A 112,516-nucleotide genomic window follows, 5' to 3' on the forward strand; every position below is an offset into this window, starting at 1 on the left:
GACCACGAAGGTCCCTCGGACGTTGGTCCGATGCATCCGATCGAAATCGTCGAAGTTCAGTTCTGCGACGGTGGAGAGAATCATGATTCCGGCTGCATGGACGACGACGTCGATGCCCCCGAACTCCTCCTCGACCGTATCGAACAGGGTCGCGACTTCACCTTCGTCGGCGACGTCCGCATGCACCGCGATGGCGCGACCGCCCGCTGCGACGATGGTGTCAACTGTTTCCTGGGCGCGTTGCAGGTTTCCTGAATAGTGCACGGCGACAGCCATTCCGTCGGCGGCGAGCTTCTCGGCAGTCTCTCGCCCGATGCCGCCGGAAGCTCCGGTGACGATGGCGACGCGGATGGTGGTGTCAGTCATGATGTAACTCCTGAACTGGTTTCGGGTGCATCGGACAGCTTGCGGAGCCACTCCCGTAGTAGGCCGACTTCGTTGGTGGAGAGGGAAGTTGAATCTGCGGAGGCGAGTTGAGCGTCGAGAGTGGATGCAACTCTGTTGAGGGAGGCGTCCGGGTGGGCGCCGGATTCGTCGATGATGGACGCGAAGATTCCGTCGCGAACTCGCTGTGACAGTGTCGGATCGGGGTACTGTTCCGGCCTTACGACGAGCATCAGAGCGACACCCGCATTGGCGGACATCACCATCTGTGTAGCCACGTCGACCGATACGGTCAGGGCGCCTGCCGCAGCGCATCGTTCGAGAACGGATCGAAGTAGCGCCTGGGCTTGCAAGGCGGTGTCGGCACTCTGGGCGGAAGGTGAGTGCATCAGTCGGTAATGAGCGGGATGTGCGAGCGCGAAGGCTGTATGCGCATCCCAGCCGGCCCGTAGATCGGCGACGGGGTCATCGGAAGGTGTCGCAGCGCGTTTGCCTTCGAGGTATTCGAAGAAACCTGCCTCGACGACGGCTGCGAGCAGTCCGTCCTTGTCGCCGAACTGACGGTAGAGCGCGGGGGCGCCGACGCCGGCCATCTCGCACACGGCACGGGTGGAGATGTCACCGTTGGGGGAGGTGTTGAGCAGCTCGGTCGCTGCGGCCAGAATCTTTGCTCTCGAACTCATGAAAACAACGCTAACACAAATGTGTAATCGTTGCTATCGCGGGTTTGGTCGTGCGAACGAACTACAGACACAGGCACCAGAACTTGATCAGATGAGTGAGCCGGTCCGGCCACGGTTCTGTGTGGAGTGACGGCTAGAGCCGTTCTGTTGTCACACTCTGAACGAAGGAATCCTGGTGATCGACTCGGAAACTACTGTTGCGCCGAATAATTCGCATTCTGGTTATCTGGGGTGGATTCTGCGGGTCATCAGTGTCGTGGCGTGTGTTGCGGTTGCAACGGTCGTTGCCTCGCTGACGCTCGGGCCGCCATTCGCACGGGCCTGGGCACAGTGGGTTGCTCGTCATCTAGGTGGGGACTTCGAGACGGGAGTCGTTGTCGGATTTGTGACTGGGCTTTTAGGCATTGCTGTGACTTTGTTCGCAGCGCTGATGAGTTCGTTGGCGTGGCGGCGCCGAGGTGGCCCGGCATTTTCGCTTGGTATCGGTGCTATTGCCTTGCTTGCCGTTCTTCCTGGCGCAGTGAATTTGAGTATCGCGGTCGGTGCAGCAGGATCCGGGGTAAGGGCGGCGGGGAGGATCCTCGACGTCGACGGGCCGGCGTTTCGTGGAGCCTGGGTAGCCGGATCAGTGGCGGGACTGTCGCTGTATATGGTCGGGGCGCTGCTGTTAGGGAGGAGCCTTCGTTCGGCATTCGGGCCTGTCAGGCAGGTGGTGTCGCCGCCGCCAGGGGTGGTCGGCGGTACGAATGCCTTGGCCATCGTCGCACTGGTACTTGGAATCTTCGGTGGGGTTCTTGCTATTCCCGTGGGCCATGTGTCGCTGAACCAGATTCGCCGTTCCGGCGAAAGTGGGCGCGGATTGGCAGTGGCCGGCCTCGTTCTCGGCTATCTGTCGCTGGTCGTCATCGTAGGTGTCGTACTAGTGGCTGTGCCCGCGGCCTTTCGATAATTTGGGTCGCGCGTCAGAGTTGGGTGGGCTGGAGTGGCTCGATGTCGTAGGCGCGGGGTCCGAACAGGCTCGCCGTCCGGGTGCGAATGGACGGAAGTGCTTCGTAGAGGCTCCCGCCGAGGCGGTGGAGGGAGTTGAACGATCGCGATTCCCAAACCGGAAACTCTCCGTCGGTGTCGCGTGATGCTGTGTCCCACAGGAGGGCGTCACCGTTTTCGCTCCATCCGAAAACCTGCAGCGAGTCGGGGAGTGACCAATCGCCGTCGGGTTCGATCATCCAATCGAACTCGTCATCCTGTCCTTCTGTGTAGACCGAATGAAGATGAGCGGTGAGGTTGCGGGCGCGCCCTTGCCAGCCGTCGGCAAATCCGGGAAGGACGGGCGGATAGATGAGCCAGAGTCCGAAGGTCCGCGCCCACCCTGCGTGCCGGATGAATGCGCGATATGAATCGGGGAAGCCCTGCCGGTCGGGAAATCGAAAAGAATCCAAAAAGGTTAAATCTATGTGTTGAAGCGTCGGTTGGCCTTTTACCGTCAGCGCGTTGGGTCCCGTGGCAAACACGTCATCAACACTAGCAATGCGAGTCCGTGGGGGATCTCGGACGGGAGGTCTTGGCTGGTTGTTCCCCGAGTTCGTCGGATCAAATACCTTCAATGACCCGCAAGATTCACCACCAATCGAATCACCAACTCGCCGTCCACCTCTCGGGTCCGTTTCTCGCAGATCACGTTCATCAATGCGGTGCCCTCATCGATGCCGAGTTGGTGTGTGAGTAGCGTGTCGATCGTGTCGTCGGCGCTCGTCAATGCAGCTGCAGCGGAGGCGAGTTGGTGGTTCGTGACTCCTCTGTTGCCCGTCAAGGCAACGCGCAGAGAGCCCCTGGTGAACGTCGTGATCGCGGGTGGTGTCGGTCCACCCGTGTTGGCCTGTCGCACCCCGGCGATGTCCACCCCGGGTAACAAATCGGACGTGGCCTTGGCCGGCACTCCACCAATCGGATGCACGGAGACAACTCGATCGCCGAGGCGTTCCAGAGCGGTGTCGATCGACGCTACTGTGCCGGCGCGGTGAGTCGCGACCAGCACGGCGACCGAGCCTGTGGTTTCGCGTACCCAGTTCTCGGTAGTGAGCGAGTTGACCACGGATGGAAAGTGATTTGTCGTCCACTCCATGCCGAGTTCGGTGCGGTGGACCATTACTACTCGGACGGTTGGGAAGAGAACGGAGGGTGCGAGGGCCGCAGCCAGATTTCCGATGAGACCGTCGCCGAAAATGAGCAGCGTCCCCGGTGACTCACGGGAGAGGCAGGAGAGCGCGTACCTGACGACGGCGTACGGTTCGACGAGAGTAGCGCGTGCGCTGGAAAGTTCCAGTGGCAACGGCGTGACCAACCCTCCACTCACCGCGGGCACGCCGATGATGACGCGTTGTTGAAACAACCCCTCGACGTTGTGGCCGAGAAGAAACGATGAATCATGCGGATGCGTCGGGTTGACCACGACTCGATCACCTACCTCGAAGCCGGTGACGCCGTCGCCCACTTCGACGACGCGGGTAGCGCCTTCGTGGCCGACGATGGGCGAGGGGTCGTCCCTGTCTCCGCGCACAATCTGAATGTCAGTCCCGCACAGGCTGACTTTCTCGGGGGCGACGAGAAGTTCGCCGGGTCCGGGAGTTGGAGTCGGCCGCTTTTCGACGCTCGACCGACTGCCCCTTCTCACGATTGCGCGATGGGTGAGTTGCGTTGTCATGAATCCTCTTTCACAGCTTGCTTACGCGGAGGCGACCGGCGGCAATATCGTCGGCACCGGACAGGGTGTCGATGTCGTGAGGACGGCACAGGTATATCGTCTTACGGATTCTCTCGGGAGTCAGTGACGTGTCCGCGTACGATCGCACCGAGGCGAGTTGGGAACAAAGTTCCCTCTCGTACATCTCGGACAGACCTTCGGCGAGCCCGCCACCGATCCCGATGCGATCCAGTCGTGGATCGAGGGCGATCATCGTTCTGACCAGCTCGGCGATCGGCTCGACGACCACGCTCAACAGAAGTGATGCACCAGGGGCGCCTGACGCGAGTGCTGGACCGAACGAATCTCTGTCATAGGGCAATTCGAGAGCCGAGGCGACAGCAGCCAACGCCGAGCCGGACGAGATCGCCGCGACATGTCCGATGCCTCCACATGCGCAGGGCAACTGTCGCACTGTATCCGGCCCCGACGTCACTGCACGAAGGTGGCCGACCTCACCTTGCAACCCCAATGCGTCCACTGGAATCACTCCCTCTCTTGCATCAGCTATCCGCAGTGCGATCCCGCTGCTGATGGTGAGGTAGGCGATGCGCCGATCGGTGGGACGTGTAAACCCACGAGCGAATGACGCCAACCCTGCCGTCACGTCGTTCACGAGTGTCCATCGAACGTCCGGGCGGTGGGATTCGAGGAGGCGCAGCAACGGAATCTCACCGGCAGGAGTGCCGCCCCACAATGGGCCGGATCCATGGGCGACGCCCTTCTGTTCGTCGAGCGCGGCCCCGCACGCCATGTTCACTGCGGCACCCGGCGGTAGATATCGATCCAGTGTCTCGATCAGCTCGCGCAGGAGTTGATCGGGAGTGGCAGACGGTTGTCGGAGCACGCTGGGCGATGGCAGCCGTTCGGTTCGCTCACCGCTGCGGATGCGTAGCCACGTACCTCCCAGATCGACCGATACGGTATCCGTCATAGTTCCGGTACCACGTCGATTACGAGCTCCGATCTCTCTCGGGAGAGTCGTAGTGAAGTAAAATTATTCACTCTCAAAAGGTTTCGTCCGGGCTCGGCTCCGATTGCAACGCATGATGCGCCGGAATCGGCCGCAGCAGCCATGCCGGCCGAGGAGTCTTCGAATACGGTGCAGGAGTCGGCGGAAACCTTCAAGCGCGCCGCCGCTGCAAGAAAGCCCTCGGGATCTGGCTTGCCGGCGCGCACGTCCTCAGCGCATACCGACGCGTGTGGAAGCGGGAGGCCCGCTTCAGTGAGCCTTCGCACCATCATCGATCGAGGGGCCGACGTGACAATCGCCCATTGCTCCCGGGGCACAGACGCCAGAAAGTCCTTGGCGCCGGCGATGGCGCGAACTGGATGCGAGTTCTGCTCTTCGCTTTGCCTGATCCAGTTCAGTTCGGATTCGACGTTTGCTCGATTACCGAGAACCCGAACGATGATGTCGGAAGCGATGCGGCCTGGAAGTGCCTGCGCTACCACCGCCCGATCAACGCCGTGCCGGTCCGCGAATTCGAACCAGACAGCCTCGATCGACGCCTGCGAATCGACGAGGGTTCCGTCCATGTCGAACAGCAGTGCCGAGGTCGAAATGGATTGTCGAATCAAGCTGGGCCGCAGAGTCATAAGACGGCCACCCGACTCATTTCCAAACTTTCGCCGGCAATGCGAATCAGATCGAGATCGTGGTCGGTTGAGCGGCGCAGTCGCTGGTCACCAGGATCGGTATCGAGCACAATCGTCTGTGCACCGATCTCAGACAGAAAATCGATGTCGGCACGTATCTGGTTGATGGTTCCGTACCCGAGTGGACGGTCTGGTGATTCGACAGATCTTTCGGTGGGGAGAAAGTAGATGCGGGGGACGAACTCACGCCCGGGGGCGAGTGAAGCGACTCCAGCGATGCATAGGCCCCGGGTAGGGTGCAATGGGTGCCATGCAGTGCCTAATCTGTTGGTTCGGTCGATCGCAGCGGGTCCGTTGCCGCCGATCCACAACGGAGGGTGTGGTTGCTGCAGCGGTAGAGGTCCGTTGTGCACGCGATGTGTTCCGGCCGAGCCCGGTGCGTCGTATGTCTCCGACGTCCACGCTGCGATCAGGGTTTCGAGAGTGGTATCCGTCAGTCGGCCTCGACGTGTGAACGGAACGCCGAGGACGTCGAAAGCCTGTGCAGTCCAGCCGACCCCGATGCCCACGATCAACCGTCCGCCGCTGAGTCGATCAATCGTCGCGGTCGCGTGGGCGAGGTGGGCCGGGTGTCGGTGACTGCCGATCAGCACGCCGCTGCCCAGGCGAATCGACTCGGTACCCGCTGCGAGCCAGGACAGCGTGGCCAGGCACTCGTAAAACGGAGCGGGAGAGCGGCGATTCGCGTCGTCGGTCAACACCACGTGATCCGAGAGTAGGACATTGTCGAATCCGGCAGCTTCCGCTGTCCGGGCCCACGCGAGAATCCCCTCGGGGTCGATCTGCGGCCCGAAGTTGGGGAGATTGATTCCGTACTTCACAGCGAACTCGGAATCAGTCGCGCGGCGCCCCCGTGGCGGAACGTCAGGAAGTTTCCCCCGTTGGCGGTCAAAGGGCGAGGGGCCTCCTGCCGGCCGATGTGGTGCTCGAACAACTCGATGTTCAAGTCGCCGACGGATACCATCGCCATCCGGGACGTTCCTTCGACGTCGAGATCGAACTGTGCCGTCATGAACCCGCGATCCGCTGCGATGTCGGTGCGGAGCACCTCGGTTCCCGAATGGGCGGTCACCAGACGCGCTATCGCGGCGTCGAGGTCCGGGACGCTGTAGCCCGTGTGATCCAAACCGCGGCAGGTCGGGAGAAGGGCTGACGCGATGTCCTCTCGTCTGTGGTGGAGTCGGGCCTGGGTCTCGTGGAAGTATCCCGGCTCCTCGGGCCACTGCTGAAGTTCGAAGAGATCGCCCCACGGCGACCGGAAGTACACCCACTTGTTGCCCGCAATCGGACCCTCGGGTACCTCGATCACGTCGCCGAGGACTGTCACGTCGCTTCGCGAATCAAGGTAGCTCACAGCGAGTTCGATATCGCCGACAGTGAAGCAGAGATGGTTGGTACCGATGTCGACCAACCGCGGTGGGGGTTGATGGGGCCAATCCGCTGATACGAAATCCACGACCCCCGACAATCCGATCGGTACGGAGACACGTCCGGGGTATCTTACGACGCGGTTCGCACCCAGGAGTGAAGCGAAGAAGTTGGCGGCGGCGTCCGCATCGGGAACGGTGACACCGACTGTGGACAAGGCATCTTCGACATTCGCGGTCACGGTCATGGGATCAGCAGTACCTTTCCTCGGGTTCCGCCCGCGGCCAGCAGAGCGTGGGCTTGGGGTGCTTCGTCGAACCGGAATGTTCGGGCGACAGGGACGGTGACCGAACCGGTCGATACCAGTTCGGCGAATGATTCGAGGCCCGAGCCGTCCTCGTCGACATAGCTTTTCGCCGGTGTGATTCCACGTTGCGGTGCGGGTTGCTCGTTGTCGTCGATGGAGATGAAGGCGCCGTCGTCTCGCACACTGTCGACGGATTCGGCAATACCCGCCGTGTCGACGATGGCGTCGTACTCCTTCTGCGGCAGGTCGACGGGACTCGCTATGACCCGGCTGAGGCTGAGGGCCAAGAGTTCGTCAGTGTCGCTCTCGCGAGCGAGGGCTTCGACGCGGTGTCCCCGCGAGATCAGCAGCGCCGACGCTATTCGGCCCACCGCGCCGGCAGCACCGGTCACCAACACCGTGGATTCTGGTGCAAGGTCGAGTTTCTCGAGGCATTGCACAGCGGTGAGCGCTGCGAGTGGGATCGCAGCAGCGTGCTCGAGGGTGACGTTCGACGGAGCGGGTGCGAACAAGGACTGGTCGGCGGTGACGCGTTCGGCATAGGTTCCGTAGCGGTGTGCCGGTTGCGCGATCATTCCGATGACGCGGTCTCCTGGCGTGAAGCGTGTTACCGCGGATCCGACTGCGATAACAGTTCCGGAGACGTCCCATCCCAATACGGCTGGGAAGTGCAACTCGATGGGCAAGAACCCCGAACGGGTCTTCAGATCGACAGGGTTGACGGCAGCGGCTGCAACGGAAACAGTGACGTCTCCGGGGCCGGATGTCGGCTCGTCAACCTCGGTGAGAGTGAGAACGCTTGGGTCGCCGGTGGCTTCGATTGCGATGGCTTTCATGCGATTCCTTTCATGAGACCTTGCGTTGGAGAATGATCGACGGCGTAGCGGGCATTCGCTTCGGCTGCAGTCAGAACCAGTCCGCCGTCGACGGTAACGGTGGTCCCCGTGAGATAGCTCGAACCGGACCCGGCGAGGAACGCCGCGGCTGCTGCGACCTCGTGCACACCGGCCGGACGCCCCAACGGGATAGCGGGGCGATCGATGTCCGCATACGAGGATTCGTCATCGATGCCGTTCATCGCGGTGGCGGTTTCTCCCGGTGCGACGGAATTGACGCGCACTCCGTGGGGCGCGAATTCGAGGGCGAGGACACGACTCGACGCCGCCAATGCGGCCTTGCTGGCGCAGTAGATTGCACCGCCGGTGATGGGGACCGTGTCATGGATCGATGTGATGTTGACGATCGATCCTGCGATACCTCGCGCGATCATCCGGCGCCCCACCGACGAGGCCAACGCAAGTGGGGTGATCGAATTGACGGCCATGACCTCGCGCATTCGATCGATGGCGAGTGCATCTGCGGGTGATCGATCGTTGATTCCGGCATTGTTTACCAGGCAGTGGATCTCACCCAGTTCATCTGTGCATCTCAGAACGGCGTCGACTGTCGATTCGGCATTGCGCAGGTCCAGTTGCAGGGGAACGACGTCGATGCGGAACTGCGCATTTAGTTCGCTCACCAACCGTGCGATGCGATCGAGACCATTGCCGTATCCGAGGACGAGGTTGTGACCCTCTTTCGCAAGCGCGAGCGCGATTGCCCGGCCGATACCACTACTCGCTCCGGTTATCACTGAGTATTCGAGCTCACTCAACAGAGATCACCACCTTCGGCCGTGTCCTGTGGCCTTCGAGACGATCGAATGCGGACTGTGCTTCGGTCAGAGGAACCACACTGTCGATCAATGCGGTCAATGCCGGGCGAATCAGCGGGAACAGTTCCGCGGCTCGGCGGTAGTGATCTACCCCGTGACGTACTCCGATGATCGAAATGCCGGCCAGCGCAACCGCTCCGGGATCGATCGATTCCGTGTGCGCCGCGACGCCTACGAGGATGCACTTGCCTCCCGGACGGAGAACGCCTACGGCGGTACCCAGCGCACCGGCGCCGCCAGACGCCTCCACGACCACGTCGTACTGCCCGGTCAGGTGTGTGGCATCGGTGAAACTGTGTGTGACGGTGCCGGAGTCGAGGTGTTCGATCGACCGGGGTTCGAGAACGTCGACGGTGATCGGGTATCGACTCAGCATGGCGATGGACAAGCTGCCGATCGTGCCCGCGCCGACGACGAGAACCCGATCACCCGGCGACACCGAAGCAGCGTCGAGCGCCTCGAGCACCGTCACGAGCGGCTCGATGAGAACGTGCTCCGGTTCGACTGTGACGCGACCGAGTGAAACGACCGTGCGCCGCGGCATGCGGAGGAATTCGGCTGCGGCACCAGGATGTTCGTATAGCCCGACCTCACGCAGATCGGAGCATTGGTTGCGTCGTCCGGCCCCGCAGGCCGAACACGCCTGGCAGAAAATCATCGTGCTCCCGGTGACTACGTCACCCGCCGACAGATCGTGAATATTCGGGCCGGTCTGCTCTACGGTGCCCACCCATTCGTGCCCGAAGTGATGCGGAAACGACGTAAGGCCATCAGTGAGGTATGACGACGTGCCGTGCAACAACTCCAGATCCGTACCGCACAGACCGACATAGGCAACCTTGACGACGACATCGTCAGGCCCGCAGTTGGGACGGTCGATCGTCACGATCGACACGGAACGGGGAGCGTCGATCATCGCAGCTCTCATGGCTTTCACGTCACGCTCCGAGCAGTGCGCCGACTGACGAACAGCAGCAGTACTGCGCCCGCCGCGAGGACTGCCCCGATAGCAGGCAGGACTGCAACGCTGTTGCCGCCGGACAGAGCGATCGAGCCGATCCACGCGCCGGCAGCATTCGCAAGTTGGAATCCTGCAATGTTGACCGTGGCAGCAAGGTGCGGGGCTTCGCTTGCAGCACCGATGAGTTTCGAGGCGAGCGGCGGAATAATGGAAAAACCGGTAGCACCGAGTACGAACATCCAGGCGAAGGCAAACCAAGACGTTCCGCCGAAGACGAAGAGAGCGAGAAGTGCCAACGCGAGCGCGGTCAACGCGATGTACAGCGTTTTGTCCAGGTCCTTGTCTGCGTAGTAACCACCGAGTTGATTGCCGACAACAGACCCGACGCCGAATACGAACAACACCACCGTCACCGTCGACACCGAGATGCCGGCATGCTCGGTGAGATACGGCGAGATGTAGGTGAACACCACGAAAAGCGCTGCCTGACTGAGAGCGGTCAGCCCGATCGCCCACAGAACTGGGCCCCGGGTGAACACCCGTAGCTCTGAGCTGACGTTGCCGGTCTGGTGCGAGGGAGCGGCGTTGCGCGTCGAGGCGATCAGCGCAGCGGTGACCAGCAGTTGGAAAACGGCGATGATCGCAAAAGACCAGCGCCAACCCAGTTGTGTACCGATGAGAGTTCCCAAGGGGACGCCGAGGACCGTCGCCAGGTTCAGTCCGAGGGTGACGCGGGCGATCACACGCCCTTGGAATTCAGGCGCCACCAACGACGTCGCCAGCACCAGGCACAGAGCGAAGAACGTCGCGTGTGGCAGAGCAGTGATGATCCGAAATATCACCATGGTTGCGAAGTTCGGTGCCAGCGCAGTTCCGATGTTGCCGATGACGAAGAGAGCCATCAGAGCCGCGATGAGAGGTGTCCGCGGCACCCTGGTGGTAGCGATCGTCAGTAGAGGGCCACCGATGACCACTGTGACGGCATAGATGGTGACGAGCAGTCCGGCTGTGGAGGTGCTGACCCCGAGGTCGGTGGAGATGTCCGGAAGTACGCCGGCCACAAGGTATTCGACAGTGCCGACGCCGAACACTGCCAGGAGCATCCAGATTATTGCGGCATTCGCGTTGGTAGAGCGAGCCGTTGTCGTCAATTCGTGCGGAGTTTCGACCACCATGGCCTATCCCTTCTCGTATCCGGTGTATTCGACGACTGCGCATCCCCATGTGAACCCGACGCCGATGCCGGTGAGCATGATCCGGTCTCCAGGGTGCAGGGCCTTGCTGCGGCGGAGCAGGTCGAGGCCCAGTAGTGGGTCGGCAGCACCGGTGTGGCCGATGGTTCTGCCGAGTTCGACCAAGGTCTGCTCGGCGCGGATCTTCAGCGGCTCGAAACATTGTTTGCGGAGTAGGACGTTGCCGAAATTCGGTACGATCCAGGTGGCGATGTCACCGTGATGAGTGGCGGCATCACCCAAAGCTGTTTCAGCGCATCGAGACAGAGCGGCCGCGTTGCGTGACCAGAACTCGTCGATGGAGTGAGTCTCGGTGAAGCCCCCCACCCGTGCTCGGAGATCGATCGGGTCGGCGGTGCCGTAGACAGGCATGCTTGTGCGCTCGTGCCCGCGGTGCATCTGCTCGAGGTGTGCATCAGTGACTACGGAAGTCGAAAGAATACGAAAGGGACCCGGATCCGGGCCGATGACAGCAGCGGCCGCGCCGTCTCCGTAGGCGAGACCGCTGTCGGAATTCCACCGGTCGAACAGGGGGAGACGCCAAGCGTCGGATGCAGTTACCAGGCCTTTGCCGTGTCCGTCGAACCAGCGGCCGATCAGTTCGATTCCGACGATTGCTCCGGCGCAGGCTGTTCGGATCTCGATCGGCAGGCAGTCGTCGATGCCAAGTTCGTTCTGAATGTAGGCGCCGCAGTTCCACGCCTCCAGGCCGTTGTGCAGAACCACTGCATGCACGAGTAGGTCGATTTCGTTGCTGCTGATTCCGCTGTCGGCCAACGCAGCTCTGCCTGCGAAGACTGCCATCTCCGGCGCGGATTCGCCGATATCAGGGTCCGACACTGCAACCGAAGTCTGTCCGGTCTTCTGCTGTTCGACGGGATCGAACCGTCCTTCGGTCACCATGTCGGAGGCTTGTTCCCGCCTGTCCGGTAGGTATGAGCCGAAGCCTTCGATGTAGAGGCCGCCCCACCTCATGACGCGACCTTCGTCACCGACGTCTCACGGACGCGTAGCTCGTCGCTCTTCCTGTTCAAAAGGGCGGAGGCAGAGTTGATTCCGTCGATCGTGACATCATTGACGAAGTGGTGTCCACCGATCCCGACCGGCAAAGGCAGCCGTTGCCGCCCGTCCCGATGACGCACTGTGTCGGCCAATGCGGCGCCGAGGACGCCCGGTGTGGACAAGACGTCGTTCCAGGTGGGAAGGCCGAGGCGCCTCATTACAGTCAGGACGCGATCAAGTTCAGCTTCACTGATACTTCCCCGCAAATAACCCAGTGCAGACGTCAATGCCATGTCGACAGCTACGGCTTCACCGTGCAGAAGTTCCGGTAGTGCTTCCATCTCGAGCGTGGGCGAGAATGTGTGGCCGTAGTCGACGCAGCGTTCGAGGCAGGATTCCCACAGATTGGGCTGCAGTTCCTCGAGCATCAGGTGGATCGACTCGGCGATGACTTGTGTTGCTGCTGTGTCGAGTTCGTCGGAAGAGCCCTGAAACCTGTCATCGATCAATCGTTCCCCGAAGATTTCCAGCAGTTCGAAGAGGTCGAGGGATTTGATCAAGGCCATCTTGAGTATCTCGGCAAGGCCGTTGGACAAGTGTCGGTTGTCGAGGGTACGCAGGAATGCTCGGTCGACAAAAGTTGCCAGGGCCGGTGCATACGTCCCCAGTCGATTCTTGCCCATGCCGTAGTTGACTCCGGTCTTGACGCCGACCCCGGCGTCGACGAGGCCGATCAGTGTGGTGGGGACCCGGATGTACGGCGTTCCGCGGCGGTAGACGCTCGCGGCGAAACCGACAATGTCGAGTAGAACACCCACGCCGATCGCGATTACCGGCTCCCTGCGTCGGTCGATGCCGAATCCGTTCATCGCGTCGACCACCCGCACCGCAGAACCCCACTCTTTGACCGTCTCGTCGGCTCGCATCGGTACGAAGGATGCTCGTATTCCGTGGTGTTCGAAGTAGCCTCGAATTCTATCCCCGTGAATTCGGTCGACGTTCGCGTCGATGATGATCAAGCGTCGGTCTCCGCGGTGTAGCGACGCTGCGCTGCACCCGTCGAGTAGTCGAGTGCTGTCCTTGGCGAACAGATTTCGTGCGGCAATCACGTGATACTCGACCTGTTTGACCGCTTCGACCTTCCATGTCGAATCGGTGGCCGCGCTGTGGCTGAGACCCAGTTTGAATGAAGCGGCACTACGCATGTCGATCCCCCTAGACGGTGTGAAAGAGCGTTCGCGAGCTGTGTCAGCAGTACGGCGGTACTTCAGTGAACGAAATGAACTTTCGAGGAGAACAGTAGGACATTCGCATAGTGATCGCTACAAGAGTAGAATAGATCACATTTGGATCGGTAGATGCTGCGGAATTGGGAGGTTGCATGGCCGGGGTGCCGGGACAAGGGCGGAAGTTCGACGTAGACGCGGCCTTGGACAAGGCGATGTATGCCTTCTGGGAGCACGGCTACGAGGGGACATCCGTTGCCATGTTGACTGCTGCGATGCAGATAAATCCACCGAGTCTCTACAGTGCTTTCGGCGGCAAGGAAGGAGTGTTCTTTGCCGCCGTCGATCACTACAACGCGACTCGCGGCGACTTCATGGACCGGGCGTTCGCCGAAGAGCGCGAGGCATCCGAATTGATTCGCCGCCTCTTGAACGACGCGGCGTCCCATTACACCGACGAGTCTTGTCCGGGTGGTTGTCTGATCATCAGCGCGGCGGTCAGCGTGACCGACGCCAACAGTCACATAGCAAACCGATTGCGCGACATGCGAAATGCCAACGTGGTGTTGCTGTCGCAGAGGATCGCAGCCGATATCGCCAACGGACTCATGCCCGCTGACTGCGATCCCGAGGACCTTGCCGAGTTCATCGGTGTAGTCATCCAAGGCATGTCTCAGCGCGCCCGAGACGGTGCAACACAGAGGCAATTGGAACTCGTAGCGAACAGGTCTTTCGACTCGCTGAACTTCTCGAAAGACCTCATCGGCTGAACAGATTTCAGTTGACGGTCGGGGGTCGAGCTGGATTGGGCGATGGAGAGCATCGAGGTCGGTCCTAGTGACCTTCTATCCCAATGTAATTCGTCACTGACCGTGATGGCTGTCGGTTCGTTGGAGGAAGGGGCGGGGCCAGGCGCCGAGTGCGAGAACGGCGAGGATCGTCTGGACTAGTCCGGTGGTGAAGAAGATGCCCTGCAGCGGCGACCAGGCGAGAACGATGGCGATCTCGACGAAGATCCAGATCATCATGGTCAGGCCGGCGGCCGCGTGCAGGCCCCACGTCAGACGGAACCTGTTGTGCTGAGCGAAGAGCGCGGCGGCCTGGATGCCTCCGACGACAACGCCGAGGAGGATTCCGGGCAAGAAATATGAAGGGAAGACGGTTCCCTCGATCCACTCCGGAGGCAGGCCCATCCCGCCGCCGATCGTCAGGCCCGCCATTCCTACGAGCGCAGAGAGCAGGTTGAGCCACGCGATGGCGGACAGACCGATCCGGAGACCCCGTGGAGGGAGCGATGTGGACGTCATGCCTGACAACGATAGAGAGGGTCAGTCGAGCCCGTCCATGTTCCTGCGCGTCGCCGCGCTGGCAGCGTCGGCATCACCCGCGACGATTGCTTCCACCAGATCTCGGTGGGCAGCGGCTTCGTCGTCGATGGATTGGGGGTTTCGTGCCGTGACGTCGGTGATCACGTCCAGGGCCGAGTTGCGGAGCGTTTCGATGAATGAATCGAACACCATCGACAACACGCTGTTGTGCGCAGCATTCACCACGGCGCGATGTAGTTCCATGTCAGCGTCGACAAATTCTGTTGGTGTCGAAGCATTTTCACGGGCTGCGAGTGCTGCCCGTAACAGGTCGACGTCGGCAGAGGTCCGACGCATGGCAGCCAGGCGGCCCGCTTCCACTTCCAGAAGTCGGCGTACTTCGTAGACTTCGCGGCGGTCCGAGCGTTTGAGTTCTCGCTCGAGTTCTGTGACCGGAGTCGAGGACATGACGTAGGTGCCGGATCCTTGATGAGAGTAGAGCTGTCCCGACGCGATCAGTGCACGCACGGCTTCCCTGCCGGTCGAACGCCCGACTCCGAGGAGCGTGCTCAGATCCTGCTCGTTCGGGATTTTCGTCCCGACCGGCCACTCGCCGTCGCCGATGAGGCGCGCAAGTTCGTCTGCGGCTTTCTGTACCAGTGACTGCTGCTTGACCTGGCGCACTGCCATGTGTCTGCTCCTGACTGACTCGGTGAACCGCCGTGGAGCGGCCCACCGAGTGACACTTCATGTCCTCCGATGAATCTTCAGACTACGGTGCAGTCTGTCGGGTTATCGAAGGGCGATGACGTCCAGTTCGCGCTCCGTCTCGTCTTCCGGGTCGAGGCGTCGATCGCGCAAGGTGAATGCGATGACGGCTCCGACCAACAGCACTGCAGTTGTCGCCCCGATCGCCATGCGCGGTCCGAAGTGATCTGCCAGGTAACCGAACAGCGGAGAGGCGATGCCTCCCACTGACATTGCGAGTCCGAGGGTCACCCCACTTGCCGTGCCCGGGCGGTTCGGTAGGTAGTCCTGCGCCAGCGTCACCTGTGGCGCGAAGGGCAAGAACATCGCGAATCCGAGACACACGATTCCTAGTTCGGCAGTTGCCACGTTCGGAGCCGCGGCGAGCAATGCCAGTGAAGGTACCGCAAGCAGGTAACCGAGTCGGATGGATGCACGTCGACCACGACGGTCCGCGAGGGCTCCGCCCAGTAGCGTGCCGGCCGCTCCCGCCAAGGTGAAGGAGGACAACACGATTGCTGCACTCGAGGACGATCCGTTCAGTCCGTTGAGTACGTACGGTGAGACCAACGACAGCGTGGTCACATATGGAATTGACCAACACACCGTTACCAGCACGAGTCGGGTGAACGAGCGCCAATCATCTGGCACGGGACCGTTCGCGGCTAGCTGCGAACTCAACGACTGGGCTGATTCGGCGTCCGTGCCCGTGCCGGCCGATCGTGATTGGGCGACGATCCACCAAATAGCCGCTACCACTGCAGGAACTGCGAGCAGGTAGCCGCCGGACAATCCGAGCGAACCGACCACGAGCGTGACGAACGGTGGCGCCAGTGAGGCTCCCAACGTGCCGCCCACGGAGAACACGCTCATGGCCTTCTGCGAGTGACCTCCAGCTGCGCGTGCCAAATTTGTGGCGGGCGGATGGTATGCGGCAATGCCGATGCCGGCCAAAGCAATTGCCAGCCAAGTGACGATGTAGGTGGTGCTCATCGCGGCCACGACAATTCCCGTTGCGGCCGTCACAAAACCTGTGGGTACCAGCCAATTCCGGCTCTTTCGATCGACCAGCATGCCGAATGCGGGTTGCACGACACTGGATAGTCCGGTCGCGGCGAGCGTGATTCCGGCAACCGCGGAGTAGGAATATCCGCGTTCCAGCATCATGAACGGCAACAGTGCAGGTACAGCCCCCTGGTACAGATCGTTCACGACGTGTGTGCCGGTGAGAAACGCAACTTGCCCCTTCTTCATCTCCTTGGGCATCCCTTCGTTCAGGTCTTCAAGTCCTCAGGTCCTCTGAGGACTTGAAACCTACATGAACCCACGGACGCACGGTTGTGTTGGAGACCTGGATCTCATTCGCGACGACTGCCTAACTCGCAGCAGTCGCGGCATTGCGGGCGGCGAGTTGTGCGAAAGCGTGGGTCAGTTCTGCCGGGCCGACGACATCGATGTCGGTGTCGAATCGGTTGAAGGAGGCTGCCAGCGCCGCCCAGGACCATGATCCGGCTTCGAGGCTGCACTGGTCGGGGCCAAGATCTTCGACGGCGCCGTCCTCGACAAAGGGAAGAACATAACTGGCTGGTCGATGGAGAACGACCTTGCCGTGGCACGGCCATTTGACCTTGCCGTGGCACGGCCATTTGTTGATATGTTCCGATCCCTTGAAGCACGCGGCCACGTATTCGCTCACGTCACCGCCGGGGATCTCCTTCGGTGTGAACTGCGGGCCGTTCGGGATGCGTGGGGTGATGCGATCGGCGCGGAAGATTCGCCAGTCGTCTCGCTCGAGATCCCACGCGACGAGGTACCAGCGACGCTTGGAGGTCACCAGATGATGTGGCTCCACGCGGCGTGGGGGTGTTATTTCGATGTTGTCAGTTGAGCGGCCGTTCGAGTAGTCGAAGCGGAGCACCTCGCGAGCGCGCACCGCTGCGGAAATCGCTACGAGCACCTCAGGGGACACCGAGTCTGCGTCGCTGGAATCGGTCGAAATCGTGGTGAACGTGAGTGCGTCGAGGCGATGACGCAGGCGCGACGGCATCACTTGTCGCACGGTGGTCAGCGCACGCACTGCGTCCTCTTCGATGCCGACGCCGGTCAGCGTCGCCGCCTGCAGAGCGACTGCCAAGGCGATGACCTGATCGTCGTCGAACAGCAGGGGTGGTAGCTCGCTGCCGGCGTCGAGTCGGTATCCGCCGTCCGGGCCCATGGTCGCCGCAATGCTGTAACCCATCTCCCGGAGCCGGTCGATGTCGCGGCGGACCGTGCGGTGGCTGATGTCGAGCCGCTCGGCGAGTAGAGCGCCCGGCCAGTCGCGCCTCGTCTGCAAGAGGGACAGCAGATTCAAGAGCCGAGTGGTGGTCGCCATGTCGTGAGACTACGACGAGTCTAGGACGAAAACAGTCCTATACGGCTGTGAGAGTCGACGTTGTCAGGGAAAACCCGGGCGACGTTCGTACTAGGAGCAGACATGAGCATCAAGACAACGACCCACCTCAACTTCCGCGGAGACGCCCGCGCGGCTCTGGAGTTCTACCAGTCCGTCTTCGGTGGCGAGGTCACGATCGCAACCTACGGCGACTTCGGAATGCCCAAGGATGTGCCTGGCGCTGAGAACATTGTGTTCGGCCAAGTCGAAACCGCGGACGGCTTCAGCGTGATGGCGTACGACATCCCAGGACAGTCGGGCGGCTCGACCGCCAATGCCGGCACGACGCACCGCGAGAACGGCACCACGATCACCGACCAACCGTTCTTCGTCTCGGTTCGCGGTGAATCGCTCGAAGAGGTGCAGGGTTACTGGGCCAAACTCTCTGTCGGTGGATCCATCATCGAGGGTCTTGCCGCGGCGGCGTGGAGCCCCGGATTCGGCATGCTCACCGATGCGTTCGGGGTGACGTGGATCCTCGACGTCGCTGCCGGCGAAAACCCGGCCTGATCATTCAGACGACAAAGCCGCTGGCACCGAAAGGTGTCCAGCGGCTCCAGCGCGTCGGTGCCCGTCTTGCGCCTCTCGGCAAGTGGCCACTCGAAGTGGCAATTCTGGGGTGGTACCCGGGGCAAAGAACCGAACACCGACACCATCTACAACGAGCCTCTGCGGAGAGTTATTCCAAGCTGACTTGTGCCGCGGTCAGTCGTGGCCGTGCCCACCGCTCAGCTTCGGCAGAGCCGGGCGACAACGGCTTCGATTGTCTGAGGTGCGCGTCGTAGCACCTCGAGGATTGCCTGGGTATCGAGATTCCCTGGTCAGTAGGCGAAGCACGAGAACGGCTCAGGCCCTCATCTCGGTGTGAGATGGGGGCCTGAGATGAGGATCTGAATCAGCCGGTGACACCGGTCAATTCGTTGGGGGCGTGATCGAGGGTGGTCTCGGTCAGGATGCTGCCGTCTTCGAGGTCGACGGCGATCAGCTTCTTCGACGTGGGATCGGTGACGTACGCGGTGTGGTCTTCCACGAAGAGTGCCGGCCTGGGCTCTTGCCACTTGGTGGGCTCGGTCCATGCGTCGATGACGGCAATCTTCTTGGTGACGACGCCGGTGTTCGGGTCGATGACGTGGATGGCGCCGTCGGTGCCGAGCACCAGTGCCTCTCCGTGCGGTCCGCGGCCGAGTGAGCGGAAGGTGTAGCTGGTGCCGAGGTCGACGAGCTTGAGTTCGGACGTCGTCGTGTTGGTCAGCGAGACCCGTTGCGGACGTTCGAGTTCGGCGTCCTTGTCAGTCTTGTAGTCACCCAGGACGATGTCCGACTCCTCCGAACCTGCTTGATTTCCGATGCGGCCGTATGCATCCGGACTCTGGACCTTGGTGATCGCTCCGTTCTTGTACACGAGCAACCCGTCCTGGCAGCCCAGTACGATGGCTTCGCCGGCAGCGACTGCTTCGCCGTGGACACCGGGGCACTGTTCGTTGCGCAGGATTTCCTTGCGGTCGGCATCGAGGATTGCAATGCCGTTGCGGGACTCCGAATTTCCGATGGTCGTCAACAGGCTGCCGTCGGCAAGTGCGACCGCAACGCCGTGATGGGGTTCTGGCGTGGTGTACGTCTCGACGCGAGGTTGGCGCTTTGCCAGTTGCGCCGGATCGAAGATCTCGACGAGTCCCGAGCCGTCGTTGAAGAGGACAGTCTTTCCGGCATGGCGTACAACGTGTCCGGGTTCGTTGGCTGCGAACTCGACCTCGGACATCGCGGGATCGGCTGTGTAGTAGTGGGAATGGTCGCCGTGGGCCGAGGACCACGTGCCGGTATCGAGCACCTTGAATGCCTCACCCGACGAGATCATGACGTGGCGACCGTCGCCGGCCGGGTTGAGTCGCGTGAAGCCGTCGATCTTGGTCTCGCCGACCACGTCGAGCGACGTTGCATCCAGCACCAGGACGCCACCGTCGTAGGAGACTGCGAGACGTGGTGTTGCCGAAGCTTGTTCGGTGGGTGCGGACGCGGTTGTCGTGGTGGTCTCCGACGGGGCCGAGTCCTTGTTGTCGGACGAGCAGCCCGTAACGAGGGCGAGTGAGAGGCCAACTGATGTGGCAAGGGTGAGGCGCCGCGACATGCGGGTGTTGAGGTGCATGGGTATAGATCTACTGCTTAATGTAAATGATTGTCAAAGTCGAGTATGCGAATGTTCGCATGTCGGGCGTGGGCACCGCGCTCGAGCATTCGCGAGCCGACGACCTCGAACACGAGTTCCCAGAAAGGGCGTTCCGATATTGAGCGGTTGAGAACATGCCTGCGATTCTTTTGCCGCGTACGGAATCAGCCGCGTCGAACGCCTCGACATTGGATCATGGCCGTCTGCGTCAGTCATGACCCAGGATTCCAGGGCTGGCAGCAGGCCTGGGCATAGTGTGTATTCCCGCCCAGGTCGGCCGGTGTTCGAGTATGTGGGTCCTGATGTCGGCCTGATGCCGAGGACTCCGAATTCGGTGTTGATCAGGAATCCGGAATCGCTCAGTATCGATCCGAGGGTCTCCGTCAGCGAGTGCATGGTCGAAGGGCATTCCATGCGCCACAGCGTTGTTGGCTGCCGCGCACGCGTAGTAGCCGAAGGGGCTGCGTCCGAAGGATGACGCGTACGCGACGTAGCGACGGCTTCAAGGACCATGTCTTTGGCCCACTGATCCAACTCGAGCAAATTGGCGCCGACGGCGCTTCCGCTTTTAGTTCCAGTGCAGGTTAGGTGGCGTGGTCTTCATGCACCGGTGGGCCCGTGCCTCGCGACGGGGAAGCCGGTTTGGTGGCTTGAATTTGAGGTTCGTCTACTGCTCTCGGGCCGTCGCTCGTTCCGAGTTCAGGTGAGGTGGCGGCTGGGAGGCGTCAGCGTGGCTTCGACGCCCCATCAGGTAAAAGGCGATAGTGGCCGGCGTGATGGTTGCGAGCGCAACGTAGGACATGGCACTGACTGGAGACGGTGCGGGGAAGAAGATTCCGTTGAGATAGATCCATGAGGTTGCGACGGCACCGGCGATCAGTGCTGCGATTGTCACGGCGGTGGCTGCGCGCTCGCGGAAGAGGAGCATCACGGCGCCGATGCTGATGACGACGTATGGGCTCACCCAGAAATAGACGACCAGAGTTGACACTGCGTTATAGATGGAAGGAAGTGGGCCCGTGGCGCCGATCACCAAAGTGCAAATGCCGAAGAGGCCACCGAGAATGATCAGCAGGATTGCGGAAACAGGGCTGTGAAATCGGGAGTGTATGCGTGTGAACCTTTGTGGTAGAAGCTTTTCGGCTGACAGAGTGGCGACGAAGCGGGATCCGTAGTTGACGAATCCGATCAGTGCGGCGAAGGTCGCTACGGCGACAACGAGGTCCGTCATTTGTCCCATTGCGGTCGGTAAGCCCGCATTCTCGGCCAGGGCGGCGGGGGATGATGTGCCGGAGAGGATTTGGTCGGACGTCTCCGTGATTCCTGGTGCCTGTAGGAAGGTTGCGATCACGTACAAGGTTCCAAGCACGATGGGGACACTCATCACGGCGGCCGGCACATTCTTCTTCGGGTCGCGGGTCTCCGTGGCCAGGGCCGCGCTCCCCTCGAAACCGACCAGGAACGCAGTTCCGGATGCGATGCCGGCCACGATCCCGCTGACGGACGCGCCCTGAAGAGTCAGTTGTTCCTGCAGATGTAGACCAGTGTGAATCGCACTCGCCCCGGTAATGGCCAGCAACAGTGGAAGACAAATCGCAGTGAGTAGGACCGCGATTACGATCGAAACATCTAGGCCGCGACAGGTGATCGCCGCGACAATTGCTGCGGAGGCGAGGTAGATCGCGATTTGTGCAGGGCGATCGAGGCCGCCGTCGATGCCGATAGATTGCAGGAAGCTACCGCTGTACGCGCCGATGACCAGCAAAATGCTTGCGACCATCGCCAGATACCCGAGGAACAACGAGGCTGCGATCAGTGACTGTGCCCATCGCCCGAATACTTCGCCGGCGTAGGAGTAGAGCGATCCGGAGGCGACATACCGGCTAGCGAAGACGGTTACTGCTCTGCCGACGCAGATGACTGTCAGCGCTGCGAGCAGAGCAGCGACCCAACCACCGAGTCCTGCGTTGAGTACCAGCAGCATTGGAAACGACGCCATGCCGACGGCAGGGATCATTGACGAGATGGCCAGCGAGGTCAGTTGAAGGCGGCTGAGATGGCCGGATTCAAGGTTGATGGACTCCGTATCAGTCTGTGCTACAGCGTTATTCGACGAGTGATTCATAAGTGCGTCCTTGAATTTGTGCACTGTCGAGTGCGGGCAGGGGCTATATGCCGGGATCGGCCGCGATCGCGCGTGTGAGGATCGGGATAGCCCTCAGGAGATGGTGATGTCAGTCACATGACTGAGTCGATCGACTGAGATTAGCTTCGCCCTTGCTGTTCGTCAATGAGTTCCGGGAAATTCCTTGAATGCAGCTGCGGGATTCGGATGATGACGGGCACGACTGCGGCCCGGCGCTGTCGATTGCAACGCCGGGCGGGAAACGGGAAAACTCTAGTGGGGCGGGTGGATCGAATCGATGATGCCGACGATTGCGGACGAGATGGCGTCGAGTTCGGGTGCGCTCACTCCGGTCGCGCCAGTTGCGAGATTTTGCATGTAGATTCCGTCGATTGCGCCGATCGTGTAGCGGGCGAGCAGTGTGGCGTCGCTGCCGGCGATGTCGGTTGCGTGCCGAAGCTCATCGGCGAAGGCGGATATGTACGTCGTGTAGCTGGCTCTGGCGAGTTCGGCCTTGTCCGGATTGCGCAGCGCCCACAGCAGCAGTTCGTATTGGGCGATCGGGACGTCCCGATCGGCGTGGAGAAGATCTTGGAAGCGTTCGAGCAATGAACGGATGATCTCTTGACGTGTCCAGCCAGTTGTCGGTACCAGGCGTGATCCCGCTGTGGTGGCACGAAACATGTCGTCCACGGCGGTATAGATCTCTCCTTTGCCGTCGAAACTGTAGTGCAACGCAGCGAGGTTGACTCCGGCTTCGTCGGCGATGCGGCGGGTGGTCGCCGCGGCCAGTCCGTCGCGAATGATGACTCGGGCGGCGGCCTTGACGATCGCAGTCCGCCGCTCGGATGCTGTCAGATACGCCATTCGCTTTACCGTTCACCTTCTCGTTGTCGTGGGACTCCAGGGGTCGAGCGTATCGATGTCACTCAGCGTGCGTGACACCCTGGTCGATCCTTTATCTGCCCGGTGCGTTCCGGGTGCGTCGTTGCCGCTCTTCGGGATCTCTTGCAGTTTGCCTATTGACGCTAGCTCCGATCCGCCATAATCTCAGTCACATGAGTTAGTCATGTGACTGACTTCATTGCTCGACTATAGCGCTTGGCAGATCACACCAGGGCGAGAGCTGCGACATCGCACAAAACCGCGTCTCTCTGACGCGCAACCAAATCGCTTGCCCCATGCCCCGAAACTGGAGGGACCACCCCATGACCGACATCCGAGAGCGGGTGGATACAGATCCACCGCGACCCGATGAATCCCATACCCGGTGTGCGCCCGACGTCGCCGTCACGATGGAGTTCGACCCACCCCCGTTGGTACGAGCTGTCGTGACCCGCCTGCGCCTTGCTCTCGATTCCGACTCAGGCAGGAAAGCTCTCGAGGCAATGCCCCCCGAGGTCGACCTGCAGTCGACCAGTGATCCGCAAAGCGCGCGATTGACTCGAACAGCAACCGGCGTGCACGTCAGTAGCCCCGAGGGGTCGACAGTTCCTGTTGTCGGAATCAGCGTCGACGAACTGGCGATATCCGAGGACGAGCCCCTGGCGGGCACTGCGAATGTTGCCGCGTTAACCCCTCTTATCGAACCAGAGCCACCGACGCTGGACATCGCAGCGTGTGAATTCTGGGAGAAAGCTTCGGGCCTGCCTGGAATGCCCGGATTGTCATTGGCTGCTCTCGACACGGGCGCAGCCGTGCACGTGGGGCCGACAACGGATGCGTATGAAATTCACGGGCTCGAGATGGATCTACGTCGACTGCTAGCGGGTTTCGAGTTGTTCGTCTATTCCCTGCGCGCAGGGAAGTTCTACATCAAAGGCACGAACCGACAATTGTCGGTCGTCGCGGGAGCATCAATGAAGGCGGTCCTCCATGTCTGACACGACGAACCTCGGTGAATGGATCGGCAACAATTCCGTTCGCACGATTCGCGCACAAACCGTGACGTTGGATGGTGCCTTGGTCGGAAAACATCTGTCACCCAAAAAGTTTGAGTCCGGAGCGCAATCGGGCTGGGGATTCGCTGATATCGCCCTCGCAGTCGATCTCGGGAACACCGCTCAGCTCGGATTCGATTTCGGTGATTGGCGCGGTGAGATGCACGACGTCTTCCTTCGTCCCGACCTTACGACTCTGTCAACCGACGCATCACTACCAGGCCTCGCCACGGTGATGTGTGATCTGGTCGATCAACACGGGGCACCGCTTCCGGTGTGTTCGCGATCCACGCTCGCACGTGTGGTCAAAGAGCTTGCCGAGCTTGGATTTACAGGTAAGGCGGCCGTGGAGATCGAGGCCACGGTGTTCGAAGAGTCGATCGAGCAGGCCCGCGAACAGCGTTTCACGAACCTGCATCCACTCGGCGGTACCCAGGGCGCGATCTACCTGTTGAGCAGATCACGGGACTACACGACGCTCATGGACGCAATAGCTGACCGCATCGAACGGGCCGGAATCCCTTGGGAAGGCTGGGCAGACGAGTCCGCGCACGGCCAAATCGAAGTAAATCTCCCACCGACCGACATTCTCACCGCAGCGGACTGGTACGTACGAACGAAGCAGATCATGCGGGAAGTCGCCTACGAGCACGGTCGCACCATCACCTTCATGGCTCGGTGGTCGCCGGACCAGTTCGGGCAGGGCGCTCACATCAACCTTTCGCTTCAACAGGACGGACGGAACGCCTTCTTCGATGAAGTTGAGCCCTCGCGCCCGTCGGAGACGATGCGGAACTTCATCGGTGGCGTCCTCGACACAATGGCGGCGGCCAGTTCTTTCCAGTATCCGACCGTGAACTCATACCGCAGAATCGCAGAATTCGACGGACCTCCCACCACCGTCACGTGGGGTGTTGACAACAAGAGTGCGGCCGTTCGAGCCGTCTGCACGACCGAGAAGCTCTCTCGTGTCGAGTATCGCGTCCCGTCGGCGGACGTGAACATCTATCTGTCGATGGCATCGTTCCTTGCCGGCGGTCTGATCGGTCTGCGCGATCACAGCGATCCTGGCCTCGAATGCACCGTCATGGCCTGGGGATTGCCGCCGGGAACCCCGAAGTTGCCAGCCAGCCTCTCTCGAGCGATCGCGGAATTGAGTGGCGATGTAAACCTGACGGAGGTTTTGGGGCGAGAGCTGGTGGAGTACTGGATCGGCACGCGCCGGTGGGAATGGTTGCAGTTCTTCACCACTGGGGGAGACCCGGCCGCAGGAGTCTCCGACTGGGAGCTCGAACGCTACTTCGAGCACGTCTGACAACGAGGACAGGTCTGAAGATGAAAGCAGCAATACTGAACGCTGCCCCTGGTCGGCTCGAGTTCGAAGAACTCGACATCGACGTGGCCGGACCTCGAGAAGTTCGCATACGTACAGCAGCCGTCGGGCTGTGTCATACCGATCTGCACTACGTGGACGCGCTCTGGCGAACAGAACTTCCGGAGGTGCTCGGTCACGAGGCATCGGGCATCGTCGAATCGGTTGGGTCAGACGTCACGGCTGTAGCGCCTGGCGACCACGTCGTGACGTGCATGACAGCTTTTTGTGGCCGATGCCGATACTGCATTGCAGGTCGACTCACCCTCTGCTCCAATCATTCCCGCCTCCGCTCGCGGCCCCAGCCGGCGTTGACGACCAAGGCCGGGCGCGCAGTGGGACGAATGGGTGGCATCGGTGGATTCGCCGAACAGATGCTCGTGCACGAGAACAGCGTCGTCCGCGTCGACGATTCGGTACCTCTCGATCGCGCGAGTTTGCTCGGGTGCGCCACCATCACCGGCGTCGGGGCGGTCTGGCACAGTGCTCGCATCGAACCAGGGTCGTCGGTTGCCGTCATCGGTTGTGGAGGCGTGGGGCTTTCGGTAATTCAGGGCGCCCGGCTAGCCGGCGCGGCCCGGATCATCGCGATCGATGTGGACCAGCGAAGTATCGATCAGGCTCTTCGAGTCGGGGCGACTGCGTCAGTGAACGCGGCTGAGATCGAACCAGTCGACGCCGTACGCGCGTTGTGTCCGGGTGGGGTGGACTACTCATTCGAGGCGATCGGCCGCAGAGTCACTGTCGAGCAGGCATTCTCGATGCTCGCTCCCGGCGGAGTGGCCACGGTCCTCGGCATGGTTCCTGATGACGAGCCGCTGCGGATCACAGCGTCGGAATTGTTTTTCCAGGAGAAGCGATTGCAAGGCTCCCTCCTCGGGTCGAACCAATTCCCGACCGATATTCCGCGATTGGCCGAGCTGTACGTCCAGGGCCGACTCGAACTCGACGAGATGATCTCGTTGCGAGTCCCCTTCGGCGAGATCAACACAGGAATCGCAGCGCTTCGTGAAGGAGGGGTGAATCGTGTCGTCGTCGAATTCGCCTGAGCGTGCGCGTCGCCCATTGATCGGAGTGACCGGTCGGCGCTCGAGCGCGGAACGCCTGGCCGTCGAACCTCGGTACCGCCATCTCGAGTTCGACATGCACTACTCCGATTTTCCCACCCGGCTGTCGTCCGAAGGCGCCCTGGTCGTCCAAATTCCCTATGAGGCAAGCGGAATCGACCTGATTGAGCGGCTCGACGGAATAGTCATCTCTGGTGGGCAGGATGTTCACCCCGAAACACTGGGTATCGACGCCGCGCCCACCGACCCGGACAGTGACCCGCGTCGAGATGCGTATGAGATCGAATTAATATCGGGTGCAGTAGAACTCGGTACTCCACTGCTGGGTGTCTGTCGCGGGATGCAGATGCTGAATGTGGCATTGGGAGGCACGCTCGTGCCTGATCTTCCGACCATAGACATCAACCACAAGTCACCAGGACTGGGCATAGCCGAGGAGACCCACCCCGTACGGATCGCCACTGATTCGACGGTGTTCGAGATATACGGCGCACACGTAGAGGTCAACTCCTTGCACCACCAAGCAGTGGACCGGCTCGGCCCGGGCCTCACTCCCAGCGGGTGGGCTCCGGACGGTGTCGTCGAAGCGGTGGAGATGCGCGGGAGACCGATCGTCGGCGTCCAATGGCATCCGGAATGGCGCCGGAAGGACCCCGTCTTCGCATGGTTGGTCCAGGTCGCTCTCGCGCGAAAGGAAGTGCTCGATGGAGTTGCATGAATACTCGGACATGGACGCCACGGATCTGAAATGTCGACTCGACCGGAAAGAAGTAACCCCTGCTGAAGTGCGCGAAGCCGCACTGGCTGCAATCTCCCACGTCGACACGCACCTCGGTGCCACCGTCGGTCCTCCACTCGACCCACCACCGACGTATTCCACATCCGGTCCTTTCAGCGGAGTTCCGTTCGCGCTCAAAGATCTCCTGTGCACTGCGGCGGGGATAGCGAACGAGAACGGTAGCGCAGCAACCGCAGGCTATATCGCCACACGTGACTCCGATCTGATGGCTAGGTGGCGCGCTGCCGGACTGTCCGTGACCTGTCGCACTGCCACACCAGAATTCGGATTCAGCGCAACGACGGAATCGGCAGTGAACGGTCCTACCCGCAACCCCTGGAACCCACAGCGGGTCGCCGGTGGATCCAGCGGTGGCTCCGCGGCGCTCGTTGCCGCCGGGGCCTTGCCGTGGGCGCACGCCAACGACGCCGGCGGATCCATAAGAATCCCTGCCGCACTGTGCGGGGTGGTGGGACTCAAACCGACCCGCGGGCTCGTTCCACCCGGCCCGGATTCGGATGAACCGCTCTTCGGCCTCACGACTGAGTTCGCGGTCACCCGGACAGTTCGCGACGCCGCCGCGTTGATGGACGTAGTGCACGGCAGCGCACCGGGGGACCGGTACTTTCAGCCGCGTCGAAGCCCCGGCCACTACAGCCGAGCAGTCGGCCGGCGACCGAAAGGCCTCCGGATCGCTGTGTCGACCGAATCACCTGGCAGTCGTCACGCTGCGGACCCCGCCGTGACAGCCGAGGTGATGCGCATCGCGCGCTTGCTCGAACAGTTCGGCGGCCACGTCGAGAATGCGGCACCAGATGTTGACCCCGAACTGTTTCGGGATCTCAATCTCACTTTCTGGTCTGCGTCGATCGCAGAGTCCATGCGCGCACTGACCGGAGTACGCGCCATCGAGGACATGTACTCCTTGCTGGAGAGCTCGACTGCCGCCATGGTTCGTCACGGATTCACCGTGGAATGGGCGGACATCGCCCGCGCCCGCCGCTACCAGAATCACCTGACCCGTGGCACGGCGAGCTTCTTCGAATTCTTCGACCTCACTCTCACGCCCACCACACCGACGACCGCCTGGCACGTCGGCGAACTCGACTCCAACCGGCGGGGTATCACCGCCGGCGAGTGGGTGGACACCTTGGCGAAGTACTCGCCCTTTACTGCCATCTACAACGTCACGGGCCAACCGGCTATCTCCATCCCCACAGGAATGTGTGACGGACTGCCGATCGGAGTGCAGCTCGCCGCAGCTCCCGGCCGTGACGATCTGTTGCTTGCCGTGGCCGCGCAACTCGAGGAAGCCGTCCCATGGGCAGGCCGCGTCCCACCGATTCATGCCGGCAAGCCGCTCCTCCCAGAAACGGAAAAAATGCCGACCCTCTACTCGGAAACGGAACGCACATGAACACCCGCGAGGAATGGACACGATTCGCGACGTCAATCGAAGCGCCATCGGCTATGTGGCTGAACGGTCAATGGTTCAACGGTGACGGGAGTGAGCGCCACCATGTCTTATCCCCGCATGACGACACCGTCGTAACCAGTGTCCCGCTGGCCACTCACGCCGACGTCGACAGAGCCGTCGAAGGTGCTCGCGCGGCGTTTCTCGATGGCCGGTGGGCGAGGATCAGTGCGCGCGAGCGTGGTGCGGTACTGCAGCGGTGGGCAGAGCTCGTCTACGAGCACCGCGACGAACTCGCTGCGCTCATCACACTCGAGATGGGTAAGCCGATCCAGATGGCACGTGATATCGAGCTGCGCGCCGTCGAGAACACCTTCTGCTGGTATGGAGAACTGGCTGACAAACTCTACGACGAGTCGCCACGCGGCCTGATCGATGCGGTCGCGTTGGTGAGCCGTGAGCCGGTGGGGGTGGTCGCGGCGATCACCCCATGGAACTTCCCACTCACTCTCAGTAGTTGGAAAATCGCCCCTGCGTTGCTTGCAGGCAACAGCATGGTCATCAAGCCCGCTACACAGTCACCGTTGTCCTTGCTTCGCTTGGCTCAGCTGGGTTCGGCTGCAGGACTTCCCGACGGCGTGCTGCAAGTTGTCACAGGTAGCGGTGGACAGGCCGGAGCTGCCCTTGCTCGCCACAACGGCGTCGACTGTCTCACCTTCACCGGATCACCGGACGTCGGCAAACAGCTGCTGATCTACGCGGGTGAGTCGAATGCGAAACCCGTGCATCTCGAACTCGGCGGCAAGAGCCCACAGTTGGTATTCGCCGATGCTCCGGACCTCGCCGTTGCAGCGCGCACCGTGGCGTGGGCAATTACCTTCAACGCCGGACAGATGTGCACTGCAGGTGCTCGCTTGTTGGTCGAGGAAACGATCGCGGATCAATTCCTCGCCGAGGTCGTTTCGGAAATCAAGCGCTGCACTGTCGGTGACCCTTTCGATCCCGATACCCACATCGGGCCCGTCGCGAGTCGGGCGCATCGCGCGGACGTCCTCGAACACGCGAGAACTGCTCACACAGAAGGCGCAACGCTCGCCCACGGTTCGCTGCAGGAACGAGCAGGTTCGGGGGCGTACCTGGATCCGATCGTGTTCACCGATGTTCAGGCCGAGCACCGCCTGTTCCTCGAAGAGGTTTTCGGACCGATCCTCGCAGTCACCCGTTTCACTGACGACGCTGACGCCGTCAGGTTGGCTAACGCCACACCGTTCGGTCTCGGAGCGGGGGTGTGGACGTCGAATCTCACACGAGCCCACCGGCTCACGCGCGAAATCGACGCAGGTCTTGTCTGGGTGAACTGCTACGAGGAAGGGGATCTCTCCGTCCCCTTCGGCGGTCGCAAACTCTCAGGCCACAGTGTGGACAAGAGCATCCATGCACTCGACAAATTCACGTCGACGAAGTCGACGTGGATCCATCTCTGAACAAAGGCACAGCACATGTCATCACGGGTCAACGACGGCCACATCGCGATCATCGGAACCGGGTTTTCCGGGCTGTGCATGGCGATCGAACTGAAGAAGAAGGGCATCGACGACTTCGTCCTGTACGAACGCGCCGACGATGTCGGCGGAACCTGGCGCGACAACACATACCCAGGGGCAGCCTGCGATGTGCCCAGCGTGTTGTATTCCTACTCCTTCGCTCAGAACCCGAACTGGACCCGTATCTTCCCGCCATGGTCGGAACTGCTCGACTATCTCAGATCTGTTGCTGCGCAGTATGATTTGCTGCCGCACATCCGCTTCGGTGTCGAGGTCTCCGAAATGCGGTTCGACGAGGACCGGCTCCGGTGGAACATCCAGTTCGCATCCGGCGAATCAGTGACGGCTGCCGTTGTCGTCAACGGCTCAGGGGGCTTGAGTAATCCGTACATCCCGCAGCTACCCGGACTGGAATCATTCGAGGGTGCCGCATTCCACTCCGCCAAGTGGCGACATGACCTCGACATGTCGGGAAGGCGTGTCGCGGTGATAGGTTCCGGCGCCAGTGCGATCCAGTTCGTCCCCGAAATCGCCCCGCACACCGAGACCCTGCATGTGTTTCAGCGATCACCCAACTGGGTCATGCCACGTGGTGATGCCGCGCTGTCGCCCGCCACCCGCGAAAGATTCTCACGGCGTCCTTATCGTCAACGGTGGCTGCGATGGCGGACCTACTGGGCATTCGAAAAGCTCGCCAGCGCCTTCCTCGGAAATCGCAAACTCGTCGAACAGTACCGATCCCAGGCGCTCGCCAATCTTCAACAGCAGGTGCCGGATTCGGACTTGAGGCAGAAGGTCACCCCAGATTACGATCCCGGCTGTAAACGTCGCTTGATATCCGACGACTGGTACCCCGCGCTGCAACGGGAAAATGTGCACTTGAACACCTCGGGGGTTTCCGAGATCCGCCCGCATTCGATCATTGACTCAGAGGGAGCGGAACACGAAGTCGACACCCTGATCTTCGCGACCGGATTCCAGGCAACCAGCTTCCTGGCACCGATGAAAGTATTCGGCCGCGAAGGAGTCGAACTCTCCGACAGTTGGCGCGAGGGCGCCGCAACAAAGCTCGGGCTTGCATCCGCCGCGTTCCCGAACCTGTGGTTCCTCAACGGCCCGAATACCGGTCTCGGTCACAACTCGATCATCTTCATGATCGAAGCACAAGCCAGATACATCGCTTCGGCAGTGCAGTACATGCGCCGAAAAAGTATCTCTGCCCTCGAACTCGATCGCACCGTCCAGACAGGCAGCTACGCCGCCACCCAAGAACGCATGCGCCGAACTGTATGGGCATCGGGTGGCTGCGACAGCTGGTATCAATCCGCTGACGGTCGAATCGACACCCTGTGGCCGGCCAGCACAATCGAATACTGGTTGCGCACAAGGCTATTCCGCAAGTCCGACTTCCGTGCACTGACGACAGGCAAAGGATGAACAACATGGACGTATCAATACTCGGCACCGGCTTGATGGGAACAGCTCTCGCTCAGGCGCTCATACGTAGCGGGACAAAGGTGACGGTGTGGAATCGAACCGCCGACAGAGCGTTACCCCTCGCTGCGGCTGGAGCTACAGTCGCCGAATCTCCACAATCTGCGATTGCGGCCAGCCCGCTAATCGTCATCAGTCTCCTGAACTACGAGATCGCCAAAGATGTCGTTACAGAAGCAGATTCGATTGCCGGAAAAATCATCGTCAACACCGCAACCGGTACGCCGGAGGAAGCGAACCAGTTCGCCGAGTGGATCGCAGGGCGAGGCGCTCGGTACCTCGACGGAGCCATAGCTGCATACCCGGAGGACATCGGAACCGAAAGTTCAGGGATCAACTATTCCGGAGACGAGGACGTGTGGGAGGGCGTCCAGAGCCTTCTGACACCCATCGCCGCCCAATCACGATATGTCGGAGCCCGTCCCGGTGCCGCCAACGTGATCGACGCGGCCATGGCAGGCGCATTCTTCAACGTCGCGCTCGGTGCCTTCCACGAAGCAGCAGCGTACGTGCGGTCCGAGGACGTCGCGATCGCGGAGATGCGCCACAGTTTGCACCTGTGGACCGACAAACTTCTCGAACTCCTTCACGAAGCGCTCAAAGCGTTCGAATCCGGAGAGTACGAGACCGATCAGGCAACCTTGAACGTATACGCAGCCGCAGTAGAAGCCTGGCAACAATCGATGCAGCGAGCAGGCCAACGCGCCGCTCTGATGACGGCGAATCTCGACAACTTGCAACGTGCATGCGCAGCCGGGCACGGGGACAAGGGCATCTTCGCCCAAATCGAAACACTCTCCGCCAACCCTCAATCCGCAATCTAAGGAGACATCAATGACAACCATGGCCAATCACCTCACCGCCCTGCCCTCGACAACAACAGTCGACGAGATCGTCGACGTGATCCACCGCGACGGCGGTGTCATCGTCGAAGATTTCCTCGACACCCCCCAGCTCGACGAGCTGCGCGCCCAACTTGGCCCCGTCCTTGAAAGCACCGGCTACGGAGAAGACGAATTCTTCGCCGGAACCCAAACGCGAAGAGCAGGAGGGCTGTTCGGTCGGATCGACCTCATGCCCCAGATCGCGCTCCACCCGCTCTACTACGGGGCCGCCAAGAAGATCCTTCAGGTGCCCCTGTCCGTCTGGGTCGGAGACGACCAGATCGAAATCACGCCTGATATCCAGATCGGTGTCACTCAGGCAATCGAAATCCACCCAGGGCAGGGTGCCCAGCGTCTCCATCGAGACGACACGAGCTTTCTGTGGCGCCACCCCGACTACGGACGCGAGGGCCGACTGCAGATCATGGTGGCGGTCAGCGATTTCACAGCAGAAAACGGCGGCACCCTCGTCATACCCGGAAGCCATCGGTGGGACGACCAACGAGGCCCGAAACAAGCCGAAGCGGCGCCGACCGTGATGCGGGCCGGTGCTGCCCTCATCTGGACCGGTTCTACGTACCACGGCGGTGGTAACAACTCGTCCGAGGCGCCACGGACCGGCTTGACGATGGCATTCGACCTCGCCTGCTTACGTCAGGAAGAGAACCAATACCTGTCAATCCCGCGTGAAAAACTGCTTGATCTTTCCGAAGAGGTACAGCGACTGCTCGGCTGGGGGTCCGGAGCGAACCTGATGGGTTACGTCGAACGGGGCGGTCAGATGATCGACGCACACGTTCTCCTCGAAAACGGCGCCGTCGAACTCCCGACTGCCCGCTGAACCCTCGATCCTGCACGTCGCTTGCCACCCGCAACCCAACTCGCACAGTAGTTTCTGGGTTTCGAATCGAGAAACATATCCGTCATGGGCGTACTCCAGCTGATTCACCTTGACATCGTGTGTCTCAGGTCAGGACTAGGCAATTGCCTAGTCCTGACCAAGGGTGCAGTGTTCGTACCGCGTGAGCTACCGGTTCTTGAAGAACGAGACGTCGTCGTTGCCGATGAGGTCAGGGACCGTCCAGCCGTCGAGGTCGTATTCACTCAGGCACTGCTCGGCCAGTCCCTTCATGGAACTTGCGTGTCCACGATTCTGGGCTGCGAACAGCAGTTCCGCTTTGACGTTCTCGTGATTGCCGGAGTAGTTGCGCTCGTAGAGCTCGTGGCGCCCGCCGAACTCGGTGCCGATCGAATCCCACAGAGCCTTCATGACTTTCACCCGGTCGACGGCGGTGATGCCGTCCGAACCACGAACGTACTTGTCGAGGTACGGGCGTACGTCCGGGCTCTTGAAGTCGAGTGAACTCGAGGGCAGGTAGATCAGGCCTGACGCCACGTCCTGTTCGATGATCTCCTTGATCCGCGGGTACCCCTGGATCATGAACATTCGATAGGTGAGGCCGTACTCGAGCTTCGGGATCACCGAATCGCCGACCCACTGTTCGGGATCGCGTGCCATCGATTCGGTCAACGACCAGAAGAGGTTTCGCCACCCGATCACCTCGCCGACACGGGTCTGAACTCCGCGGAAGCCGCCGGCGCCGGTGGCTTCGAGTGCTTTCATCAACAGGCCGGCGATGAAGTCGAGCTTGACGGCCAGGCGAGTGCAGCCCTGAAAGGTGAAGCGCGGCAGGAAACCCGATTGAGGGAAGAATGCGTTGATCCGGTCGACGTCGCCGTACATGAAGACGTTCTCCCATGGAACCAACACCTTGTCGAAGACGAAGATGGTGTCGTTCTCGTCCATGCGGCTCGACAGCGGGTAATCGAACGGACTGCCCATCACCGCAGCATGTTCGGTGTACGAGGTGCGGCAGATCAGCTTCACACCCGGGGCGTCCATCGGTACCGTGCAGATCAAGGCGAACTGCTTCTTCTTGATCGGCAGACCGTAGTGAGCGATGAAGTTGTAGTTCGTGATCGCCGATCCGGTGGCGACCACCTTGGCGCCGCTGACGATCAAACCGGCGTCGGTTTCCTTCTCCACCTTCATGAAGACGTCGCCGACTTCGTCCGGTGGAAGTTGGCGATCCACCGGGGGATTGATGATCGCGTGGTTCCAGTACAGAACCTTCTCCTGCGATTCGCGGTACCAGCGCTCGGCGTTGTCCTGGAACGGTGCGTACAACTCCTTGTTGGCGTGGAGGGTTCCCAGGAAACTTGCCTTGTAGTCGGGGGAGCGGCCCATCCAGCCGTAGGTCATACGTGCCCACGTCGCGATGGCGTCGCGTTCCTTGAGCAGATCAGCCGAGGACGTCGGAGTGCGGAAGAACGGCATGGTGACACCGCCGTTGCCCGTGTCCGTCGGAACGGTCAAGGCGTCCACGTGCTCGCCCGTGTGCAGAGCGTCGTACAGCCTTGCGGTCATGCGGATCGGATTCCGGAACGCGGGGTGCGTCGTGACGTCCTTGACGCGATCACCGTGAAGCCAGATCTCGCGACCGTCCTGCAGGCTCGAGATGTACTCGTCACCCGTCATCGGCCGGGTGGCGAAGTTCTTCGTGCGGTTGGCTTCGCTGTCGGCGGCCGGATTGACCTGTGGCGCTCCGGAATCTGCGGGGTCGACGCCGGTGGGAGGGATTTCGGTGGTCGTCATGGCAAAGCCTTTCAGATCGTTTGGGGTGCGGGCTGAAGATGAATCGGGGTGAAGGAAGTGGTGGCGTCGAACCATCCGCTGTGGGGGTCGTCCTGACTGCCGTTCCAGACTGTGGTCGACGAGGTAGCGCCTAGGTCGTGAAAAGTGCTTCGGTAGAACAGAAGCGGATCTTTGCCGCTCGACTGCGCGTCGACGATCTCGCCGATGAAGATGATGTGGTCACCGCCGTCGTACTCCTTCCACGGGACGCACGAGATAGTTGCTGCGGCGCCGTCGAGCAGGGGGGCGGTCGGTCCGTCGATCCACTTCGGTTCGGTGCGCTGCGGTCGGCCGGCAAAATGCATGGCCGTGTCCACTTGGTCGGCGGCAAGGATGTTGACGGCAAACGGCGCGTTGCCGAGGTAGCCGCACGCCTTGGACTTTCGCGTCATCGTGATCTGGCACAGGCGTGGTTCCAGGGAGATTGCCGTGAATGCGGTGACGGTGGCTCCGTGTGGTTGACCGTCGGCATTGGTACAGGTGATGACGGTGACGCCGCTCGCGAATTGGCCGAAGATGCCTCGAAGCTGATTTTGTTCCATGACCGGACCTCCTTGTCGGATGGCTGGTGAGTGAGGGTGCCGCGAAGTGCGGGAGGCGGAGGTGCTGGACGACTCGCGCCGGGAGTGAAGACGAACGTACGGCGAGCGCGGCGTTCGGTCGATCCGTACAGCGCGGTGTCTATCCGGATTGCGCACCCGATCGAAGCCTGTATCCGTTTCCTCTTGGAAGTGACCGGGGACACAGTGTTCAATGATGTTCAGCGCTCATGCTCGGCAATGTGGCTGGTCACGGGTTTGGAAGGTGAAGAAGGACGATGGTCGACTCCATGATCGGTACAGCTCCCCGCGACTGGGACGAGGCGTGTGATGCGGTTTCGGACGCCTATTTTCCGCACACGCTCACGCCGTTGTCACGGCACGCGGCCAGCGGAGTCGGGGTGTGCACCGCCGAGTTGGGACCGCTGAGGATCGCTCATATTCGATGGGGAGCAGACGTCGCGGTCGAATCCGAGCATCCCGGTGCCTACGGGGTGAACATCCCGCTCTCGGGCGAGCTCGAGTCGGTGTTCGCGGGCTCGCACGTGCTCTCGACGGAGGGCGTTGCGACGGTGTGTCCGCCCGACATCACCACAAGAATCACGCGGTGGAGCGCGGACTGCGAAATTGTCGGAGTCCGGATGGACCGTCAGTACCTCGACCGCGAGATGGAGAAGGTACTCGGCCGGCCCGGAATGCACTTGCCTGATCAGGTGGATCTTCGGGGAGACGACGGAGCCAGATGGCTGAAATTTGTTCGCTCACTGTCGGATCAGATACTCGGCCCGGTCGGCGTGCTGCACAACGAACTGGTGGCAGCTCAGCTCTCCGGTGCCGTGGTCACGGCATTCGTCCTCGCTGCAATGCCCGAAAGTGAGGACGCGGTGCGACACGCCAGGCCGCGCATCGTCAAGCGGGTGCTCGACGAGATGCACGACGATCCGGCCCGCGTGTGGACCGCAGCCGAGATGGCCGAGGTGGCGGGCGTCAGCGTACGGAGATTGCAGGAGGGATTTCGGCAGTACGTGGGCCGGAGTCCGTCGGAATGCCTGCTCGACATCCGCCTCGAGCGGGTCCACGCAGATCTGGTGGATGCCGACGACTCGACGACGGTCACCGATGTCGCTGTGAGATGGGGTTTTACGCACACCGGACGATTCGCGTCGTCTTTTCGGCGTAAGTACGGTGTGTTGCCTTCCGAAGTATTGAGAAGTTAGCTCCGGTATCCCATGTCTGCGCTGAGTTGATTCGCCTTCTCGACGAGGAACGGTGCGACGTCGGTGCGGAAAGCTTCCGGGGTTGTCCTGCCTGCCGAGGTCGAACACGCTGCCACGCCGACGACGCTTCCGCCGGCGTCGCGGACGGGGGCGGCGAGGGAAATCAGGCCGTCTTCCAGTTCCTCGGACGTGAGTGCATAACCCTGCTCGCGCACCACTCGAAGTGCGGTGTGGAATGCGCCTTCGTCGGTGATCGTGGTGGGTGTGAGGGCGTCGAACGTGGAGTTCGCGATGACGTTGTCGACGATTTCGGTTGGCGCCCAGGCTAGCAGGGCGCGGCCCATGGAGGTCGCATATGCAGGCACTCTGGTACCGACGCTGACGTTGATGCTCATGATCCGGCGTACGGGTACTCGCGCGGCGTAGACCACGTCGACGCCGTCGAGGACCCCGAGCGACGCCGACTCGTGAGTGTGTTCTGCGATCTCCAGCAGGCGGGGGAGCGCAGCCTCGGTCAGGGCATGCGATGCAGAGAAGTGCTGGCCGATGCTTAGAACGCGCGGGGTGAGCGACCACCGACTGTTGTTGCCGGTGACGTATCCGAGTTTCTGCAGGGTGAGGAGGATACGCCGGACCGCGGGGCGGGAGAGCCCCGTTTCGGCGGCAAGATCTGCGAGCGACGGGTTGGGGTTCTTCTCGTCGAAGGCCATCAGCACAGCGAATCCACGCTCGATGCTCTGGATGTAATCGCGATCGTTCGCGCTCACGAAATGACCTTTCATCTGCAGGTATGCCTGATCAGTGCCCTCGAAGGTTGACAAACCCTGTGACTGGGCGCACAGTACAAGCGTACGCAGAGCGTAACAGATGTACGCAGAGCGTACAACCAGACTTGGGAAGCCGACTCAGCCCAGCAGTACGGCACCCACCCGGTAACAGCCACATACGGCCCCGAGGAGGACCACATGACCACTTCCGAGAGCCCCACCGCAGTAGGTTCGGGCACGGCCGCCACCGACAAGTTCCTCCAGGAACGAGTCAGCGCGGACACCCCGCCCGAGCGCGTCTCGGCCATCGCCAAGGACGTGCTCGAGGCACTCGCCGGCGTCATCGACAAGCACGGCGTCACTTACCCCGAGTACCGCGTCCTCAAGCAGTGGATCATCGACATCGGCCAGTTCGGCGAGTGGCCACTGTGGCTGGACGTCTTCCTCGAGCACAACGTCGAGGAGGTTGCGTACCGCGGCCAGCACGGAACCAAGGGAAGCATCGAGGGCCCGTACTACGTCGCCGACGCCAAGACGTTGCCTGCCAAGTGTGAACTTCCGATGCGTGACAACGAGGTTGGATCGAAGCTGGTCTTCGAGGGCCAGGTTCGCGATCTCGACGGCAAGGGGTTGGGCGGTGCAACCGTCGAACTCTGGCACGCGGACGACGAAGGCTACTACTCCCATTTCGCGCCGCACATCCCCGACGGTAACCTCCGCGGAACGATCGTTGCCGATGATGAGGGGCGCTTCGAGATCACCACGATTCAGCCTGCGCCGTACCAGATCCCGACCGACGGCCCCACCGGCTGGTTCATCGAGAAGGCCGGCTGGCATCCGTGGCGTCCGGCGCACCTGCACCTCATGGTGAAGGCTCCCGGTAAGCGCACGATCACTACCCAGCTCTATTTCAAGGACGGTGAGTGGATCGAGAACGACGTGGCAACTGCCACGAAGCCCGAACTGATTCTCGATCCGAAGCCGGGTGCCGATGGAATCAACCGGGTCACGTACGACTTCGTGCTCGACCCGGCCTGATCCACAACTGTTCGAAAGAAAGTGATTTGATGACAGACCTGTCGATCGTCTCCATCGAGACGACCATCCTCGACGTTCCGCTGGTTCGCCCCCACAAGTTCGCCACCACGTCGATGACGGCGCAGCCGTTGTTGCTGGTCGCGATTCGCACATCCGACGGTGTTATCGGATATGGCGAAGGTGTCGTTCCGGGCGGTCCGTGGTGGGGCGGCGAATCGGTGGAGACGATGCAGGTCATCATCGAGAAGTACATCGCGCCGGTGGTGGTCGGCAGGCGCGTGGATCAGATCACCGCGATCATGGCCGACATCGAAAAAGTTGTTGCCAATGCACGATTCGCGAAGGCCGCCGTCGACGTGGCGTTGCACGACGCCTGGGCACGTAGCCTGGGAGTCCCCGTGCACACGCTCCTCGGCGGGGCTTTCCGCGAGAGTGTCGACGTCACGTGGGCACTGGGTGCTGCGCCGGCGGACGAGATCATCGAAGAAGCTCACGAAAAGCTCGAATCCCGGCTCAATTTCAGCTTCAAACTGAAAATGGGAGCACTCGACCCGGCGGTCGACGTCGCGCGCATCGTCAGCATCGCGCAGGCGCTCGACGGCCACGCCGGCGTCCGCGTCGACGTCAACGCGCGGTGGGATCGTTTCACGGCGCTGCGGTACCTGCCACAACTCGCAGACGGTGGAGTCGAACTGATCGAACAGCCCACTCCGGCAGACCAAATCGAGGTCCTCGCCGAACTCAGCAGGCTACTACCGATTCCGATCATGGCCGACGAGAGTGTGCAGACCCCACACGACGCTCTGGAAATCGCCCGCCGGAGCGCCGCCGATGTCATCGCCCTCAAGACCACCAAGTGTGGTGGCCTCCAGCGCAGCCGCGACATCGTCGCAATTGCCAAGGCCGCCGGTATCGCGTGCCACGGTGCGACGTCCATCGAAGGCCCGATCGGCACCGCCGCTTCGTTGCACTTCGCGTGCGCCGAGCCTGGAATCAACTTCGGAACAGAGCTTTTCGGCCCACTGCTCTTCAGCGAAGAGTTGCTTCAGGAACCCCTGAAGTATTCCGAGGGTCAGCTGCACCTCCCCGCCGGACCTGGCCTGGGAGTCGAACTCAACATGGACGCCGTCAAAACCTGGACCAGGAACTAGAGGATAGAAGAACATGGCACTCTTTCACGTTCGAATGGACGTCGATATTCCGCGCGACCTGGATCCGGAAGTACGCGCCGATACCGTCGCAACGGAGAAGGCGTACTCGCAAGACCTTCAGCGACAGGGAAAGTGGGTGCATCTGTGGCGAATTGTGGGACAGTTCAGCAACATCAGCATCTTCGACGTCGAGTCGGCTGACGAACTCCATGAGATTCTCTGGAACCTCCCGCTGTTCCCGTACATGACCATCGAGGTCATGCCGTTGACGCAGCACGGATCTTCGATCAAGTAGAGCCTGCGCGGGCGGGCGGGTCAGCGTATTCCGTCGCGGCGCAATGCGACGGACACTGCGGCAGAGCGGGTATCGACGCCGAGCTTGGCGTAGATGTGCCCAAGATGGGTTTTCACCGTCGCTTCGCTGATGAAGAGTGCCTTGCCCAGCTCGCGGTTGGTCATCCCCTCGGCGAGCAGGCTGAGCAGTTCGGACTCACGGGCGGTGAGCGCTTCCTGCGGGCGCTGCATCTGCTGGACAAGACGAGAGGCCACAGTGGGAGAGAGAACGCTGCGCCCGGCTACCGCGCCGCGCACCGCGCCGAAGATCTCGTCGGGCGTTGAGTCCTTGAGTAGGTAACCGATGGCACCGGCGTCGACGGCCCGCACGACGTCGGCGTCGGTGTCATACGTCGTGAAAACCAGTACGGGAACATCGACACCGTCGCTTCGCAAGCGTTTGATCGCTTCTGCACCGTGCATGCCGGTGCCCATGTCCAGATCCATCATCACCAGATCCGGTGAGGCCGACGGTATCGCCGTGGCCGCCCCCTCACCGGACGATGCTTCGCCGACTACTTCGACGTCCGGCTGAGTGTTCAGCAGCGCTCTCAGCCCGGCTCGCACGACCAGATGATCGTCGACGAGGAACACGCGAATGGTGGTGGTCACCGGATCCTCCGTTCGAGAGGGAACTGGGCCGCGACGACGGTGCCGTCTCCCGGTGCACTTTCCACGGTGAACGATCCGCCGAGCTGTGCGATGCGACTTCGCATCGCACGTAGGCCGTATCCACCGTACCGAGAATGGTCGGCGAGCTTTCCCGGATCGAAGCCGACGCCGTCGTCGAAGATGTCCACGGAGATGGAGTCGTCGAGATACGTGATCGTCACGCCCGCCGTTTCGGCGCGAGCGTGGCGGGCGATGTTGGACGACGCGCTCGAGACCACTCGCACGATGGCATGAGCTACGTCCGAGGGCAAGATGACGGCTTCACCGACGGTGCGGATCCGAACGGTCGGGACGAACTGGCGGGCGGCGGCCACGACCAAGGCGTCGAAGTCGCCCGTACCGCCCTTGGCCGGTGCCAGATCGTGGACGAGGTCGCGACTCTGCATCAAGCTCGTTCGGATGTTCTCTGCTGCGGCATCGACATCGGCTTGAGACGGCGAACCCGTTGTATTCCAAGTTTGTTCGGCTGCCTCGAGTCGTAGAAGAGCGCTCGCCAGTCCCTGAGTAACGGTGTCGTGGATTTCGCGCGCGAGGCGCTCTCGCTCAGCGGCAACGCCGGCAGCACGTTCGGTATCTGCCAATGCAGATTGCGCTTCTGCTACCTGACGTAGAAGCCGAAGGCGTTCTCGGGCATCTCGTTCCATCTGCCCGTACGCTGCCGCGACCAGTGCCGCGGTGCACAGAGGTCCGAGCAGTGTCACCAATTCGGCACGACCGGTGACTCGGTAGAACGCGATTCCGGCGAGGACGCCCAGGATCCCGACGAGGGGGTAGGCGATCTTGCTCGGGTACAGACGAATACAGAGGAAGAGAACGGGGAACGCACACCACGCGAAACTCGGCGCAAGCCAGACCAGCGCTGCCCAGGTGCTCAGTACCGGCCACATCCACAGTCGTTGGCGAACCACATCTCGCGAAGACACCGTAGCCATCACGGCGTAGAGCAAGGCGAGGACCACGGCCAGGACGAGTACCACCCCGAACCGACCGCTGGTCCCGTGGACTGTGACGTACCGGACTCCTGACGTGGACAGCAGTACGAAGAACGACGCGTGGATCGCATATGCCAACGGGCCGCGCAGGCCGAGTTCGGCGTCGGCGTTCATGGCTCCGTTACTCATCCCTCGAATATTACGGAGGGTGCCAGGCCGTCGTATCAACCATTCGGATGATATCTACACAACCAGACGGGGCACGGTTCGTCACCCGAGCGCCCGATGTGCGCACCCGCACTCGGACGCGACGCTGTAGTGGACGGTTTCGAACCATTCGACTGAAAGTGTGCCCGACATGAACCACCGCATTTACACACGACTTCCCCGTACGCTCGCTGTCGCCGTTCCGGTTGTCGCAATCCTTGCCAGCGCCGCGTGCTCGACCACCGACACACCGGTGGCGAACGCATCGAGCACGACGTCGATTTCTGCCACGCAGCAGCCTGCTGCGACCGGCGATTCGGCGATTGTCACTCAGAATCGACTCAGCGCCGACGCAGCAGTGAAGGCTGCTGGTGCGGCCCTGGCAAAATGCCGGGCGGACGGGCTCGGATTTGTCACCGTCTCCGTCGTCGACCGTGCGGGAAATGTCATCGCCATGGTGCGCGGCGACAACGCAGCCCAGCACACGGTGGAGGCCTCACGTGAGAAGGCGTACACCTCTGCAGCTTTCGGAGCCGACACCAGTGACCTCTCGCAGCGTACCAAAGGTGAGGGATCGACCATCGCCGACCTCCCCGGCACTCTCTTCCTTGCAGGTGGAGTCACTGTGAAGGCTGGATCCGCGTCGATCGCCGGCATCGGTGTCGGTGGTGCACCGGACGGAATGCAGGACCAAGCGTGTGCTGCAGCAGGTCGTGATGCGATCGCTTCGTCACTCGGCTGAGTGAGCGCATTCAGCGTGCTTCGTGAATTGTGCTTTTCGCCACCTGGATTCGCTCGGCACGACGGTTGTCCGATTGTTGCGATGACCTCGACTTTGTAACACCGGAGCCCCCGGAAAGGGACAAACACGTCGACAGTGGAACCGACGATGCACTTACCGAAGCGAGTTTCTTGATGCGCAGTTTCGGGGAAAGACACAACCTTGCAGAGAATCAGATTCAGGTTGCCCGAACGCAATACACGGCGGGTACGGGTGCTCGTAGCGGCGTTGCTGTCGATCTTCCTCCTCGGCGGCATGTTCGGTCCGACCGCCGTGAGCGCTACTCCGGCGCATACGGCGCCATGGGGTGGTTACGACGAGTTGTGGGTCCCGTCTTCGATGGGAAACATCAAGGTTCAGGTGCAGTGGGCCGCGCGGGGCGGCAACGCCGCGTTGTACCTACTTGACGGTCTTCGCGCGCAAAACGACAGGAATGCTTGGAGTTTCGAAACCAACGCACTCGATCAGTACCGCAACGACAACATCACGTTGGTGATGCCGGTCGGCGGTGAGTCGAGTTTCTACACGGACTGGTACGCGCCGTCCAATTTCAATGCTCAGCCCATAACGTACAGGTGGGAAACATTTCTCACACGCGAGCTTCCGGACTTCCTTGCAGGGTATGGTGTTTCACCAACCAACAATGCGATCATCGGGTTGTCGATGGGCGGCAGTGCCGCGTTGAACCTGGCGGGGCATCATCGGGATCAGTTCAAGTTCGCGGGCTCGCTGTCCGGCTACATCAATATCTCGGGCCCGGGTATGCGTGAGGCGATCCGCGTAGCCATGTTCGACGCCGGCCGGTACAACGTCGATTCGATGTGGGGCCCGCCGTGGTCATCCGGGTGGCTTCGCAACGACCCGTTCGTCAACGCGGAATCGCTTCGCGGACTGTCGATGTACATTTCGTCGTCCAACGGCATCCCGGGACCGTACGATCATCCGTCTGCGCCGATCGATTACTTCCACACGGCGACGGGTATGGGGCTGGAGGCGCTCTCGTGGGTGCATGCGCGTGCATTCGAAATTCGTCTGAAATCCATGGGAATCCCAGCGACGTACAGCTTTCCGCCCGCCGGGATTCACTCCTGGCCGTATTGGTCTGCTGAATTGTGGATGGCCAGAGGACAAATTCTCGACACCATGAACGCCTGGTGACGCAGATGTGAGGATCTCTCCGGACTGGCGTATGCGTCAAGTCCGGAGAGAACTCGCTCAGAAGGTGATGATTCCGCGCAGGTTGCGACCGGCATGCATGTCGGCGAAACCGTCGTTGATCTGGTCGAGGCTGTACCGGTTGGTGATCAGTCCGTCGAGTTCGAGCTTGCCGCTGGTATAGAGATCGATCATCCAGGGAATGTCGGCAGTGGGATTGGATGCGCCGAACAACGATCCTTGAATTCTCTTCTGGTACAAGGTGAGTTCCATCAGGCTCACGGGAATGCCGATGTCCGTCATCTTCCCGAGGCCGGTGACGACGCAAGTTCCTGCCTTGCGGATTGACGAGAACGCCTGCGCGACATGTTCTCCGGTGGTGACGCCGACGGTGACGATGGCGGAATCCGCGCCCTGGCCGTTGGTGAACGAGCGCGCGATGTCCGTGGCTTCCTCCATGGTGGCCACGGCATGGGTCGCCCCCAATTTCAATGCACTGTCGCGCTTGAACGCAACCGGGTCCACCGCGATCACGTGGGCGGCGCCGGCATGCGAGGCGCCCTGTACCGCGTTGATTCCGATTCCGCCGACTCCCATGACGATGACGGTCTGCCCGGGGTACACCTGAGCGGAGTTGACCGCGGCGCCCCAACCGGTTCCGACGCCGCAGCCGAGCAGACACAAAGCGTCGAGCGGCACGTGCTTGTCGACTTTCACGGCCGAGAGAGTGCTGACCGTGGTGTATTCACTGAAGGTGGACAGGCCGCAGGTTTGTGCGACTGGCTGACCGTCGAGAGACATTCTGTAACTAGAGGTTTCGCCGGGCCTGCTGCCGGTCATGATGGCAGCACCGTTGTCGCAGAGGTTCTGGATTCCGCTTGCGCACCAACGGCAGCGGCCGCAGGCGGCGAGGAACGAGAACACGACATGATCGCCCTCGGACCATCCTTCGGTGTTCGGCCCGACCTCGACGACGATTCCGGCGCCTTCGTGTCCGCCGCAGATGGGATAGCGGCCGACTCCGTGGTCGCCGCTGGCGATGTGATCGTCCGAGTGGCACAGGCCGGAGGCGACCATCTTGACAGTGAGTTCGCCGCTGCGGGGTGAATCGAGTTCGAGGTCGACCACCTCGTATGTGCCTGGTGCTTGGCGAATGACGGCTCCACGAGTGCGCAAGTTGTCTCCTGAGGTGAGAGTTGTTCTTCGGCTACCTCAGTTGTCTACTCGAGAGTTCAGGACGGGCTCGAGGCCCATCTCACTGATCGGACGTTTCGTATTTTTCGGATTCGTCCGGGGTTCGTCCCAAGATGGCGAGTTGCAGTTCGGTGAGCAGTCGTGTGTCCGGCTCGTCCAACGAAATGCCCATGATCTGTTCAGCGCGCCGAATGCGGTAGCGCAGCGTGTTCGGATGTACTTTCAGAGACGAGGCGGCCTTCTTCACATCCCCGAAAGCTGTCAGGTAGGCCGTGAGCGTGAACTGCATGTCAGAGGTGTTCTTGTCGTCGTAGGAGACGAGTCTGTCGATACGAGGGTCTCGCAATCGCTCGTGATCAGCAACGAGGTCGAGTATCTCGCCCAGCAATACCGCGGTGCGTGACGCCGCGAGTGTGGTGACCTTCGAGGTTTCGTGATCATCGGTGGTATCGAGCACGCGGTCCACCTCTCGACGCGCCTCGGGTACGCCGTGCAACCGCGCGATCGGGACCGCGACTGCGGCGCGCACGCTGATGCCTGCACGGTCCTCGACTACCCGCACGGTGTCGTAAGCCCAGTCGCTGACAGCGACCTCGTGGTCGGCCTGAGGGAACAATACGTAGATCCGGTTGTCGATGATCGTCGTGACCGCGTCGCTGCGGAATGCGCTGGCGCGCAGGCGCAAGGCGTTGGTGATTCGATCGAGATTCGATCCGGGCGAGAGTGATGTCGCAAATCCGATGACCGCAGACGGTCCGTCGGTGTTGATGCCGAAAGAACCGGCCAGCGAGTGCATGTCGACCCCGCCGGAGCGAACGCCGAACAGCCTTTGCACTTGGGCATTCTCGCGGCTGGAGGCGTCCAAGGTCCGCATGAGAATGCGTGCGGCGACTGCCGCTGCACCCCGCAATACCGCTTGGGCGTCGTGGGAAAGAGGTCCAGACGCGCGCTGCACCCAGATGCTGCCGAGATTGTGTTGGTGTGCAACAGAACCCGTCGGCGCTGACAGGTCCGGGCGGGTGATGCTCACAGCCAGCCTCTGCGCGGCTCCGATGCTCGGCTCGGAGGGCAGACTGATGACCTCGTCCGATCGCCTGAGATGCTCGAACACGCCTCTGCTCTCTATCCATTCGGTGTATTCGATCGGCCACTCCCGGCCGAGTATGGAGAGCTGACGGAGTTCGTCTTCGCCTTCGTGAGCAGAGGAATATGCGATGACATGGAGTGCCGTGTCGTCGATCGTCACGAGTCCGCCAGTCAATTCGGCGATCGTTTCCGAGAGCGCGAACAGATCCGAATCACCTTCGGCCACAGCTCCCGCGACGGCCCGCGAACGGTACATGCTCTGTGTCAGAAGCCGTAGTACGAGCGAATAGACGTGCCCGGAACTAGCCTGCGGATGTACCGCGGCCACTGCGATCCCGATGTTACGTGCGGCGGTGAGAACCGTCGTCGCCTCGCGCGCATTCTTGACGAGCAGAAGCTTCGGGCGACGCCTCGCCGGCCTGCCTTCGAACTTTCGCAGCCACTGCGTCAACGTCGATTCGGGCACCCCTACGGGGAGGTAGATGTCGGAGATCGCACCACGGCTGTCGGTGCCGTCGATATCGGAGGACTCGACGAGGGCGATCGAACGGATTTCGACATCGAGTCCATCCGGGCTTTCCAGAAGTTCGATCACGGACTTGTCCGTGGAATGCATGAGGGCGCCGAGGGTGGTGCCGACACTCGGCCCGTTATTCCTCGGACCTGTCGACGCTTGCGGGAGGGCTACAGAAAGTGGCTGCACATTTGCTCCTCGGCCGGTGGGTCATTACAGGCTAACCCCGACAGACGAAATGCAGAATAAGGAAATAGGGGACAAATTTATTCGTCAGGCATGGTGATGCCGAGTTCCTGCACCTTTTCGGCGACTGCCTCTGGAAAAACGTTCTTGAACAGATAAAGGTCTTGTCCGATCACCCAACCAGGTGCCAACGCCGTCGCATATCGCTCGAAGTATCCGAGTTGTTTACCGAAAAGAACCAATTCCTCGGGACTCGCAACACCCCACTGCTTGCCCAATTGAATCAGTGCCATGATCAATTCACTGAGCTTGAGTTCACCGAGGTCACGGCCGAGAATCGGGGCCAGGGCCGTTGCGACCTGCATGCCGAGCTGATCGTCGTCGACTTCGTAGTCGGTTGCATATCCCAAGGATCGAATTCCGCGGGCGACACGGGCGAAATCACCGTCGATGAGGGTGGCTCGGAACATGTCGGAAAGGATGGATCTCCATGTCTCGGGAAGGACGCCGACGATGCCGAAGTCGAGCATCGCTATCCGGCCGTCGTCGAGGACCCACAAATTTCCCGCATGGACATCTCCGTGGAACGGACCGTGAACGATGACTGATTCGAGCCAGACCTTCACTCCGCGCCGGATCAGCATGCGGGCTTCGTCGATGCCGTCCGGACCGGCGACGAACCGATCCAGTGGAACGCCGCGCATGCGTTCCATACAGATGACGCGGGGACCACAGTAGTCCCAGTACACCTCCGGTGTCGTGACTCCTTTGTTGTCACCGAATGCGCTGATGTTGTTCCGGAATGTGGTTTGCCGGTCGGCCTCGACCGCGCTGTTCAATTCCGTCATCGTTGCATTGTGCAGATCGCGAATGATGGCGGTGGCATTGGCAATTCGAAGGAACTCGACAAACTTCTCGAGGATGTTCGCACCCCAGTACGCCGCCCGCAGGTCGATCAGCATCCGCGCATAGATGTCCGGACGCTGGATCTTGATGACCGCCTCTCGGCCGTCGTGCAGAACGCACGCGTGTACCTGCGCTACCGATGCGGCCGCGAGAGGTACGTCGTCGAATTTCGCGAACAGGTCGTCCACGGAGTAACCGAGGTCCTTCTGCACGACGCTTCTGGCCTGCTCGGCCGGGAAAGACGGAACATCGTCGAGGCAGCGTAGGCATGCATTGGCGACGGGGGCCGGGAACAGGCCGGACGACGACGCGACCAGTTGGCCGAGCTTGACGAAGGTGGGCCCCAGCGCGATGAAGCCGTCGACCATCCCGTCGGAAGCAGCGTCTGCCCAGGTGCGTCCACGCTTGCGGAAAGGCCACACGATCAGTGCCAGCATGATCGACGTGGACAACACGACGGCGATGATCGCGGAACGCCACAACTGGGCGAGGCCGAAGCGTTCGAGGTCCGGCATGCGGACTTCGAGGGCAGTGGCGGGCACTCCTGACGAGTACGGCCCGACAGGTCGCGTTGGATCCAGCACAGCTCTCCCTCGTTCAACGAGCGCATCCAGCATTTTGCCGTGAGATCACTTGCGCGACCCCTTCCGTTAGTCAGTATGCCAAGTCACACATAACTGCCGGAACCGCCTACGCGTTCAGCCTACGATCGGTGAATGCGTGAGCACTTGATCCCGATCGGCGAGGTTGCAAAATCGTTCGGAATCGCGGCGTCGACCTTGCGATATTACGAGGACGAAGGACTGCTGTCCGCGCGGTCGCGAACTGGCGGCAAACGCTGGTACGGGCAGGGTGAGCTGCGACGGCTGGCATTGATCCGGATGTACGCCGAGACGGGAATGTCCTTGGAGCAGGTGCGGTCCTTCATCGAAACCGATACCACGTCCGAGCAGTTCTCCACGGTTCTCGCAGATCAAGTGTCGACGCTCGAGGCACAGATCTCCGCAGCCAACCGAGCGAAACTGATACTCGAGCATCACCTGACGTGTCGGCAAGAGCGTCCGATGCAGTGCCCGTGGTTGCTCGAGCAGCTCGACATTCGTGTCGAAGCGGCGCTTGACTTCAAGTTGACTTGAACCTTCATAGTTAGGGCGTACTTACCGCCCTACCCGGAGGTTGACCATGTCGGCACGACGATGGCTGCCGCTCATCGCCGCATGCATCGGAACTTTCCTGTTACTGACGTACGCCACGATCACAACGATCGCGGTGCCGGCCATCGCAGTCGGTTTGGACGGCAGTACGGGCGCGATGTCATGGGTCGTCGACGCCTACACGCTGGCTCTTGCCGCGCTTCTTGTGGGCATGGGCGCACTCGGCGATGCGTGGGGACGCAAACGCCTCTACATCTGCGGACTGGTCGTGTTCCTGGTTGCAACGGCCGTGTGCGCGATTGCTCCGGACGTCACGGTTCTGGTCGTTGCTCGCGGCGCGCAAGGAATTGCCGGTGCGGCGATGTTCGCGACACTCCTGCCTCTGCTCGGCGACGCATATTCGGGCCGCGATCGGCACGTGGCTTTTGCCGCGTGGGGTGCCGTCGCTGGATTGGCGGCGGGAATCGGCAATGTTGCAGGAGGGCTGCTGACGCAGTTCTTCGACTGGCGTGCGGTCTTCTATTCCGGAATCCCCGTGGCCGCAGTGGCGCTCGCAATGGCTGTGTTCTGTTTCGCCGACAGTGAGCGCGGCGACGACAACATCGACTGGGCCGGAATCGTTTTGTTCACCCTCGCTGCCGTTGCCGCGGTTCTCGGCGTGACGTGGGGCGGCGACATCGGGTGGGCTTCGTCGTCGACAGCTCTTGCCTTCCTGATCGCAATCGGTGCGCTGACGGCGTTTGTGTTCTGGCAGTGTCGAGGCAGCAGTCCGATGCTCGATCCGGCATTGTTCCGATCCCTGAAATTCGACGGCGTCCTCGTCGCTGCTTTCGGGTACTACCTCGCGGCCTACGGCCCGCTCGTAGTCCTTTCACTGTGGCTGCAGAACGGGCTGGAACTGTCGGCATCGGCGGCCGCACTCGTGCTCTCGATTCAACCGCTCGCTTTTGTCTTCGTATCGGCCTTGTGTGGATCACGGCTTCAGCGAGTCGACCTTCGACTGTCGCTCGGATTCGGGACGATCCTTTGCGGAATCGGTTGCGTGGCCATGCTGTACGTTCTCGCCGAGCCGGTCTGGCCCGCACTGATCGCCGGGCTGATTCTGACCGGTGTCGGTTCGGCGATGGTGTCGCCGGTGCTGCCGGGTGCCGCGATGTCGGACGCCCCGGCAGAGCGCGCCGGGACGGCTTCGGCAACAGCCAACTCGTCGCGTCAACTCGGGCTTGCCGTCGGAATTGCGTTGTGCGGCTCGCTCTTCGTCGGTCCGGACGAGTTCGCCTTGCTGTGGCCGTTGGTCTTCTGTGCCGGCGTCGGAATGCTCACGGGTTTGGTGTCGATCCTTCTCTTTTCTCGTTCGTCAACTCCTGCAACAGTTCAACCAATCGCCGAAAGGGCACACACATGACCACGCTGTTCACTCCACGACCGCACCGGCGTATCGAGATGGACTGGAATCGCCGCAGGTTCCTCGGCGCTGCAGCAGGATTGGCTGCTGCGCTGGCAGCGGCCGGTTGCTCGCGTTCGGACGCAGACGCCGGGGGCGAAGGCGATGCAGGCTGGTCCTTCACCGATGATCGCGGCAATCTGATCGAATTGGATTCACCACCAAGGAGATTTGTCACCTACACCGGTATCGCGGGTGCTCTGTGGGATTACGGACTGGTGCCTGTCGGAGTTTTCGGGGCACTGACACGATCGCCGGGATCAACGGACACCAGCATCTCCGGCAATTTGGATTTCTCGAAGACCGAGATGGTCGGGCAGCTCTGGGGACAAGTGGAACTCGAGAAGATCGCTGCGCTGGAGCCGGACGTCGTCATAGTCCCTCAGCTGCGTGGTTCGGCACTACTCGACGAGGCGAACTTGGATGCGGTGAAAGGCTTGTCGACAGTACTGTTCGTGGAAACGGCAGCAGGAACCATCGACCGAGCCGTGCAAGAGATCGTGGAACTGGCCGTGGAAGTCGGGGCGGACCAGGATATGGAGGCTCAGCGAAAAGACTACGACGCTGCGCGTGCACGGATCTCCGAAGTTGCTTCTTCGCTGAATAATTCACAGGTTTTGTTCGCGTCCGCAGATCCGGACACGATTCGTGTCAGTCGTTCGGGCTTCCCGATCCTCGCAGATCTGGCGGGATTGGGCCTTGCCGTCGTCGATCCGGCCGAGGGGTCGTCGGTCTACGTCGAGAAACTGGCTTGGGAGATGGCGGACCACTATCCGGCCGACATGATCTTCCTCGACGATCGCCCGTCCAGTTTGCAACTGGATACGCTCGGAACCAATCCTGCGTGGTCCAACTTGTCCGCGGTGAAGGCGGGGAAGATCGGGACCTGGAATCCGGAACCCGTGCTCAGTTATGCCGGGATCGCCCGTACGTACAACGATCTGGCTGAGCAGCTGCTGGCATTCTCACATTCCTGACCGCCGCGTCGTCTACGACGTATGGACCTCTTCACCGATCTGTCTCCTCGAGTTGATTCCCTCGATTGGCCTGCGCTGATCGAGGGAATCGACTCCAGTGGGTGTGCCCAGACGACGCCGATACTCGACGAGTCGGAATGTCGCGAAATTGCTTCCTGGTACTCGGAGGTCGACCGGTTCCGGAGCACCGTCGACATGGCTCGATACCGCTTCGGCCAAGGGGAGTACCGGTACTTCGGTGATCCCGTACCGGAGCCGATCACGGCTATGCGATCCGCCTTCTACCGACACCTCCTGCCCGTGGCGCGGGAGTGGGCGTTCAAGCTGGGTGAGGGTGCACCGTGGCCGGATTCTTTCGAAGAATGGATCGATCAGTGTCACGACGCCGGTCAGAATCGCCCTACCCCGATCCTTCTGTCCTACGGACCTGGTGACTGGAATGCATTGCATCGGGACTTGTACGGAGAGTTGGTGTTTCCCTTGCAAGTCGTGATCGGGCTCGACAGACCTCGCATCGACCACGCTGGCGGCGAGTTCTTGCTCGTGGAACAGCGGCCGCGCGCCCAGTCGAAAGGGACGGTGACAGTTCTCGGGCAAGGTCACGCGTTGATCTTCACCACGCGGGATCGACCGGTGCAGAGTTCTCGCGGGTGGTCGAGAGCCCCTGTGCGACATGGTGTCAGCGTGGTGCACTCGGGTACGCGTCGAACATTGGGATTGGTGCTTCACGATGCCGAGTAAGACGTACATTCTCCGCGACGCTCGCAACAAATCCTACGAGAGTTCGACGCCCGGTGTGCTTGGCGGGCACCGGAAAACGAAGATCTACGGGCGACTCGACTGTCGAGGGGCTGCGCAGGCAATCGCGCGTGGCGGGTATGTCGCCAGTCGGGTGTTCTTCGCGGACGAGCCGACCGCGATTGCGGCCGGCTATCGCCCCTGTGCCGTCTGCATGCCAGAAGGTTACGCAGCCTGGAAGGCAGTTGCTACGCGCCGAAGCGGTCGCGGTACTCCTTCGGAATGAGCGGCTTGTCGCCGCGGACCTTCAGCTGCTGGACAGCCCAGGTATTGCCGTCCGGGTCGGCGAATCCGAAGAAGGTGCCCCCGTCACGCTCGTCGAAGACGGTGACCTCACTGGCATCGACGCCGCGGTCGATGAGCTCCTGGCGAGCCGCTGCAGCGTCGGCCACGACCAACTGCAATCCCTTCAACGAACCAGGGGCCATCTCGGTTTGCGACGGCAGGTTGCCGATGACGATCGAGCAGCCCGAACCACGCGGAGTGAGCTGGGCGACCGTCATGTGTTCGTTGACGGTGTGGTGGTCGAGATCGAAACCGACCTTGTCACGGTAGAACTCGATGGAGCGGTCGAGGTCACTGACGGGAACGATGACTACTTCGAGGGTCCAGTCCATGAAACTGCCTTTCGCTGAGGAGGTTCGGGCAAACAGGTGGTCAGAGTTGCGCGACGATCTTGTCCAGGCGTTCGTAACCTTCGGTGACGCCGAGCTCCATATTGCTCTCGATCATTCCGTCTCGCGCTTCGAGGCTCGGATATACGGAATGGCCGGAGAGGCGGGTGCGTCCGTTGCCCAGATCCTCGAACGTGATCGATTCGATGCTGACGACGTCGGGAAATCCCTCGTATTCGAAGGTCTGGATGGCAAAGTCGTTCTCGCGAACGACGTGAAATACACCGTTGAACCGGAACTCTTCGCCCTCGGGGTTGCGATGGACGTACTTGTATCGACCGCCGCTCACGAACTCGTATTCGTCGATCTCCATCTCGTATCCGTTGGGGCCGAGCCACTGCTTGACCAGATCGGGATTCGAATGAGCTGCGAAGACGGCACTGACGGGTGCGTCGAATTCGCGGGTGATGTCGATGTACGGCACGCCCTCAGGAGCCGTGATGGTGACGGGATTGGTGGTAGCCATGGCTAAGTCTCCTTCTGTGTGGTGCTGAGTAGGTGATCGAGCTTGCGGAACTGTTGTTCGTGGATCAGTCGATAGCGGTCGATCCAGGCGGTCAAAGCCTCGAGAGTTGCGGCGTTGAGATGTACCGGCCGCCTCTGGGCTTCGTGGCTGCGAGTGACCAAACCCGCGGCTTCGAGTACCTGAATATGTTTGGAGATGGCCTGTTTCGTGATCTCGAACGGCTCGGCCAACTCGTTGACCGTTTGGGGGCCGGTGCTCAGGCGGGCGATGATCCGCCGTCGTACCGGGTCGGCAAGTGCCATGAACGCTTTGTCGAGACGCTCGTCTGCTCCTGGATCCACGATCACTTGTCAACCATCTCCTTTATCAACCAACCTGTTGATTACGATACGAGCCCATGCATAGGGTGTCAATGCTTCGAAACCGATTAGCGTGGAAACCATGAACGCTCTGATTCCTCGGCCACGATTGGAAGTGGCGCCGGGGGCGATCCTCGTTCCGGATTGGCTCAGCGTCGAACAGCAACGCTTCTTGGTGGCCGAGTGCCGACGGTGGGCGACCGCACCCGTACCGATGCGCTCCGCTGTTGTCCCTGGTGGGCACAAGATGTCGGTGCAAACAGTCTGTCTCGGTTGGCATTGGCAGCCGTACAAGTACACGCGCACCGCCGACGACGTGAACGGTGCGCCTGTCGCAGCGGTGCCTGACTGGCTCGTCGACCTCGGCCGGGCCGCAGTTGCCGCTGCCTATGATGATCCGACTGCGGGGGAGCGGTACACGCCGGACACCGCGCTGATCAATTTCTACGACGAGGGCGCTCGGATGGGCATGCACCAGGACAAGGACGAGCGCTGCGACGCTCCCGTCGTCTCACTGAGTGTCGGGCAGAGTTGTGTCTTTCGATTCGGGAATTCCGAGAACCGGAACAAGCCGTACACCGACGTCGAACTCCATTCGGGTGATCTCTTCGTCTTCGGTGGAGAGTCTCGGTTCGCATATCACGGAGTGCCGAAAGTTATTGCGGGAAGTGCAAGTCCCGACATAGGTCTGCCGTCCGGGCGGCTGAACATCACCCTGCGGGATACCGGAATGTCGTGACTGTCTCACCCCTGCTGTGCCACTGGTGCAGCAGGGTCGAAGTCTGCGCTCGAAGGTCCGTCCCCGACCATCTCGATCAACTCGGTCGACGGTGGAGTTGGCAGCGTGCGCCAGCGCTCTCGTTCGAGGTTGTGGGGTTGTGTCTCGTTCATGCCCTCATTATCGACTTCCGGCTCCGATCCACCAGTCGGGGATGGGCCGGGTGCAATTCGGTAGGCCGTTGAGGGAGCCCCGCTGTCTCGTCGACATCCTCGGACCTCGGCACGTCGACGACAGTTCGGGTCGCGTCACGGGTCTGGGGAGGTTGGTGGGTGGATTCGAGGCGACCGTGATTCGCTTACCCCAGTGTCTTGTTGCGGCCGGCGAGGGAGCCGAAGACGAGTTGCACGGCCAGCAGCACCAGCAACGCGATCAGAGGAGTCGTCCAGGAATCGACGGCGTCGTGCAGTGCACCGAAAACGAGGGGACCGGTGGCGGCCAGAAGGTATCCGACGGACTGTGCCATACCCGAGAGTGCCGCTGCTTGACCGTGATTGACAGTGCGTATTGCGAAGAAGGACAAGGCAATGACAATCGATCCGCCGATGCCGATGCCGAGGAATGCATTCCACAGCAGGGCCCAGGAGGGGAGGAGGAGTTGGCCGAGAACTGCCACTGCGGCGACCGACACCAGCCCGAGGACGGCTCCTCTCTGATCCTTGGGCAGTTTGTGCAGGAGCACTGCTGTGAGGAGGCTGCCGACGATCGAGAATATTTGCATGATGCCTTGATGCAGTCCGGCGGTAGCCGCGGTAGTGCCGTGTGATTCTTCAATGGTGGGCCACCATGTCAGAACGGTGTAGAAGAAGAGAGATTGGACGCCCATGAATATTGTGATCTGCCACCCGAGTGCTGAGCGCCAGGGGGAGCGATGGCCGCCTGGATGGGGATCCAAAGCCGCAGCGTGATCGTGTTTCGGAAGCGTGCGTCGGCGAAGTTGGGGAAGGAACACCCCAAATCCTATGAGAGCCATAGCAGCCCAGATTCCGAATGCGATCCGCCAACCGTGATCGGTGAGACCGGCGATCGGCACGGCAAGTCCGGATGCGGTTGCGGCAACAGCTGCAGAGACTGCCGAGAAGATGCCGGTCAAACGGCCGGCTTCGGTCGGGAAGTCTCGTTTGAGGAGCGCCGGCAGTAGAACGTTCATTGTTGCGATGGACATGCCGAGCGATACGGTACCGATCCACAGCGCAGGCATCCACGGAACAGAGCGGATCACGATCGCTAAGGCGAGCATGCCGAGTGCTGCTGCGAGTGTCCGTTCCATTCCCCACCGAGCTGCGATGACCGGGGCAACGGGGGAGAACACTGCGAAGCACAGCAGTGGAAGGCTGATCAGCGCTGATGCTGTTGTCGACGAGATATCGAGATCGGTGCGTACCTCACCGAGTAGCGGGCCGACGACTGTGATTGAGGCTCGAAGATTGGCTGCGATGAGAAGAATGCCAGCGATAACGAGTCCTCGGCGCATCATCGGTATCGCGCTCGGGGCAGACGCCACGTTTTCGGTGTCGGAGATGACGTTAGCCATAGGTGTGCCCTTCTGAGATTGTCTGTGCGCTGAACCTCTTGTGTGTCAGCTACTTCGGCATGTTTTGCAGAAAGAGGGATCGGCTGTGGTCCATCAGTCGGACCACTGCGGCGGCTGCGCCGTCCGGATCGCGGTCACGGATGGCCGCAAGCAGCTGCCGGTGTGGGTCGTCGTCGGTCCAAGGTCCGATGAACAGCTGTCGAGTCTCCTTGTCGGACTTACCTTGTGGGATGCTCATGGTGTCAGAGCGATCGAGACTGCGGTAGATGTCCGTGATCAGTTGGTTCCCGCTCGCTGCGAACATCTCCAGGTGGAAGTCGAGGTCGTACTCGACGGATTTGGCGACGTCGGGCTCAGCGTCTCGGCCATCCAAAGCCCGAGTCATTCGGTCGATGTCTTCGGGCAGGGCTCGTTCGGCTGCGAGTCGGGCGGCGTAGAGCTCCAAAGCTTCACGGGCTTCGAAGATTTCGAGCACGTTCTCCGCCGCTGCACGTCGTTGGAGCGCAATCTCGAGTTCTGAGCTCGCGCAGACGTAGGTTCCGTCTCCCGGGCGCGCTTCGAGGAGGCCGGCATGGACGAGGCCGCGAATGGCCTCCCGGACCGTATTGCGGCTCGCGCCGGTCATTTCGACAAGTTGATGCTCGCCTGGGATCTTCTGTCCTAGTTCCCAGTGACCGGAGGTGATTTGGGACCGCAGTTGTTCCGCGATCTGCACTGAAAGTGGGATGTTGCGTGCGGTGGGTGCGATACGGGGATCCGGCATGAGTCAAATGTAGGACATTTGGCGATTTGTGGATAGGTTTACCTTTGTGATCTAGGGCACTCGGGTTCGGATCGGCCTGGGCGGGTACCGCCCTTCTGCATGTCTGCGTGCACGTGAGTGCTCCTGCCGACCGCGCACGGGGCAGTTGACTCGACTCGGAGGGCAACTGCGATCGATTCCTCGCGGAACCTCATACCTAGCAGGCCCTCACGTGCGGGTCATTGCTGCGATTCCAGCGTCCACGCGGGCTGGTCGGTCACTTCCGGGCCGTCGTGCAGCACCCAAACACACGGCTCGGAGATGTAGGTGGCAGCATCGGTGAACCAGTATGTTTCGTCGGGTGCCCAACCCGCGATGACGCTCGCCGTGTCGGCATCGACCTCGATCGCGGTTCCTGCCGCCGCGAGGTATCCCGTCACGGTAAGGTGCACTCCCTCAAATCTTTCCGCGACCTGCACCCAGTCCGGGATGACCCACCTGCCTGATCGGCCGGTCGTCCGGTACCAAACCTGCCGCGTTTCTGCGGTGACCTCGAGCGGGAACCGTCTGCACAGCTCCGACCAGGCTTGCGCGCTGTCGATCTCGTAGATGCGTGCGCCAGTCGGTGGCCGCAATGCTCGCACGACGACCCGCTCCCATCCCATGCTGTCTTCGACGAACCACAAGCCCGCCGGAGTCCCGTCGAACAGCGCCCTCGTCGAACCCTGAGTGGGTGGATTCGACCACCAATAACCTGACCAGTTCGCCGCGGGATCCACCGGGCGGTCACGTTCAGCTCTCGCTTCCGATTCCAGGGTGCTCGTGCGCCACTCGCTGAGGAGTTGTTGCGCAGCAGGCACCTCGCGTGTGTCTGGAGATTCCTCACCTCGGCTCATGATCGACCATTGGTCGGGCGCGGCAAGCGGGCTGCTCCACCATTGCGCCTGTTCGGATCCGGCAATGTGCTCCGCGACGCGTCGAAGCTCATCTTGCATAACCTCGGTGGCGACGAGGACGTCTTCTCCGTCGGGTTCCTGCCAGTAGCGTGCCGCATCGACGGCTTCTGCGAGGGCGGAGCGTAGATCGACGGCGGTGACGTCGGGGAGCGAGATTTCCGAGAGGCTACGCGCCACATCCTCGGCGGTGACTATTGTCCGCCGGGCCTCTTCGGCGCCCGGGCCGAACAACACTCGGGAGGTGCCTTGCCTGACGTCGAGGTGATACGCCGCCCGGTGAGCGCTGATGCGGAACATGCCGTCGCCTGGCTCGGGCCGCAGGGCGCGTTCGGCGTCGATCGCATACGCGAGCAGCATCCGTCGCCCGCGCGGTCCCGACAGCAAAATATCCGCAGTGAGCATCTGTTCTCCCGTTTTCTGGTTCAGATGACGGTAGCCGAGGTCAGTGAGATGGAGAGCCTTCTCCCGTGATGTCAGAGCTCCTGGCCGTTTCGTCGCGCACGACATGATCGCCACACACTGCATTCGGCGGCGAAGGCGGACGGAAGGGAGCCCCAGGCTGCTGCCAGTTGCGTGAACGCCGCTTCTTGGGTGTGCGCGATCACTGCCGTCTTTGTGCAGCCGTGGTTTTCGTCGATCAGAGCTCTCTCTGTTCGCCTGTAGTGACTGCGAAATAGGTCCTATTGATTGCTGAGGCTGAACAATAGAGAGGGCTGAAAAGGTTGGGAGACAGGTATTTTGGCGAGAGTGATCCGTGTGCCATCAGTACAGTCTCGACCGGAACCAGTGATCGAGGCTGATCATGTCGATCTGGTGCATGTCGAGACTCAGCTGGGCAGCAGCTTTCACCGCGTCGGCGCGGGGGATAGAGTTCTGGGGCAGAGTCCAGTTGGTCTCCCGCGCATGTTGCTCGAGAAGGTCGATGACTGTCCGCGGGACAGGCTCGTTGACGTGAAGTGTTGAGCCGTAGCGAAATTGCTGTTCTATCGACAACTCGTAGATGGATCGGGCGAGTAGGTCTACGTCGACTACCGACAGGACAGCGCTACCGCCGTCGATGATCGAGTCGAGGCGAGAGACAATTCGCGTCAGTGTCGGAAGAAACCATCTGTCGCCGGGTCCGTACACGAGATGCGGCCGGACGACCAGGCCTCCGGCTGCGCGCACGAACTTCTCGGCGAGAGCGCGCGTGCGACTGGCAGGTGAGAAGGGGCTGAGAGGTGCGCCGTTGACCGGCAAGTCTCGAAACGGTCCCGGCCCGTACACGGCCGCGGTGCTGACGTAGAGCAAGCGTTCGACGCCGACGGCGGCGGCCATCGACGCAACGTTCTGTACGCCGTGTTGGTTGACGTGAACGCACTGTTGTTCGTCGTCGCCCACGTACGACACGCAGCAGATGACGGTCGACGCCTGACTCATTGCAACTCGTAGAGAAGCACTTTCGTTGATGTCGCCGATCACGGTGGCGATTCCTTCACGGCCGAACTGTTTGGCTGCGGTGGCCGTGCGAACGAAACCGATTGCAGCGTTTCCGTCGCGGGAAACCAACTGTTTCATCACTGCGGAGCCGATGAAACCAGTGGCCCCGAGTACCAGTGTCGTCACGGTGTGTCCGTGTCGAGAGCGTTGCTGCGGGCTCTTTCGACGTATCGTTGAGATTCATTCCGTCGGCAACGAGAGCTGGGTAGATCATGCAGGAGCGTGCTGTCCTGACGCGCCAGGCCGTCATTTTGGGTGCTGCGAAGAGCTTCGAGAAGTTCGGGTACTCCGCCAGTTTGGGCACGATCTTGCAGCACGGGGGTGTGTCGAAGGGGGCGATGTATTTTCATTTCGCGTCCAAGGAGGAGCTTGCGCACGCGGTCATCGCAGCCCAGCACGGTATGGCGATGGAGGGTACCCGGCGGGTTGCTGCGCACTCCGACATCGCGGTCGAAACCCTGGTGCTCGTTTCGCAGGAGATGGCTCGGCAGCTTGTGACCGAGCCCATCGCGCGAGGTGGCATGCGGTTGACGATGGAGATCGGCAGTATTCAAGGCCCCATCGAACAGCCGTACCTCGATTGGATCGAGGCTATCAAGCAGGTGGCAACCCAAGCGGCCGAAGCCGGCGATATCGTCCCGGGCACCGATATCGACGCGTTGGCTCGATTTGTGGTGGGGTCGTTCACCGGAGTGCAGATTCTCTCGGAAATGCTGACGGGCAGAACCGATCTGTACGAGCGGTTGAGTCAGATGTGGAACCTGGTGCTGCCAACGATCGTCCGCGAGGACAAGTTGGCGCACGTCATGCAACTGGCGGCGCTTGCACCGAGAGAGTGGGAAGCACCGAGCGCTTGACGTGGTAGACGCGACGAGAAGAACGTGTTCGTTCCCTCTCATGATTGGTCCGCAACTGTAATTTCGAGTTCCGCGGTGGTTTCCAGTTCTTGAGTGAACCGAACTCGGTGCACATGGCCCGACGCGTCAAGGGGGATCGTTGACACCTCGCACGGCGTTTCCCATTCAGTGAACCTCGGAAAGACCGCCGAGAGCGAGGCGATCTTTGTTGCTGGGTTGCCGATGTGAAATCGGAGCGCTTGTCGGGCGGCCTCGAAAAGAATCATTCCTGGGATGTGGTCGACGGGGTGGTCGAAAAGGGAGTGGTTGCGCGGATCGGGAGCGCAGAACATCGCGTGCCGAACAGGATCAGTGCTGATGAGCACATCTCCATCGGTTAGGCGTCCGACTCGCTCCGATCCGACCACCGCGGCTCCGGAAGGAAGGATGCGTCGGCTCGGGCGGTGGTCTTCTCGTCCTTGCCGAATTCGACGGTATCCCTCGGGGCTGACTCCTCGCGCAACAGCGTTGCATCTGGCGACGTGCCGGTTGCCCTCGCTGAGGATCCCCGACACTTCGACCCCCGAAACCGCTCCGTCGCGATGAGTGAGGTTGTCCACTGTCATCGAGAAACTCAACGGCTCCGCGACTGATTGCACGTCGAGCGCGTCCAGCATCTCGAAGCTGAACGTTTCCATGAGGAACTTGTAGTGCAGTGGAATCTCGTATCGGGTGTGGCACAGAAGCACCACTGCCTGTCGAAATGCTTCTGCCACCCCGAGCGGATCGTGTTGCTCGCTCGATACGTCGAATATCCGGTGCGAGACCGGGAGTTGCACAGCAACCTGGTACGCCGAGTCCGATTCGATCCGGTAGTCCGTCAAGAAAACCTCGGCAACAGCATGTCTGTGGACAAGATGCCGCGGCACTGTGCGTGTGTATTCCATTGATTGAATGCACCTTTCGATGTTCACTCGTGTCTTCGGTGTCGTGTAGGACCTAATATTCGACGTCCGGGCGCGTCATCGAATCGTCAAAATTGACGATCTTTTCGAAGGTCGAGTTCGATCAGGGGCGGCACCCCATCTCGGCGAGTGTGTCTGGGGCACTTCCTGCTAGAAGCGTCCGATCCGAAGTTCCAGTGGGTGTCTGCGTGCGTCGTGACCAGAGCGGCGGAGCATCGCGCATGCCTCCAGCTGGGAATGCACCCCCAGTTTTTGCAGGATGCTTCGGATGTGGGCGCGAACCGTGGTCGGTGCGATGTGGGCGGTTCGAGCAATCGAGTCGACATTCGAGCCTCCGTAGAGAAGGCCCACGATCTCGAACTCGCGATCGGTGAGACTGCTGATTCGTGCGAATTCTTCGGTGCGCAACCGGATGCGTTGTACGAGCGAGGACTTGTCGTGTGCAGACCGAGCGGAGTTGGGGTTGATCGCGGCCTGCAGCTCATCGAGCAGGGATGCGAATGGCAGTTGAGAGTTGAGCACGGCGTGGGCGCCCGCTGCGAGCCCCCGAATCATGGAGTTGCCGCTACTGAGATCGCCGACCAGGACCGATCCCTCGAGCGCGGAGAGCTCCTTCACCTGCCAATCGACGCCCCCGAGTGGTAGGAGAACGAGCGCTCTACCGTGATCGCTGGTGTGATGCCTTAACAGGCTCATGTCTGCGGTTTGTGGCTCGGAATAAGCCCTGGCGCTGATTCCGGCAGCGATTGCATTGGCGAACTCTCGATCGCTATGAGTGGTGTACACCGTGACTGTGCTGGAGTGTGTCATAGCGACTACATCACCGGCGGAGGTCCAGTCCGCCCGTTTTCCGCGTTGCGAATCCAAAACCGTTGGTTTCAGCGTGGTTTCGTCAGCGGGCTCGTTATCGGAGTGACCTCTTCACTGATGCGCACGAAGGGTGACAGCGATAGCGCAGTTGTCCGTCCGCCCATGGAGACTCGCGCGTCCGACACCTGATCGTGGACCTTCGAATTATGCTAGGGCGCTGAATATTTGGGCGATGAGTATCCCGCGTAGACGAGCCATTGGACGTTCCGTCGACGACGTGAACGACTCTCCAGTGGCTGGCGGCATTCAGTCGTCTCGATCGAGTTTCCGCGAGCCGGTGCGTCGCACTCTCAATGTTCTGTACCCAGTCGGGTCGAGATATTGACTGTTACCGTCAGTTGCACATACCCTGTACATTGGCGCTGACCTTAGGGAACCCGGCCTGAACCGGCCGATCGTTCTCGGCCACTGCCGACGCCAGATGTAGCTTCGCGACGACCTACGAAACGAGTTTCCTCCATGACACAGCATGTCGACGTACTGATCATCGGCGCTGGCTTGTCCGGAATCGGCGCGGCTTGCCACCTCATTCGTGAGCAGACCGGAAGCACTTACGCGATCCTCGAGCGCCGCGAGAACATCGGTGGCACCTGGGACCTGTTCAAGTACCCGGGCATCCGTTCGGACTCCGACATGCTCACCTTCGGATTCGGTTTCCGTCCTTGGATCGGCACCAAAGTGCTCGCAGACGGCGCCAGTATCCGTGACTACGTCGAGGAAACCGCCAAGGAATACGGCGTCACCGACCACATCAACTTCGGCCGCAAGGTCGTGGCTATGGACTTCGACCGTACCGCCGCGCAGTGGTCCGTGACCGTCCTGGTCGAGGCGACAGGGGAGACCGAGACGTGGACCGCGAACGTCCTCGTCGGCGCCTGTGGTTACTACAACTACGACAAGGGTTACCGCCCCGCCTTCCCCGGTGAGGACGACTTCCGCGGTCAGATCGTGCACCCGCAGCACTGGCCGGAGGATCTCGATTACACCGGAAAGAAGGTAGTGGTCATCGGTTCCGGCGCCACCGCGATCACGCTGATCCCGTCGATGGCCCCCACCGCCGGTCACGTCACCATGCTGCAGCGCTCGCCCACGTGGATCCAGGCGCTTCCGTCCGAGGACCCTGTTGCCAAGGGTCTCAAGCTCGCACGCGTTCCCGACCAGATTGCTTACAAGATTGGTCGAGCCCGCAATATCGCACTGCAACGCGCCAGCTTTCAGCTTTCTCGCTCCAACCCGAAGCTGGCCAAGAAGCTGTTCCTCGCCCAGATCCGCCTGCAGCTCGGCAAGAACGTGGACTTGCGTCACTTCACTCCCAGTTACAACCCGTGGGATCAGCGCCTGTGCGTGGTTCCCAACGGGGACCTGTTCAAGGTGCTCAAGAGCGGCAAGGCCGACATCGTCACCGACCGTATCGCCACGTTCACCGAGAAGGGCATCGTGACCGAGTCGGGCCGCGAAATCGAGGCCGACGTCATCGTCACGGCGACCGGCTTGAACGTACAGATTCTGGGCGGCGCGACCATGAGCATCGACGGCGAGCCGGTCAAGCTCAACGAGACTGTGGCCTACAAGAGCGTGCTCTACTCCGACATCCCGAACTTCCTGATGATCCTCGGCTACACCAACGCGTCGTGGACGCTCAAGGCTGACCTGGCCGCGTCCTATCTGTGTCGCGTGCTCAAGATCATGCGCGATCGCAGCTACACGACTTTCGAGGTTCACGCCGAACCCGAGGACTTCGCCGAAGAATCTCTCATGGGCGGAGCCCTGACCTCGGGCTACATCCAGCGCGGCGACGGAGAAATGCCGCGTCAGGGTGCCCGCGGCGCGTGGAAAGTGGTCAACAATTACTACCGCGACCGCAAGCTGATGCACGACGCCGAGATCGAAGACGGTGTGCTGCAGTTCAGCAAGGTCGATATTGCTGTCGTGCCTGATAGCAAGGTCGCCAGCGCGTAGTCGACTCCACCTGAGGCGAACCGGTCGCACCACCCAGACGTCGGTCCGACGTCTGGGAAGGCTGAACGTGACGCTGCGAGATATCGGTATGGCGTGACTGCTCAGGCTGATTCTGTCCGCTTGACCCGCACGTTATGCACAACCATCGGGACAGTTATTGCCAGGACCATCGCTATCACGAACACCGATATGAAAACCCAAGGACGTTCTGTATCGGATGCCCGGACGGTCAACACCGCTCCACTCGTAAGCAGGGGCATCCCTGCTGCCGCGAGTAGATCGACGTGCCGCGGGGCGACAGGAGGTCCGGCGAAGTATGGAACTCGAACCCCGGAGTTCTCTCGAAGCATCCGTCGCTCCGACATCGCGTAAGTGCTCGCGCCGACTGCGAAAATGACCAGTCCCAGTACGACAAGACCAATTCCCGTTCGGGTGGTGAGTGCGGCAAACATGAACACCGATGTCACTGCCGGATAGAGCACCACCAGCTTCCAGAGTGGAGTCTTGGTCCGCGTGTCTACTGCAACACTGACCGGGCGCATCGGTTCGAGAGGCTCCATGAGCTCAGCGTGCCATGCGCCACTCGGGAAACAAACTGCCTGTGCCGTTTCTGGCAGGCTGCGGCTGCCCGGATTGGATGTCGGGACCCCTCACTACGATTCTCGTCGTGACCGATTACGACGATCTCGACATGTTCGGTGGCCTCGACGCCTCCTCCCTGCCGCTCCGCCAGCAGCAGATTCTGATGACCATCCGGGATCTCGTGGCTGCCAACGGGTGCACGCCGAGCACACGGCAGATTGGAGACGCGGTTGGTCTGCGCTCGACGTCGACGGTATCCAAGCACCTCAAGAGCCTCGAAGAGAAGGGCTTCCTCCGTAGGGGAGCGGCCATGGCTCGGCAGTTGGACGTGCGGCCGTTCCTCGTGGGAGCGAAGGAACAGTCGTCGTCGAACACCGTGACGGTTCCGGTCGTCGGTGACATTGCGGCCGGCGCGCCGATCCTCGCGGAGGAGCACGCCGACGAGGTGCTGGCGCTTCCTCGCGAGCTCGTCGGCTCCGGCACGGTGTTCGGACTTCGGGTGCGCGGTGAGTCGATGGTCGACGCAGCAATCTGCGATGGCGACGTCGTCGTGGTGCGACGCCAGGACGAGGCCCATTCCGGCGAGATCGTCGCCGCGATGATCGACGGCGAGGCCACCGTGAAGGTGCTCCGGCGCCGCGACGGTCACGTGTACCTCGAGCCTCGTAATCCCGCATACAGCGTCATCGACGGCGATCGCGCGGCCATCTTGGGCAAGGTTGTTTCGGTGATGCGACGTATCTGAGTGGTGTCCGGTCTCAGCGATGGTTGGCGCGGGGACCGTTGTATTCCTCATCGGTGACTTTGTCGCCCCATGTAGTTTCGGTGCTTTCGTCGCCGGGTCCTTCCCACAGCGCAAGGTGGGTCATGAAACGGTCGGGTGCCGCGCCGTGCCAGTGTTCCTCTCCTGCCGGGGTATAGATCGTCTCGCCTGGACTCACTTCGACGATCTCGCCGCCGCGAGCTTGAACCAGCGCGGTCCCGGAGACGATGTGGAGGGTCTGCCCGAGGACATGGGAATGCCAGTCGGTTCGCGCACAAGGTGCAAAGCGAACCATGTTGGCGCGCATCCTCGACGGCTCCTGGCCGGCGTAGATGACGTCCCACCAGACGTCGCCGGTGAACCAGTCGCTGGGTGCTTTGCTGGTGGGCTGGGGCTTCAAGATTTCCATGAGGTCTCCTCGGAATCGAAAGGGGCGGTTCAGTTCTGCGTCAGCGGAACAAGTCGAATGGTGTTGGGTGCGGCGGCGCGGCCGGTGACGGAGCCGACGATCTGCGGGCCGTAGCGGTCGTACTTGGTGTGGTAGGCGGAGTCGATCGCCGAGTGCGCATCCGGTGCGGCGGACTCGAACGCCACGTCCCGCTCAATTCCTCCTGCGCGGATTCGGCCCCTTCCACTTGCCGTTGCTCGGACGAACCACGGGTTGTCGGTTCCGTATGCCGAGCGCACGTACAGTTGGTTGTCGGCACGGACGACCCAAATCGTGACGTACGGCCTTGCGGTGCCGTCGCGGCGGTACGAGGAGATCTGCAATTCCTCGGCACCACCGATCTTGGTCAGTTCAGCCTCGGTCCACGAGTGCGACATCTCGGCTTCCTTTCTCCTGTTCGAATTGCTTTGTGGTACTTCGCGTTCTCGTAGCCGGGACGATCAGTGCGAGGACGATGACGAGACAAGCGGCCAGCAGGGCGGTGCCTGCGGTGAGAGCCGTTGATACGTGATCGGTGAGTGCCGTTGTAGCGTCGTCGGCAGAGGCTCCGGCGCCCGCGGAAACTGCGACGAGGATGCCGAGTCCGAGAGCACTGCCCAGTTGGTGTGCAGTGTTGACCAATCCTGATGCGGCACCGGCATCCTCGGCCTCTACCCCGGAGATACCGGCAGAAGTCAGCGGAGCGAAAGCCAACCCCTGCCCGGCGCCGATCAATATCATCGGAAGTGCTATCGCAGTGAGATACGTGCTACCGGGATGGACCAGACTGAGCCACGCCATCCCGGCGAGGGTGACGGCAATGCCAACCGACAGAATTGCGGAACTTCCGAATCGTGGTGTCAGTCGCGGAATCAGCATCGCCACAGCAAAATTGACGATCGTCATCGGGAAGAAGGCGATGCCAGCTTGGAACGCGCTGAAGCCCATGACGCCTTGGAGTAGCTGAGTCGTGAAGTAGAAAAATCCGATCATGGCGCCCAGATAGAGCATTCGGGCGGCGTACGCGCCGGATCGCTCCCGGCTGCGGAACAACCTCAGTGGCATGATCGGCTGCTCCGCTCTCGCTTCGTTGAGGAAGAGCAAGGTCAGTAGTATCGCCCCGGCCGCCAGTGTCGCAACAGTGATCCGTGAGGTCCACCCCGCTTCGGCCGAGTTGACGGTGCCGAAGACGAGTGCGGTCATGCCGAGTGTGGCGAGAACAGCGCCCGCCACATCGAAACGTCCGGAGTTGGGTTCGGTTTCCGGAATGAACCGGGGCGCGAGCGCGATCATCGCGATTCCGATCGGAACGTTGATGAAAAAGCCTGCGCGCCAAGACACCCAGTCGGCAAGGGCGCCGCCGATCACGAGTCCGAGGCTGGCGCCTATTCTTGCGGCAGCGCCGTACCAGGCAACAGCGCGCGTTCGCTCCGGCCCGGGCGGGAAACTGGCGGTCAGCAGTGACAGCGACGCCGGGGCCACCACTGCGGCTCCGACGCCTTGGAGAGCGCGCGCCGCGATGAGCCACCAACCGTTCGGCGCGACCCCGACGAGAAACGACGCAATCGCGAAAATTGCGAGACCGGAGACGAATACGCGACGACGGCCGAAGATATCCCCGAGACGAGCGCCCAGCAGGAGAAGGCCGCCGAACACCAGGGTGTAGGCGTCCTGGACCCAGGACAGCCCGGTTGCCGAGTAACCCAAGCTGCTTTGGATGCTGGGTAGCCCGGTGAAGATGATCGAATTGTCTAGCAGGATCATGAAATAGCTGATCAGAATGATCGCCAGGATCGCGGTGGAATTGATGCGACCGGCAACGGGACGGTTGGCAGTGTGGGTCACGCGCTTCTTCTTCGCAAGTGGTGGACGTTCGCAAGTGGTGGATTACGGGCGGACGAGGACCTTCAACGATTCACGGGAGTCCATGGCTCGATAGCCTTCCGCTACGTCGTCGAGCCCGACGGTGTGGTCGAAGACCTTGCCCGGCTCGATCTTTCCGTCGAGCACATCCGGCATCAGCTCTTCGATGTACGCGCGCACCGGAGCCGGTCCACCGGTGAGCGTGATGTTGGGTCCGAAGAGCGTCCCGAATCCGATTGGAGCTTCTTCGTATTGGGGTACTCCGACTCGGCTGATGACGCCGCCCGGTCGGACAACTCCGAGTGACTGCTCATAGGCAGGCATGTGACCTACCGCTTCGAGGACGACATGAGTGCCGTCGCCTCCGGTCAGTTCGCGGACTTTCTCGATGCCCTCGTCCCCACGTTCGGCAACTACATCGGTGGCTCCGAACTCGAGACCGAGATCCGTGCGGGTCTTGTGGCGCCCCATGAGGATGATGCGCTCGGCGCCGAGGCGTTTGGCGGAGAGCACTGCCATCAGCCCCACGGCTCCATCGCCGATGACCGTGACCGTCGTGCGTTGGTTGACGCCACCCTTGACCGCCGCGTGATAGCCGGTGCCGAAGACGTCGGAGAGCGTGAGCAGTGACGGCAGGAGTTCGGAGTCCTCACCGACCGGCGCCTTGACCAGGGTGCCGTCTGCCAACGGCACTCGGATGGCCTCCGCCTGCCCGCCTCCGATCCCGTTTCCGGCCCAGAATCCGCCGTGGCGGCAGGACGTCTGCAAGCCTTCGCGGCAGAAGTCGCACGTCCCGTCGGACCAGGCGAAGGGCGCGATGACGAAGTCGCCCTTCTTCAACGTGGACACCTCGCGACCGGTCTCTTCGACCACTCCGACAAATTCGTGGCCCATCGGGGAACCACCGGGTGTTGCCGGCATGTTGTGGTAAGGGTGCAGGTCAGAGCCGCAAACGCAGGCCCTGACGACCCGCACGATCGCGTCCGTCGGCTGCTGCAGTACCGGATCGGGCACGGTCTCGACCCGAACGTCTCCGGCGCCGTACATGATGGTTGCTCGCATGGTGTCCCCTCTTGCTTCTGGTGTCGCGTGCTTGGAAGTCGACGTTTCTGCGTGAACCGGTCGACTGCAATCAGTCAACGCGGCGCCTCGCGAGCGCGGGAGTGTCTGTTGTTCCAGGTAACGGCAGTACCTCCCTCGGTCTTCGCCGCTCGAGTAACGTGAACTGCATGGACAACCGAGCCGAGATCCGCGAATTCCTCAGCTCCCGTCGTGCTCGCATCACACCCGAGCAGGCAGGGCTCCCGGCTTACGGCGGAAACCGTCGCGTCAAGGGGTTGCGCCGTGAGGAAGTCGCTCTGCTCGCCGGTGTGAGCATCGACTACTACGTGCGCATGGAACGCGGAAATCTGGCGGGAGCGTCGGATTCGGTACTCGAAAGCCTTTCCCGAGCACTGCAACTCGACGAAGCCGAAACTGCCCATTTGTACGACCTCGCGAAGGCCGCCAGTGCAGGCGCACCGAGTAGAAAGCGGCCCGCCCCCAAGGGCGTGAGCCCGGCGATTCAGCAGATACTCGACGCCATCACCGACGCGCCGGCGTGGGTACGCAATGCCAGGCACGACATGCTGGCGGCCAATCGCATGGCGCGCGCGTTGTATTCGCCAGTCTTGGCTGATCCGCGTAGGCCGGCGAACAACGCCCGCTTCGTGTACCTGGACCCGGCGTCGCAGGACTTCTTCGTAGATTGGGAGCGCGCGGCAGACGACATCGCCGCGATGCTCCGTTCGGAAGCGGGGCGCAATCCCCATGACAAGGCGCTGACCGAGCTCATCGGTGAACTTGCCACTCGCAGTGAGGTATTCCGCACCCGGTGGGCGAAACACAATGTGCGCTTTCATCGGACGGGATTCAAGAAGGTTCGTCACCCCGTCGTCGGCGACCTGGAGCTGAACTTCGAGGCGATGGAACTGCCGTCCAATCCCGGGCTGACACTGCTGGTCTACACCGCGGCGCCGGGGACGCCCACGGCTGACGCACTCAAACTCTTGGCGAGTTGGGCGGCAACCCAGGATCAGTTGGATCCGGCGAACGACAGCGAAGCGGCGCTCTGAGTTCGGTCGGCAAGTAGACCTGTCGATCAGCTCAGATGCGTTACCGCCCAGGCCACCTGGTCTCCACCCCGTCGCTTGGCTCGATACATCGCGTTGTCGGCGTCGGCAAGTATCCGATCGATGGTTCCTGAAGCGTCCGGGATTGTCGAGGACAGCCACACGCTGGCTCCGACGCTCACGGAAATCGACTGCCGACCGGCGGGCCGCGATATCGAATTGTGAATGTCCACCACGGTTTGTTCGATGCGACGTGGCTCCACGGGCATGAGAATCACGAACTCGTCGCCGCCTGTCCGGGCAACCAACCCGACCTCTCCGACCGCTGAGTTCAGACGCCGACCGACTGTCACCAGCATCCGATCACCTTCTGCGTGACCCAGTTTGTCGTTGACGCTCTTGAACGAATCGACATCGATCACCACCGCGAGGACAACGTGTCCTTGGAGTTCGCCGACACCGAACAGCTGTTGCCAGACGTTGTGCAGCCCACGTCGGTTCAGAGCAGCGGTGAGTGGATCGCGCCAAGAGTGTCGTGCATCGTCGGTCAAGTACAAGACGAGGAAATGCACGGTCATCGCGGCGGACGCGATAACACACCCGATGACGAATCCAGTGGACACCGACAGCGAAGAATCGGTATCCGGATCGGTTACAGCGCGAATTGTCAGTAGGGCAACGACGAACAGCGCGCCGACGATCTGTGCCGTGACTATTCGAGGGCTGTGGAATACCGACGAATAGTTCGCGACGACCACGAACAGGACGGCGCCGGTCAACGCCAGGAAGCTCGAATGGATTCCGGCGAGAAGTATCAAGGACAAGCAGATATTGGTGAGCGAAATGAAACGAACGGATTGGTGGTGGCTCGGCCAGGACCGTCCGAGTGACCAGCGAATCATGCAGTAGAGCGCGATCATGCATGCTGCGCCCGCCGCGAGCCGTTCAGGGAGGTCGGTTGCGCCACCCTTCACGAATTGAGCCAGTACGGCGAGTGCCACGAACACAGCGCACCAAAAGGTGACGACCACTCTGGCTGTCCCCAACATCGATCGAGCAGCCAGAAACCGAGGGAACCATTCACCGTCGTACGCAAGAGACCACCAGCGACGCAACAGTCCAGTTGTTTGACGAATGTTCTGCCCCAACCCCGCAGCGCCACTGACTCCCATGAAACCCCCTCCGAGATCTTGCGAAAATTCCCGGAAGATTCTTCGTCAAGATTTGATCCCCGAACAAGGTACCCGATAGTTGAACGATGGATTGATGCCTCGTGAGGTGTGGGCCGCTCTAAGGTGCGATCGGTGTGGTCAGGATCTTTCTGAGTGCCGGAAGATCCAGGGTTGCAGCAAGATCTGCAATCGTGACTCCCGACAGCGATGCGCGCCAGGCTTTTTCGGCGTCGGCCATGACTTTGGCAATTCCGCAGGCGGAACGGCATTGCTCCGGTGGAGCGGCGAGGATTCCTTGCTGTCGAATCTCCGTGCACCGGAACGCAGGTTCAGTGCCGTCAACCGCCTGGACGACGTCGAGAACGGTGATTTTCTCGGGAGCCCGGGTGAGGACGTACCCACCGTCTCGGCCCTCGGTCGGATTGACCAGACCGGCGTGCGCGAGCGCTCGCAGATGCTTCGCCAGGTATGTCTTCGACACCCCGTGAAGTTCGGCGAGTCTGGCTGTGGGTACCGGCCCCTCGGCCTGGCTGAGAACCACACAGCAGTGGAGTGACCACTCCACGCCTCCGGAAAGCTTCATGGTTGAACTCTATCGACGCGGTGGAACGTGATGCGGGCCGGACGTCGCTCGAGTGGTCGACGTCAGGCCTTCTCGGCAAGCCACGCGTCGTACGTTGTCGGCGCGATCCATGCGTCGACGCCGGGTGTCGGGGTGAGTGCCGAGTTGTCGAGTTTCGCGCCGAAGTACCCGGCCTCGGGGTCGGAGATCACCGAGCGCTTGTCGCCGGTGACGACGAACAGGCGCCGGACCAGTTCGTCGATGCCCAGCGGTTCGGGCCCGGCGATCTCGACCGTGCCGTTACGCGGCGCACCGGTCACTACCTCGGCGACGTGAGAAACGACGTCCCGTGATGCGATGGGCTGCAGATGTGCCTGTGTTGCATGGACCGTGCCGTCGGTGGTTCCGGCGTCGGCGATTCCGGCGACGAACTCGAAGAACTGGGTCGATCGGACGATCGTGTATGGGGTCGGGCCGGCTTTGACCAGGTCTTCCTGGGCGACTTTGGCTCGCATGTACCCGGAATCGGGCAGTCGATCGGCGCCGACGATGGACAGGATGACGTGGTGACCGACGCCCGCCTTCTCTTCTGCGGCGAGGATATGGCTGGTTCCGTCACGGAAGAAGGCCAAGACGTCTTCGTCCGACCACGACGGGGAATTGGTCAGATCCACGACGACGTCGGCACCATCGACTGCTTCGGCGATTCCTGCGCCGGTGGTGATGTCGATCCCGTCTGCCCGACCGAGCGCCTTCACGTCGTGCCCGGCGTCAGCGAGCTTGGCGGCGACCTGGCTTCCGATCAGTCCGCTTCCGAAAATGACGATCTTCATGATTTTCTCCTTTACTCGGATAAGTCATGTCCAAGTATACTCGGACACAACTTATCCAAGTCAAGGGTTGTCCGATCAGCCGAAGAGTTCGGCTGCGAGTGCTTCGTAGGTCGCGAGCGGATCACCCTCGGCGGGAAGTGCTTGGATCGCAACGTGATCGGCACCTGCCGCGACATGCTCCCGAAGTCGATCCGCGATGGACTTCGCGGTACCGCGCGCAACCAGAGCGTCGATGACGCGATCGTTTCCTTCGTTCGCCAACTCTTCGGGCGCAAAACCGAGGCGCTCGAGATTGCTCGTGTAGTTGCGCAGATACAGATACGGGTTGGCGACGGCGGGGCGACCGATTGCTCTGGCCTTCTCCGGATCGGTTTCCAGAACAACCTTGTGCTCAGGGGCAAGAATCTTCGAAGGACCGAGGATTTCACGAGCTTCGGCGGTGTGTTCGGGGATGGTCAGGTACGGATGCGCGCCGGCAGCGCGATCTGCGGACAGCTTCAACACCTTCGGTCCCAGTGCGGCGAGGACGCGCCGCGATTCCGGGACCTGGGCCTCGTCGAGTTCGTCGAGGTACGACACGAGCGAGGCGTACGGCTTGGTGTAGTCGCCGGTCGCCTCCGGATGTCCGACGCCTACGCCGAGCAGGAATCGCCCCGGATGCGCGGCTTCGAGTCGGTGATAGGACTCCGCCACCTCGGCCGCAGGTGAGGACCAGATGTTGACGATTCCGGTCGCCACAGTGATGTGCTCGGTCGCGTCGAGAAGTTTCTCGGCGATCCGTAGATCGGCGCGTGGTGAGCCGCCGATCCAGATGGTGCCGAAACCGAGTTTCTCGATCGCTGTTCCCAGTTCGGGCGGCAAACCAGCCGCTCCTCGCCAGATTCCGTAGGTGCCCAGGTCAGGTGTTTTCGTAGTCTCCGTCACAGCGGGTGCAACTCGGCTGCTGCCGGGATCTATTCCTTCCGTCGTCATTTGCCCGGCGCGCGGTAGTCGGTCGGTCGCTTGACTGCCTCGTCGATCTGCTCCGGCGTGAGCAGCGTGATCGACTCCGAGCGTGCTGCACCTGCCGCAGCCGTGCGAATGCTCAATGCGGCTGCCGCGACGTCGTCCGGTAGGTTGCCGATGACGAACATGTCGTGACCGCCCAGTGCGAAGTGGCAGGATTCGACTGTGCCGCCGATGCTTTCGACCATTCGGGTTATCGCGTCGCGCCGCGCAGTGCCTCCCTCCTGCTGTAGGCCGGCGGCGCCGGAGGGTGAGTACGTCACTTGCCAGAGGTATTTCGGCATTTCCACTCCTTGCTCGGGATGGGTACTTCGATCGTGTACCCGTAGGGCGCTCGGTGGCAATGGGTAGGGGACAATCACGGCATGGTTGGAACTCCGGTGATCGTGACTATCGTGTCCGTGTGTGTAGGTTTTGTGATCTTCATGCTGGCTGCCAGTGGTGCACGCGGAAAGTGGGACCGTCGCCTCGTGATCGCGTTGTTCGTCGGTGCGGTGGTGTGCCTGACCGTCGTACCGGTATCCGTCGCGCTCAGTGCCGGAGTTTGAAACACCGAGTGTCAAAACGCTCGAGTGCCGCTTAGTCTGAAGCGATGGCAGATATTCGGGTAGGTATCTCCGGGTGGACGTATCCCGCGTGGCGCGGAGATTTCTATCCGAAAGGTCTTGCTCACCGCAAAGAATTATCTTATGCCGCAGAGAGATTGACGTCGATCGAGATCAACGGCTCGTTCTATGCCCTGCAGAAGCCGGAAAGCTACACCAAATGGCGCAGTGAAACTCCCGAAGATTTTATGTTCGCGATCAAGGGCGGCCGGTACATCACGCACATGAAACGACTGCTCGACGCCCGTGACGGACTCGCCAACTTCTTCGCCGCCGGAACACTCGCCCTCGGTCCCAAGCTCGGACCGATCCTGTGGCAACTACCTCCGACGCTGCAGTTCGAACCGCAGCGGTTGACCGACTTCTTCGACGGTCTTCCCCGCACCACCCAGGCTGCAGCCGATCTGGCAGCACAGCACGACGACAAGCTCACCGAAGACCGAGTGTTCGCCCAGACCGAGAGGGATGTGCCGATTCGCTACGCGGTGGAAGCGCGGCACGCCAGCTTCGAGACCGACGAAGCCGTGGACCTGATGCGCGAGCACTCCATCGGTTTTGTCGTCGCAGACACCGCCGGCAGATATCCCCGCATCACCACTCCGACTACCGATTTTGTCTACGTGCGGATGCACGGGGACAAGGAACTGTATGCGAGTGGGTACACCGACGAAGCTCTGGACAAGTGGTCCAAGCGCTTTCGGGATTGGATGGACGAAGGCCTCGACGTGTACGTCTACTTCGACAACGACATGAAAGGCTTTGCGCCGCACAACGCAATGTCCTTGTTGGAGCGGCTGCGCTGACGGATCGCCTGGCCTGTCGGTGGGATGTGGAAGGCTTCCGCATGAACGCGAGGACCGAGGAGATACCACGATGACGCCAGAACAGCGGACGCCGGAACAGCGGACGCCGGAACAGCGGACGCCAGAACAGAGCTGGCCGACGCATTGGCCGAAGGTCGCCCGTGACATCGCCGATGCCACGGCCGACGCACTCGCCGCGGTGCGGGCGGCAAATCGTGACGGACTGCTCGTGGCTGTCGAGGAACTGCGCGGGCTCTCGTTCGAGCAGGTCAGCTCGGTTCACGCGGCGATCGTGCGCGAATTGCTCGAGGACACGCATCCGGACGGCTTGTCCAGCGAGGACGTGCAGGATGCGCTTACTGCCTGCGCCAAGTCCACAATCGTGTGGCTGCCGGATCTGGACGTGCAGGCGCTCGCTGCGGTCTACACCGGGGCGCTCGGGATTTCGGATCTGGAGGACGATTCGTTCCGCATCGGGCACGGCGCGTACCTGCGTTCGGCGGTTCTGGTCATCGGAAGTCTGTCGACCGGAGTGAAGAAAGCTCAGAGCGCGTACGTCATTCGTGCAATCGACGAAATCGCACGTGCTCAGACCATCGAGATGCCCTGAGCGTCAGCTCGTAAATCGAATTAGGCTGAGGTCATGTCCAAGATCGCCAGCGCAGATCGTGTTTCGTTTGCCGAACTCCTCGAGTTCATCAGGCCGCGCCATCGGGCCACGTTCGTCACGGTGAAGAAATCCGGCGAGTTGCAGATCTCTCCGGTGACGTGCGGGGTCGACGACGAGGGTCGGATCGTCATCTCCACGTACCCGGAACGGGCCAAGGCCGCGAACGTTCGCCGCACCCCGGCGGTGTCTCTGTGTATCCACTCCGACGAGTGGAACGGCCCGTACGTCCAGGTGAACGGAACCGCGGAGTTGATCGACCTCCCGGACTCGGTGGAACCGTTGGTCGACTACTACCGATCCATCGCCGGTGATCATCCCGACTGGGACGAGTACCGCGAAGCCATGCGCAAGCAGGGCAAGAGCCTGATCCGCGTCACCGTCGACTCCTGGGGCCCGATCGCAACAGGTGGGTTTCCGCCCGGACGCTGACGCTATCGAGCGGGTGGCGAGAGTTCGACTACGTGCGCATCTCTGGCGGCCAGCGGTTCTTTGCAGTGTGCGCAGACAACTTGGGCGTGCAGGATCTCACCGCAACGATGCTCGACGACGGTAGGCGGCGGACCCGTCGTCGCAAAGGTATCTCCCCATTCCATGAGTGCTATCAGGATCGGGTAGAGCGCCTTCCCTGATTCGGTGGCGACGTATTCGTAGCGCGGTGGATGGTCTTCGTAGCGACGCTTCGTGAGGACGTCGGCCTCGACGAGGGTGCGCAGACGCGCGGCGAGGATGTCGCGGCTCGCACCCGTGCCCGCGGCGATCTCGTCGAACCGTCGTTGCCCGAGGACGATTTCTCGGAGCACCAACAGTGACCACTTCTCGCCGACGACCTCCAAGGCGTTGGCGATGGAGCAGTTGCGTCCTTTTGTCGCCGTCATCTCTGGGGCCCCTGTTAGTTGGAAAAGTTAGTTGGGAATTCCAACTTAGCACTTGACGGCATGTATTCGAGGGCGGAAGGTAGGTCGAGAAATCCAACGGAGCAGATGAGGGGTCGTCATGACGGAATTGAATCTCGAGGCAGCAAGCGGATTTGTCAGCGCTGCCGGATTGCAACTGGACGAGGTGTCCGGCACGAAGGTCGTCGGACACATCGATCTGTCCGAGGCGCATCACACTCCGTGGGGTGTAGTCCACGGCGGTGTCTACACGACCGCCGTCGAGTCGGCCGCGAGTATCGGAGCCAGCACTGCAGTGGCGGATCGTGGCGAATTCGCCGTCGGTGTCCACAACGGAACGGATTTCCTGCGGGCGCGTACGGGTGGGCGCGTGGACGTCGTGGCTCTCCCGATTCAGCAGGGACGCGTTCAGCAGTTGTGGTCGGTGGTCATCACCGATCCGGAATCGGGCAAAGAGGTGGCGCGCGGTCAGGTGCGATTGCAGAACGTACCGCTGCCGAAGTAGATCAGTCCCAGATCCCCGAGTCGATGTTGCGTGAGATTCGTTTGAGCAGTGCCGTCAACTGGGCACGTTCGTCCTCGTCGAGTCCGGTCAGTACTTGACGGTCTCGCTCGACGCGTCGGGGGAACTCTGCCTCGACCAATGCGCGACCGGCATCGGTGAGTTGAAGCAGAACCACCCGTCCGTCGTGTTCGAAACGCTGACGCTCGACAAAGCCCAGCTTGGCCAGACGGTCTGCGTGTTTTGTGGTGGCGGCGCCGCTGACCATCGTGACGGCGGTGACTTCGCTCGCTCGCAGGGGGCGGTCACTGCGAGCGAGTGCACTCATCACGTCGAATTCGGCGCGAGAGACCCCGCTGGACGCCAGGGCGCGGTCGAGCTGGTGAAGAGACTGAGCGTTGATGCGGGCGATCCGGCCCATCACTTCGACGGGGGCGGTGTCGAACTCCGGGTAGGCGCGCTTCCATTCGCGACGGACTTTGTCGATGAAGTCGTCTTCGGATCTGTCAGTCGCACCCATGGCCCCATCTTAGCGACAGAATTCACATTACTTCACAAGTAATTTACTGGTGAAATAAATGTATGCTGAGTCGGTGACCCGAACCGAAACCGCAGCCAGGACGCCCAGCCGTCTCACTCATTCGAGTGAGGCCATTGCACATACGGTCTCCGGGGCGACGTGGCGAGCGGCTTTTCGCGTCGGATCCGCCGACGCGACCATCGCCCCCGCGATCAGGGTCGGGCTCGCCACCGCCGTAGTCCTCGTGGTCGGCGGACTGCTCGGGCATCGGGAGTTGGCCGGCTTCGCGGCCTTGGGCGCGCTGTGCGCCGCGTTCGGTAGGTACGAGCCGTATCCCCGGTTGGCGGGCAAGCTGGCGATGGTCGGTGCCGCATTGGTGGTGTCCATCGCTTTCGGCAGCGCAATGGGTGTTGTGGGCGTTCCGATGTGGTTGCAGATCGGCATCCTGTCGTTGCTGGCCGGTGCGTCGTACTGCTTCATGTCGGGCTTCCGGATCACCGGACCAGGGCCCGTCATCCTCGTCTTCGCGGCGACCGGTGCGGCCGGATATGCCTCCAGTGTCGATGATCTGGCGAGGCTGGTGACTGCCGGTGCGCTCGGAGTTGTGGTCGGTTGGGTGGCCGCGATGCTCCCAGCGCTCGTACTGCCGATGGGGCCTGCCCGTCTGGCAGTTGCTCGTGCAGTCTCCGCGGTGGGGCGTCTCGAACAGTCCGGCACAGACGCAGTGGAACCGGCGCTCGGATCGATTGCCAACGCCCGCTTGGTCATTGCGTCGAGCGGTCGGATCAAGTCGACCGTCGATCACGGACGCGAACTGGTCGCGGTGCTCGACGAAGCAGAAGCGGCAGTACAGCAATGGCAGTTGCACGGCGATGCGACTTTGATCCGGAGTATTGCTCAGCACGAGAAGGAGCTTCGGAAGCTCAAGCGCTCCAGCATGATCGAACACGACCTCGCGCCGGCGCCCACGCTTGCCGCCCCCGAGGGCTATTTTCTCGAAGGATTGCGCCGACTGTATTCGCGCCCGGTGCGGATGAATGCTCTCCGCATCGTGGCGGCCTCGGCTCTGGCCGGTTGGCTCGCGGCAGGAGCCGGGTTGGAGCATCCGCTGTGGGCGTCGATGGGTGCCATCGCCGCGATGCAGGGACTGAACTACAAGCAGACCGTCCAGCGCGGGATCCAGCGGTTGGTGGGAAATGTCGGTGGCGCCGTCGTGGCCGCTGGGCTCATCGCATTGACACTGGGCTACTGGCAAGCCGTTGCCGTGATCGTGATTCTGCAGACTGCTGCGGAGCTGCTCGTCATCAAGAACTATGCGCTGACGTCACTCGCCGTCACTCCGATGGCACTGCTTCTCATCGGTTTCAGTGCCCCGATCGGGACCGAAGCGGCAGTGGCTCGCGTCGCGGACACTCTCATCGGCGTGGTGATCGGTATCGTCGTCGCTGCTGTCACGATCAGTCGATCGGATCGCCACCACGTCACCGTGTAACCGGTACTGCTGTGTTTCCGGTACTGCTGTGTTTCCGGTACTGCGTAGGCTCCTGCAGGTGGAGGACAGCACGCCGATCGACGGCCGGAAACTGCGTTACCAGCATCGCCGTGCCGAATTGCTCGAGCAGGTAACCGCGTATGTCACGGCGAACGGCGTCGGTGAACTGTCCATGCGGCCGTTGGCCAAGGACCTGGGGATCAGCCATGCGACACTCATCCACCATTTCGGTTCGAAGGAACAACTACTCACTGAAGTAGTCGCAACCCTGCGAGACAGCTCTTCTCTCGACATCTCTTCCGGGACCGACATCGTCGAGATGTTGACGAGTTACTGGAATGGGCGCACATCAGCGGAATCGTTGCCGAACTTTCGCTTGATGTTCGAGATCTACGGACAGGCGTTGTTGCATCCGGAGCGGTATCGCGAGTTTCTCGATCATGTGGTGGGGGACTGGTTGGGTGGTTTGACGGAAGCTGCGCTCGCGCATGGATGTCCGCCCGATCGCGCTGATCGCTACGCGACGATCGTGTTGGCGCAGATTCGGGGGTTGACGCTCGATCTCGTGACGACCGGTGACCGCGTCAGAATCGACGCGGCGTTTGCCGAATTCGCGGCCGCGATGGGCGCTCTGGTCAGCTCGTGGAAGGCGATCTGACGGTCCGATTGCCGTGACGCTTCAGGCGATCTGCTCGAACAGGGACACGATGATCCCTTCCGGCCCACGCACGTAGGCCATGCGCACGCTGTTCTCGTACTCGCCGATCCCGCCGATGAGCCCGTAACCATCCGCAGCCACCGCGTCGACCGCCGCCTGGAGATCGCCCACCTCGAAAGACACGTTGCGCAGACCGATCTCGTTGGCCATCGGAGCAGGCGATCCGGGTACGTGGTCGGGCGTGACGAAGGACGAGAGCTCCAGCCGTGACCCTTCGCCCGGAGGGCGCAGCATGGCGATTTCACACTTTGCTCCAGGGATACCGCAGACGGTTTCCACGAACTCGCCCTCCACGGATCCGGTGCCCTCCACCTCGAGACCCAGACCGACGAAGAACGCCGTCGCTGATTCGAGGTCCGCGACGGTGATGCCGATGTGGTCGAAACGCTGTACGTGTGCCATGGACACATCCTCCTACTGTTTCTTCGTGCCGGTTCGATACTGGGTCGGAGTCGGGGCCGGGATCTCGACATGTACGTGTCGCAAAGCTGCAAGATTTTGCTTGACCGATCGGTTAAACAAAATCTACGATAACGTCCAACGAGGTCGCCCACCGCACGAACCGGAGTCGTCAGACGTGAAATTCCAGTCGAAGTCGTTTGCCCGCATATCCATCGCAGCCCTCTGTGCTGCAACGATCGGCTCCGCCGTTGCTGCGCCCATCGCGTCCGCGCAGGCGCCGAGCGCGTCGCAAGCCACCGGCACTGTGGTGTCGAGTGAGCCGCTACCGAAGGATCTGTGGATTCCGGGTACCGCCGACGCCAAGCGATTCACGTACTGGACCATCGGTTCCAACGGCGGGCCCGCGCTGAGCAGTGGCGCGTACTACGTCCCGGCCGGCCCGGCACCGGAAGGTGGTTGGCCCGTCATCGCCTGGGCGCACGGCACCACCGGACTCGACGATTCCTGTGCCCCTTCGCTGGTCGGTCCCGGCCTGCCCGAACGTGACTACCCGTACCTGGGGCGCTGGCTCTCGGAGGGCTACGCCGTCGTCGCCACCGACTACGTCGGTCTGGGTACACCAGGGCTGATGCCGTACCTCGACGGAAAGGTGGAGGCGCACAGCGTAGTCGACTCGGTCAAGGCGGCCCGGGTCATCGACTCCTCCATCTCGAATCGTTGGGCAGTGGTCGGACAGTCGCAGGGCGGCGGTGCGGCCATCACGACGGCCCGCTACGCAACCGAGTACGGAGGGGATTCGCTCGACTACCGCGGTGGCGTGGGTACCGGAGTGCCGGCCAACATCGAGTTGACCCTCCTGCCTGCCGGTCCGGGCTTCCCTCCCATCGCCCTCGGCGGCGGGTTGACGTCGTACGCGCTCTACATCCTCGCGGGCTTGCGGGAAGCGCACCCCGAGATCGACTTGAATTCCTACCTGAACGACTTGGGAAGGGAAAAGGTCGACTCGGCCGAAAAGCTCTGCGCCGCAGACCTGGACGAGGCATCCAAGGATCTGGTCCTCGGTGACATCTTCTCCCGCCCGCTCAGTCAGATCCCGAACTTCCAGGGTCTGCTGAACGATTACATGGGTGTACCGACCAGTGGATACGACCGCCCTATCTTTATCGGCCAGGGCCTGCTTGACGTGGATGTCCCTGCACCGTCTGCACTTTCGCTGGTTGCAGCGTTGGTCGCCAACGGTGAACCGGTCACGTTCAAGACCTACAACACCGATCACAGCGGCGCTTTGGTCGAATCGCAGGCCGACACGATTCCGTTCGTCGCGAACCTGTTCCGCTAGGCATACCGAGAATCCAGATCATCCGCGGGGGGGGGGGGGGGGGGGGGGGGGGGGCGAGTGTGTAGCGATAGTGTTCTGCCCGTGTTGCTTCCGCAGCATCCGGTGGACCGGCAAATTTCCCGATCAGTGTCTCCATCGATGAACGGGGATCTGAGGGTCCGTAGTTGCTCAGGCGTTCCAGCATCGCGCTGTGATCGGGTGAAGGCTGTCCGCTGGGAATGCGCCTGGCGTCGTTCATGGCAATCAGTGTGGTTGTCGAAGTGAAGGCGACGGTGTAAGCCTGAGCGGCTTCTTCCCCGAACCCGGCGGCGGTCAGTGAAGCCAATCCGGCCTCCATGAGTTCCCGGCTGCGCTGGGTGGCAACTCCGTTCATCAGCAGCCACTGTGCCGCGCCTGGACACTCGATCAAGGCCTCTCGCATCTGCAAGAGCAGATGCGTCAGCCATTGACGCCAATCTTCTTGTGCGGATGGCACGTTCACGGCCGACACTGCACTGTCGACCACCGCAGCCGAGAGTGCGTCCCGATCTCCGACGAGTCGATAGACGACGGAGAACGACGTATCGAGTTCGCTGAGCAGCTGCCGCAGCGACCAGCCCTCGACTCCGTGCTCGCGACTGAGCCCGAGCGCCACGGTCAGCACGGCGTCCGCAGTGATCCCGGTGTTGTAACTCCGGCGGCGCTGTGATTTCGCGGCGGACTTCTTGTCAGGTGATGGCGCAGTCATGGTCCGACCGAGCTTAGCGGCGTCGGATCGGGTCGCGTAGTCGACGCAACCGATTGACGGATGAACTTAGGTGAGGTTTACTTGCCAAATCCGAGCAGTGCTCGGATTTGTAGCGGCCCCCCGATTTTTCGAAGCTGAAGGACACCATGAAGTTGAAAACGCGACCCGGTTACCTATCGAGGCTGGGTGCTTCGCTGCTGGTCAGTGTCGTTGCCCTGACTGCGGCCGCCTGTAGCTCGAGTGAGGCGGGACCGACGACGGAACCTGCCGAGGGAACGCGTGTTGTGTCCCACGAATTCGGTGAGACGTCGGTTTCAGGCGACCTCGGGCGAATTGTTTCCCTCGACGAATACGCCGCACTCGGTCTCCTTGCCGTCGGCATCACCCCTGACGTGGTCTTCACGTCGTGGGGATCGGAGATCGGCCAGGACATCTTGGCGTCAGCGGGTACCGAGGTGGTCACGGTGCCGCCGCTCGGTGCACCCCCGATCGAGCAGGTCCTCGCCCAGGATCCTGGACTGGTCATCTTCACGTCGATGGGCGATCGGAGCTACTACGGCTCCCTCGCGTCGACCGTCCCCACAGTGCCGGTCCCGGCCGTCACAACTCCGTGGCGTGAGAATCTTGCCTTCTTCAGACGCGCTTTTGATCGTCAGTCGGTTGCCGACAAGTTGACTGTCGCTTTGGAGAGCAAGATCGCTGACGTCTCTGCTCGGTCCGGTGGTGAAGCGAACACCGTGTCGGTGTTGATGAGCAGTTCTGGAATCCTTGCCACCACCACCGAGCAGGCGCCGCCGTCGTTGCTGTTGGCGGAGAGCGGCTTCGGGCGTCCGGAATCCCAGCGAGCGAATGCCGCTGGAGGACTGCCGTATGCGCCCCTGTCCGACGAGGCGATCCCGGCGCAGGATGCTCGGATCGTAGCCGTGTTCGACGAGGGCGTGTACGAGTTCGGCAAGGTTGCCGGTGTTCCCGGGTTCTCGAGTCTTTCAGCGGTGCAGGAGAACCGAGTGGCCAAGGTCAACGGAGACATGTGGCTCGCCACTCATCCCTTCGCCACTTTCTGGATGATCGAGGACATGGATGCCATGGCTGCCGGCAATCTGACCGGCACCGGAACCGAAGCTGTTGCCGCGACGCGCTATCAGGAATTCACGGCGCTGACGGCATGAGTTCGAGTGCGTTGAGTCGGCGCCTGGCTCTGCGATGGGGAGCGGTGACTCTCGGCTCTGCGGCTGTGGGTTCTGTGGCTTTGGGTTCTGTGGCATTGAGTGCGTGCAGCCGTGGCTCGGCGAACGAAACCAGTTCTGAGATTTCACCGTTCGACGACGAAGTACGTGCTGCCGAACAGGCGAGATTTCGTAGCGGGCACACAGTCCAACGGAATCTGACAGCTGCACCCGCTCTGGTGAGTCTGGGCGCCAGAGGGGTGGACACATGGTCGTACGGTGCAGAAGCGGTGGGTCCGGAGATTCGAATCTCCAAGGGAGACCGGCTCAACGTTCGGTTGCTGAACGACCTTCCGACGGAGACCTCGGTGCACTGGCACGGCATTGCGATCCGCAACGACATGGACGGTGTCTCACCGGTCACCCAGGAACGAATCCGACCAGGTGCAGAGTTCACCTACGACTTCGTGGCCCCGGATCACGGAACATATTGGTACCACTCCCATTCAGGATTGCAGGCCGATCGAGGGCTATTCGGTGCACTCGTGGTCGAGGACCCGAACGACCGGACCGGAGCCGACGAGGACGTCGTCATCGTGATCGACGACTGGCTCGACGGGCTGGGAACAACCCCGGATGCAGTGCTTCGCGCATTGTCACCGGACGTACAGGGAGGACACCACGGGCACGGCGGAGCTCCACCGGAAGTCGATGATGCAGAGATTGATTCTGCCGCAGAATTTCTCGCCAGCGGTCACGGTAATTCCGAGGCGCTCGGTGGAATGGCAACGCACATCACGTATCCACTGCACCTGATCAACGGACGGCCTGTGGAAGATCCCTTCGTCGTCAGTGCAGCGGCCGGAACACGGCTTCGATTGCGGGTGATCAATGCCGGGGCGGAGACTCCGTACCGTTTCTCTGTCGCCGGGCACGAGTTGACCGTTGTCAGTGCTGACGGGCAGGACATCGCCTACACAGCCGGAGACGAGATTCTGATCGCACCCGCGCAGCGATACGACGTATTGGTGACGGTGCAGTCCGGTTCGTGGCCTGTCGCCGCGAAGGTGGAAGGAAAGCCAGGTGGCGCCGCGTGCCTGCTTCGGACACCGGATTCGGTTGCGAGCGTCGACCTGACTTCTCCTGCAGTGCTGTCAGGGTCCGGCGGCCGACTCGTTCTGGAACCGACGCTTCGACCGTCGGGCGCGTGGGAACAGCGGGTACCGGATCGTGAGTATTCGGTTGATCTCATCCAGGCCGGGGATCGATACGTCTGGGGAATGGCGGGCACCGATGTGGGTCGGTTGATCATGAAGCAGGGCGAGCGAATACGAATCGTCATGAACAACAACACCGATATGTGGCATCCGATGCACACCCACGGGCACACCTTCTCGGTTCCCTCGTACGGCGGGCTTCGCCGAGACACCGTGATCGTACTTCCGCGTGCACAATTGGCGATCGACTTCGACGCCGACAATCCAGGACGGTGGATGTTCCACTGTCACAACGCGTACCACTTCGAGGCCGGGATGACTGCCGACCTCCACTACGTTCGATGAGGAGAGCAGAATGTCAGTTCGCACCGGGTTGACCACATTGATCGCTGTTGCAGCGGTGTTCACGCTGACGTCGTGCGGAGGTGAATCACAGGGTTCCACCGAGCAAGCGCCGGTCGAGATCTCGGTGAAGAACCTTGCGTACTCACCGAACACCGTCACTGTGCACACAGGACAGACGGTCACGTGGATTTTCGAGGACCAGGGAATGCCGCACGATGTCGTGTTCGCCGAGCTGGGGATCAAGAGCGATCTCCAAGGAAGCGGAACCTACAGTCAGACCTTCGACAAAGCCGGAACGTTCACCTACACGTGCACAACACATCCGAACATGACCGGCACGATCGTCGTCGAAGAGTGAGTAACTCGATGACAGTGAACTCGATGACAGTGAAGGAGACTGTGGCCTTCGAAGACTCGCCTGGTCTGGTCGACCGAGACGCTTTGGGCCGCATGATCGCTCCCGTGAGAAATCGCCTGCTCCTGGGTGCGGGTTTGTCGGCGCTGTCGGTGCCGCTACGATTCCTGCCCTACGTTTCGGTGGTCGAGATCGCGCGGGTGCTCCTGACCGACTCGTCGTTGAACCTGGTCTGGCTGTGGGCCGCAATCGGTGCAGCGGGCACAATTCTCGGTTTTGTCGTCTACAACGCAGCGCTGACCGTGTGCCACACCGCCGACGCGCATTTCAAATACTCGATCCGCTCGCGTATCGCTCGGCATCTGTCCCGAGTTCCTCTGGGGTGGTTTGCAAATGGTGGCACCGGTGAAGTGAAGCAGGCGATGACCGACGACGTGAAGCGGATGCATCTTCTCGTCGCTCACCTTCCCGCCGACGTGGTACCAGCGATCCTGTCGCCGATAGTGGCCCTGATCTATCTGGTGGCGATGGACTGGAAGTTCAGCCTGGTCCTGGTCGGCTACATCGGAGTGTGTCTCGCTCTTGCCGCGCCGTCGATGCGCAGAGCCTATCGAACGAACGTCGACTCCTGGAATCTTGCAATGTCGACATTGACCTCTGCGACAGTAGAACTGGGCGACGGTATCGAGGTTGTCAAGACGTACGGGAGTGGGAGTCGCGCATTCGCGCGCTACTCGAGCGCTGTCGATTCGATGGTTGCGGTGTGCGTGCGATGGATGTCGGGGATGGGAAGGCCGGTGGTCACTATGTCGATCCTCCTCTCACCGGCGGTACTCATCGTGGTCATCACGGCGACGGGAACTGCAATGTTGTCCGGGGGTTGGATTACCCCGGTAGCTCTTGTTGCCTTTCTGGTCGTCGGAATCGGTGTTCCGTCGTCGGTTCTGCACATGGGAACGATGGCCAACCTCTACCGCGAAGGCCAACTGGGAGCGACTCACGTCGAGAGCATCCTCGGCGAACCAGAGCTGGCCGAACCTCAGGATGCAGTGCCTGCTCGCAGCACTTTGGTCGAATTCGACAGCGTCGGCTTCGAATACACCACTGGGCAGCGCGTCCTCGAGAACATCTCCTTCGAGATGCAACCGGGCACCGTGACCGCGATCGTTGGCCCCTCCGGCTCCGGCAAGACCACTTTGGCGCGTCTACTTCCGCGGTTCTGGGACGTGACGGACGGGTCTATTCGACTGGGCGGAAGCGATTTACGAGATCAGTCCAGTCGTGAAGTCTTGAGATCGATGGCCATCGTCTTCCAAGATGTTGTGCTCCTGCGGGACAGCGTGCGCGAGAATATTCGGCTCGGTCGACCGGATGCAACGGATCTGGAAGTGGAGACAGCGGCGAGGCGGGCGCAGATTCACGACGTGATCATGCGACTGCCGGACGGGTATGACACCGAGATCGGTGGTGGTTCGGGCGGTGAGCTGTCGGGTGGGGAGAAGCAACGCCTGACGATCGCCCGCGCCATCCTTCAGAACCCGCCGATCGTCATCCTGGACGAGGCGACTTCGCAGGCCGATCCCCACAGTGAATCGGCCGTTCAACGCGCACTGGGCGAGATCAGTGCAGACGGCGGCACCCTGATGGTGATCGCTCATCGACTGCACACCGTCCGACACGCAGATCAGATACTCGTTCTCGACGCCGGACGTATCGTGGAAAAGGGTACGCACGAACAGTTGTCGGCGCTCGGCGGAACCTACGCGCGGATGTGGGCGCTCCAGAACCCCCTCGTGGAAGACATATCTCCGCGAAAGGCGCTGCAATGATTCGAGACCTGGACGAAATCCTCGGGCGCGACAATGGGATGCGAGGTCAGATAGCAGGTTTCACGCTCGCCGGGATACTCGAGGGTGTCGTCTTTGCACTGATGATTCCGATCCTGAAAGCGGTGGTTCGCGGCGATTACGACGCCGCAGTGCCGTGGGTTGTCACGGCTGCTCTCGTGGCGGTGGCCTGTGGCGCCGTACGGTGGATCGCCGAGAATCGGGCGTACCGCATCGGAATCGAGGGTTTTGCCGGTGGAATCATGCATCGCCTCGGTGAGCACTTGGTGCAGGTTCCGCTCGGGTGGTTCAGCAAGGCGAACCGTGGGGCGTTCACTCGCCTGGTCACCGAGGGCACGGCTATCTTGATGAGCATCCCGGGAATGATCATCGCGCAACTCGTCACCGTCACGGTGACTCCAGCGACAGTGGCGATCGCTGTCTTGTTTGTGGACTGGCGACTGTCCCTCGCGATGGTCGTCTTCGTTCCACTGGGGATTCGGGCCTACCGCAACGTGCAGCGGGCGGTTGTTCCCGAATACGAGGCGATCGGCAAGAGCGAATCCGAGTTGGCATCGCGCGTCGTCGAATATGCACAGGCGCAGCAAGTTCTACGTTCGGCCGGTAAGAGTGGCGAAGGCTGGACTCGGTTGGACGAAGCTCTTGTGTCCAACCGGGACGCACACCTGCAGGAAATCGGATCGGTCGACAAGTATCTACTGCGGTTCATGATCGTCGTTCAGGTTGCCTTTCTCGCCGTGCTGGTTCTGGCGGCACTGCTGGTCACCACCGGGTCCATCGACACAGCAAGCGTGATCGTTGTTCTCGTGTTGGCCGTGAGGTTTGTGGAGCCGATGCAAATGCTCGCAGGATTCGGTGAAGGTATCTCACTGGCCCGGGTGTCGCTCGGATCTGTCCGAGAGATGATCGATGTACCGGTGCTGGCGGAGCCCGAGGTGCCGAAAGAGCCTACCTCGTATGATATTCGGTTCGATTCGGTCTCCTTCGGCTACGGCCCGGATCGCGTGATTCGTAACGTGAGCCTCGAATTCCCGGACTGCTCGGTCACTGCTCTGGTCGGTCCTTCCGGTTCCGGAAAGACAACTCTGGTTCGGCTGATCTCCAGATTCTGGGACGTCGACGAAGGTGCGGTATCCATCGGGGGAGCCGATGTTCGCGACATCGGAACGAGAGCATTGATGACTCGGATATCGACTGTCTCACAGCAGGTTTACCTGTTCGACGGAACCATCCTGGAGAACGTTCGGTTGGCGAGACCGGATGCCACCGACTCGGAGGTCCGTCAAGCAGTGGTGGATTCCAGGCTAGGCGAAGTGATCGACCGTTTGCCGAGCGGTGAGGAGACCAGGGTAGGTGAAGGCGGATCACTGCTGTCCGGCGGTGAACGTCAGCGGGTCTCGATTGCGCGGGCATTCCTCAAGGACACTCCGATTGTTCTTCTCGATGAAGCGACTTCCGCCCTCGACGGAGAGAACGAAGTCGCCATCACCGAGGCAATTCACCGATTGGCCCGTGGTCGAACGGTGGTGATCATCGCTCATCGCCTGTCGACTATTCAGGGAGCAGATCGCATCGTCTACCTCGAAGCCGGAGGGGTGGAGGAGGTCGGTTCCCACGAAGACCTGATCGCGCGAGGTGGAAAGTACTCGGGTCTGTGGGCCGAGCGCAGTGGCGCGGAGGGATGGAGGATCGACCGAGCACTCGAGCCATGAGCAAACCGTGTGGTTTGATCGACGAATGGACGAAGCTGCTGCAGATCCAGTGAAACCGCCGCGCAAGCGCAGGTGGCCTCGTTGGGTCGCAGGCATTGCGGTGCTCGGAGCAGTTGTCTACGCGGGCTCGATCGTGTGGATCTCCGTGGCGTCGGCCGGACATACGTCAGACGCCGCCGATGCTCCCGACGCTCCGGTTGTGATCGTGCTGGGCGCGCAGATCAAGGACGGTAAGCCGATGGCTTTCCTGAAAGGGCGGCTGGACGCAGCAGTCGAACTGGTGGAAGCGGGAAAGGCTAAAGCGGTCCTGGTCTCCGGCGACGCGAACGGCGGCTCGGGTGACGAGATCGCGGCGATGACGAACTACCTGGTGGAGCAGGGAATAGATGAGCGTCGCATCGTGGGGGATCCGTACGGCCTCGACACCTATGACACCTGCTTTCGGGCCATACATACGTATGGGGTAACCAAGGCGTTGATCGTCACTCAGGGGTATCACGTGCCCCGCGCTGTTGCGTTGTGCCGAGACGTCGGCATCGACGCAGACGGTGTGAACAGCGATTGCGGGTGCGCAACTCCGACGCTGATCAAGAACGCCGCGCGGGAGTGGGTTCTTGCCAAGCCCAAGGCAGCGCTGGACATGCTGTGGAGTCGGGACGCAAAGGTGACGTCGCCGACGGAGGACTCGGTCCAGGTGGCGCTGTCGATTCCCTGACGCGGGGTGAGTGCGCACGGTTTCTGTCGAGCGAACACACGCTCCGGAGAGTCGGAGCGTGTGTTCACTCGAGGTGAAGGGTGCTCGGTCGAGAGTCAGATCAGTGCCGCGGCGGCGAATGCTCCCAGTGCGATCAATGCCGCGCCGGTGACGCTCTGCACGCGACGGTCCAAGACGCACATGATTGAGAGGAATCCCGGCATCGAGCCACCGCGCTTGGTGTGCACGATTGCCGCGAGGCTGGGCATGCAGCGGCCAAGGGATACGACCGTGAACAGCGCCGCCCCGAGAGTCGGTGAACCCGAAGCCATGACGCCGAGTGCCAGGAGGTAGTACGCACTCGAGCGGATGAAGATCAGAAATCCCGGACCGATGATCGCGCCGAAGATCAGCGAGACCTTCCAGGGCGCCATTGTGCGGCGCAGATGGCGCGGAAGCTGTTGGCGCCGCATCGGAGTCGGCATCCTCACCGCACCCAACTCGTGCAGCCCGTACGCAACCGCGACGACGGCCCAGACGCCCAGCGCCCAGCCGATCGGGACGTACCCGGACATCGCCGCACCGAGAGCGCCGATCAATGCCCCGGTGACGGCTCCCGTCGTGACCGAACCCAGAGCGTGCCAGCCGAGTCGGCGGACGGGAGTCGAGGATCCCTTCCGATCTACCTGCTTCGGCGCGGCAACAACTCCGGCGACGGACATTCCGCAGGTCGACCAGTTCGCAGCCAGCGACGTAACCAATCCGGCGCCGATAACAGCTGTGGTCAAAGCTGTTGTCGCAGATGGCGTGGCCACGAGTGCGAGGCCGGCACCCGCAGCGGCGCCCGCCGCGACGAGGCTGACACGGGTCGCGGTGCCGACCGAGCCTTGAAGGGTCGGCCGGATGTCAGGGACATCGGTCTGCAGTGGGCCGTGTGAGAGAACAGTAGTCATCAGATCCTCCGAAGTGTTTGTGGTTCAAGAAAAGTGTTGAGCCGAAGTCGCGGCGAAATGTGATGAGCCAGAGTTCACAGCACTGTGATGACGCCGATCATGTACGGGTGGACGGAGCACGAATATTCGTAGACTCCGACACTTTCGAACGTGTGCCGGAACGTTCCGTCTCCGGTGATACCGCTGTCGAACAGGCCGGGTGATTCCACGTGATGCAGGAGTCCACCGTCGTCGAAGCGCCACTCGACGGTGCCGCCGTGTTCCACGGTGACGTCCATCGGGCTGAACTGAACATTGCTGATCTCGACCACCACGTCGGGGACGGGATCTTCTGTGCCGCAAGCTGGGACACACGTCGCCGCGACAGCGAGGCCGAAGCCGACGATCCACCTCCTCACTATTGAACGATCACGGTGCCCACCATCATCGGGTGGGGCGTGCAGTGGTAGGTGAAGGTTCCGGCGTCGTCGAACGTGTACGAGAAGGTTCCCTCGGTGAGCAACTCGCTCTTCAGTTTCCCGTCGAGATCACCGTTGCCGACCACGTCGTGGGGGAGTCCGCTGTCGTCGAACTTCCATTCGACGGTCTGTCCCTTCTCGATGGTGACCGATGCCGGTGTGTACGCCATGTTCTTCACCTCGATCACGACTGCAGGTTCGTCCGACGACGCACCGGCATCACTACTGCAGGCGGTGAGGCTCAGGGCGGCGCACGCGGCCAGGAAAGCGGGAACGAGTTTCTTCATGAGGTGTTCTCTCCATTCTTCGACTTGTCAGCGGACGTAACGCAGATTTGCCGTCATGCCGGCCTCGAAGTGGTAGGCGTTGTGGCAGTGGAACATCCACTCGCCGGGATTGTCGGCGTCGAACTCGATGGCAAGCTCGGTGCCGGGTAGGACGTTGACGGTGTCGCGGCGAAGTCCGCCGTAATCCGGTACCGCAAACGTGTGGCCGTGGGTGTGCATGGGGTGCCACATCGTGGACGTGTTCTTCATCGTGATCCGGACCCGTTCGCCCTGTTTCATGACGAGCTTGCCCGCATCGGCTCCCGCCATTCCCCAGACGTACCGATCGCCGGCCTGGATCAATTCGATGTGGTAGTCGCGATCAGGCGACTTCGTCTCGAGCCGTGCGGATTCCGTGGGCCGGAGTTCGCTTTCGGTGACCAGTCGGCCGGCCAGTTCCGAGAGGTTTCCGCCCACATCCGGATTCGCCAGCGCCAACGCGTCGGTGCTGCGTAGGACGGTCGACGCATATCCATCTCGGCCCTCGACCTTCGCCACCACCGGCCATGTTCCCGACTTCACCGTCACCAGTACGTCGTAGCGTTGGGCCATTCCGACGATGATGGTGTCGGCGGGAGTTGGTTCCACGTCGTAGCCATCGGTAGCGACGATTGTCATCTCGTGACCGGCCACAGCAAACCGGTACGGAGTTTCGGCCGCTGCGTTGATGATTCGCAGTCGAAGGGTCGAACCGGGCGCTGCAGTGACGACAGCAGGATCGTTGGGTGGCCGCCCGTTGATCAAGTGCAGTGGATACGCGATGTGTTGAGTCATCCCGCCGAGTGGTTCGGAAGAACCGTGTCCACCGCTCACCAACTGTTGCGCGACGGACATGTCGGCTTCCGAGTGTTCCGCCGGAGTCGTTGCCCCACCGCCGTGTCCGCCGTGCCCGCCCGAAATTGCCGGGTTCAGGGCCATCAGGACGGAATCCGGTGTGGTACCCAATCCGTCGAGCCAGTCGTCGAGCACCAGAACGGCATCGGCGTCGGCCCCGGTGATGTCGTTCGGATCCTCGACGATCATGGCGCCGAAGAGCCCCCGATCGGCTTGTAATCCGCTGTGCGAGTGGTACCAGTACGTTCCCTGATCCGGTGCGATGAAGTTGTACTCGAAACTCGAACCGGCGCCGATGGGTGCCTGCGTGGTGGGTGCCGCGCCGTCCATGTCGTTGCGGATTCGAATTCCGTGCCAGTGCAGTGTTGTTTCGGCGTCGAGGCCGTTCTGGACGCTGACGTTCACCCGGTCACCGGACTTCAGTCGAAGTTCCGGAGCCACCGCAGCGCCTCCGTACGTCCACGTGTCCACGAGGCGTCCGCCAAGATCTACCGTCGAGAATCCGGCGGCAAGGGCAAACGCAGCGGTGGTCCCGTTCCAGGCTCGCGCCGATTCTGCGGCGGCAACTTCGGGGTCGGCGGGCAGGATGTAGTCGAGATCGGTTGTGGGCGTCGGAGATGCTGCAGTGGAACTGCATCCGGCAATCGTCCCCATTGCGCCGAGCCCGAGTGCTCCGGCGCCGAGTGCTCCCAAACTCAGGAAGCGGCGCCGGCCCATCACCACACCGGATCCGGGACGACTCATCGGAGTACTTCTGGTGTGATCAACCCGCTGACATCCCCGACGTTGCCCGAGACATCGACGGAACTGACCTGCTCGCCGGTGCTCGCGTTGTAACCCACGATCTTCTGCGGAGCGGAGCCTTCGACCTCAGGTCCGGTACCGAGCACGTAGAACGTGGCGCCGTCGACGGAAAAGGTCATGCTCTTGATGTCTGTCAAGCCGAGGTCTGCAAGCGTCAAGCTCTTCACCGGGGCGAAGGTCGTTGCATCGGACAAGTCGATCTTGACCAGTGAGCCTCCCCGAGCAGAGTCCGGATGAATAGCCGTGTCCGTGTACGCGATTGCGAGCCGGGTTGCGTCGGCGTTGATGACGTTCTCCGAGAATCGACCGGAGTCCTGCCCGGCGTTTCCGATCGGCTTGACACCTTCCTGAGGCAGTCCGTTGGAGAAGTCGAAGACGTACACATCGCCGTTCTCACTGACCAGCAAGGCTTTATTCGCTTCCGATGCCCACGTGACCTTGCGGGTGGAGACAAAATCCTCGGGTAGGACCTTGCTTCGGGCGGTTTCCTTCGGAACACCGTCGTCACCGATCGTGACGTGCAGCAGTTCCCGGGTGTCCTCGCAGACGCTGTACAGCTCGTGATCGACCATCCACGTGAACGGACCGCAGCCGACTATCTGGAGTGCACCGGTCGCTTCCTTCTTCTCGAGGTCGACCACTCTGATTCCGTACAAACCGTCGTCCCACGTGACGAAGAACTTGCCGTCGGACGTGACGGCGTTCGAGCCGGGACGGGAATGTACGCGTGCGACGTCCGGAAGCATGACCTCGGCTGGTTCCAGCAGGTTTCCGGAGTAGGTGCTGACCGTGAAATCTGCTGCGCCGCGGGAACCTCGGGGGCGCCACACCTCGGCAGCGAGCACCGCAGGATCCTCGGCGGAATCCCCGACGAATCCGTGAATGACCGGATCCCAGATACCCGGGCCGACGGTGATTCGGCTCTCGGCCACACCGGTTTTCGGATCGATGACGTTGACGCTGAGCTCGAGCTGGCCGAATCCACCTTCGACGCCCAGCAAGCGGTCAGCTGCGATCGGGGTGATCGAACCGACGTGCAACGGCTCGGGAATGGCATCGCCGATTTCCTGGTCGTCGTGACCGAGGGAGATCCCCTCGCCCGGAGCAGTGAACGGAACTGTCGGATAGGTGACATCGCCTGCGCTGGAAGGTTCGTCGTTGTCGGACGAGCTGCAACCGGCCAGCGCGAGTACGACGGTGAGTGGGATGACGGCAACGGCCGGGCGCGCCAGTTTTCGGGTTCGCGAACTGCTCATGATCCGGCACCGACCTTGGGGCGCTCGGCCGGTCGAGTCTGGCAGTCCTCACCGATGATGGGCGCCATCGTGCAGGTGTATGCCTGAGACTCGTCGGAGACACACCAGATGATTTCCTGGTCGTAGCTTCCGGAGACCGGGTTGTACATCACGGCCTGCATGTCCGGTTCGCCGCAGAATGCGTTGGAACACGAAGGTGCACCGCAGCAGTCGTAGTAGGCGATCAGATAGGTCTTGCCGGTATCAGGGTTGGTGCAGCATCCTACCCAGAACTCTGCGCCGGGCTTGCTGCCGGGGGCGCAGGTGGTGACACCGCCGCCGTTGCATGCGGCACAGGACGTTCCGTCCATGTTGCACCAGCGCCAGTACTCGCACTCGGCCGGATCTTTACCGTCGTAGACAGGGACAAGAGGTTCGGGGCCAGGTGCCGGCGCAGGAACCTCGGGCTCTTGGGCGAAGGCACTACGTGTCACAGGAAGTGTGCTGATCAGCGCCACTCCTGACACTCCCATGGTCCACTTGCCGATCCGACTGATCATGGATCGCCGCGAAACTCGTTCGGAGAGTTTACGTCCGGTTCGACTGGTGAGCGAACCGCCCTGGCCCGACATCCATTCGGCCTGGGCCTGAACTGTCGCCTCGTCGACGGGATATCGATTCTCCGTCATGTTGTGCTGCGGGAATTCATTGTCGTCCAACGATTTTCTCCTGATTCGTGAAGAGGATCGAACTGTGCAGGAAGATCAGGCCGCGCTGCCGGATTTCGCCTGGGCATGAAGGTGCTGGAGTGAGGGGGTGCCGGATTCGAGCGCATTGAGCAGGCTTTCCACCTGAGCCATGTGATTGCACAGGCCCTTTCCTCGGATCTTGCCGTGCTCGTCGAGAATCACGCCGTACGGAGTGGTGCCCACCTGGTATGCGATACCGACGTCTCGAGCGTCGATGTAACTGAGCTCGGAACCGATCCCGCTGCCGGCCAGGAACTCGCGATGCTCTTCGGGTGTTCCGTCGGAGATGATGATCACGTCGAGATCCGATTCGGCTCGGGCCATTGCCCTTACGCCGGGAAGAAGGCTCTTGCATGTCGAGCAACTCGGTGCTGTGAACAGCAGGAGTTGAGGTTTGTCGCGGTGACCACCGACTCCGACGGTCCGTCCTTCCTGATCGATGAGACCGGCAAACGACGGGCCGGCCTGTTCGACCTTGGGGCCGGTATCCATCATCCGGGCACCGAGAGGTCCGAGACGTACTTGTACGCGGCCGATTTCTCGAGCCAGAGCAAGAACCATCAAGAACAGTACGGCTACGGCGATCACCAGGATCACTGTCGCGACAAGGAGGAAAGTGGTCATCGTGGTAGTCCTGCCTTCGAGTTTTCAGTGGTGGGGATGTGAGTCACGAGCCGTACCGGGACCCGGTTTCGGCGGTTCGGAGGCGGATGGAGGCGCTCGACAGGTAGTCGTCGACCGGGCGTCGTCCGAGGTGGACCACCGAACGAATCTGTGCGAGAGCAACTCCAGCCAGAACGAGGAGGAATCCGAAGGTCGCCGCCACGACCTGGACGCCGATCTCAGCCTGTCCGGCGGTGACCGACAGTGCCACTGCGATCACCGCGAGTGTTCCGGCGCGAACGGCGTGGAACCATCCGATACGCGGAATCTCGCCGACTCCGAATGCAAAACATCCGCAGTCCAGATCGCGTCGCCCACGCAGGAGGTTGATCGTGAGGCCCGTGAAGAACGACGCGAACATGACGGCAGCAACCAAGGCGGCGAGGCGATGGGCCACGCCGAGAACCAGAAGGATGCCTACGACGGTTTCCGCGACGGGAAGGATGCGAGCGATCGGTACTTCGAGTCGCACCGGCAACACTTTGTATCCGCGCACCGAACGAAGGACCCCGTCGTGGTCGTTCAGCTTGGGAATGCCGGCGAGCAGGAGAACAAATCCGATGATCGCCGAAGTGGTGGCGCTGACCAAGTCCATGCTTCCTCCGTTCCTCTCGGGTAGTGCCGGTGGTGTGTGGGACACATCCTGTACGGGCGATGCTGCGAACCCGCGTCGACCGCGCTACGCCTGGACTAGGTGCAACTGAGAGAGCAGTTGTCGTGTGAGAATCGGAGAACTCGCAGGTCAAGGTGCTCCCGGAGGGGCCGGATACCGTCGGCCGCCCTTGATCCGGCATGACGCTGGGTGGGAAACAGAGTCGGATTCTCACTTGAAAGTTCTGTGCGCGCCATCGTGGAAACTGCGCGGAAACATAAGCGGACTAACTTGACCGAATTCTGACAATTCGCTCGTAGGTTCGGGCCTGGACGCGACGGACGGTGACACATGGCCGTGAGTGCGGCACTGCGTGCAGCGATCACGCGAGCGCAGAATGCGGATCAACACAGTGAGCCCGTGTTCTCCCCGCTCCGTGGTCTCGGACGAGGACGTTTGACCCCGATCGACCTGTTGGGGCAATCACTCTCCACGATCGCTCCGGCAACGGGAATGGTGTTCATCGCCCTGTGGATGATCACCTACAGTCCCGGCTACGTCGGGTTGGCTGCGATTGCTGCGACAACTTCGGCGGTGTTTCTCGTTGCGTTCTGCATCACTCAATTCACGCGGAGACTGGCCGCAGCAGGATCGTTGTACAGCTTCGTCTTCCAAGGCTCCGGTATCCGGGCGACACTGACGGCGGGTGCCGCACTGGTACTCGGGTATCTCGGAATCTCGGTTTCGGTTTTCTCACAGGCAGTTCCGAGTCTGCTCGATACCATCGCCATTGTCGGCCCCGACGTGCGAGGGACTGCCGCGACGGTGATCACGACGGTGGCGATTGCCCTGGCCGTCGCGTGGATTGCAGTGCGCGGCGTCCGGTTCGCCACCCGAGCGATCCTGGTCGTCGAAGCGTGCTCGTTGATTCTCATCGTCGTGGTCATGCTGGCGACGCACAGTGACACGACAACTGCTGTTGCCCTGCCGAATCCGTCGCTGAGTGCAGTTCCGTTTCTCGCGATGCTGACGGTGCTCAGCATGGCGGGCTTCGAAAGTTCGGCCTTCTTCGGCCCGGAAGCGAAGCGACCACTCATCAGCGTCACACGCACGGTTCTCATTTCGCCGATCATCTGCGGGGTCCTCTTCGTTTTTGCGGCCTGGGCGGCGATGACCGGCCACGGCGCGACGATCGTCGGAGCGTACTTCGAGGGAACGGCATCGGGGGCCAGCGCGGAGGTGGTTCTGGCAGTCAAGATCGGAATGACGTGTTCCTGGTTCGCATCCACTCTCGGTTGTGCGCAGGCGGGTTCGCGGTTGTTGTATTCGATGGGGATCGAACGGGTACTGCCTGCGCCGCTCGCTCGCGTGCACAGACGGTTCCGCACCCCGTACGTTGCGGTACTTGCGTTCGTCGCGGTAAGTGCGGCAGGCGTATTCATCTATTCGGATACGGTTCGCGACGATTCGGGATCCTTCGACGGCGTGGTGGAGACCGCGTTGGTCTGCGCTTACACGCTGGTGGCCTTTGCTTCGTGGAAGTTCTTGCGCCGAATCGGGGAACATACGTCGCTGACCCGGATATGCACCGTGTCCGTGAGTACCGCCGGTGCTGGTCTACTGGTCTACATCGTTCTCGACGGTGCGGTTCACGGGATGTGGGCACTGCCGATCGCTGCTCTTGCTGTTGCGGTGTCGGGGACAGTGTGGAGCGCATTGCTCCGTAGAGCCAGACCTGAAAGCCTTCTGATGGTCGGCGCTTTCGACAGCGTCGAGACGGCGGACCTGTTGCCCGGTGCTGGCACTCTGCTGATCGACGGTGACGGGCGAAGGCGACTCGTTCCGGATCGTGGGACCTCCGAGGGTGACTCGCCGGAGCATGGGCGGTGACCGCGGACCGTGCAACCGCTGGTCCACGATCAGGAAAACAGATCGGCGAAGAGACCCACTTCAGTGGACAACAACCGCGTGCGGTTCAGAAGGCGCTGGGGATGCTCGAGGCGGTGGCTCATCTGGGACCGGGAACAACCGCGAAGGAGATCGCCACTTTTGCAGGCGTTCCATCGGCCACGGCGTACCGGATGCTGAATCTGCTGGTGGCGGAGGGCTTTCTCGTGCGGGTGCCGGACCTGTCAGGGTTCGCGTTGGGGCGTCGGACTGCCGAGCTCTCGCATGCGGCGTCGTCGAGTGGTCCGGCGCCGACGCTGCACGAGCGCGTCGAGGACATGCGGACACACACGAGGTTCGGATTGCACGTCGCGTCATTCGCCGGTGGGCGCTTGCGGTTCGTCGACAAGGATCCGGATCACGAGATCATCGGAATAGCGGCGCTGCCGAAGAACCTTCACGCGAATGCGCTGGGGAAGGTTCTGTTGGCGCACGACGAGCGGTTGCTTTCGGGTTTGGAACTTCGCCGGGTCACGGAGTTCACCCTCGGTGATTTCGATGCGTTGTATGAGCAGCTGAGGTCTGTTCGCCTGCAGGGTTTTGCATTCGAGAACCAGGAATGCCGCCTGGGTCGATCCGCGGTGGCAGTACCGGTTCGAGATCACGCAGACCAGGTGGCAGGCGGTTTGTGTGTTCAGGGAGCGAGCGGGCGAGTGACGGACGAGGATCGAGAGTTGGTCGGTTTCCTACTCGATTGTGCGCGTCAGCTCACCGGATTGCTCTGACGTCACACGCGCAGGCTCAGGGGGAGCCCGGCGGTCATCAGGACCACGGACTCCGATTCACTGGAGATGCGGCTGTTCACCAGACCGAGTAGATCGCGGAACAGCCTCCCGGACTTCGTGTCCGGGACGACGCCGCTTCCCACTTCGTTCGTGACGGCGACAATCGGAACCGGACAGGCGGTCCAGGCGTCGGCCAAGACGTCGATATCTGCGTGGACGGCGCTGAGATCTTCTGTCGCCCACGCCTGATGTCGGTCCAGACGTGCGGTCAACCACGTGCCGAGGCAGTCGAGCAGGATCGGTGTTGTTGCGGCCGCGAGAATCTCGGCGACTTCGGAGGTCTCTACCGTCGTCCACGTCGACGGCCTCCGCGCGCGATGCGACGCAATTCGTTCGATCCAGTCGGGATCGTCGTCCTGCGGATCCCCGGTGGCGATGTACGTGACGTTCCGGTAGCCGGCAAGCAGGCCCTCCGCGTAAGTGGACTTGCCCGAGCGGGCGCCACCGGTGACCAGAGTTCGATGGCCCTGTCCTACCCCGATCTCGAGCACAGCTCCATCCGGAACCGCTCGCGCCCCGGACAAGCGAAGTGCTTCCGAGAGTTCGTTTTCGACTGGGTTGTGGTGCCCGAGGTGTACGGCGACCACATCGGTTCGATCGGTGATCGCGGTGCAATTGCGTAGTCGGGTCACCGTCTCCGCGAAACTCGGCAGATCATGGTGCCCGGTGCCGTGATCAGTTTTGTGGCCGAAGGTCTCTTCGAGAAAGACGGCGTCGAAACGCGCGTCGGCAAGTGCGTCGACAGTGGATTCGGGCAGAGGCCCGGTGTCGGTGGCCCAGAAGATTCGGGTTCCGGATGCGTCGGTGATGTCGTAGAGAAGGGTGGGTACTTCGTGCGCGGCTTCGAGTGCGCGAACACGATAGGTGCCCAACATGATCGACTGGCCGGTCTCGAGCGGTGTGAAGGTCACCGGGTCATCCGGGCCCACCCAGTCTCGGCAGAGAGCGAGCGCGTCGGGTGGTCCGAGAACCTGTAGTGGTTCGGTGCGCGAGGCCCAGGACCGGAACAGCAATGCCATCGGGCCGAGGTGATCGGGATGAGAGTGCGTCAACAGGATGTGTTCCACGTGTGCCAGCGTGCGACCGAATCGCGACGCGGCACGCGGTACTTCGGGTCCACAGTCCAACAGGATTCTGTTGTCCACCAGGGCAGCAGTGTGCCCGCGGATGGTTTCACTCGACAGGGCGGACAGGCAGGAAGGGCAAGTGCAGAACGGGTTCGGCCAACCGTCGGCAGCGCCGGTGCCGAGCATCACCAATTCCATCAGCGGGTGCCTTCCTGCCGAATCGGAACAACTATGGGACCGCTGGGCCGGTCCAGGATTTCGACCCGGGCGCCGTACACGCGGCCGAGGAGGTCTGCCTCCAGCACCGCTGAGGGTGTGCCGTCGGCAACCACGCTGCCCTTGTCCAGCAGCACGATTCGTCGACCGTACTGACCCGCGAGAGTGAGGTCGTGCATCGCGGCGATGACCGTGATGTTGTCGGCTTCACGCAGTTCCTCCACCAAGTCGAGAACCTGCTGCTGGTGACCGATGTCGAGGGCGCTGGTGGGTTCGTCCAAGAGCAGTACCTGCGGTTCTTGGGCCAGTGCCCGAGCCAGGACCACGCGTTGCAATTCGCCACCGGAAAGTTCGGTGGCTCGTCGATCTGCGAACTCGGTGAGGTCGAGCCTCTCGATCACCGAAGAGATCACCGAACGGTCAGTGGCGGTTTCGGTTCCGAAGCGTCGTAGATAGGGAGTGCGGCCGAGCGCAACCAGTTCCTTAACCGTTGAGCCCTCGGGTACTACCGGACGCTGAGGCATCAACGCGACGACGGCGGACATCGCCTTGCGGCTGGAATTGCGAGGACTCAGTCCCCCGACCGAGAGCTCACCGGTAGACGGAATCAATCCGGCGAGGGCATGCATCAAGGTTGTCTTGCCGGCGCCGTTCGGCCCGACCACGGCAACCCAATCGCCGGGTGTCACATCGAGATCGATGCCGTCGACGACGTCTTTGCCGCCGAGGTTGACTCGGAGGTCGCGGCACCGCACTGCGCTGTCGGTCATGCCGAGACCCGGCTGCGGCGCAGAACCAGAAGGAAGAACGGAGCGCCGATCATCGCGGTTACAACGCCGATCGGGAGTTCGGCCGGTGCCATGACCGTGCGGGCGGCAACGTCGGTGAGGACGAGAAACGCCGCTCCGAGCATGAGTGACAGGGGCAGAAGCAGTCGATGCGACGGGCCGACGACCAGTCGAACCGCATGGGGAACAACGATTCCGACAAAGCCGATCAGTCCACTTGCACTCACGACCGCCGCCGTTCCCAGAGTTGCGGCGAGCACCAGTACCAGGCGTGATCTGGCCGGGTCGACGCCGAGGCTGGCGGCTTCGACGTCACCTACGGCCATCACGTCGAGTACGCGTCGGTGTACCAGGATGACGGCAGATGCCAGCGCAACGTACGGCAGGACAACCAGAACTTCCGACCAACCTTCGGTGGACAATCCGCCGAGCAGCCAGGAATAGACCTCGCGAAGTGAATCGTCGAACCGCTGCTGGACAAAAGTCTGCGCTGCATTCGTGAACGCCGCGACTGCGACACCGGCGAGGATGATGACTACCGCGTTCTGCGGCCCGCCTATGCTTCGGCCGAGCGAATAAGTTGCGAACACGGCCAGCACACCACCGACGAAGGCGGCCATGGGAATTCCGAACATGCCCAGCGCTCCACCCGAAACGATGGCGAGGGTTGCGCCCAGTCCGGCTCCGCTGGAAACTCCGAGGAGATACGGATCTGCCAAGGGATTTCGGAACACGCCCTGGTAGGCGGCACCGGCAACGGCCAACATTGCTCCGACCAACGCGCCCAGGACTACTCGCGGAAGCCGGATCTGCCAGAGAATCGCCTGCTGTGTCGCGGTGAGACCGGAATCGATGTGGATGCCGGGGATTCCGTCCAGAAGTTCGAGAATGGTCCGATCAGGCGTCAAACCGGCCGGCCCCACCAGGACACCGATCAGCAAGGCAGCGCACAGAATCAGCGCGGCGCCGAGCAGAACGGCCGTCCGATGATGGGAGATACCGGCTTTGATCATCGAGTGCTCAGGCCGCGGGAACTTGGGCAACGATGGCCGCGACGGCCTTCACCTGATCGGCGACACGAGGTCCCCAGCGGCTGGAGAGGTCTTCGTCGAGCACATGGATCTGGTTGCCGGTAACCGCTTTCATGCCACTCCACCCGGGCCGGGCGGCGACGGATTCTGCAGTCACTCCACAGCATTGGGAGTCTGCGAGAAAGATGAGATCGGGATTGGCCTGCACCACGAATTCGGCGGACAGCTGCGGATAGTCGCCCTGCCCCGCGGCGTCGGCGATGCTCTTCATTCCGAACAGCGAGTAGATCTGCCCGACGAAGCTCGAACTCGTGACGGTGTAGAGCGAGGAGTCGAGTTCGTGGAAGTACGTCAGCGGCTGTTGGCGCGCAGGAACACTGGCGACAGCGGCGTCGATGTCCGAGCGCATGGTATCGACAACTTCGGTGCCCTTGTCCTCGTGGCCGGTGGCCTTCGCGACGCGCTCGATCTGGGCGTAGACGTCGTCGATGCTTGTGGCTGCCGGTAGCAGGAGTGTCGGTACCTTCGCCTTTTGCAGTCCGGAGACAAGATCGTTCATGTCATCCGATGCGATCACCAGATCCGGTGCGTAGCCGAGGATGGCTTCGACGTTCGGTTGAAAGCCCGAGAGATCGGTGACCGGGATACCGGCCGGGTAGTCGGACTGATTGTCGACGGCCCTCACCTGATCGCCCGCGCCGACGGCCCACAGGGTCTCGGTGGCGCTGGGACTGAGTGACACGATCGACTGCGGACGTGACTCGATGGTGATGTCCGTGCCGGAATCCGTGGGACCGGAAACAACAGTCACCGGGAACGAGCCGTCCGAGGCGGCTGTGGTTGCGGGTGCATCGGACGTCGAGCTACTGCAGGCACCGGCAAGCAGTGCGGTGCTCACCGTCAGTGCTGCAAGTACAGATCTGAATCTACGTGTCGGCCGAGTACTCACAGCCACCCCTCCGCTAGTGGTGAAGGGTCGCGAGCAGCGCGGCCGCGAGGCGAAGCGCCACGAGCGGTCCTTCGTCCGAGAACCATCGTGTCGCCACGAGGCCGGTGACCTGACTCGTTCGCCTCGAGTAGTGACGGGCGAATTCACAGTTGCGTCGACAGTGCCGGGGTTTCACCGAACTTCACACGAGCAGCGTGGCACCCCGGTGAACCGGGGCATCTGCACTTTACAGGGGTCGTCTGGCTTGACCAGGGAGGTCAAGGCAGGGTAAATATCTATTCCACTAATGAACTAGTGAAAGGGTTCGGATGATCGACTTCCGTATCGACCGCCGATCCGGCATTCCCACTTACGTGCAATTGGTCCTTCAGGTGAAGCAGGCGCTCAGGCTCGGTGATCTCCAAGTCGGGGATCGGCTGCCCACAGCCAAGGACGTCGTGGGAGCGCTCGCGATCAACCCGAACACAGTCCTGAAGGCCTACAAGGAACTCGAGCGCGACGGACTTGTCGCCCCGAGGCCCGGATTGGGCACGTTCGTCGTGAAGTCCCTGGCCAAGCCCGGTATGGCGGAAAGCTCTGCGCTACGTCGTGAGTTGGCGCGTTGGGTTGCAGATGCCGTGGCCGCCGGACTCGAGCGCACGGACATCGAAGCATTGGTGAGTTTGGAGCTCGAGAAGACGTTCATCGAATCGGATCCGTCCGGAAAGCAGGGGGAGACATCATGACTGCGCAAGAATCGGCACTGACGATGCAGGACGTGGACAAGCGCTTCGGCAAGAAGAAGGTGCTCGACGCCTGCACATTCGAGGTCGCGACAGGAAGCATCACTGCCCTGGTCGGGGTGAACGGAGCGGGCAAGTCCACACTGATGTCCTTGGCTGTCGGGTTGACGATGCCTGACCACGGTTCGATCTCCGTCCTGGGCAGCACGCCGGATCAGGACGGCATCTGCCCAGGCCTGTCGTACCTCGCTCAGCACAAGCCGCTGTATCCCAAATTCACTGTTGCAGAACTTCTTCGATTCGGTGCGTATACCAACGACAAGTGGGATGCGAAGTACGCTCTGGATCTGGTGGAGCGCGCTGGGATTGCTCTCGATGCAAAGGCGAAGACTCTGTCACCAGGTCAACGAACCAGGGTTGCACTGGCTTTGGCGCTCGGACGCAGACCGCAGCTGCTTCTACTCGACGAGCCTCTGGCAGATCTCGATCCGGTTGCACGGCGGTCTGTGGCGACCACTCTGCTCGAGGACGTTGCCGAGTACGGCACCACGGTTCTGTTGTCTTCACACATCGTTTCCGAATTGGCAGACATCTCGGATCGACTTCTTCTGCTGGGCGGCGGAAACGCGAGATTGTCCGGTCCGTTGGATGAATTGATCGCTGCCCATTACGTATTGATCGGGGACGGCGATCCCTCGGACGTGGTCGGCGCCGGTGCGGTCATTCATACCGACAAGGGGATGCGGTCGAATTCTCATGTGGTGGAGGGAGTCCGTCCGAGCCCTCGGGCCGGCTGGGTGATCGACGACGCAACTCTCGACGACGTGGTGCTCGGGCACCTGAGCGCAGAAACGATGGTGGCGGCATGATCTGGGTTACGTGGCGGCACCACCGGACATCGCTCATTGTGTCATTGGGATTCCTCGCGGCATTAGCAGTCATTGTCTTGTCGAGTGGTGCGATCATCAAGAGCGGCGGACAAGCCCAACTCTTCGGATCGCCTCTCAGTTGCTTCGATGACATCACCGCTATCTGCACGGCAGAGACTGCTCTCACCCTGACGACAGTGGTTGCGACGGCTCTGCCGGTGTTCCTCGGCGTGTTGATCGGTGTCACCGTGTTTTCGCGGGATATCGAACAGGGAACGCACGTATTGGGGCTTACTCAATCGGTCAGTCGGACTCGTTGGTTCTGGACCCGGGTGTTGATCGTCTTCCTGCCGATTTCTGTGGCTTCGGCATTGCTCGGATTTGCACTGCAATGGGCTCGATCTCTCCCGGACAACTCCCGGTATGCATTTGTTGCCGGGCGTTCGACTTTCGTCGAGATATCGAACCTGTCGTATCCGCTCTTTCAATCCAGCGGACTGGTCTTGGGTGCATACACATTCATGGCACTCATGCTCGGAGCAGCTCTGGCTTTGCTGGTGCGTAGTTCGATCGGCGCAATGGCGATCACGATGGTCGGTGTTGTTGCGATCCTGGCAGCATTTCAGTTGGTTGCACGACCCGATTACGCCGAGCCGAGTGTCCGAACGTCACCCGTCGCCGGATTCAGTTCCTACTATTCGAGCGATACCAGTATTCCCGCGGTCAATTGGGAACTCGCGCAGGGATATGTCGACCTCCGAGGTAACTGGGTCGACATCAAATACGACGAGTGCACGTGGGGTGGATCAGGCGGCGAGAACCCGTACGACCAGCGCCCGGAGGAGACCGGCGCCGAGTACAGCCTCCGCATGGATGTGCTCTCAGCGCAGCAGAACAGAGAGATGGAGATCTGTTTGCGGGAACACGGCGTCGACCACTACGAAGTTCGCTACCACTCAGCTGATCGGTTCTGGCGTTTCCAGTTCACGGAAGCTGCACTCGTCCTGATCCTTTCGGGCTTGTTCCTCCTGCCGGCGCTCTGGGGCCTACGACGCCTCAAGCCGTGACTCAGCGGGCGACCGGCGCGACCGTCAGCTGATTGATGTTCGCGCCGGTCATCGAGCATCCCTTAGTGGGGTAGGCGAGGAAGACCGAGTCGTAGCTGTTGGGTGGGTAAACCCTCAGTCCCGCAACGTCGGTCACGCCGCACTGATCTGCCGGGTAGTTCTCGACGTTCGTAGCTCGCACCAAAGACGTTGCGGCAGAGTCAGGGGTAAGGGAGACGAGTGAACCGGATCCGGAGCGGCCGGCGGCAGCACCCACTTCGCTTCCGGACGCTCCCGTGACATACGAGACGCCGGGGAAACCGTCGAGCGTGCACGTGCGGCCGCTCGTGTTGGTGAAGACCACCGGAAGCTCCACAGAACCGGCGGCGCCACTCGACTCGCCGAGGGTGACGTTCAGTTCCCCGATCGCGCAGCCTTCGGGATTGGGTGCCGTCGAGGTTGTGGTTTGGGTGTGATCGGTATGGGTCGTCGAAGGTGCGGCAGTACCGGTCTGGGTCGTCGGCGCAGAGGCGGTCGTGGTTGAGGCGGGTGCTGGTGAATTCTCGGCCGTTCCCGTTTCATCCGAGCCGCAACCGCTGAGAAGGGCGAGAGCAGCAAGAGGAGCCGCCAACAAGCCGACGTTGCGCATGCGGTTGGGATTCATCGCTCTGTACTCCTCAAGCTGGTCGACAACTGGCTCCGGAACATCCGTGTCCGGTATATCCGAATCCGAGGCCGGATGTGCAGAAACGAATCAGGCTCGCCGGTGATCAGGACCTACTTCCCGGATGGATTGCCGCTGCGGATCTAGCATGAGAAATGACCTGTCCGGATCGCGACCACCGGGAGTAGCGCATGTTCACCTTCACCAGCGACGACGGAGTGGTCATTCATGTCCACGAATGGCCCACCGAGCAGGAACCTCGAGGGGTTGTTCAACTCGCGCACGGTATGGGTGAGCACGCAAAACGCTACGCACACGTTGCCGAAGCCCTGAATGCTCGCGGTTTCCACGTCTACGCGGCGGACCACCGCGGCCACGGTGAGAGCATGCACGCCGGCCCAGGCAACATCGGCGACGACGGCTGGAACCGCTTGGTGGCAGACATGGTGACCCTCACGGGCATCATCCGCGACAAACACCCCGGCCTGCCCGTCGTACTGCTCAGCCACAGCCTCGGTTCGTTCGCTTCGCAGCAGTACATCCTCGATCATTCGCACCTGATCGACGCCGTCGCACTGTCGGGGACTACCGCGGTCGATCAACTGATCGAGAGCCTCGTCAACGACGGCCCGGACGTCCTCGCCCAGTTCAATGCGGAATTCGAACCGGCCCGTACTCCGCACGACTGGCTCAGCCGTGACGAAGCGCAGGTGGATTTGTACATCAACGATCCGCTGTGCGGTTTCAGCCTGGACGACGCAGGCATGGGCGGACTTATCGCAGCGGGACCGAGGTTCGTCGACGTCGAGGGTGTGCGACAAGACCTTCCGATCCTGGTCTTCGTCGGCACCTCGGATCCTCTCAACGCCGCGCTGAGCCGTACCGACGTCGCAGTCGAACGGTACAACTCGGCGGGGATCGAAGACGTCACCTATTACACCTATCCGGGCGCCAGGCACGAGATCTTCAACGAGACCAACCGCGACGACGTCATCAATGATCTGACGACGTGGATGGACCGCGTACTCGAAGCGTGACCGCCTCACCGGAAGGGGAACACGATGTCCACAGTTCCGGCCGCACGACCCGATCCAGACCCGCGAGATGTCAAGCGCTGGAGACGATACCTCGCCGACGAACAAGCCGAGGCCGCCGTCTACCGCGACCTCGCGAGTAGGCGCAGCGGCGAGGAGCGCGAAATCCTTCTCGCCCTGGCCGACGCGGAGGGCCGACACGAGGCGCACTGGCGAGCGCTTCTCGGCGATCACGTCGGCAAACCACTACGCGGCGATATCCGCACTCGGATACTGGGCTTTCTGGCCAGGCGTTTCGGTTCCGTGTTCGTGCTCGCTCTTGCCCAGCGCGCGGAGACGCGATCCCCCTATCCCAACGACGCCGACGCGACCGCATCGATGGGCGCGGACGAGAAGATCCACGAAGAAGTGGTGCGGGCCTTGGCCACTCGGGGTCGGAACAGACTTTCGGGGACGTTTCGTGCCGCCGTCTTCGGAGCCAACGACGGCCTCGTCAGCAATCTCGCTCTCGTGCTCGGCATCAGCGGTAGCGGCGTCTCCAACCAGATCGTTCTGATCACCGGCATGGCCGGGCTTCTGGCCGGCGCCCTGTCGATGGGAGCCGGCGAGTACGTTTCCGTCCGCTCGCAGCGAGAGTTGTTGGAAGCGTCCAATCCTGGCCCCGCGGCCAGCGAAGCCGTCGGACTGCTCGACGTCGACGCCAACGAATTGTCCCTGGTCTACCGGGCCCGCGGCATGTCCGCCGAGGAAGCGGACCAGCGCGCCGCCGAGGTCCTCGCGAACAGCACCTTCGGCGCCGCTGACGTTGTCGACGACCATGAAGCCGTCGGAACCGGGTTGGGCGCAGCGGCGGCAAGTTTCTGCTTCTTCGCCTCGGGCGCAATCATTCCGGTGTTGCCGTATCTGTTCGGCCTGGAAGGCATGACGGCTCTGATCGTCGCGTCCGTACTCGTGGGGATCGCGTTGCTGACGACGGGCGTTGTGGTCGGGTTGCTGTCGGGCGGGCCGCCGTTCAAGAGGGCCCTACGCCAACTTGCGATCGGCTATGGCGCTGCCGGCGCGACGTATCTGCTCGGCATGTTGTTCGGGACCTCGCTCTGAGCGTCTGCTCATGCGCGCAGGGCTGGATCGCGGTGAGCGGGATCGATCCGGACCGGAATTTGGCACACCACGGCCTCGGTGTGTTTGCGCAGTGCATGAGCGATCTCATCGGTCCGTTGGCTCGGGAGGAATCGATGCCATCTGGTCGCCGGGTCGATGGTGGCGACGACAACAAAGGTTTCTCGGTGGGGGAAGTGTGTGCGGATGTATCGAGCGAGGGTATTCCCCACGGAATTCTCGGTGTCCTCGATGACGATCAAACGCGAATTCGGGTGTCGGGCTTGCCATCGGCGGGTGAAGTCCGTCGTCGATTCGTGGGCAAGGCAGACTCGAATTGCGATGGGCTGCGAAGACATTGCCGTTGCCGCGGCCATCGCGCGGGTGGAGAGCGACGTAATTTCGGACACGGGTACTAGGACCGCTGGTTTGTATCCGATAGAAAGAGAATCGTTCTCACCCTGAACGGTTAACCGCGTACCGATATGTGTGTACGCACCGCGGATGCGTTCCATGCCGAGGACGAGCGCAGGGAGCGCGAGAGCGATCAACCAAGCGCCCTCGGTGAACTTCATGGCGGTAGTCACCACTGCTGCGATCGAAGTCAACGCAGCCCCGAAACCGTTGAGCGCTAGGCGCCACTTCCAGCCCGGCGTCTGTTCGGCGAGCCAGTGGCGCACCATGCCGAACTGCGCGAGCGTGAATCCGATGAACACACCGATGGCGAACAGCGGCACCAAGGTGTTCATGTTTCCGCCGGATCCGATGAGCAGGAGTGCACCGATGCCTCCGAGCGACAAGACGCCGTACGTGAAGACGTCGCGCGTCGACTTCCGGCTGAAGCGGTGCGGGAGCACGTTGTCGTCGGCGAGGATCCGCATCAGGTTGGGAAGTCCGCCGTACGAGGTGTTCGCGGCCAACGCCAACAGAATCACGGTGGAGAATTGGACGACGTAGTAGCCCACACCATTTCCGAGGGCAGCGGAAGTGAGTTGCGACAGGACCGTTGTTCCAGGGACCGGTGCGAGTGAGAACTTCTCGATCAACACGGCAAGGCCGATCAGCATGGTGCCCAACAGGATTCCCAGAGCTACTTCGGCACGCTGAGCGCTACGCACGCGAGGCTTCTTGAAGCTGGGTACCGCGTTGGCGATGGCTTCGACTCCGGTCAATGCGGCGCAACCACTCGAAAAGGCTTTGAGCAGAAGGAGAATGCCGATCGTGTGTGCGTTGTCGGCGAGGAAGGGAGCCGTGGCGGCGGCAGGGTTTTCCCGAAGCAGTCCGGCACCGATCACCGTGAAGATGCTGACGACAAAAACCACGGTGGGCAACATGAATACCCGCGCGGAATCTGCGATGCCCCGCAGATTCAGTGCCGTGATGCCGCCGAGTATCGCCAGTGCGATCCAGACCGTGTAGGGAAGAAGCGCAGGGAAGGCGGAGGTCAGAGCCGCGACACCGGCTGCGATCGACACCGCGACGTTGAGGGTGTAGTCGACGATCAACGATGCGGCGGCGGTCAGGCTTGCGCGAGGACTCAGATGCTTCTTTGCGACGGCGTAGGCGCCACCGCCTTCGGGAAATGCGGCGATCACCTGGCGATACGACGCCACCAGGACCACAAGCAGCACGGCGATGGCGATCGTCACCGGCACGGTGAAGCCGATCCCCGCGCCGCCGGCGAGGGCCAACACCAACACGATGGCCTCTGGACCGTACGACACCGAGGCCATCGCGTCGAGCGACAGACCCGCCAGTCCGGTTGCGACGGAGAGCTTTTGCTTCTCAGGTTCGCCGCCGGCGCGGGTGGTCGACGATATGACTCCACGGTGTCCGAGTATCACTGCATGTCTCACCGAGTCAGTATCGTCATTTCCCGTAGCTCTGAGACTGATCTTGACGATGCCTTGACGCGATGGCCCGCAAATCTGTACGGGTTCACAACGGGGGTTCGAGTCGCGGGAAGCCTTGTGACAGCTGATCAATCCAGCGGGCGCGCGTGGCGAGAATATCGTAGTTGCGAGATTCCGATTGGGCGGCGACGTGCGAAAGTAGGTCGCGAAGTCGGCCCAGAACGAGTGGTGAGTTCGATGCCGAGGCTATGACGTCGTCCAGTCCGGTTCTGGCGAAGCTCGTGAAGTCGGGCAGTGGAATCACCACACGCAGATCACCACGCTCGTCGACGGCCCGGATCGAATCTGCGCGCACGGAGGCCACCAGAGAGAGGAGGTCCTCGATCTCGTCCAGAGCCTGCACGGCCGTCGCAGGATCGTTGATAGCGGGTGAGAGCGCTCTGAGCGCGATGTCAGCCAACAACCGAATCGCGAGTAGGGGGTCCTGGGTGAAGGTCCGCTCACTCCCACTGACCAAGGCGTCAAGGATCGTGTTGGCGGGCATGGGTCCGCCGTAGACGTCGGCGAGCGGCAATCCGTCTCGCAGCGTGCTACCCGGCGACACTCGGAGGACCACCATGGATCGGCAGTTCCGAGCGCTCTGCAGGAGATCTTCGACGAGGATCTGTTGCAGAACGGCCGGCGGTCGATGCCACTCGATAGTCGTGATCACCGGAAGTGTTGGTAGAGGAGGCAACTCCAGATCGGTGGTGGGGTACACGGCGGCGAAGACTGCTCGGCCTCGACTCGAGATCGAGGTCAGTACAGGAGCCAACTGGATGGCCGAGAATGCGCGCAGCTGGAGCAGCCTGATCAGCGTCAGCGTGGCCAAGAGCGCCAGCACTGCGAGACTTGGCACAACCACGGACACATCCGTTTCGTTGCTGATGGCGAGCGCTGCCGTGATGTCGAAAACCGACTGGCCTATGGCGAAGGCAAACGTCCGCCACACGATGGGGTCGTCGCGGAACAACAACAAGCGAGGAGTGAAGGTGGTCGCGGCCCACTGGACGACAAGGAACAGTAGCGAGAAGATCACTGCGACTACACCCAGTAACCCCAGCCCGAGTGCAACGAGCATCTCGCTGACCTGACGGGCGGGAACCATTGGGCCGCTACGTAAATATGGCATCGCCAGTCCGGCAGCCAGTCCTACGACGACGCACAGGATCTGGGTCAGGCCGGCACGCACACGGCGCCGGGGGACGAGGAAGGCATGCCCGATCGGGGTGGGAGCGAAACGTCCGGGCTGATCCACCCTTCAAGCCTCCACGCTGCGGCAATGGTGCGCCTTCACCCGAAACGGATGATGTCGACGCCGTCGTGATCCTGAAACGCTTGAAAGAGCCATGTGAGAGACAGAAGGCGAGACGTCATGACGGATCCGACAGGCCAGAGCCGCGCTGTACTACCGATTCCGGATCGACAACATCTTGGTCTGGTGACGTACGACGCGAAGGATCCGGACACGGAGTTTCCGCCGATCACTCCGCTACTGCCGCCGGCCGGGGCACCCAATGTTCTGGTGGTCCTGTTGGACGACGTGGGATATGGCGCGAGCAGTGCCTTCGGCGGACCAGCGGACACACCGACTGCTGAGCGATTGCAAAGTAATGGGCTCACGTACACGCGGTTTCACACGACTGCGCTGTGCGCACCGACCCGCGCCGCACTGCTGAGTGGGCGCAACCACCATTCGGTCGGAATGGGCTCGGTCACCGAAACCGCGACCTCGGCTCCTGGACTTTCCGGTCTGCGCCCGAATACCAAAGCCGCACTGCCGATGACGTTGAAACTGAACGGATACTCGACGGCGCAGTTCGGCAAGTGCCACGAGGTACCGCCGTGGCAGACATCCCCGGTGGGGCCGTTCACATCGTGGCCGACGGGAGAAGGCGGATTCGAGCACTTCTACGGATTCATCGGCGGGGAGAACAACCAGTACTACCCGGCGCTGTACGAGGGGGTCGCGCCCGTGGAGGCGGACAAGACACCGGAGGAGGGTTACCACCTCACCGAGGACCTGGCCGATCACGCCATCGACTGGGTTCGGATGCAGAAGTCATTGGCTCCGGACAAGCCGTTCTTCGTCTACTTTGCACCCGGCGCCACACATGCACCGCACCATGTTCCGAAGGAGTGGGCAGACAAGTACGAGGGCCGGTTCGCAGGAGGTTGGGACGCGCAACGCGAATCGATTCTCGAGCAGCAGAAGCAGCGGGGAGTCGTCCCCGCGGATGCGGTCCTCACCCCGCGCCCCGAGGCCATTCCGGCGTGGGAGGACATGAGTGAGGAGATGAAGCCTGTCCTCGAACGCCAAATGGAAGTCTATGCAGGGTTTCTCGAACACACCGATTTCCATGTCGGCCGGCTTGTCGATGCGATCGAGGAACTCGGAGCTCTCGACAACACCCTCGTGTATTACATCATCGGCGACAACGGAGCGTCCGCAGAGGGGACGATCAACGGAGCCTTCAACGAGATGGCCAACTTCAACGGACTCGCCGCCATCGAAACACCCGAGTTCATGGCGGAAGTGAAAGACAAGTTCGGTACCAA

General features: G+C 61.7%; 117 protein-coding genes (1 of these 117 cut by a window edge). 50 read left to right on the top strand and 67 right to left on the bottom strand.

All coding sequences use genetic code 11. The features are described 5' to 3' along the window. Both AC1DVN_RS13335 and AC1DVN_RS13340 read right to left on the bottom strand, forming a co-directional pair. Positions 1–366 (bottom strand): SDR family NAD(P)-dependent oxidoreductase (locus AC1DVN_RS13335; protein WP_477993903.1); only part of this gene is annotated, 366 nt, incomplete at its 3' end. Continuing rightward, entirely contained in the window at positions 363–1,067 is a 705-nt protein-coding gene (locus AC1DVN_RS13340; protein WP_021345789.1) for a TetR/AcrR family transcriptional regulator, read from the bottom strand. The genes AC1DVN_RS13335 and AC1DVN_RS13340, both read right to left, overlap by 4 nt. Positions 1,068–1,242: 175 nt before the next feature. Here AC1DVN_RS13340 and AC1DVN_RS13345 point away from each other — a divergent pair, with 175 nt between their 5' ends. Continuing rightward, positions 1,243–2,016 carry a DUF4190 domain-containing protein gene (locus tag AC1DVN_RS13345; protein ID WP_070795555.1) on the top strand — a complete coding sequence of 258 codons (774 nt, stop codon included), beginning with the start codon at positions 1,243–1,245 and terminating at the stop codon, positions 2,014–2,016. Between the two features lie 13 nt (positions 2,017–2,029). Here AC1DVN_RS13345 and AC1DVN_RS13350 read toward each other — a convergent pair whose 3' ends face one another. From AC1DVN_RS13350 to AC1DVN_RS13405, 12 genes are all read right to left on the bottom strand, one after another. Continuing rightward, positions 2,030–2,506 carry an SMI1/KNR4 family protein gene (locus AC1DVN_RS13350; RefSeq protein WP_024487502.1) on the bottom strand — a complete coding sequence of 159 codons (477 nt, stop codon included), beginning with the start codon at positions 2,504–2,506 and terminating at the stop codon, positions 2,030–2,032. Positions 2,507–2,667: 161 nt separating this feature from the next. Continuing rightward, on the bottom strand, positions 2,668–3,768 hold the full coding sequence (locus AC1DVN_RS13355) for an alcohol dehydrogenase catalytic domain-containing protein (protein ID WP_477993904.1): 1,101 nt from the start codon (positions 3,766–3,768) through the stop codon (positions 2,668–2,670). Between the two features lie 10 nt (positions 3,769–3,778). Beyond that, positions 3,779–4,741, bottom strand: a complete 963-nt coding sequence (locus AC1DVN_RS13360; RefSeq protein WP_477993905.1) for an ROK family protein — start codon at positions 4,739–4,741, stop codon at positions 3,779–3,781. Next, on the bottom strand, positions 4,738–5,406 hold the full coding sequence (locus AC1DVN_RS13365; RefSeq protein WP_019745659.1) for an HAD-IA family hydrolase: 669 nt from the start codon (positions 5,404–5,406) through the stop codon (positions 4,738–4,740). The genes AC1DVN_RS13360 and AC1DVN_RS13365 overlap by 4 nt, the downstream gene beginning before the upstream one ends. Continuing rightward, positions 5,403–6,287 carry a TIGR03619 family F420-dependent LLM class oxidoreductase gene (locus AC1DVN_RS13370; protein WP_134998929.1) on the bottom strand — a complete coding sequence of 295 codons (885 nt, stop codon included), beginning with the start codon at positions 6,285–6,287 and terminating at the stop codon, positions 5,403–5,405. The genes AC1DVN_RS13365 and AC1DVN_RS13370 overlap by 4 nt, the downstream gene beginning before the upstream one ends. Beyond that, positions 6,284–7,081 carry a VOC family protein gene (locus tag AC1DVN_RS13375; protein WP_019745657.1) on the bottom strand — a complete coding sequence of 266 codons (798 nt, stop codon included), beginning with the start codon at positions 7,079–7,081 and terminating at the stop codon, positions 6,284–6,286. The genes AC1DVN_RS13370 and AC1DVN_RS13375 overlap by 4 nt, the downstream gene beginning before the upstream one ends. After that, complete coding sequence (locus tag AC1DVN_RS13380; protein WP_020909402.1) at positions 7,078–7,977, bottom strand: NADP-dependent oxidoreductase; 900 nt, start codon at positions 7,975–7,977, stop codon at positions 7,078–7,080. Before AC1DVN_RS13380 ends, AC1DVN_RS13375 begins: the two co-directional genes overlap by 4 nt. Continuing rightward, complete coding sequence (locus tag AC1DVN_RS13385; RefSeq protein ID WP_134998928.1) at positions 7,974–8,795, bottom strand: SDR family oxidoreductase; 822 nt, start codon at positions 8,793–8,795, stop codon at positions 7,974–7,976. Before AC1DVN_RS13385 ends, AC1DVN_RS13380 begins: the two co-directional genes overlap by 4 nt. Then, positions 8,788–9,783: a zinc-dependent alcohol dehydrogenase gene (locus AC1DVN_RS13390; protein ID WP_020909399.1), complete on the bottom strand. Its 996-nt coding sequence runs from the start codon at positions 9,781–9,783 to the stop codon at positions 8,788–8,790. Before AC1DVN_RS13390 ends, AC1DVN_RS13385 begins: the two co-directional genes overlap by 8 nt. A gap of 5 nt (positions 9,784–9,788) precedes the next feature. Further along, the gene (locus AC1DVN_RS13395) at positions 9,789–10,991 is read right to left on the bottom strand and encodes an MFS transporter (RefSeq protein WP_020971053.1); all 1,203 of its coding nucleotides are present in this window, start codon (positions 10,989–10,991) and stop codon (positions 9,789–9,791) included. A 3-nt stretch (positions 10,992–10,994) separates the two neighbouring features. After that, the gene (locus tag AC1DVN_RS13400) at positions 10,995–12,023 is read right to left on the bottom strand and encodes a 3-oxoacyl-ACP synthase III family protein (RefSeq protein ID WP_020971052.1); all 1,029 of its coding nucleotides are present in this window, start codon (positions 12,021–12,023) and stop codon (positions 10,995–10,997) included. Further along, a complete protein-coding gene (locus AC1DVN_RS13405; RefSeq protein ID WP_477993906.1) occupies positions 12,020–13,255 on the bottom strand; it encodes a sedoheptulose 7-phosphate cyclase in 1,236 nt (411 codons plus the stop codon). The genes AC1DVN_RS13400 and AC1DVN_RS13405 overlap by 4 nt, the downstream gene beginning before the upstream one ends. Positions 13,256–13,431: 176 nt before the next feature. Here AC1DVN_RS13405 and AC1DVN_RS13410 point away from each other — a divergent pair, with 176 nt between their 5' ends. Next, positions 13,432–14,046, top strand: a complete 615-nt coding sequence (locus AC1DVN_RS13410; RefSeq protein WP_019745650.1) for a TetR/AcrR family transcriptional regulator — start codon at positions 13,432–13,434, stop codon at positions 14,044–14,046. 93 nt (positions 14,047–14,139) lie between these two features. On the opposite strand, the gene AC1DVN_RS13415 is transcribed toward AC1DVN_RS13410, so the two are convergent. The 4 genes from AC1DVN_RS13415 to AC1DVN_RS13430 all read right to left on the bottom strand — a co-directional run bounded on the left by AC1DVN_RS13415 (position 14,140) and on the right by AC1DVN_RS13430 (position 17,704). After that, positions 14,140–14,583 (bottom strand): hypothetical protein, encoded by a 444-nt coding sequence (locus AC1DVN_RS13415; protein WP_019745649.1) that lies wholly within the window; start codon positions 14,581–14,583, stop codon positions 14,140–14,142. A 21-nt stretch (positions 14,584–14,604) separates the two neighbouring features. After that, positions 14,605–15,273 carry a FadR/GntR family transcriptional regulator gene (locus AC1DVN_RS13420; RefSeq protein WP_019745648.1) on the bottom strand — a complete coding sequence of 223 codons (669 nt, stop codon included), beginning with the start codon at positions 15,271–15,273 and terminating at the stop codon, positions 14,605–14,607. A 102-nt stretch (positions 15,274–15,375) separates the two neighbouring features. Then, positions 15,376–16,584, bottom strand: coding sequence for an MFS transporter (locus AC1DVN_RS13425; protein ID WP_400818346.1), 1,209 nt, complete (start codon positions 16,582–16,584; stop codon positions 15,376–15,378). A gap of 121 nt (positions 16,585–16,705) precedes the next feature. Then, positions 16,706–17,704: a helix-turn-helix transcriptional regulator gene (locus AC1DVN_RS13430; RefSeq protein WP_477993907.1), complete on the bottom strand. Its 999-nt coding sequence runs from the start codon at positions 17,702–17,704 to the stop codon at positions 16,706–16,708. Between the two features lie 102 nt (positions 17,705–17,806). On the opposite strand from AC1DVN_RS13430, the gene AC1DVN_RS13435 reads away from it, so the two are divergent. Beyond that, on the top strand, positions 17,807–18,274 hold the full coding sequence (locus tag AC1DVN_RS13435; RefSeq protein WP_029256446.1) for a VOC family protein: 468 nt from the start codon (positions 17,807–17,809) through the stop codon (positions 18,272–18,274). A gap of 385 nt (positions 18,275–18,659) precedes the next feature. Here AC1DVN_RS13435 and aztD read toward each other — a convergent pair whose 3' ends face one another. The 3 genes from aztD to AC1DVN_RS13450 form a co-directional block, all read right to left on the bottom strand. After that, positions 18,660–19,907, bottom strand: a complete 1,248-nt coding sequence (gene aztD / locus AC1DVN_RS13440; protein ID WP_019745644.1) for a zinc metallochaperone AztD — start codon at positions 19,905–19,907, stop codon at positions 18,660–18,662. Positions 19,908–20,595: 688 nt separating this feature from the next. Next, on the bottom strand, positions 20,596–22,053 hold the full coding sequence (locus tag AC1DVN_RS13445; protein WP_037120598.1) for an APC family permease: 1,458 nt from the start codon (positions 22,051–22,053) through the stop codon (positions 20,596–20,598). Between the two features lie 273 nt (positions 22,054–22,326). Then, a complete protein-coding gene (locus AC1DVN_RS13450; RefSeq protein ID WP_084325436.1) occupies positions 22,327–22,920 on the bottom strand; it encodes a TetR/AcrR family transcriptional regulator in 594 nt (197 codons plus the stop codon). 341 nt (positions 22,921–23,261) lie between these two features. Here AC1DVN_RS13450 and AC1DVN_RS13455 point away from each other — a divergent pair, with 341 nt between their 5' ends. The 9 genes from AC1DVN_RS13455 to AC1DVN_RS13495 are packed head-to-tail and all read left to right on the top strand — an operon-like array spanning position 23,262 to position 33,387. Next, positions 23,262–23,936, top strand: coding sequence for a hypothetical protein (locus AC1DVN_RS13455; protein WP_259118480.1), 675 nt, complete (start codon positions 23,262–23,264; stop codon positions 23,934–23,936). After that, complete coding sequence (locus AC1DVN_RS13460) at positions 23,929–25,308, top strand: glutamine synthetase family protein (protein WP_019745640.1); 1,380 nt, start codon at positions 23,929–23,931, stop codon at positions 25,306–25,308. Before AC1DVN_RS13455 ends, AC1DVN_RS13460 begins: the two co-directional genes overlap by 8 nt. Before the next feature lie 20 nt (positions 25,309–25,328). After that, positions 25,329–26,414: a Zn-dependent alcohol dehydrogenase gene (locus AC1DVN_RS13465; RefSeq protein ID WP_019745639.1), complete on the top strand. Its 1,086-nt coding sequence runs from the start codon at positions 25,329–25,331 to the stop codon at positions 26,412–26,414. After that, the gene (locus AC1DVN_RS13470; protein WP_029256441.1) at positions 26,392–27,150 is read left to right on the top strand and encodes a gamma-glutamyl-gamma-aminobutyrate hydrolase family protein; all 759 of its coding nucleotides are present in this window, start codon (positions 26,392–26,394) and stop codon (positions 27,148–27,150) included. Before AC1DVN_RS13465 ends, AC1DVN_RS13470 begins: the two co-directional genes overlap by 23 nt. Then, complete coding sequence (locus AC1DVN_RS13475; RefSeq protein ID WP_317830358.1) at positions 27,137–28,627, top strand: amidase; 1,491 nt, start codon at positions 27,137–27,139, stop codon at positions 28,625–28,627. Before AC1DVN_RS13470 ends, AC1DVN_RS13475 begins: the two co-directional genes overlap by 14 nt. Then, complete coding sequence (locus tag AC1DVN_RS13480) at positions 28,624–30,108, top strand: aldehyde dehydrogenase family protein (protein ID WP_477993908.1); 1,485 nt, start codon at positions 28,624–28,626, stop codon at positions 30,106–30,108. Before AC1DVN_RS13475 ends, AC1DVN_RS13480 begins: the two co-directional genes overlap by 4 nt. 15 nt (positions 30,109–30,123) lie before the next feature. Next, positions 30,124–31,605 (top strand): flavin-containing monooxygenase, encoded by a 1,482-nt coding sequence (locus tag AC1DVN_RS13485; protein ID WP_029256439.1) that lies wholly within the window; start codon positions 30,124–30,126, stop codon positions 31,603–31,605. 5 nt (positions 31,606–31,610) lie between these two features. Beyond that, positions 31,611–32,486: an NAD(P)-dependent oxidoreductase gene (locus AC1DVN_RS13490; protein WP_477993909.1), complete on the top strand. Its 876-nt coding sequence runs from the start codon at positions 31,611–31,613 to the stop codon at positions 32,484–32,486. Positions 32,487–32,496: 10 nt separating this feature from the next. Then, on the top strand, positions 32,497–33,387 hold the full coding sequence (locus AC1DVN_RS13495) for a phytanoyl-CoA dioxygenase family protein (RefSeq protein WP_020971037.1): 891 nt from the start codon (positions 32,497–32,499) through the stop codon (positions 33,385–33,387). A 186-nt stretch (positions 33,388–33,573) separates the two neighbouring features. On the opposite strand, the gene AC1DVN_RS13500 is transcribed toward AC1DVN_RS13495, so the two are convergent. Together AC1DVN_RS13500 and AC1DVN_RS13505 are read right to left on the bottom strand one after the other, a co-directional pair. Next, the gene (locus AC1DVN_RS13500) at positions 33,574–35,202 is read right to left on the bottom strand and encodes a 4-hydroxyphenylacetate 3-hydroxylase family protein (protein ID WP_020971036.1); all 1,629 of its coding nucleotides are present in this window, start codon (positions 35,200–35,202) and stop codon (positions 33,574–33,576) included. An 11-nt stretch (positions 35,203–35,213) separates the two neighbouring features. Next, positions 35,214–35,783: a flavin reductase family protein gene (locus AC1DVN_RS13505; protein ID WP_019745631.1), complete on the bottom strand. Its 570-nt coding sequence runs from the start codon at positions 35,781–35,783 to the stop codon at positions 35,214–35,216. Between the two features lie 275 nt (positions 35,784–36,058). Between AC1DVN_RS13505 and AC1DVN_RS13510 the strand changes: the two genes are divergently transcribed. Next, positions 36,059–36,997: an AraC family transcriptional regulator gene (locus AC1DVN_RS13510; protein ID WP_021345772.1), complete on the top strand. Its 939-nt coding sequence runs from the start codon at positions 36,059–36,061 to the stop codon at positions 36,995–36,997. On the opposite strand, the gene AC1DVN_RS13515 is transcribed toward AC1DVN_RS13510, so the two are convergent. Beyond that, positions 36,994–37,764: an IclR family transcriptional regulator gene (locus AC1DVN_RS13515; protein ID WP_195790858.1), complete on the bottom strand. Its 771-nt coding sequence runs from the start codon at positions 37,762–37,764 to the stop codon at positions 36,994–36,996. The genes AC1DVN_RS13510 and AC1DVN_RS13515 overlap by 4 nt on opposite strands. A gap of 198 nt (positions 37,765–37,962) precedes the next feature. Between AC1DVN_RS13515 and catA the strand changes: the two genes are divergently transcribed. From catA to catC, 3 genes are read left to right on the top strand one after another with little or no spacing between them, the layout of a single operon-like run. Beyond that, positions 37,963–38,802, top strand: a complete 840-nt coding sequence (gene catA / locus AC1DVN_RS13520; protein ID WP_021345771.1) for a catechol 1,2-dioxygenase — start codon at positions 37,963–37,965, stop codon at positions 38,800–38,802. Positions 38,803–38,831: 29 nt separating this feature from the next. Then, a complete protein-coding gene (locus AC1DVN_RS13525; RefSeq protein WP_019745627.1) occupies positions 38,832–39,953 on the top strand; it encodes a muconate/chloromuconate family cycloisomerase in 1,122 nt (373 codons plus the stop codon). A gap of 13 nt (positions 39,954–39,966) precedes the next feature. Then, positions 39,967–40,248: a muconolactone Delta-isomerase gene (gene catC, locus AC1DVN_RS13530; protein WP_003940264.1), complete on the top strand. Its 282-nt coding sequence runs from the start codon at positions 39,967–39,969 to the stop codon at positions 40,246–40,248. 20 nt (positions 40,249–40,268) lie between these two features. On the opposite strand, the gene AC1DVN_RS13535 is transcribed toward catC, so the two are convergent. After that, positions 40,269–40,898, bottom strand: coding sequence for a response regulator (locus tag AC1DVN_RS13535; protein ID WP_019745626.1), 630 nt, complete (start codon positions 40,896–40,898; stop codon positions 40,269–40,271). Continuing rightward, on the bottom strand, positions 40,895–42,064 hold the full coding sequence (locus tag AC1DVN_RS13540) for a sensor histidine kinase (protein ID WP_092764781.1): 1,170 nt from the start codon (positions 42,062–42,064) through the stop codon (positions 40,895–40,897). Before AC1DVN_RS13540 ends, AC1DVN_RS13535 begins: the two co-directional genes overlap by 4 nt. Positions 42,065–42,248: 184 nt before the next feature. Here AC1DVN_RS13540 and AC1DVN_RS13545 point away from each other — a divergent pair, with 184 nt between their 5' ends. Next, positions 42,249–42,839, top strand: a complete 591-nt coding sequence (locus AC1DVN_RS13545; RefSeq protein WP_042953101.1) for a GlcG/HbpS family heme-binding protein — start codon at positions 42,249–42,251, stop codon at positions 42,837–42,839. 201 nt (positions 42,840–43,040) lie between these two features. Beyond that, positions 43,041–44,036, top strand: coding sequence for an alpha/beta hydrolase (locus AC1DVN_RS13550; RefSeq protein ID WP_019745623.1), 996 nt, complete (start codon positions 43,041–43,043; stop codon positions 44,034–44,036). 57 nt (positions 44,037–44,093) lie between these two features. Here AC1DVN_RS13550 and AC1DVN_RS13555 read toward each other — a convergent pair whose 3' ends face one another. The 3 genes from AC1DVN_RS13555 to AC1DVN_RS13565 form a co-directional block, all read right to left on the bottom strand. Further along, positions 44,094–45,209, bottom strand: coding sequence for an NDMA-dependent alcohol dehydrogenase (locus AC1DVN_RS13555; protein WP_477993910.1), 1,116 nt, complete (start codon positions 45,207–45,209; stop codon positions 44,094–44,096). A gap of 79 nt (positions 45,210–45,288) precedes the next feature. Continuing rightward, positions 45,289–47,016: a PucR family transcriptional regulator gene (locus tag AC1DVN_RS13560; RefSeq protein WP_258955558.1), complete on the bottom strand. Its 1,728-nt coding sequence runs from the start codon at positions 47,014–47,016 to the stop codon at positions 45,289–45,291. A gap of 77 nt (positions 47,017–47,093) precedes the next feature. After that, positions 47,094–48,503 carry an ABC1 kinase family protein gene (locus AC1DVN_RS13565; RefSeq protein WP_003940433.1) on the bottom strand — a complete coding sequence of 470 codons (1,410 nt, stop codon included), beginning with the start codon at positions 48,501–48,503 and terminating at the stop codon, positions 47,094–47,096. Between the two features lie 132 nt (positions 48,504–48,635). Between AC1DVN_RS13565 and AC1DVN_RS13570 the strand changes: the two genes are divergently transcribed. Genes AC1DVN_RS13570 through AC1DVN_RS13590 form a run of 5 tightly spaced genes read left to right on the top strand, consistent with a single transcriptional unit; the run spans position 48,636 to position 52,518 of the window. Then, entirely contained in the window at positions 48,636–49,055 is a 420-nt protein-coding gene (locus AC1DVN_RS13570; RefSeq protein WP_355330405.1) for a MerR family transcriptional regulator, read from the top strand. A gap of 46 nt (positions 49,056–49,101) precedes the next feature. Next, positions 49,102–50,478 carry an MFS transporter gene (locus AC1DVN_RS13575; protein WP_322001181.1) on the top strand — a complete coding sequence of 459 codons (1,377 nt, stop codon included), beginning with the start codon at positions 49,102–49,104 and terminating at the stop codon, positions 50,476–50,478. Further along, positions 50,475–51,494, top strand: coding sequence for an ABC transporter substrate-binding protein (locus AC1DVN_RS13580; RefSeq protein ID WP_477993911.1), 1,020 nt, complete (start codon positions 50,475–50,477; stop codon positions 51,492–51,494). Before AC1DVN_RS13575 ends, AC1DVN_RS13580 begins: the two co-directional genes overlap by 4 nt. A 21-nt stretch (positions 51,495–51,515) precedes the next feature. Next, positions 51,516–52,235, top strand: a complete 720-nt coding sequence (locus tag AC1DVN_RS13585; protein WP_064073856.1) for a 2OG-Fe(II) oxygenase — start codon at positions 51,516–51,518, stop codon at positions 52,233–52,235. Next, positions 52,225–52,518: an Ada metal-binding domain-containing protein gene (locus tag AC1DVN_RS13590; RefSeq protein ID WP_080552756.1), complete on the top strand. Its 294-nt coding sequence runs from the start codon at positions 52,225–52,227 to the stop codon at positions 52,516–52,518. The genes AC1DVN_RS13585 and AC1DVN_RS13590 overlap by 11 nt, the downstream gene beginning before the upstream one ends. Here the strand turns inward: AC1DVN_RS13590 and AC1DVN_RS13595 are convergent. The 3 genes from AC1DVN_RS13595 to AC1DVN_RS13605 are packed head-to-tail and all read right to left on the bottom strand — an operon-like array spanning position 52,481 to position 53,779. Continuing rightward, on the bottom strand, positions 52,481–52,909 hold the full coding sequence (locus tag AC1DVN_RS13595; protein ID WP_003940449.1) for a VOC family protein: 429 nt from the start codon (positions 52,907–52,909) through the stop codon (positions 52,481–52,483). The genes AC1DVN_RS13590 and AC1DVN_RS13595 overlap by 38 nt on opposite strands. A gap of 40 nt (positions 52,910–52,949) precedes the next feature. Beyond that, positions 52,950–53,432, bottom strand: coding sequence for an SRPBCC family protein (locus AC1DVN_RS13600; protein ID WP_003940319.1), 483 nt, complete (start codon positions 53,430–53,432; stop codon positions 52,950–52,952). 2 nt (positions 53,433–53,434) lie between these two features. Continuing rightward, complete coding sequence (locus AC1DVN_RS13605; protein WP_477993912.1) at positions 53,435–53,779, bottom strand: ArsR/SmtB family transcription factor; 345 nt, start codon at positions 53,777–53,779, stop codon at positions 53,435–53,437. Positions 53,780–53,873: 94 nt separating this feature from the next. Here AC1DVN_RS13605 and AC1DVN_RS13610 point away from each other — a divergent pair, with 94 nt between their 5' ends. After that, on the top strand, positions 53,874–54,530 hold the full coding sequence (locus AC1DVN_RS13610) for an alpha-ketoglutarate-dependent dioxygenase AlkB family protein (protein WP_037128920.1): 657 nt from the start codon (positions 53,874–53,876) through the stop codon (positions 54,528–54,530). 5 nt (positions 54,531–54,535) lie between these two features. Here AC1DVN_RS13610 and AC1DVN_RS13615 read toward each other — a convergent pair whose 3' ends face one another. The 5 genes from AC1DVN_RS13615 to AC1DVN_RS13635 all read right to left on the bottom strand — a co-directional run bounded on the left by AC1DVN_RS13615 (position 54,536) and on the right by AC1DVN_RS13635 (position 59,406). After that, complete coding sequence (locus AC1DVN_RS13615) at positions 54,536–54,682, bottom strand: hypothetical protein (protein WP_020723613.1); 147 nt, start codon at positions 54,680–54,682, stop codon at positions 54,536–54,538. Between the two features lie 185 nt (positions 54,683–54,867). Further along, complete coding sequence (locus tag AC1DVN_RS13620; RefSeq protein WP_003939879.1) at positions 54,868–56,103, bottom strand: CynX/NimT family MFS transporter; 1,236 nt, start codon at positions 56,101–56,103, stop codon at positions 54,868–54,870. Positions 56,104–56,152: 49 nt separating this feature from the next. Then, the gene (locus AC1DVN_RS13625) at positions 56,153–56,866 is read right to left on the bottom strand and encodes a FadR/GntR family transcriptional regulator (protein ID WP_054800661.1); all 714 of its coding nucleotides are present in this window, start codon (positions 56,864–56,866) and stop codon (positions 56,153–56,155) included. Positions 56,867–57,084: 218 nt separating this feature from the next. Beyond that, positions 57,085–58,203 carry a hypothetical protein gene (locus tag AC1DVN_RS13630; RefSeq protein WP_064073905.1) on the bottom strand — a complete coding sequence of 373 codons (1,119 nt, stop codon included), beginning with the start codon at positions 58,201–58,203 and terminating at the stop codon, positions 57,085–57,087. Positions 58,204–58,563: 360 nt separating this feature from the next. Continuing rightward, positions 58,564–59,406 (bottom strand): NAD-dependent epimerase/dehydratase family protein, encoded by an 843-nt coding sequence (locus tag AC1DVN_RS13635; protein ID WP_003940604.1) that lies wholly within the window; start codon positions 59,404–59,406, stop codon positions 58,564–58,566. An 86-nt stretch (positions 59,407–59,492) separates the two neighbouring features. On the opposite strand from AC1DVN_RS13635, the gene AC1DVN_RS13640 reads away from it, so the two are divergent. After that, positions 59,493–60,137, top strand: coding sequence for a ScbR family autoregulator-binding transcription factor (locus tag AC1DVN_RS13640; protein WP_003940238.1), 645 nt, complete (start codon positions 59,493–59,495; stop codon positions 60,135–60,137). Positions 60,138–60,175: 38 nt separating this feature from the next. On the opposite strand, the gene AC1DVN_RS13645 is transcribed toward AC1DVN_RS13640, so the two are convergent. Next, positions 60,176–61,063 (bottom strand): ScbA/BarX family gamma-butyrolactone biosynthesis protein, encoded by an 888-nt coding sequence (locus AC1DVN_RS13645; RefSeq protein ID WP_477993913.1) that lies wholly within the window; start codon positions 61,061–61,063, stop codon positions 60,176–60,178. Positions 61,064–61,231: 168 nt separating this feature from the next. Then, positions 61,232–61,891: a helix-turn-helix transcriptional regulator gene (locus AC1DVN_RS13650; RefSeq protein ID WP_477993914.1), complete on the bottom strand. Its 660-nt coding sequence runs from the start codon at positions 61,889–61,891 to the stop codon at positions 61,232–61,234. 519 nt (positions 61,892–62,410) lie between these two features. Here AC1DVN_RS13650 and AC1DVN_RS13655 point away from each other — a divergent pair. Beyond that, complete coding sequence (locus AC1DVN_RS13655; protein ID WP_400818410.1) at positions 62,411–63,910, top strand: flavin-containing monooxygenase; 1,500 nt, start codon at positions 62,411–62,413, stop codon at positions 63,908–63,910. Between the two features lie 101 nt (positions 63,911–64,011). Here AC1DVN_RS13655 and AC1DVN_RS13660 read toward each other — a convergent pair whose 3' ends face one another. Next, positions 64,012–64,470, bottom strand: coding sequence for a hypothetical protein (locus AC1DVN_RS13660; protein ID WP_029256421.1), 459 nt, complete (start codon positions 64,468–64,470; stop codon positions 64,012–64,014). 77 nt (positions 64,471–64,547) lie between these two features. Between AC1DVN_RS13660 and lexA the strand changes: the two genes are divergently transcribed. Beyond that, the gene (gene lexA, locus AC1DVN_RS13665; RefSeq protein WP_020909365.1) at positions 64,548–65,237 is read left to right on the top strand and encodes a transcriptional repressor LexA; all 690 of its coding nucleotides are present in this window, start codon (positions 64,548–64,550) and stop codon (positions 65,235–65,237) included. Positions 65,238–65,250: 13 nt separating this feature from the next. Here the strand turns inward: lexA and AC1DVN_RS13670 are convergent, their stop codons facing one another. The 4 genes from AC1DVN_RS13670 to AC1DVN_RS13685 are packed head-to-tail and all read right to left on the bottom strand — an operon-like array spanning position 65,251 to position 68,607. Beyond that, on the bottom strand, positions 65,251–65,664 hold the full coding sequence (locus AC1DVN_RS13670; RefSeq protein WP_283308059.1) for a (R)-mandelonitrile lyase: 414 nt from the start codon (positions 65,662–65,664) through the stop codon (positions 65,251–65,253). Positions 65,665–65,693: 29 nt separating this feature from the next. Beyond that, positions 65,694–66,080 (bottom strand): DUF2255 family protein, encoded by a 387-nt coding sequence (locus tag AC1DVN_RS13675; protein WP_021331807.1) that lies wholly within the window; start codon positions 66,078–66,080, stop codon positions 65,694–65,696. Further along, positions 66,055–67,527: an MFS transporter gene (locus tag AC1DVN_RS13680; RefSeq protein WP_477993915.1), complete on the bottom strand. Its 1,473-nt coding sequence runs from the start codon at positions 67,525–67,527 to the stop codon at positions 66,055–66,057. Before AC1DVN_RS13680 ends, AC1DVN_RS13675 begins: the two co-directional genes overlap by 26 nt. A 42-nt stretch (positions 67,528–67,569) precedes the next feature. Then, complete coding sequence (locus AC1DVN_RS13685; protein WP_021345745.1) at positions 67,570–68,607, bottom strand: zinc-dependent alcohol dehydrogenase family protein; 1,038 nt, start codon at positions 68,605–68,607, stop codon at positions 67,570–67,572. Between the two features lie 167 nt (positions 68,608–68,774). Between AC1DVN_RS13685 and AC1DVN_RS13690 the strand changes: the two genes are divergently transcribed. Next, complete coding sequence (locus AC1DVN_RS13690; protein ID WP_007729733.1) at positions 68,775–69,659, top strand: helix-turn-helix transcriptional regulator; 885 nt, start codon at positions 68,775–68,777, stop codon at positions 69,657–69,659. 26 nt (positions 69,660–69,685) lie between these two features. On the opposite strand, the gene AC1DVN_RS13695 is transcribed toward AC1DVN_RS13690, so the two are convergent. The 5 genes from AC1DVN_RS13695 to AC1DVN_RS13715 all read right to left on the bottom strand — a co-directional run bounded on the left by AC1DVN_RS13695 (position 69,686) and on the right by AC1DVN_RS13715 (position 73,512). Beyond that, on the bottom strand, positions 69,686–70,828 hold the full coding sequence (locus tag AC1DVN_RS13695; RefSeq protein ID WP_020971004.1) for a GGDEF domain-containing protein: 1,143 nt from the start codon (positions 70,826–70,828) through the stop codon (positions 69,686–69,688). A gap of 118 nt (positions 70,829–70,946) precedes the next feature. Beyond that, a complete protein-coding gene (locus AC1DVN_RS13700) occupies positions 70,947–71,411 on the bottom strand; it encodes an RrF2 family transcriptional regulator (protein ID WP_020909359.1) in 465 nt (154 codons plus the stop codon). Between the two features lie 62 nt (positions 71,412–71,473). After that, complete coding sequence (locus AC1DVN_RS13705) at positions 71,474–72,223, bottom strand: SDR family oxidoreductase (RefSeq protein WP_046379406.1); 750 nt, start codon at positions 72,221–72,223, stop codon at positions 71,474–71,476. Between the two features lie 75 nt (positions 72,224–72,298). Beyond that, positions 72,299–73,147 carry an LLM class F420-dependent oxidoreductase gene (locus AC1DVN_RS13710; RefSeq protein WP_024487511.1) on the bottom strand — a complete coding sequence of 283 codons (849 nt, stop codon included), beginning with the start codon at positions 73,145–73,147 and terminating at the stop codon, positions 72,299–72,301. 44 nt (positions 73,148–73,191) lie between these two features. Next, complete coding sequence (locus AC1DVN_RS13715; RefSeq protein ID WP_007729728.1) at positions 73,192–73,512, bottom strand: GYD domain-containing protein; 321 nt, start codon at positions 73,510–73,512, stop codon at positions 73,192–73,194. A gap of 81 nt (positions 73,513–73,593) precedes the next feature. Between AC1DVN_RS13715 and AC1DVN_RS13720 the strand changes: the two genes are divergently transcribed. From AC1DVN_RS13720 to AC1DVN_RS13735, 4 genes are all read left to right on the top strand, one after another. Then, positions 73,594–73,776 carry a hypothetical protein gene (locus AC1DVN_RS13720; RefSeq protein ID WP_007729726.1) on the top strand — a complete coding sequence of 61 codons (183 nt, stop codon included), beginning with the start codon at positions 73,594–73,596 and terminating at the stop codon, positions 73,774–73,776. A gap of 44 nt (positions 73,777–73,820) precedes the next feature. After that, positions 73,821–74,636, top strand: coding sequence for a DUF72 domain-containing protein (locus AC1DVN_RS13725; RefSeq protein WP_020971002.1), 816 nt, complete (start codon positions 73,821–73,823; stop codon positions 74,634–74,636). 70 nt (positions 74,637–74,706) lie between these two features. Continuing rightward, on the top strand, positions 74,707–75,246 hold the full coding sequence (locus AC1DVN_RS13730) for a hypothetical protein (protein WP_047889040.1): 540 nt from the start codon (positions 74,707–74,709) through the stop codon (positions 75,244–75,246). Between the two features lie 33 nt (positions 75,247–75,279). After that, positions 75,280–75,735: a PPOX class F420-dependent oxidoreductase gene (locus tag AC1DVN_RS13735; protein ID WP_007729721.1), complete on the top strand. Its 456-nt coding sequence runs from the start codon at positions 75,280–75,282 to the stop codon at positions 75,733–75,735. A gap of 2 nt (positions 75,736–75,737) precedes the next feature. On the opposite strand, the gene AC1DVN_RS13740 is transcribed toward AC1DVN_RS13735, so the two are convergent. Beyond that, positions 75,738–76,181 (bottom strand): winged helix-turn-helix transcriptional regulator, encoded by a 444-nt coding sequence (locus AC1DVN_RS13740; RefSeq protein WP_477993916.1) that lies wholly within the window; start codon positions 76,179–76,181, stop codon positions 75,738–75,740. Between the two features lie 118 nt (positions 76,182–76,299). Here AC1DVN_RS13740 and AC1DVN_RS13745 point away from each other — a divergent pair, with 118 nt between their 5' ends. Beyond that, a complete protein-coding gene (locus AC1DVN_RS13745) occupies positions 76,300–76,704 on the top strand; it encodes a PaaI family thioesterase (protein ID WP_069145498.1) in 405 nt (134 codons plus the stop codon). 1 nt (position 76,705) lies between these two features. Here AC1DVN_RS13745 and AC1DVN_RS13750 read toward each other — a convergent pair whose 3' ends face one another. Next, a complete protein-coding gene (locus AC1DVN_RS13750; RefSeq protein ID WP_019745590.1) occupies positions 76,706–77,221 on the bottom strand; it encodes a MarR family winged helix-turn-helix transcriptional regulator in 516 nt (171 codons plus the stop codon). A 58-nt stretch (positions 77,222–77,279) separates the two neighbouring features. Between AC1DVN_RS13750 and AC1DVN_RS13755 the strand changes: the two genes are divergently transcribed. After that, positions 77,280–78,713 (top strand): FUSC family protein, encoded by a 1,434-nt coding sequence (locus tag AC1DVN_RS13755; protein WP_051636510.1) that lies wholly within the window; start codon positions 77,280–77,282, stop codon positions 78,711–78,713. A gap of 58 nt (positions 78,714–78,771) precedes the next feature. Continuing rightward, positions 78,772–79,371 carry a TetR/AcrR family transcriptional regulator gene (locus tag AC1DVN_RS13760; RefSeq protein WP_020970999.1) on the top strand — a complete coding sequence of 200 codons (600 nt, stop codon included), beginning with the start codon at positions 78,772–78,774 and terminating at the stop codon, positions 79,369–79,371. 21 nt (positions 79,372–79,392) lie between these two features. Here AC1DVN_RS13760 and AC1DVN_RS13765 read toward each other — a convergent pair whose 3' ends face one another. After that, positions 79,393–79,833 carry a VOC family protein gene (locus AC1DVN_RS13765; protein ID WP_029256408.1) on the bottom strand — a complete coding sequence of 147 codons (441 nt, stop codon included), beginning with the start codon at positions 79,831–79,833 and terminating at the stop codon, positions 79,393–79,395. Between the two features lie 175 nt (positions 79,834–80,008). On the opposite strand from AC1DVN_RS13765, the gene AC1DVN_RS13770 reads away from it, so the two are divergent. The 7 genes from AC1DVN_RS13770 (at position 80,009) to AC1DVN_RS13800 (ending at position 89,256) form a co-directional block, all read left to right on the top strand. Further along, positions 80,009–81,172: an alpha/beta hydrolase family protein gene (locus tag AC1DVN_RS13770; RefSeq protein WP_007729711.1), complete on the top strand. Its 1,164-nt coding sequence runs from the start codon at positions 80,009–80,011 to the stop codon at positions 81,170–81,172. 1,011 nt (positions 81,173–82,183) lie between these two features. Next, positions 82,184–83,068, top strand: a complete 885-nt coding sequence (locus AC1DVN_RS13775; protein ID WP_477993917.1) for an ABC transporter substrate-binding protein — start codon at positions 82,184–82,186, stop codon at positions 83,066–83,068. Next, complete coding sequence (locus AC1DVN_RS13780; RefSeq protein WP_477993918.1) at positions 83,065–84,627, top strand: multicopper oxidase family protein; 1,563 nt, start codon at positions 83,065–83,067, stop codon at positions 84,625–84,627. The genes AC1DVN_RS13775 and AC1DVN_RS13780 overlap by 4 nt, the downstream gene beginning before the upstream one ends. A gap of 10 nt (positions 84,628–84,637) precedes the next feature. Next, positions 84,638–84,985 (top strand): cupredoxin domain-containing protein, encoded by a 348-nt coding sequence (locus AC1DVN_RS13785; protein WP_477993919.1) that lies wholly within the window; start codon positions 84,638–84,640, stop codon positions 84,983–84,985. A gap of 23 nt (positions 84,986–85,008) precedes the next feature. Then, positions 85,009–86,811 (top strand): ABC transporter ATP-binding protein, encoded by a 1,803-nt coding sequence (locus AC1DVN_RS13790; RefSeq protein WP_477993920.1) that lies wholly within the window; start codon positions 85,009–85,011, stop codon positions 86,809–86,811. Next, complete coding sequence (locus AC1DVN_RS13795) at positions 86,808–88,541, top strand: ABC transporter ATP-binding protein (RefSeq protein ID WP_153211499.1); 1,734 nt, start codon at positions 86,808–86,810, stop codon at positions 88,539–88,541. The genes AC1DVN_RS13790 and AC1DVN_RS13795 overlap by 4 nt, the downstream gene beginning before the upstream one ends. Positions 88,542–88,566: 25 nt before the next feature. Next, positions 88,567–89,256 (top strand): SanA/YdcF family protein, encoded by a 690-nt coding sequence (locus AC1DVN_RS13800; protein WP_153211500.1) that lies wholly within the window; start codon positions 88,567–88,569, stop codon positions 89,254–89,256. Positions 89,257–89,351: 95 nt separating this feature from the next. Here the strand turns inward: AC1DVN_RS13800 and AC1DVN_RS13805 are convergent, their stop codons facing one another. From AC1DVN_RS13805 to AC1DVN_RS13840, 8 genes are all read right to left on the bottom strand, one after another. Further along, positions 89,352–90,188 (bottom strand): methylamine utilization protein, encoded by an 837-nt coding sequence (locus AC1DVN_RS13805; protein WP_477993921.1) that lies wholly within the window; start codon positions 90,186–90,188, stop codon positions 89,352–89,354. 74 nt (positions 90,189–90,262) lie between these two features. After that, the gene (locus tag AC1DVN_RS13810; protein WP_019745578.1) at positions 90,263–90,586 is read right to left on the bottom strand and encodes a cupredoxin domain-containing protein; all 324 of its coding nucleotides are present in this window, start codon (positions 90,584–90,586) and stop codon (positions 90,263–90,265) included. Next, positions 90,586–90,933 carry a plastocyanin/azurin family copper-binding protein gene (locus tag AC1DVN_RS13815; protein ID WP_003940240.1) on the bottom strand — a complete coding sequence of 116 codons (348 nt, stop codon included), beginning with the start codon at positions 90,931–90,933 and terminating at the stop codon, positions 90,586–90,588. The genes AC1DVN_RS13810 and AC1DVN_RS13815 overlap by 1 nt, the downstream gene beginning before the upstream one ends. Before the next feature lie 27 nt (positions 90,934–90,960). Beyond that, positions 90,961–92,550, bottom strand: a complete 1,590-nt coding sequence (locus AC1DVN_RS13820) for a multicopper oxidase family protein (protein ID WP_477993922.1) — start codon at positions 92,548–92,550, stop codon at positions 90,961–90,963. Then, entirely contained in the window at positions 92,547–93,866 is a 1,320-nt protein-coding gene (locus AC1DVN_RS13825) for a hypothetical protein (protein WP_477993923.1), read from the bottom strand. Before AC1DVN_RS13825 ends, AC1DVN_RS13820 begins: the two co-directional genes overlap by 4 nt. Continuing rightward, the gene (locus tag AC1DVN_RS13830; protein WP_037128911.1) at positions 93,863–94,534 is read right to left on the bottom strand and encodes a methylamine dehydrogenase light chain; all 672 of its coding nucleotides are present in this window, start codon (positions 94,532–94,534) and stop codon (positions 93,863–93,865) included. The genes AC1DVN_RS13825 and AC1DVN_RS13830 overlap by 4 nt, the downstream gene beginning before the upstream one ends. A 75-nt stretch (positions 94,535–94,609) precedes the next feature. Then, entirely contained in the window at positions 94,610–95,218 is a 609-nt protein-coding gene (locus AC1DVN_RS13835) for a redoxin domain-containing protein (protein ID WP_019745575.1), read from the bottom strand. Between the two features lie 43 nt (positions 95,219–95,261). Further along, entirely contained in the window at positions 95,262–95,852 is a 591-nt protein-coding gene (locus tag AC1DVN_RS13840) for a MauE/DoxX family redox-associated membrane protein (RefSeq protein WP_477993924.1), read from the bottom strand. Between the two features lie 348 nt (positions 95,853–96,200). On the opposite strand from AC1DVN_RS13840, the gene AC1DVN_RS13845 reads away from it, so the two are divergent. Beyond that, on the top strand, positions 96,201–97,739 hold the full coding sequence (locus tag AC1DVN_RS13845; RefSeq protein ID WP_283567727.1) for an APC family permease: 1,539 nt from the start codon (positions 96,201–96,203) through the stop codon (positions 97,737–97,739). Further along, on the top strand, positions 97,736–98,521 hold the full coding sequence (locus AC1DVN_RS13850) for an IclR family transcriptional regulator (RefSeq protein ID WP_141488298.1): 786 nt from the start codon (positions 97,736–97,738) through the stop codon (positions 98,519–98,521). Before AC1DVN_RS13845 ends, AC1DVN_RS13850 begins: the two co-directional genes overlap by 4 nt. Positions 98,522–98,523: 2 nt before the next feature. On the opposite strand, the gene AC1DVN_RS13855 is transcribed toward AC1DVN_RS13850, so the two are convergent. From AC1DVN_RS13855 to AC1DVN_RS13870, 4 genes are read right to left on the bottom strand one after another with little or no spacing between them, the layout of a single operon-like run. Continuing rightward, positions 98,524–99,846, bottom strand: a complete 1,323-nt coding sequence (locus AC1DVN_RS13855; RefSeq protein WP_477993925.1) for a bifunctional adenosylcobinamide kinase/adenosylcobinamide-phosphate guanylyltransferase — start codon at positions 99,844–99,846, stop codon at positions 98,524–98,526. Then, entirely contained in the window at positions 99,846–100,634 is a 789-nt protein-coding gene (locus tag AC1DVN_RS13860; RefSeq protein WP_020970985.1) for an ABC transporter ATP-binding protein, read from the bottom strand. Before AC1DVN_RS13860 ends, AC1DVN_RS13855 begins: the two co-directional genes overlap by 1 nt. Then, the gene (locus tag AC1DVN_RS13865; protein ID WP_477993926.1) at positions 100,631–101,665 is read right to left on the bottom strand and encodes a FecCD family ABC transporter permease; all 1,035 of its coding nucleotides are present in this window, start codon (positions 101,663–101,665) and stop codon (positions 100,631–100,633) included. The genes AC1DVN_RS13860 and AC1DVN_RS13865 overlap by 4 nt, the downstream gene beginning before the upstream one ends. 7 nt (positions 101,666–101,672) lie before the next feature. Beyond that, the gene (locus tag AC1DVN_RS13870; RefSeq protein ID WP_092764868.1) at positions 101,673–102,632 is read right to left on the bottom strand and encodes an ABC transporter substrate-binding protein; all 960 of its coding nucleotides are present in this window, start codon (positions 102,630–102,632) and stop codon (positions 101,673–101,675) included. Positions 102,633–102,940: 308 nt separating this feature from the next. Here AC1DVN_RS13870 and AC1DVN_RS13875 point away from each other — a divergent pair, with 308 nt between their 5' ends. Genes AC1DVN_RS13875 through AC1DVN_RS13885 form a run of 3 tightly spaced genes read left to right on the top strand, consistent with a single transcriptional unit; the run spans position 102,941 to position 105,290 of the window. After that, complete coding sequence (locus AC1DVN_RS13875; RefSeq protein ID WP_007729675.1) at positions 102,941–103,357, top strand: GntR family transcriptional regulator; 417 nt, start codon at positions 102,941–102,943, stop codon at positions 103,355–103,357. Then, positions 103,354–104,223, top strand: coding sequence for an ABC transporter ATP-binding protein (locus AC1DVN_RS13880; protein ID WP_134998905.1), 870 nt, complete (start codon positions 103,354–103,356; stop codon positions 104,221–104,223). The genes AC1DVN_RS13875 and AC1DVN_RS13880 overlap by 4 nt, the downstream gene beginning before the upstream one ends. Next, positions 104,220–105,290, top strand: a complete 1,071-nt coding sequence (locus AC1DVN_RS13885) for an ABC transporter permease (RefSeq protein WP_238076598.1) — start codon at positions 104,220–104,222, stop codon at positions 105,288–105,290. The genes AC1DVN_RS13880 and AC1DVN_RS13885 overlap by 4 nt, the downstream gene beginning before the upstream one ends. A gap of 1 nt (position 105,291) precedes the next feature. Here AC1DVN_RS13885 and AC1DVN_RS13890 read toward each other — a convergent pair whose 3' ends face one another. Beyond that, positions 105,292–105,933 (bottom strand): DUF4232 domain-containing protein, encoded by a 642-nt coding sequence (locus AC1DVN_RS13890; protein ID WP_477993927.1) that lies wholly within the window; start codon positions 105,931–105,933, stop codon positions 105,292–105,294. Positions 105,934–106,124: 191 nt separating this feature from the next. Between AC1DVN_RS13890 and AC1DVN_RS13895 the strand changes: the two genes are divergently transcribed. Further along, the gene (locus AC1DVN_RS13895; protein WP_003939910.1) at positions 106,125–106,970 is read left to right on the top strand and encodes an alpha/beta hydrolase; all 846 of its coding nucleotides are present in this window, start codon (positions 106,125–106,127) and stop codon (positions 106,968–106,970) included. A 24-nt stretch (positions 106,971–106,994) separates the two neighbouring features. Next, entirely contained in the window at positions 106,995–108,068 is a 1,074-nt protein-coding gene (locus tag AC1DVN_RS13900) for a VIT1/CCC1 transporter family protein (protein WP_020909330.1), read from the top strand. 8 nt (positions 108,069–108,076) lie between these two features. On the opposite strand, the gene AC1DVN_RS13905 is transcribed toward AC1DVN_RS13900, so the two are convergent. After that, positions 108,077–109,909 (bottom strand): APC family permease, encoded by a 1,833-nt coding sequence (locus AC1DVN_RS13905; RefSeq protein ID WP_029256393.1) that lies wholly within the window; start codon positions 109,907–109,909, stop codon positions 108,077–108,079. A 94-nt stretch (positions 109,910–110,003) separates the two neighbouring features. Then, the gene (locus tag AC1DVN_RS13910) at positions 110,004–111,215 is read right to left on the bottom strand and encodes a DUF2254 family protein (protein WP_477993928.1); all 1,212 of its coding nucleotides are present in this window, start codon (positions 111,213–111,215) and stop codon (positions 110,004–110,006) included. A gap of 117 nt (positions 111,216–111,332) precedes the next feature. Between AC1DVN_RS13910 and AC1DVN_RS13915 the strand changes: the two genes are divergently transcribed. Beyond that, a protein-coding gene (locus AC1DVN_RS13915) for an arylsulfatase (protein WP_477993929.1) crosses the window boundary here: on the top strand, positions 111,333–112,516 show its 5' portion. 1,183 nt of this gene lie beyond the right edge of the window; the window shows 1,184 of its 2,367 coding nt (coding positions 1–1,184); it begins with the start codon at positions 111,333–111,335; its stop codon lies beyond the right edge, outside the window.

It is taken from the genome of Rhodococcus sp. P4_E4, from assembly GCF_056401575.1.

Coding starts and splice junctions, on each gene's coding strand:
- AC1DVN_RS13340 (WP_021345789.1), bottom strand. CDS start 1,067: ATGAGTTCGAGAGCAAAGATTCTGGCCGCAGCGACCGAGCTGCTCAAC.
- AC1DVN_RS13355 (WP_477993904.1), bottom strand. CDS start 3,768: ATGACAACGCAACTCACCCATCGCGCAATCGTGAGAAGGGGCAGTCGG.
- AC1DVN_RS13360 (WP_477993905.1), bottom strand. CDS start 4,741: ATGACGGATACCGTATCGGTCGATCTGGGAGGTACGTGGCTACGCATC.
- AC1DVN_RS13365 (WP_019745659.1), bottom strand. CDS start 5,406: ATGACTCTGCGGCCCAGCTTGATTCGACAATCCATTTCGACCTCGGCA.
- AC1DVN_RS13375 (WP_019745657.1), bottom strand. CDS start 7,081: ATGACCGTGACCGCGAATGTCGAAGATGCCTTGTCCACAGTCGGTGTC.
- AC1DVN_RS13380 (WP_020909402.1), bottom strand. CDS start 7,977: ATGAAAGCCATCGCAATCGAAGCCACCGGCGACCCAAGCGTTCTCACT.
- AC1DVN_RS13390 (WP_020909399.1), bottom strand. CDS start 9,783: ATGAGAGCTGCGATGATCGACGCTCCCCGTTCCGTGTCGATCGTGACG.
- AC1DVN_RS13395 (WP_020971053.1), bottom strand. CDS start 10,991: ATGGTGGTCGAAACTCCGCACGAATTGACGACAACGGCTCGCTCTACC.
- AC1DVN_RS13400 (WP_020971052.1), bottom strand. CDS start 12,023: ATGAGGTGGGGCGGCCTCTACATCGAAGGCTTCGGCTCATACCTACCG.
- AC1DVN_RS13405 (WP_477993906.1), bottom strand. CDS start 13,255: ATGCGTAGTGCCGCTTCATTCAAACTGGGTCTCAGCCACAGCGCGGCC.
- AC1DVN_RS13410 (WP_019745650.1), top strand. CDS start 13,432: ATGGCCGGGGTGCCGGGACAAGGGCGGAAGTTCGACGTAGACGCGGCC.
- AC1DVN_RS13415 (WP_019745649.1), bottom strand. CDS start 14,583: ATGACGTCCACATCGCTCCCTCCACGGGGTCTCCGGATCGGTCTGTCC.
- AC1DVN_RS13420 (WP_019745648.1), bottom strand. CDS start 15,273: ATGGCAGTGCGCCAGGTCAAGCAGCAGTCACTGGTACAGAAAGCCGCA.
- AC1DVN_RS13425 (WP_400818346.1), bottom strand. CDS start 16,584: ATGAAGAAGGGGCAAGTTGCGTTTCTCACCGGCACACACGTCGTGAAC.
- AC1DVN_RS13430 (WP_477993907.1), bottom strand. CDS start 17,704: ATGGCGACCACCACTCGGCTCTTGAATCTGCTGTCCCTCTTGCAGACG.
- AC1DVN_RS13435 (WP_029256446.1), top strand. CDS start 17,807: ATGAGCATCAAGACAACGACCCACCTCAACTTCCGCGGAGACGCCCGC.
- aztD (WP_019745644.1), bottom strand. CDS start 19,907: ATGCACCTCAACACCCGCATGTCGCGGCGCCTCACCCTTGCCACATCA.
- AC1DVN_RS13445 (WP_037120598.1), bottom strand. CDS start 22,053: ATGAATCACTCGTCGAATAACGCTGTAGCACAGACTGATACGGAGTCC.
- AC1DVN_RS13450 (WP_084325436.1), bottom strand. CDS start 22,920: ATGGCGTATCTGACAGCATCCGAGCGGCGGACTGCGATCGTCAAGGCC.
- AC1DVN_RS13455 (WP_259118480.1), top strand. CDS start 23,262: ATGACCGACATCCGAGAGCGGGTGGATACAGATCCACCGCGACCCGAT.
- AC1DVN_RS13460 (WP_019745640.1), top strand. CDS start 23,929: ATGTCTGACACGACGAACCTCGGTGAATGGATCGGCAACAATTCCGTT.
- AC1DVN_RS13465 (WP_019745639.1), top strand. CDS start 25,329: ATGAAAGCAGCAATACTGAACGCTGCCCCTGGTCGGCTCGAGTTCGAA.
- AC1DVN_RS13475 (WP_317830358.1), top strand. CDS start 27,137: ATGGAGTTGCATGAATACTCGGACATGGACGCCACGGATCTGAAATGT.
- AC1DVN_RS13480 (WP_477993908.1), top strand. CDS start 28,624: ATGAACACCCGCGAGGAATGGACACGATTCGCGACGTCAATCGAAGCG.
- AC1DVN_RS13485 (WP_029256439.1), top strand. CDS start 30,124: ATGTCATCACGGGTCAACGACGGCCACATCGCGATCATCGGAACCGGG.
- AC1DVN_RS13490 (WP_477993909.1), top strand. CDS start 31,611: ATGGACGTATCAATACTCGGCACCGGCTTGATGGGAACAGCTCTCGCT.
- AC1DVN_RS13495 (WP_020971037.1), top strand. CDS start 32,497: ATGACAACCATGGCCAATCACCTCACCGCCCTGCCCTCGACAACAACA.
- AC1DVN_RS13500 (WP_020971036.1), bottom strand. CDS start 35,202: ATGACGACCACCGAAATCCCTCCCACCGGCGTCGACCCCGCAGATTCC.
- AC1DVN_RS13505 (WP_019745631.1), bottom strand. CDS start 35,783: ATGGAACAAAATCAGCTTCGAGGCATCTTCGGCCAATTCGCGAGCGGC.
- AC1DVN_RS13510 (WP_021345772.1), top strand. CDS start 36,059: ATGGTCGACTCCATGATCGGTACAGCTCCCCGCGACTGGGACGAGGCG.
- catA (WP_021345771.1), top strand. CDS start 37,963: ATGACCACTTCCGAGAGCCCCACCGCAGTAGGTTCGGGCACGGCCGCC.
- AC1DVN_RS13525 (WP_019745627.1), top strand. CDS start 38,832: ATGACAGACCTGTCGATCGTCTCCATCGAGACGACCATCCTCGACGTT.
- catC (WP_003940264.1), top strand. CDS start 39,967: ATGGCACTCTTTCACGTTCGAATGGACGTCGATATTCCGCGCGACCTG.
- AC1DVN_RS13540 (WP_092764781.1), bottom strand. CDS start 42,064: ATGAACGCCGACGCCGAACTCGGCCTGCGCGGCCCGTTGGCATATGCG.
- AC1DVN_RS13545 (WP_042953101.1), top strand. CDS start 42,249: ATGAACCACCGCATTTACACACGACTTCCCCGTACGCTCGCTGTCGCC.
- AC1DVN_RS13570 (WP_355330405.1), top strand. CDS start 48,636: ATGCGTGAGCACTTGATCCCGATCGGCGAGGTTGCAAAATCGTTCGGA.
- AC1DVN_RS13575 (WP_322001181.1), top strand. CDS start 49,102: ATGTCGGCACGACGATGGCTGCCGCTCATCGCCGCATGCATCGGAACT.
- AC1DVN_RS13580 (WP_477993911.1), top strand. CDS start 50,475: ATGACCACGCTGTTCACTCCACGACCGCACCGGCGTATCGAGATGGAC.
- AC1DVN_RS13585 (WP_064073856.1), top strand. CDS start 51,516: ATGGACCTCTTCACCGATCTGTCTCCTCGAGTTGATTCCCTCGATTGG.
- AC1DVN_RS13590 (WP_080552756.1), top strand. CDS start 52,225: ATGCCGAGTAAGACGTACATTCTCCGCGACGCTCGCAACAAATCCTAC.
- AC1DVN_RS13595 (WP_003940449.1), bottom strand. CDS start 52,909: ATGGACTGGACCCTCGAAGTAGTCATCGTTCCCGTCAGTGACCTCGAC.
- AC1DVN_RS13600 (WP_003940319.1), bottom strand. CDS start 53,432: ATGGCTACCACCAATCCCGTCACCATCACGGCTCCTGAGGGCGTGCCG.
- AC1DVN_RS13610 (WP_037128920.1), top strand. CDS start 53,874: ATGAACGCTCTGATTCCTCGGCCACGATTGGAAGTGGCGCCGGGGGCG.
- AC1DVN_RS13615 (WP_020723613.1), bottom strand. CDS start 54,682: ATGAACGAGACACAACCCCACAACCTCGAACGAGAGCGCTGGCGCACG.
- AC1DVN_RS13620 (WP_003939879.1), bottom strand. CDS start 56,103: ATGGCTAACGTCATCTCCGACACCGAAAACGTGGCGTCTGCCCCGAGC.
- AC1DVN_RS13625 (WP_054800661.1), bottom strand. CDS start 56,866: ATGCCGGATCCCCGTATCGCACCCACCGCACGCAACATCCCACTTTCA.
- AC1DVN_RS13630 (WP_064073905.1), bottom strand. CDS start 58,203: ATGCTCACTGCGGATATTTTGCTGTCGGGACCGCGCGGGCGACGGATG.
- AC1DVN_RS13640 (WP_003940238.1), top strand. CDS start 59,493: ATGCAGGAGCGTGCTGTCCTGACGCGCCAGGCCGTCATTTTGGGTGCT.
- AC1DVN_RS13645 (WP_477993913.1), bottom strand. CDS start 61,063: ATGGAATACACACGCACAGTGCCGCGGCATCTTGTCCACAGACATGCT.
- AC1DVN_RS13650 (WP_477993914.1), bottom strand. CDS start 61,891: ATGACACACTCCAGCACAGTCACGGTGTACACCACTCATAGCGATCGA.
- AC1DVN_RS13655 (WP_400818410.1), top strand. CDS start 62,411: ATGACACAGCATGTCGACGTACTGATCATCGGCGCTGGCTTGTCCGGA.
- AC1DVN_RS13660 (WP_029256421.1), bottom strand. CDS start 64,470: ATGGAGCCTCTCGAACCGATGCGCCCGGTCAGTGTTGCAGTAGACACG.
- lexA (WP_020909365.1), top strand. CDS start 64,548: ATGTCGGGACCCCTCACTACGATTCTCGTCGTGACCGATTACGACGAT.
- AC1DVN_RS13670 (WP_283308059.1), bottom strand. CDS start 65,664: ATGGAAATCTTGAAGCCCCAGCCCACCAGCAAAGCACCCAGCGACTGG.
- AC1DVN_RS13675 (WP_021331807.1), bottom strand. CDS start 66,080: ATGTCGCACTCGTGGACCGAGGCTGAACTGACCAAGATCGGTGGTGCC.
- AC1DVN_RS13685 (WP_021345745.1), bottom strand. CDS start 68,607: ATGCGAGCAACCATCATGTACGGCGCCGGAGACGTTCGGGTCGAGACC.
- AC1DVN_RS13690 (WP_007729733.1), top strand. CDS start 68,775: ATGGACAACCGAGCCGAGATCCGCGAATTCCTCAGCTCCCGTCGTGCT.
- AC1DVN_RS13695 (WP_020971004.1), bottom strand. CDS start 70,828: ATGGGAGTCAGTGGCGCTGCGGGGTTGGGGCAGAACATTCGTCAAACA.
- AC1DVN_RS13700 (WP_020909359.1), bottom strand. CDS start 71,411: ATGAAGCTTTCCGGAGGCGTGGAGTGGTCACTCCACTGCTGTGTGGTT.
- AC1DVN_RS13705 (WP_046379406.1), bottom strand. CDS start 72,223: ATGAAGATCGTCATTTTCGGAAGCGGACTGATCGGAAGCCAGGTCGCC.
- AC1DVN_RS13715 (WP_007729728.1), bottom strand. CDS start 73,512: ATGCCGAAATACCTCTGGCAAGTGACGTACTCACCCTCCGGCGCCGCC.
- AC1DVN_RS13720 (WP_007729726.1), top strand. CDS start 73,594: ATGGTTGGAACTCCGGTGATCGTGACTATCGTGTCCGTGTGTGTAGGT.
- AC1DVN_RS13725 (WP_020971002.1), top strand. CDS start 73,821: ATGGCAGATATTCGGGTAGGTATCTCCGGGTGGACGTATCCCGCGTGG.
- AC1DVN_RS13730 (WP_047889040.1), top strand. CDS start 74,707: ATGACGCCAGAACAGCGGACGCCGGAACAGCGGACGCCGGAACAGCGG.
- AC1DVN_RS13735 (WP_007729721.1), top strand. CDS start 75,280: ATGTCCAAGATCGCCAGCGCAGATCGTGTTTCGTTTGCCGAACTCCTC.
- AC1DVN_RS13740 (WP_477993916.1), bottom strand. CDS start 76,181: ATGACGGCGACAAAAGGACGCAACTGCTCCATCGCCAACGCCTTGGAG.
- AC1DVN_RS13745 (WP_069145498.1), top strand. CDS start 76,300: ATGACGGAATTGAATCTCGAGGCAGCAAGCGGATTTGTCAGCGCTGCC.
- AC1DVN_RS13750 (WP_019745590.1), bottom strand. CDS start 77,221: ATGGGTGCGACTGACAGATCCGAAGACGACTTCATCGACAAAGTCCGT.
- AC1DVN_RS13755 (WP_051636510.1), top strand. CDS start 77,280: ATGTATGCTGAGTCGGTGACCCGAACCGAAACCGCAGCCAGGACGCCC.
- AC1DVN_RS13765 (WP_029256408.1), bottom strand. CDS start 79,833: ATGGCACACGTACAGCGTTTCGACCACATCGGCATCACCGTCGCGGAC.
- AC1DVN_RS13780 (WP_477993918.1), top strand. CDS start 83,065: ATGAGTTCGAGTGCGTTGAGTCGGCGCCTGGCTCTGCGATGGGGAGCG.
- AC1DVN_RS13785 (WP_477993919.1), top strand. CDS start 84,638: ATGTCAGTTCGCACCGGGTTGACCACATTGATCGCTGTTGCAGCGGTG.
- AC1DVN_RS13790 (WP_477993920.1), top strand. CDS start 85,009: ATGACAGTGAAGGAGACTGTGGCCTTCGAAGACTCGCCTGGTCTGGTC.
- AC1DVN_RS13795 (WP_153211499.1), top strand. CDS start 86,808: ATGATTCGAGACCTGGACGAAATCCTCGGGCGCGACAATGGGATGCGA.
- AC1DVN_RS13800 (WP_153211500.1), top strand. CDS start 88,567: ATGGACGAAGCTGCTGCAGATCCAGTGAAACCGCCGCGCAAGCGCAGG.
- AC1DVN_RS13805 (WP_477993921.1), bottom strand. CDS start 90,188: ATGACTACTGTTCTCTCACACGGCCCACTGCAGACCGATGTCCCTGAC.
- AC1DVN_RS13815 (WP_003940240.1), bottom strand. CDS start 90,933: ATGAAGAAACTCGTTCCCGCTTTCCTGGCCGCGTGCGCCGCCCTGAGC.
- AC1DVN_RS13820 (WP_477993922.1), bottom strand. CDS start 92,550: ATGAGTCGTCCCGGATCCGGTGTGGTGATGGGCCGGCGCCGCTTCCTG.
- AC1DVN_RS13825 (WP_477993923.1), bottom strand. CDS start 93,866: ATGAGCAGTTCGCGAACCCGAAAACTGGCGCGCCCGGCCGTTGCCGTC.
- AC1DVN_RS13830 (WP_037128911.1), bottom strand. CDS start 94,534: ATGACGGAGAATCGATATCCCGTCGACGAGGCGACAGTTCAGGCCCAG.
- AC1DVN_RS13835 (WP_019745575.1), bottom strand. CDS start 95,218: ATGACCACTTTCCTCCTTGTCGCGACAGTGATCCTGGTGATCGCCGTA.
- AC1DVN_RS13840 (WP_477993924.1), bottom strand. CDS start 95,852: ATGGACTTGGTCAGCGCCACCACTTCGGCGATCATCGGATTTGTTCTC.
- AC1DVN_RS13845 (WP_283567727.1), top strand. CDS start 96,201: ATGGCCGTGAGTGCGGCACTGCGTGCAGCGATCACGCGAGCGCAGAAT.
- AC1DVN_RS13855 (WP_477993925.1), bottom strand. CDS start 99,846: ATGGAATTGGTGATGCTCGGCACCGGCGCTGCCGACGGTTGGCCGAAC.
- AC1DVN_RS13860 (WP_020970985.1), bottom strand. CDS start 100,634: ATGACCGACAGCGCAGTGCGGTGCCGCGACCTCCGAGTCAACCTCGGC.
- AC1DVN_RS13865 (WP_477993926.1), bottom strand. CDS start 101,665: ATGATCAAAGCCGGTATCTCCCATCATCGGACGGCCGTTCTGCTCGGC.
- AC1DVN_RS13875 (WP_007729675.1), top strand. CDS start 102,941: ATGATCGACTTCCGTATCGACCGCCGATCCGGCATTCCCACTTACGTG.
- AC1DVN_RS13880 (WP_134998905.1), top strand. CDS start 103,354: ATGACTGCGCAAGAATCGGCACTGACGATGCAGGACGTGGACAAGCGC.
- AC1DVN_RS13885 (WP_238076598.1), top strand. CDS start 104,220: ATGATCTGGGTTACGTGGCGGCACCACCGGACATCGCTCATTGTGTCA.
- AC1DVN_RS13890 (WP_477993927.1), bottom strand. CDS start 105,933: ATGAATCCCAACCGCATGCGCAACGTCGGCTTGTTGGCGGCTCCTCTT.
- AC1DVN_RS13895 (WP_003939910.1), top strand. CDS start 106,125: ATGTTCACCTTCACCAGCGACGACGGAGTGGTCATTCATGTCCACGAA.
- AC1DVN_RS13900 (WP_020909330.1), top strand. CDS start 106,995: ATGTCCACAGTTCCGGCCGCACGACCCGATCCAGACCCGCGAGATGTC.